Genomic DNA, 81,917 nt, shown 5'->3' on the forward strand with positions numbered 1-81,917 from the left:
GCCCGGCCCTGGCCATGGTCGACTCCGACAAGGGCATCACCAACCTGCACGTGCCGAGCGACGTCATCGTCGACGCCTCGATGCCGGCCATGATCCGCACCTCCGGCCACATGTGGGGCCCGGACGGCCAGGAGGCCGACACCCTCGCCGTGCTGCCGGACAGCAGCTACGCGGGCGTCTACCAGGCCGTCATCGACGACTGCCGCGCCAACGGCGCCCTGGACCCGGCCACCATCGGCTCGGTCCCGAACGTCGGCCTGATGGCCCAGGCCGCCGAGGAGTACGGCAGCCACGACAAGACCTTCGAGATCGCGGCCGCCGGCACCGTCCGCCTGGTCGACGCCGCCACCGGCGAGGTCGTCCTGGAGCAGTCCGTCCAGCCGGGCGACATCTTCCGCTCCTGCCAGACCAAGGACCTGCCGATCCGCGACTGGGTGAAGCTGGCCGTCACCCGCGCCCGGGTCACCGGCAACCCGGCCGTCTTCTGGCTGGACGAGACCCGCGCCCACGACGCGGTGCTGATCGAGAAGGTCAAGACCTACCTGGCGGACCACGACACCGCCGGCCTGCAGATCGAGATCCTGGCCCCGGTCGAGGCCACCGCGTTCTCGCTGGAGCGCATCCGCCGCGGCGAGGACACCATCTCGGTCACCGGCAACGTGCTGCGCGACTACCTGACCGACCTGTTCCCGATCCTGGAGCTGGGCACCAGCGCCAAGATGCTGTCGGTCGTCCCGCTGATCAACGGCGGCGGCCTGTTCGAGACCGGCGCCGGCGGCTCCGCCCCGAAGCACGTCCAGCAGCTGGTCAAGGAGAACTACCTGCGCTGGGACAGCCTGGGCGAGTTCTTCGCGCTGGCCGCCAGCTTCGAGCACCTGGCCCGGACCACCGGCAACGCCCGCGCCCAGGTGCTGGCCGACACGCTGGACCGCGCCACCGGCACCTTCCTCAACGAGGACAAGTCGCCGAGCCGCCGCCTCGGTGGCATCGACAACCGCGGCAGCCACTTCTACCTGGCCATGTACTGGGCCCAGGAGCTGGCCGGCCAGACCGAGGACGCCGCGCTCGCCCAGGCCTTCGAGGGCCTGGCCAAGGCGCTCGGCGAGCAGGAGCAGACCATCGTCGAGGAGCTCGTCGCGGTGCAGGGCTCGCCGGTCGACCTGGGCGGCTACTACCAGCCGGACCCGGCCAAGGCCGCGGCCGTGATGCGCCCGTCGAAGACCCTCAACGAGGCGCTCTCCAACCTCGCCTGACGGCCCTCGCCTGACGGCGCACGAGGTGAACCCGGGAGGCCCCGGAGGTCCGGTACCGGACCTCCGGGGCCTCCCGGCCGTACGAGGGGCACCGAGGGCGTGGCCGACACGCCCTCAGTGCCCCTCGCCCTCCGGCCGGGCCTGCCGGGGGAGCAGGAAGGCGGTCAGGAAGGCCGCCGCGAGCAGCAGGGCGACCAGGCCGTACGTCCAGCCGGCCGCGTGCCGGAAGCCGTCGGTGCGGGCCCAGCCGAAGAACGCGGTGCCGAGCAGCGCGACGCCGATCGAGCCGCCGAGCTGCTGCTGGGCGTTGAGGACGCCGGACGCCGAGCCGGTCTCGGACTCCTCGACCCCGGCCAGCGCGATGTCGAAGAACGGCGCCATGATCAGGCCGAGGCCCAGGCCGGTGAGCGCGAGCGCCGGGATCAGCTGCCGGCTGCCGAGGTCCGCGGCGCCGTGCTCGACGGTGGCCCACAGGCCCAGCGCGCCCGCGGCGGCGACGGCCATGCCGGCGTGCAGCACCCGGCGGCCGTGGCGCGGGGCCAGCAGCCCGCCGGAGAGGACGGCGCCGGCGACCACGCCGATCGACAGCGGGATCATCGAGAGCCCGGCGTGCAGCGGCGTCCAGCCGAGACCGAGCTGCAGGTACAGGGTGAAGACCAGCAGCAGCCCGGAGAGCGCGGCGAAGAACACCAGCCCGGTCGCGAGCGCCGAGACGAAGGGCCGCTTGGCGAACAGCGAGGGCTCGATCAGCGGGGTGCCGCCGCGCCGCAGCACGCCGCGCTGGTGGCGGGTGAAGAGCCACAGGACCGGCACCGAGGCGGCCATCGAGAGGAAGCACCACAGCGGCCAGTCCAGCTCCCGGCCCTGGACCAGCGGGTAGACCAGCAGCAGGACGGCGAGGCCGAGCAGCAGCACGCCGACGGGGTCGAGCCGCCCGTCGCGTCCGTCGCGTCCGTCGCGTCCGTCGCGGTCGGCGGGCAGGATCCGGGCGGCGGCGAGCACCGCGAGCAGGCCGACCGGCAGGTTGATCAGGAAGACGGTCCGCCAGCCGAGCCCGAACAGGTCGGCGTCGGTGAGGTAGCCGCCGAGGGTGGGCCCGAGCACCGAGGAGAGCCCCAGCACGGGGCCGAACAGGCCGAAGGCGGTGCCCAGTTCCTTGGGCGGGAACATCGCCTTGATGAGGCCGAGCCCCTGCGGGATGAGCAGCGCCGCGCACAGGCCCTGCACGGTCCGCGCGGCGACCAGGGTTCCGGCGCCGGGCGCGGCCGCGCAGAGCACCGAGGCGAGGGTGAAGCCGGCCGCGCCGAGCACGAACAGGCGCTTGCGGCCGAAGAGGTCGCCGAGCCGGCCGCCGGTGATCAGCAGCACGGCGAAGGCGAGCGTGTAGGACGCGGTGATCCACTGGATCTGGGCGTCGCCGCCGCCGAGGTCCTGGCGGACGGCGGGCGCCGCGACGCCGACGATCGTGGTGTCGAGGAGGTCCATCACCTCGGCGGCGAGGATGACGGCGAGACCCGCCCAGCGCAGCCGGTAGCCGGTGGACGGGGGTGTGGCGGCCGCGGGAGCGGCGATCTGACTGGTCATGGAGGTGCTCTCCGGAATCAGAGCTGTCGACGAACGCCGTTCGTCACAACGAACACTGTTTGCTTCAACGAACAGTGTTCTCCCATGGAACGGTGTTCGTGTCAAGTAGTCTGGGAGGCCGTCGCCGATCACGAAGGAGCTCCCATGACCAGTGCCGCCTCGCGTTCCGGCTGGCCCGAGCACTGGCAGGGCGGGGCGAAGGCCGCCCCGAGGCGGCAGCCGCTGAGCCGGGAGCGGATCGTCGACGCGGCGCTGCGGATCGTCGACGCCGAGGGCATGGACGCGCTCAGCATGCGCCGCGTCGGCCAGGAACTGGGCACCGGCGCCGCCAGCCTCTACGCCCACGTCGGCTCCAAGGAGGAGTTGCTCGAACTGGTCCTGGACCAGGTCTACGCCGACATCGAACTGGAGCCGGCCGACCCGGCGCGGTGGCAGGAGCAGGTCAAGCGGCTGCTGCGGACCTCTCGCGACGCGCTGCTCTCGCACCGTGACCTGGCCAGGGCCGCGGTGGTCGCCAACGTCCCGGTCACCCCGCACGCGATGGACATCGCCGAGGCCATGCTCGCCATGCTGCGGGCCGGCGGCCTGGACGAGCAGACCGCCGCGTACGGCGTCGACCTGCTCGGCCTCTACACCACCGCGACCGCCTTCGAGGCCTCCACCCGGGGCGGCGACGACACCGAGGCCTTCGGCGAGCGGATCCGCGACTACTTCGCGACCATCCCCGCCGAGCGCTACCCGATGATGACCTCGATGGCCGCCGCGCTCACCCGCAACGTCGGCGACGAGCGCTTCGAGTTCGGCCTGGACATCCTGGTCGCCGGCCTGGCCCGGCAGGCCCCGGGCGGCGGCGCCTGAACGCGGTGCCCGGAAACGCCGGAGCCCCCGTCCGGGATCGGACGGGGGCTCCGGCGTCGGGCCGTGGCGGGGGTCAGCCGGCGTCGGCGGCCGGGCGCCGGCTGCGCTGGTCCAGCGAGGCCAGGTAGGCGTTGTACGCCGCCAGCTCGGCGTCACCGCTGCGGTCCTCGGCGCGGTCCCGGCGGCGCGAGAGCCGCTGCTCCGAGCCCATCCACTGGTAGACCAGCGCGATCAGCACGATCGCGGTCGGGATCTCGCCGAACGCCCAGGTGATGCCGCCCGCGAGCTTCTGGTCGGCCAGCAGGTCGGTGCCGGGCGGTGCCATCTCGGTGGTGAAGGTGTTCACCAGCTGGTGGTTGGCCATCATCACCGCGACGCCGAAGAACGCGTGGAACGGCATGCCCATGAACAGCTCGATGATCCGCATCACATGGCCGGGCCGGTGCGGGCCCGGGTCCACGCCCATGATCGGCCAGAAGAACACCAGACCGGTCGCCAGGAAGTGGACCATCATGAAGATGTGCCCGAGCCGGTACTGCATGAGGAAGTCGAACAGCGGGGTGAAGTAGACGCCGTACAGGCTCGCGATGAACAGCGGGATGGTGAACGCCGGGTGCGAGACCACCTTGATGTAGGTCGAGTGCAGCAGCGCCACCAGCAGCTCGCGCGGCCCGCGCGGTCGGCCCTTCCCGGCCGGCCGCAGGGCGCGCAGCGCCAGGGTGATCGGCCCGCCGAGCAGCAGCAGGATCGGCGACAGCATGGAGAGCACCATGTGCTGCATCATGTGCGCGCTGAACAGCACCATGCCGTAGTCGTTCAGGCCGGTGCAGGTGACCAGGATCACCGTGCCGATGCCCAGCACCCAGGCCACCGTGCGCCCGATCGGCCAGCTGTCGCCGCGCCGCCGCAGCCGCACCACGCCGGTGAGGTACAGCGCGAGCGCGGCCAGGCTGCCGATCAGGAACACCCAGTCGGGGGACCAGGTGAGCACGTTGGAGAGCGAGAAGGGGCCGAGTTCGGTCATCCCGCCGTGGTGGTGCATGCCTGACATTCCGTCGCCCATCGGCGGGTCCTGCTTTCCGTCCTCGCGGCCCCTGGATGGGTCCGGTTCGCCCGTTTTGCTTCGACGTACAGCCTAGGCGGCCCTTACCCCGGCCGGTTCCCCGGCCCCCGTCGCGCCGGATTCCGGCCGTTCCCGCGCGACGGGGGTGCGGACGGGTCTCAGCGCGCTCCCCAGGGGTCGGGGCGCGGTGCCCCGGCACGGCCCGGTGCGTGGGTGCGGTGCGGTTCCGGCGGCTTGGAGGAGTCGGAGCCGAGGGCGCGCAGGGCGAACACCGTGGTCAGATGGGCGGAGCCGAAGTAGATGGGGACGCGGCCGGTGCGGAAGTAGGCGTGCGCGGGCCAGGCCCCGTCCGGCCGCTGCCGGCCGGCGAGCTCCGCCCGGTGCCCGTGGCGGTCCCCCGGGGCGGCGCAGGTCTCCGCGCAGATGATGAACAGCGCCAGGTCCAGGGCGTTCGTCGGTGCGGGGAGGGCGGCGCAGGCGTTCCGCAGCAGTGGCCCGAGCCTGGTCGCGCAGTCGTGGCACACGCCGCACAGGCGTGCGACGGCGTGGAGGAAGGCGGCCGGCGAGGGGTAGTAGCGGGTTCCCCCGAGGTAGCGCCCGGACCGGAGGTGGTCCTCGACGTGGCGGAGGGTGGCGTCGACGGTCCGCCGGCCCTCGTGGCTGTCGTGCTGTTCCGCGAGGTGCAGGGTGCGCAGGACGTTGGCACTCACGACCGCGTCGTGCTTGCGGCCCCTCGGCCGCGCCAGCGGCTCCGCGCCGTCCTCCCAATACACCATGACGGCACCCGGCAGCAGGCCGTCCCGCGCCGAGGACTCCGGGGCGCCGGCCGCGAGCAGTTCGCGCGCGCTCGCGGCCAGCCGGGACGGCCGCAGGGCGTGGTGGCGGTGCAGCCCGGCCGCGGCGAGCGCGGTGCAGTCCGTGTCGGCGGCGAACTCCCGCACCGTCGGGAAGAAGCGGTACCGGCCGCGCCAGTGGCACGCCTCGACCCGGCGGATCAGGGCGGGGAGCAGGGCCTGGGCGCGTTCCGGTGGCGGGTGGGGCAGGTTGTCGAGCGCGAGCATCGCCGAAAAGCCTTCGTCGCGCGGTTCGAAGTCGAGATCGATTCCCAGCTCGGTACGGGCACGGCGGACCACCTCGTCGGCGGCGACCGGCGCGCTGATGTCCATCTCGAAGGCCAGGGAGGCCGGGGGGAGGGTATCGGTCCGGGCGGACAGGAATTCCCAGCCGCGTTCCACCGCGGTTCGCTCGCTCGAGGTGGGCGCGGGAACCGGGGGCGCGGTCGTTGTCTTCCGATTGACGGTCATCACTTTTCCCGGGTCGCTGGATCGGACAGGGCCGAGAGCGGAACTCCGACTTCAGTGTTCGGGCAGTTCGGTGGCCTGCCACCACCCCGCCAGTTCGTCGATGATCGGCAGCACGGAATGGCCGCGCGGTGTGAGCTGATAGCGCACCCGGGGCGCGGATCCGGCGAGGTTGTGGACCGTGCGGTCGACCAGGCGCATGTGCAGGAGACGGTCCAGGACGCGGTCCAGGGGCTTGTTCTCGGGCATGCCCGTCGAACGCGCCAGTTCGTTGTGGTAGTGCGGCCCCCGGGCGAGCTGGACCAGTACGGCGAAGACCCATTTGCCGGAGAGGATCCGGACGGCCTCGTACGCCGCGCTGGGATCCGGGGGATGACCGGAGCCGGGGAGTCCGCCGGGGGGCGCGGGGGTTCTGGTGCCCGGATTCCTGAGGCGCTGCGGCGCGGGGCGCCGGTCGGTGGGCCGTCTGTCGTCCTTCGGTGTCTGGATTTCGCGTGCCACGTTCGTCCGATGCGGACCGAACACGGAGTCTCCCCCTCACGGTGGTCCATTTCGGGCCACTCGGGAACGAGCGTGCCCGTATCAGCTCTCGTGCGAAAACGATTGCGCCGCGATCCTTTTTGACGATGTCTCGACAATCATGCCGGTGGTATTCCACGGGGTCAACGGGCGGGCGGGGCTGCGGATTCTCCCGCCCCGGCGGATGCCGGCCCGTGTTTCGCCGGTGCGGGTGGGGCCGGGGTCCGTCACCCCGCCCGGGCCCAGAAGAGGGCCACCGACCCCACGACTTTCACCTCGCCATCGGTGAAGACGGCGGCGAGGGCCGCTTCGAGGTCCTCCGGCCGGTCCCGTCGGTTGCACATGATCCCGAGCCGGTTGGCCACCGCCAGCTGGAGCCGCGCCGACCGGTTGTGCCGCACGCCCGCGCCGGGGATGGTCGCACCGAACAGCGTGCCGCCCGGCTTCAGCACCTTCCTGGCGTGTTCGAAGAGCACGGCCTTGTCCGCGAGCGTCCCCGGCAGGCAGTGCAGCAGGTGGCACATGCCGACGGAGTCCACGGCCTCGGGCGGCAGCGCCCACGGCCGCAGCGCGTCGGCCCGCAGGAGCCGCGGACGGTAGTGGCGCAGGCGGTGGGACGCGGCGGCCAGGGAGTCGGGGTTGAGGTCCATCAGCGTCAGGTCCGGCGCCGCGACGGGGAAGCGGCACGTGTCGAGCAGCGCCCCGGAGGCGACGCCGACGTCCAGGTGACGGCCCGAGACGTGCCGGTCGTAGAGCGCGACGAGACGCTCCTTCGGACAGCGCCAGGTGAGCGGGGAGTTGACGCGGTAGACGAGGGTGTCGTACATCCGCAGGAAGGACCGGGTGTACAGCGCCTGGCCCGCGTGGACCGCGAGGGGGGAGGGCCCCGGCGGGGCGGGCACCTCAGCCGCGCTCCGCTCGCGGGGACAGCCGGACCACGGGGATCTCCCGCGTCGTGCGGCGCTGGTAGTCCGCGTAGCCCTTGAAGCCGCGCGCGACGCGCCGCCACGCGGCGGCCCGCTCCTCCCCGTCCAGCACCCGCGCCCGCACCGCCCGCACCCGGCCGCCGATGCGCAGCTCCGCGTCCGGATCGGCCAGCAGGTGGCGGAACCACCGGGGGTCTTCGGACGATCCGCGGTACGACGCGACGACGAGGACATCGGCGCCGTCCCGGAAGGTGAACAGGGGGACCGAGTACGGCCGGCCGTCGCGGGGCCGCACCGTGGTCAGGACGCCGACCTGGTTGCCCAGCATCCGCCCGCCCAGCCGCCCCCCGGTCCGCTCGTACAGGGCGATGTGCACGGCGTTGTTCACGAGCTGCGCGAACCGCCCCCACGGGGTCACGGCCCGGCCGGCCCGTCGGGCGCTCGGCGCCGTCGTCATGGCGGGACCCTTCTCGTCGGCGGTGCCGCGGCCGTCGGCGCGCCGTGGTGCGGTCAGACCCCGGGGGGTGCCGTCGGCGAAGCGGACGCGCTCGCCCAGCATCGCCGGCACCACCCAGAACGCGTGGACCAGCGCGAGGCGTTCGAGGCTCGCGCCGCGGGCGCGCATCAGCGACAGGGTGCTGCCCAGGCCGGCGCCGGCGCCGGTCACCGCCGCGTTGCCGGTCGGCAGGTGGGCCAGGGTGTACAGCACGGTGGTCGCGACGGCGGCCCGGCCGGCGCCGAGCCGGCGGGTGAGGCGGCCCTGCACCAGGCCCCGCCAGAAGAGCTCCTCGGCGGGGGCGAGCACCAGCAGCACATGGGCGGACATGCTCAGCGGGCCCGCCGTGCCGGCCAGCGCGCGCAGGGCCTTCGCGTCCGCCGCGATCCTGGGCACGGCGCGTCGCGCCGCCGTGTCGAGGACCACGCTGCCCAGGACCATCCCCGTACCGATGCGCAGCGCCGTCACCACGTCGTCCCGGCCCACGGACCGGTGCCGGGCGGACGGTTCCACGACCGACGCGGCCAGCCCCAGCGCACCGTGCGTCAGCGCGAGCGTGCGCCAGTGCGCCCGCCGGGGTCCCCGGAACGCGGCGGTCAGCCCGGCCGCGCAGAGCAGCACCCCGGCCGCCGCCACGCGGGAACCCGGGTCCGCCTGCCGCGCGAAAGCCCCGGACCGTGCGAACGCGGCCCGCAGCGCCCGGCTCCCGCGCCCGGGGCGCGCCGCCGCGGTCACCGGCTGGTCCCGTCGGGTACCGGCGGATGCGCGGACGGCCGCGCGGGGCGCTTCATCGAGGGGAAGTGGCTGCGCACCCACGCCGACCACAGCCGCCCGGGCACCAGCCGGCTGACCGGCAGCAGGAGGCGGGCGTCGAGTCCCACCGGATAGCGCAGGCGCGGTCGGCGGTCGGTGAGCGCGCGCATCACCACCGAGGACGCGTACTCGACGGAGGAGCCGCGCGGCAGCCGCTTGGTCATCTCCCGCGTCAACTCGGACACCAGGTCGCCGTAGACGCCGGAGGCGTACTCCTTCTGCTCCGGGACGTTGGCCGCCCAGCTCGAGTTCACGGCACCCGGCAGCACCAGGCTCACCTCGATGCCGAACCGGTGCGCCTCCAGCCAGAGCCCCTCCATCGCGGCCTCCAGCGCGAACTTGCTCGCGTGGTACGCGGCGCCCACCGGCAGCACGATCTTGCCGGCCAGGGAGCTGACGTTCACGATGCGGCCGTGCCCACGGGCGCGCATCCCCGGCAGGACGAGCTGGGCGAGCGCCACCGGACCGAGGACATTGGTCTGGAACTGCCGGTCCCAGCGGTCCAGCGGGACCTCCTCGAAGGGGCCCAGTTCCCCGTAGCCGGCGTTGTTGACGAGCGCGTCGACCCCGCCGTACCGCTCGTCGAGCTCCGCCACCACCCGGCGGCGGGCCTCGTCGTCCGTGACGTCCAGCGCGCGCACCAGGCAGCCGGCGGCCTCGAGCTCGGCCAGCGACTCGGGCCTGCGGGCGGTCGCCACGGTGGTGAATCCGGCGCGTACGGCGCGCAGCGCGACCGCCCGGCCGATGCCGGAGGAGCAGCCGGTGATCAGGACGACCGGCGGCGCATCCGTCGCGCGCGCGGACCCGGTGGAACCTCGCGTGCCTTTCACAGGACCACCCCCAGGGAGAAGTCGGCGCTGACTCCGGGGCCGAAGCCGGCGATGACGCCGCGCGCACCCGGCCGGGCCGCTCCTTCCGCCCAGAACCGCGCCAGCGAATCGAAGATCAGGACGCTTGCGGTGTTGCCGTGCTCCGTGAGCGCCGCCCGGCTGAACCGGTGCAGGGCCGGATCGAGGTCCAGGAACCGGGTGAGGTCGTCCAGGATGCGCGGACCGCCCGCGTGGGCCAGGACGAAGTCCAGCTCACCGGTGCTCCGGCCGGCCTCCTCCACCAGCTTGCCGATCGCCGGAGTGACCGCGCGCATGGTGTGCCGGACCCGGCTGTCCAGACGGAAGTGGAAGCCGGTGTCCCGGATGTCGTAGGAGATCCAGTCCGCGGTCCCCGCGATGGTCTCGGAGGCCGACCGCTCGATCAGCAGGCCCGAGCGGGCCGTGCCGCGCATCACCGCCGCGGCGAAGCCGTCGCCGAAGAGTCCGGCCGACAGGAGCGCGCCCACGTCGGTGTCCGTCGGCTGGTAGCACAGTGAGCACAGTTCGAAGGCGACGATCAGGACATTGCGGTCCGGATGGGCCCGGCAGTAGCGGGCGGCGGCGCTGATCGCTCCGCTGCCCGCGGCGCAGCCGAGCTGGGCGATCGGAATCTGGTCGACGTCGCTGGAGAACCCCAGCTCGTTGATCATCCAGACGATCGGCGACGGCATGGTGAAGCCCGTGCACGAGACGAAGACCACCGCGTGGATCTGGTCGCGGGACATGTCCGCCTGCTCCAGCGCCTCCGTGACCAGCCCCGGCAGGTGGGTGCGCACCGCCTCCCGGTACAGCTCGGTGCGCGCGGCCACACCGGGGTGGGCGAGGGTGAGCTCCAGGGGCTGGAGGACGCGGCGGGTGCGCACCCCGGTGTTCTCGATCAGGCGCAGGACGGTGTTCAGGCGCGGATGCCGCGGGTGCAGCCGGCGTGCCGTCTCGAGAGTGTCCTCGAGGGTGACCTCGTGCTCGGGGACGTGCACCACGGGAGGGCACAGGACAGACATTCGGTGACCACCTCGACCACGGTCGGCGTTGTGTGACGGTTCGTCATATCCATACGGCCAGCGAGAGCAGGGCGAAGACCGATGCCAGGAGCCGTGGCAGGTGCATCCACGACGGCATCGTGCCTCCCAGGCGGGACCGCGTCACCTTGGCCACCAGCCAGACCGCGTAGGGGAGGGTGAGCAGGGGCGCGGTGAAGCGCGGGGAGTCGAGCGTGTACGCGGCCAGGGCGACGCACGGGTACGGTGCGAGCACGAACACCGCGTAGCAGATCTTGGAGCCGCGCGGCGACAGTGCGTGGGCGAGGGTCCGTTTTCCCGCCCGAATGTCCTCGGCGTGGTCCCGCAGATCGTTGTGGAACATCGTCGCGGCGAAAAGGAATCCCGCGGCCGCCGCGGCCATCACGGCCGCGAAGGGCAGTCGGTGGACATTCACCCAGATCACGACGGCCACGACGTAGAAACCGCCGATGACGAAGTCCATGATCTCGCCGAGCCCGCGGTGCCCGAGCGGAATCGGCCCACCGGAATACACCAGCACGGCGAAGGAGAGCGGGAACACCACCAGGGACCACGGATTCGTCGTGTACAGCAGCCAGCCCAGCGCCAGGAGTCCGGCCGCGAGGCAGGCCAGGCCGACCGCCCGCACACGCCGCATGGACAGGCCCAGCGCCAGGGCACTGCCCCGCCGGGCGTTCTCCGGCACGTCCACGCCGTGCTTGAAGTCGTCGTAGTCGTTGAGCAGGCGCCGGGAGATCGACTCCGGCACGAACAGACCCAGCGTGAGCAGCGCCCGGCCGGGGGAGAGGGTGCCGAGGTGACGGGCCACGGAGAGCGCGAACGTCACCTGCAGCAGCACCACCACGGTCATCTGCAGCCCCATCGCCGACATCCACGCCCGCACCCGCGGGAGCGGGCGCACGGCCGGCGGGGGTTCGGCGGGCAGCGGATCGGCGGGTAGCGGTGCGGCGGGCAGGGGCGCGGACCTTTCCGACCGGGACTCCGGCATTCTTGATTCTTCCCCCCTGGCGGACGGTTCCCGGAAAACGGGTCCGAGCGAGACGACGGCGAGTGCGCGCGGTGCGCGGCACGGAGCGGTGACGGGGCCCGGCCGACTTTCCGGGCGACCCCGGAAGATTGAAGTCGTGCGGTGTCCCTCCGTCCAGAGACACCGATGTCCGGTGGGGACACCGGTGACCCTGCGAAACCGGGCACCGGCCTGTTAGTGTCCGCCGTCATCGTCCCGGTGATACCGGGACGCCGGACTTCCCGACAATGGGGGTGGGGCATGAGCACGGAGAGCCGCGACGGGGTTCGTGCGCAGAAGGAGGGAACCGGCGGGGAACGGCCGTATCCGTTCACGCCGGTCCAGGCGCTCGACCTGCACACGCTCTACCAGCAGGCCCGGAAGAACGAACCCCTGTGCCCGGTGCGGATGCCCTACGGCGATCCGGGCCTGCTGGTCACCCGGTACGAGGACGTCAGGACGGTGTTCACCGACCCGCGCTTCCGCCGGTCCGTGCCGGAGGGCACCGACCAGCCCAGGGTCACCCCCGAGCTGATGCCCATGGGCCTGATGGAGATGGATCCGCCCGACCACACCCGCATCCGCCGCCTCATCGCGGGCTCGTTCACCGCGCAGCGCGCCGAGCGGATGCGCCCGTCGACCGAACGGCTCGCCGACTCGCTCCTCGACGCGATGGTCGCCGCCGGGCCGCCGGCCGACCTCGTCCGGGACTTCGCCGTTCCCTTCCCCATCGGTGTCATCTGCGACCTCCTCGGCGTCCCGTACCAGGACCGCCACCGGTTCCACCAGTGGGTCACCGAGGTCAACCAGCTCGCCGGCGGCGACAGCGCGCCGGCCCGGCTCCAGAGCCTGGGCGAACTCCTGGCGTACATGGGCGGGTTGATCCAGGCCCGGCGCGCCGATCCGGCCGACGACCTGATCAGCGAGCTGGTCGTGGCACACGACCAGGACGACCGGCTGTCCGAGGACGAACTCGTCTTCCTGTGCATGCTGCTGCTCATCGCCGGTTACGAGACCACCGCCAACGAGATCGCCAACTTCGCCTACGTGCTGTTCACCCACCCCGACCAGCTGGCGCTCCTCAAGGCCCGGCCGGAACTGCTCCCCGACGCCGTCGAGGAGCTGCTCAGGTTCACCCCGCTGACGGTCTGTGCCGCCTACCCGCGCTACGCCACGACCGACGTCGAACTCGGCGGCGGCACGGTGCCCGCCGGCTCGCCGGTGCTGACCTCGACCAATGCCGCCAACCGGGACCCCGGGATCTTCGACGGACCCGACCTCCTCGACCTCACCCGCTCCACCGGCCGCCAGCACCTGGCCTTCGGCCACGGCCCGCACCACTGCGTGGGCGCGTCCCTGGCGCGGATGGAACTCCAGGTCGCGCTGGGCGCGCTGCTGGCCCGGCTGCCCGACCTCCGGCTCGCCGGCTCGCCGGACTCCGTGGACTGGAAGACCGGCCTGCTCTTCCGCGGCCCCGAGAAGCTCTCCGTCGCATGGTGAACCGGGGGGAGCGAGGCCCGGTGACGGAGCGGCGCGCCGACCCGCGCGTGGACGGGGCCGGGCCCGAGGTGGACGCGGCGCTCCGCGCCGCACGCGCGGCCCTGGCCGAGCGGCTGGACCAGGAGGCCGACGGGAGCGCCGGCCTCGCGGCGGGAGGCGTCCGGGAGGAGGCCGTCGACCTCCTCGCCCACCGGCTGCTCGACGCCGTCGACCCGGTCCGGGAGGCGGAGCGGTACGAGCGGATCACCGCACGGCAGAACGATGACGGGGGCTTCCCCTGGCATCCGGACGGGCCCTCCGACCTGTCCACCACCGTGCTCGCCCACCTCGCCCTCCAGATCGTCGGCCGCGCCGCGGACCACGCGGTCCTCGACCGCGCCGCGCGGTTCACCAGGCGGCACGGCGGCATCGAGGCGCTCGGGCCCGAACCCGCGCACCTCCTGCTGGCGGTCACCGGGGCCGTCGGCTGGAACCGGACCGGGCCGCTGCCCGCGGAACTGCTGCTGCCTTCCTGGGCCGCCGGCGCCGGCCCCGGTCCGGACGCCCCGGCGCGCGCGCTCGCCGCCGCGGTCGGTGTGCTGGGATCGGTCCGCCCGGTCCGTCGACTTCCCGTCGACACCGCGCCGTTGCGGACCGGGAAGCACGGGCGCACCGGCCTGCGCCGCACCGCGGCCACCGCCGGGCTCGGCACGGTCCGCGCCCTCGGCCGGACCGCTCCGCGCTCCCTGCGCCGCGACGCGCTGCGCGAGGCGCACCGCCTCCTTGTCGACGGGCAGGAGAGCGGCGGGAGCTGGGGCGGCGACCGGTCGCACACGGCCCTCTGCGCGCTGGCCCTGTGGGCCCTGGGCGGCGGCACCTCGCACCCCGCCGTCCGTGCCGCACTCGACGCCCTGGCCCGGCCGGACGTCCTCGCCCTCCCCGCCGCCGCGGTGGACACCGCCGTCGTCCTGCGGTCCCTGGCCGCGGGGGGCGCACTGGCCGGTTCGGACCCGGCGGTGGACCGTGCGCTCGACCGGCTGCTTCCCGACCGGGACGGCACGGCGGCCGGCCTGCCCGCCCTCGCGCCCATGGCGGTGTCCGACGTGGACGGCACCGCACTCGTCCTCTCCGCCCTGCACGCCGTCGAAGCGTCCCGTGCGCGGAAGGCGGACACCGCCGTCGCCGAAGGTGTCCGCCGGCTCCTCGAACGGCAGTCCGCGAACGGCGGCTGGTCGCACCACGGTGTCCACCGCCCCGGCCGGCTCGGCGAGTCCACCGCGCCGGGCGTCACCGCCCACGTCGTCGAGGCGCTGTGCGCCGCGGGACACGGCCGGAATCCGGCCGTCTCCCGCGCGATCCGCCTCCTGCTGGCCCGGCAGGCCGTCGAGGGGTACTGGGACGACCGCCGCGACGGCCGGCTGCGCGCGACCACCGAGGTGCTGCCCGCGCTCGGAGCGGCGGGGATGCGGATCGGGCACCTCGCCGTGGACGGCGCGATGGAGTGGGTCTACCGGCAGCAGAACCCGGACGGTGGATGGAGCGAGGACACCGCGCGCGCCCCGGGCACCGCCGGACGGCCGAGCGGCCCGAGCGCGGTGGCGCAGACGGCCCGGTGCGTCATCGCCGCACACACCACCGGGGTCCTCGACGCGCCGCGCCTCGACGCGGCCGTCGCCTTCCTGCTGAGCCACCGTCGCGTGGACGGCGACCGGCCCGCTGCCGACCTGCGCGCCGACGCGCTCGCGCTGCGGGCGACCGCCCTGCACGCACGCCATGCCGGGGCCGCCCCCGGGGGCCCCGTGAGCACGGTGGGCACGGTGGGCACCCAGAGCGTCGTGAGTACCGGCGATCCCGGCGCGCCGGAGCCCGCCGAGTACGACTCCTGGTCGACGCTGTGGTGGCAGCGCCGGGGCCCGCTCGCGATCCTCCACTGGTGCGCCCGCACCCGGGCCGAGCACATCCCGCCGGCCCGCCGGCCCGGCGCCGTGCTGATCGACGTGGCCTGCGGCGGAGGCCTGCTGCACCCGCACATCGCGGACAAGGGCTACCGCCACATCGGCATCGACGTGTCCGCCAAGAGCGCGGAGGTGGCCCGGCGGCACGGTGTCGACGAGGTCCTGATCCACGACGTCCACGCCATCCCGCTGCCCGACGGCTGCGCCGACGTCGTGGTGGCCGGGTACTGCCTCGAACACGTGGAGCGCCCCTTCGACGTGGTCGCCGAGTGCTGCCGCCTGCTCAAGCCCGGCGGCACCCTCGTCATGGACACCATCGCCGACACCTTCCTGGCCCGGCTCTCGGTCATCACCGTGGGCGAGGGCATGCCGGTGTCCTGGGCCGCCCCCAAGGGCTCGCACGACCACCGGATGTTCATCGACCCCCGCCGGCTCGCCGAGGCGTGCGCGGCCAACGGCGTGCCGGTCGAGGTCTTCGGCGTCGTGCCGGTCGTCCGGGACCTCGTCCCGTGGTCCCTGGGGCGCCGCGACGGTGTCCGGATGCGCAGCGGCCGGTCGACGAGGATCCTCTACGGGGTGGCGGGGGTGAAGCCGCCGCAGGACGGGGCCCGGTGAGCGGCCCGGGTCAGCCCTTGGGGACGAGGGTGTTCTCGTTGGTGCGGCCGGCGGCGTAGTCGTCGATGTTGCGGGCGGTGGCGTCGATGATCTGGCCGACGGCGGTGTGGGTGAAGTAGGCCTGGTGGCTGGTGACGAGGACCTGGGGGAAGGTGACGAGGCGGGCGAGGGTGTCGTCGGTGATGCCCTGGATGGAGCGGTCGGTGAAGAAGACGCCGGTCTCCTCTTCGTAGACGTCGAGGCCGACGCCGGAGAGGCGGCCGGCGCGCAGGGTTTCGACGAGGGCGAGGCTGTCGACGAGGCCGCCGCGGCTGGAGTTGACGAGGATGGCGTCGTCCTTCATGCGGGCGAGGGCGGCGCCGTCGATCAGGTGGTGGGTGGACGGCAGCAGGGGCACGTGCAGGCTCACCAGGTCGGCGCGGGTGAGGAGTTCGGGGAGTTCGGTGTAGGTCATGCCGAGGTCGACGCAGGCGGGGTTGGGGGCGATGTCCCAGCCGAGGAGCTCGGTGCCGAAGCCGGCGGCGATGCGGGTGAAGCACTCGCCGATCTTGCCGGTGCCGATGACGCCGACGGTCATGCCGTGGATGTCGCGGCCGAGCAGGCCGTCGAGGCGGAAGTCGAACTCGCGGGAGCGGTTGGCGGCCCGGGTGAGGCGGCGGTTGACGGCGAGGGCCAGGGCCCAGGCGTGTTCAGCCACTGAGTAGGGGCTGTAGTGGGAGACCCGGGCGACGGTCAGGCCGAGTTCGGCGGCGGCGTCGAGGTCGATGTTGTTGAAGCCGGTTGAGCGTTGGGCGATGAGCTCGGTGCCGCCCTCGGCGAGCGCGGTCAGCGTCCCGGCGTCCAGCTCGGCGTTGACGCTGCTGCTGACGGCCGGGTAGCCGGCGGCCAGCGGGGCGGTGTCGCGGTTGAGGAAGACGGACAGGCAGCGCAGCTCGTGCCGGCCCTCGAAGGCCTTCTCCAGCAGCGGCCGTTCGTCCGCCTGCACGCCGTACGCGAGGATCTCCATCTGGCCCGGGTCCTTCCGGTGGTGGTGTGGTCCACTCTGGTGCACCGGTCAAGGTAGAGCAAAAGATGACCGAATGTGGACGCAACCCTCCGCACCCCCGCCGATCGGCTGTTCCCTAGGTCAACAAGCCTTGCCAGCATCGAAAGGGCGGTTTCGATCAAGGAATCGCCTTTGATTAACGATGCACCAATCGTTTGTGAACAGTGCCTCGACAACAGCCGAAGGCACACGAGGGGGTATTCAGCATGTCCGAGGACACCCACGGCACCGAACTGACCCGCCGGCGGATGCTCCAGGGGGCCGCGGCCGCCCTGGCCGTCGCCTCCGGGACGGTCGTGATCGGCGTGGCCGGTCCGGGAGGGGCGGCCACCGCCGCCGATCCCGGCGCTTCCGACAGCTTCGACGAGGTCTTCCAGGGCCGGCGGATCCAGGGCCGCCCGGTCGACGGGGGGAGCCACCAGCACGGTGGTACCGGTGCGGGCGCCGGAACTGGCACCGGCACCGGGTACGAGGTGCGGATCGACGGCGACGAGCTGCACATGATGCGCAACGCCGACGGCACCTGGATCAGCGTCGTGAACCACTACCAGACCTTCGCGACGCCGCGCGCGCTCGCCCGGGCCGCCGTCAACGACCTGCAGGGCGCCACGCTCGTCCCGGTCGCGACCGCCTGATCCGGCCGGTACCCGGCACCGAAACCACCACAGAGGGGGGACTCATGGGAGTCCGCAAGAACCAGGCGACCCTGACGGCCCAGGAGAAGCGCGCCTTCGTCACCGCGGTCCTGGCGCTCAAGGCCAACGGCGGCTACGACCCGTTCGTCACCACGCACAACCAGTTCATCCTCAGCGACGTCGACAACGGCGAGCGCACCGGCCACCGTTCGCCGTCCTTCCTGCCCTGGCACCGCCAGTACCTGCTGCAGTTCGAGCGGGCGCTCCAGGCGATCGACCCGGCCGTCACCCTCCCGTACTGGGACTGGACCGCCGACCGCTCCGCGGGCTCGACCCTGTGGGCCGCCGACTTCATGGGCGGCAACGGGCGGTCCAGCGACGGCCAGGTCACCACCGGCCCGTTCGCCTACTCCACCGGCAACTGGCGGCTCAACGTCAACACCGACAGCCGCACCTACCTGCGCCGCCAGCTCGGCAGCGCGGTGGCCGAGCTGCCCAGCCGCCCCGACACCGAGTCGGTGCTCGCCATCACCACCTACGACGCCGCGCCGTGGAACAGCTCCTCGTCCGGCTTCCGCAACAACCTGGAGGGGTGGCGCGGGGTCAACCTGCACAACCGGGTGCACGTCTGGGTGGGCGGCCAGATGGCCACCGGGATGTCGCCCAACGACCCGGTGTTCTGGCTGCACCACTGCTTCGTGGACAAGCTCTGGTCCGAGTGGCAGAAGCGCAACCCCGGTCAGAGCTACCTGCCGGCGGCCGGCACGCCGAACGTGGTGGACCTCAACGAGCCGATGAAGCCGTGGAACACCGTCTCCCCGGCCGACCTGCTCGACCACAGCGGCACCTACACCTACGACACCGGCTACTGATCCGACGGCGGCCGGCTCCCGGCGGTCCCGATCCCGGCGGTCCCGACCCCGGCAGGGCGGCTGCCGAGAACGGCCCCGGCCCCCCGAGACTCGCGCGCTCGGGGGGCCGGGGCACCGGTCCGCGGGAGGAAGGCGGTCAGATGACCGTCTCGGCCTCCTGGTAGCGGTCGGCCGGCACGGTCTTCAGCTCGGCGACCGCCTCGGCCAGCGGCACCAGGTTGATGCTGGTGCCCTGCAGCGCGGTGATCTGCCCGAAGGCGCCCTTGTGGACGGCCTCCACGGCGTGCCAGCCGAACCGGGTGGCGAGCACCCGGTCGTAGGCGGTCGGGGTGCCGCCGCGCTGGGTGTGGCCGAGGATCACCGGGCGGGCCTCCTTGCCGAGCCGGTGCTCCAGCTCGCGGGAGAGCTGGGTGGCGATGCCGGTGAACCGCTCGTGGCCGTAGATGTCCTTGGTGCCCTCCTCCCAGTGCATGGTGCCGGGCTCGGGCTTGGCGCCCTCGGCGCAGACCACGATCGCGAACTTCTTCTGCCGGTCGAAGCGCTCCCGGACGACGTCGGTGAGCTTCTCGATGTGGAACGGGCGCTCCGGGACGACGATCGCGTGAGCGCCGGCCGCCATGCCCGCGTTCAGCGCGATCCAGCCGGTGTGCCGGCCCATGACCTCGACGACCATGACGCGCTGGTGCGACTCGGCGGTGGTCTTCAGCCGGTCGAGCGCCTCGGTGGCGACCGACACGGCGGTGTCGAAGCCGAAGGTGACGTCGGTGCAGGCGATGTCGTTGTCGATGGTCTTCGGCACGCCGACGATCGGCAGGCCCGCGTCGCTCATCAGCTTGGCGGCCTTCAGGGTGCCCTCGCCGCCGATCGGGATCACCGCGTCCAGGCCGAGGTCCGCGCAGTACTGCTTGGCGCGCTCGACGCCGTCGCGCAGGTGGCTGGGCTGGACCCGGGAGGAACCGAGGATCGTGCCGCCCTGGGCGAGGATGCCGCTCACCGAGTCGAGGGTCAGGGGCCGGTGATGCCCCTCCAGGAAACCGCGCCAGCCGTCCTCGAACCCGATGATCTCGTCGCCGTGGTCGACCACCCCCCGGTGGACCACGGAGCGGATCACCGCGTTCAGGCCGGGGCAGTCACCGCCGCTGGTCAGCACTCCAATACGCATTGCTTTGCAACTCCCGAGCAGAACCGAGGAACGGCCGGACTACAGGCTGGGACGACGGACCGCCACCGTAGCGGGCCTCTCCCGCGCCGGGTTGGCGCGGAGGTGTCCGCCGGGTGAAGGACCGGCCGATCCGGACAGAACATCCGAAACCGGCCGTGGATGTCGAGCATACGGCCCCTGCGTCCGGCCGGGCAGGAGCCGACGCGGGAGCGGCGCCGTCGGCGCCCCCGCGCGGAATTGCAGCCTGCTGCCGAGGAGGGTGTGCAGCCGGCAGCCCCGGGTGGGGCAGCCCCATTGTCGTACGTTCCGGCCCGTCCGTGGACCGGGTGACCGCATCGCGGGCACCCGGCGGACGGGCGTCGGGACGTGCTACGCGGGGCGCGTCGTGGCCGCGATGCGCTCGGCGCGCAGCGCGTCGTACCAGGTGGTGTCGGCCGGCGGCAGGGCGTTCACGTCCAGCGCCAGCTTGATCAGCATGTCGGCGACGGCGGGATTGCGCGCCATCACCGGTCCGTGCAGGTAGGTGCCGAAGACGGTGTCCCGCCAGGCGCCCTCGGTGCCGTCGCCGGTGCCGTTGCCCCGGCCGGCGGTGACCCGGGCCAGCGGGCTGACGCCCTGGCCGAGGTGGGTCACGCCCTGGTGGTTCTCGAACCCGGTCAGCTGCGGCAGGCCGAGCTGCGGGTCCACGTCGGCCAGCACGTCGCCGACGCACCGGGCGCCCTCGCCGCGGGTGGTCCACACGTCGAGCAGGCCGAGGCCCGGCTCGCGCTGGCCGAGGTCGTTGATGAACTCGTGGCCGAGGATCTGGTAGCCGGCGCAGACCGCGAAGATGATCGCGCCGTTCTCGGAGGCCCGCACCAGCCCCGGGTCGTTGCGCAGCCGCTCGGCGGCGAGCCGCTGCGGACGGTCCTCGCCGCCGCCGATCAGGTAGATGTCGCCGCTGGTGGGCACCGCCTGGTCGGAGCGGACGTCGATCCGGGTCACGTTGAGATGGCGCTGGCGGGCCCGGCGCTCCACGACCAGGGCGTTGCCCCGGTCGCCGTAGGTGCTGAGCAGGTCGGGGTAGACCCAGACCACGCGCAGGCTGCTCTCACTCATCCTCGAAGGCCTTCCATGACGTACGTGCGGTGGGCTGCTGGGGCTGCCGGGGCGGCCGCGGTCGCTCGGCGGCGGTCCGGCATCAGCCGGCCACGACCTTCCGCAGCTGCTGGAAGGCGGTGTAGTTGGCGATCGCCTCGATCCGGCCGGGCGGGGCCATCCGGACGGCCTGCTCCAGCGAGTCCACGACGTGGAACTGCAGCCCGGCGACCTCCAGGCGCACCGCCAGGTCCAGCTTGCGCTGGCCCAGCACGAACACCGGGTGCCCGGCGAGCCGCTCGTAGTCCACGTCCCACAGCCAGGAGGTGTCGGTGCCGTCGGCGTCGAGCGCGTTCACGGAGAGCACCACCGGGGTGGGCGGGCCGTCGATCAGCGAGAAGGTCTCCAGCCAGCCGGCCGGGTTCTTGGCCAGCAGCAGCCGGATGTCGCGGCCCTGGTACTGGACGACGTCGTAGCGGCCGGCCACCGCGGTGACCGAGCGCATCCGCTCCAGCGCGACCTGCGGGGAGACGCCGAACACCGCGGCGACGGCGGCCGAGCTGGTGGCGTTGGCCAGGTTGGCCCGGCCGGGCAGCTGGAGCTGGATCGGCCAGGCGCCGCGCTGCGGGTCGATCACGTGGGTGCCCTGCAGGGCCCAGTGCGGGTTGGGGCGCCGGAAGCCGCACTCCTGGCAGAACCAGTCGTCGCCGGGGCGCTGCATCACGCCGCCGCAGGCCGGGCAGGACCAGGCGTCCTCCTTCCACGCCTGTCCGGCGGCCACCCAGACCACCTTCTTGCAGGAGGAGGCGGCCCAGGTCACCAGCGGGTCGTCGGCGTTGGCGATCACCACGGCCTCGGTGTCCTGCAGGCCCTCGCGCCACTTCTCCGCCATCATGCGGGTCTCGGCGGCGCGGTCGAGCTGGTCGCGGGAGAGGTTGAGCAGGGCGATCGCCTTGGGGCGGGTGTCCCGGGCGACCATCGCCAGGTACTTCTCGTCGACCTCGATGACGCCGTAGCGGGCGTCCGAGCCGCCGGCCAGGGCGGAGGTGATGCCGGCCGGCATGTTGGCGCCCAGCGCGTTGGAGACCACCGGGCCGGCGGCGCGCAGCGCCTCGGCGATCAGGCGGGTGGTCGTGGTCTTGCCGTTGGTGGCGCTGACCAGCACGACGTCGAGGTTCTCGGCGAGGGTGGCGAGCAGATCGGGGTCGAGCCTCAGCGCGACCTTGCCGCCGATCACCGAGCCGCTGCCGCGCCCGGCCTTGCGGGACACGGCGGCGGCCACCTTGCCGGCGGTCACCGCGATCTTCGCGCGCGCCGGCAGCGAGGCGTCGCGTGCGCCTGTGGGCTCCGATTCGGTGCCTGCCATGCTCAGTGGTTCCTCCTTGCTGCGGCACCGCCCGGGGGCCGGACTACGGGCCGTGGGGCGGCGGGGACGGGATCAGCCTACCGACTCCCCCACCCGGCTCGGCGCCCCGGACCCCGCGCCGCCTGCTGGGACGCGCCCGGAGAGCCCGTCCGGGCGGCCCTGACGCGCGGTCAGGCCCGGCGGTGTACGGAGGGGCCGTTCGCCGTCGGGGACGCGGGAGCGGGGCACGGCGGTTCCGTGCTCCGGGGCGGGTGGGGGCCTTGGTGAGGGTGTGGTGAAGAAATGACCGAATGATTACCTGCCCCATCGCCGCTGCTCACCGGCCGCCCCGGAGCCGCCCGCCGTCCGCCGGCCCGCGCTCACCCGCCTATGCTCACCGGCCCGGGCGGGTCTGCCAGGGCACCGGGAGCTCCTCGGCCGCCTCCGCCAGGTGGGCGGTGATCACCAGCGTCCCCTCCTCCACCTGGTAGTCCAGCGGCGCCGCCAGCCGGCGCATGGTGGCGATCAGCCCGGAGTTGGACGCCTGGGTGACCGCGTACACGGTGTCCATCCCGGCCTCCAGGGCCAGCGCGGACATCCGCCGCATGAGGTCCAGGCCCAGCCCGCGCCGCTGCCAGGCGTCCTCGACCAGCACCGCCACCTCGGCGCCCTCGTCGTCCCACATCAGGTGCCCGAGGGCGACGATCCGCCCGTCGGCCGTCTCCACCGCCAGGGTCTGGCCGTGCCGGGCGTCCAGCAGGTGGTCCAGATAGCGGTCGGCGTCCCGGACCGGCCCGTGGTAGCGCTTGCGCAGGGTGTCGGGGGAGCAGCGGTGGTGCATCGCCAGCGCGGCCTCCTTGTCCGCCGGGTCCGCGCGCCGCACGGTCAGGTCGGTGCCGGCCGGCAGGCTCAGCCGGGCCCGGACGTCCGGCACCCGGGGGCCGAGCAGGGTGTCCAGCTCGACCAGCGCCTGGGCCCGGGCGAACTCGGTCGGGGTGAACGGCAGCTGCGGGCGGGTGAGTTCGACGAGGCCGCCGGAGGGCACCGGCAGCCGCATCACGTGCCCGTCCACCCCGGCGGTGCCGCGCGCGGCCGCCCCCGGGTACTGCCGGATGCTGCACTGCCCGAACAGCTGGCGCAGCGCGATCGGCAGCTCGGCGGCGTCCAGCGCGGTCCGGGTGGCCAGCGCCAGCACGTGGGTCGGCACGTCCACCAGGTCGTGGGCGTCCGCCGGGCCGGTCCAGATGTCGTGCCCGCCGGCCCCGGCCACCACCGCGGCCAGGTCGGCCCGGGCGAGCGAGCGCGGCGCGCGGACGAAGAACTCGTCCACGGCGCCGGTCGGCAGCGGGTGGGACTGCATCGAGACGATGTTCACCTGCCGGGCCGCGAAGGCCGCGCAGACCCGGGCCAGGCTGCCGGGGGAGTCCTGCACCGTGGTGCGGACCCGCCACAGCGCGGTCTCCTCGAAGTCGTGCAGCGGCCCCTTCAGCGGCTCGGGCGTCTCCGTCCCGGCCGTCCTGGCCGTCCCGGCCGCCGCCCCGGCCGGTGGTGACGGGGGCGCGTCCGGCGCGGGCGGCCCGTGCAACTGGTGCCGGTGCGACCACCAGGTGTGGAACAGCGCGGTGGCCAGCAGTGTGGTGGCGGACGCCGCGAGCACGACCGGCCCGTCCGGCCCGTGCACCACGAGCTTGGCCACCAGGTCGGCGGTGGTCACCGAGAGGAAGACGGCGGCGAGTTCCACCGCGTCGCGCCGCCACCGGTGGGTTCCGGCGCCGCGACGCTGGGCACGGGAGGGGTTCGGGGACTGGACGGTCTCGGGCTTCGGCTTCTCCGGGTGCTCCATGCCATCAATCTGCCGCTCCGGTGTTTCACGATCACGAATCCCCCGTGACCTGACGGTTAATGGTGCCGTGAATCGGCCGTCCCGCGCCCGGCGGCCTTCACCTCGTCGAGCAGGATCCGCAGGTCCGTTTCGGTGGTGGCCGGGTTGAGGAGGCAAGCGCGGAGCATCTCGCGGCCGGCCAGGCGGGCGCCGGTGACGAAGGCGCGGCCGCGGCGCTGGACGGCGGCGGGCAGGTCGCGGTTGAGGGCGTCCAGGGCGGGTCCCGCGAGGCCGGCCGGGCGCAGGCGGAACGCGACGATGGACGTGCTGACCTCCGCGAGCAGTTCCAACTCCGGCTCGGCGGCTATGAGTTCGCCCAGGTGGCGGGCGAGTGCGGTGGTCCGGGCGATGTCCCGGGCGAGGCCGTCGCGGCCGCGGTGGGCGATGGTGGCCCACACCTTGAGGGCGCGGAACGGGCGGGTCTGCTCGGTGCCGTACTCGGAGAACCAGCCCAGCTCCCCGGCCGTCTCGTCGCGCAGGTAGGAGGGGACGAGGCTGAAGGCGGCGCGCAGCTCGGCGGGGTCGCGGACCAGCGCGCAGCCGCAGTCGACCGGGACGCCGAGCCACTTGTGCGGGTCCAGGGCGAGCGAGTCGGCCCGCTCCAGCCCGGCGTACCGGTGCGCGATCACCGGGTCGAGCACGCCGAAGGCGCCGTAGGCGCCGTCCACGTGCAGCCACAGGTGTTCCTCGGCGCAGAGGTCGGCGATCGGGTCGAAGGCGTCCACCGCGCCGGTGCCGACGGTGCCGGCCGAGGCGACCACCAGGAAGGGCAGCAGCCCGGCGGCCCGGTCGCGGGCGACCGCGGCGCGCAGGTCGGCGAGGTCGAGGCGGCCGTCCGGTCCGGTGGCCACGGTGCGCAGGTGCCGGCTGCCGAGGCCCAGCAGCTCGGTGGCCTTGCGGACGCAGGAGTGGGTCTCCCCGGTGACGTAGCCGACCAGCGGCGGCATCCCGGCCAGGCCGTCCTCGCGGACGTCCCAGCCGGCGGCGAGCGCGGCCCGGTTGCGGGCGGCGGCCAGGCAGACGATGGTCGCCATCGAGGTGCCGGAGGTGAGCAGCCCGCCGCCGGGAGGGTGCGGGAAACCGACCAGCTCGGCGATCCAGCGGACCACGGCCCGCTCCAGGTGGACGTCGGCGTGGTCGCCGCCGGCCGAGCTGGGGTTCATCGCGGCGGCGGCCAGGGTGGCGAGCACGCCCGCCGGGGCCGGGGCGGAGTTCACCCAGCCGAAGAACCGGGGGTGGCCGTTGCCCATCGGGTACGGCAGGACGTCGCGGCCGACCGCCTCCAGCAGCTCGGCGAGCGGGCGGCCGGCCGAGGGCAGCGGGGCGTCCAGCAGGGCGCGGCGGGCGGCGTCGTCCATCGGCTGCCAGACGGGGCGGTCGGCCAGCCCCGCCAGGTGGTCGGCGGCCAGGTCGGCGGCGGTGTGCGCGGCGGCGCGGAAGTCGTCGGAGGTCATGTGCGGCTCCGGGAGGGTGCGGGCCTGGTGGCGCGGCGTCCTCGGCGCACCCGATCCCCGCGATCCTACGAAAACGGGCCCGCGCCGTGCGGCGCGGGCCCGACAGGTGGGACGGCGGGCGTCAGTCCAGTGAGCCGGACAGACCGCTCGCGGAGCGGCAGTAGCCCTGCATCTCCTTGTCGGTGAACTTGGCGCAGAGCCGGCCGGCCGCACCCGCCTCCGTGTAGTTGACCGTGTAGTAGCTGACCAGGCCCTCCGCGCAGGCCTTGCGCTGCCAGCCGTCCGCGGCGGTCGCGCACTGCTGGGCGGCCCAGTCCTCGCGGTCCAGGTTGTACTTCATGGTGCGCGAGCCCACGCCCCGGCTGCAGTCCACCGCCCCGCCGGAGGCCTTGCCGTCGAGGCACCACTTCAGGGCCTCGGCGTACACCTCGGGGTGGTTCGGGTAGTCGTGCGAGGAGAGGTAGAAGGTGGGGGCGTAGAAGAAGCAGGCGGACTGGAACAGCGCCGGCTGCTCCTTGCACGGGTAGAGCGGGTCCTGGGCGAGCTTGTCGGCGGGCAGGTTGGCCTTGGCCTTCTCGTCCTCCTCGTCCGGGCCGAAGAGCTGCATGAACAGGCCCTCGGAGCAGCGGATCCGGTTCTGGTCGGTGGTGAACCTGTTGCACAGCTCGCGCGCCTTGGCGACGTCCTGCTTGGCGACGAACATCGTGCCGTGGCCGACGCCGTGGATGCACGGGCCGCTGTTCTTGGGCGCGCAGAGCTTGACCAGGTCCGTCTCGGGCTGGGGGGAGGCGTTGAGCATCTCCTCGACGGCGCCGTGCAGGTAGCCGGCCGCGCAGGTCTCGTGCGGGAAGGAGATGACCTTCTGGAAGTCGGCGTTGAAGCGCTTGACCGCCGCGTGCCCGAGCTCGTGGGCGATCGGGTGGCAGAACCGGACGGTGTACGGCAGCTGCTTGGTGATCCTGTCGAGGTCCGCCAGGGCGATGCCGGGGTCGGAGGCGTCCATCTCGGCCATCAGCTTGTTGCGCAGCGTCGAGCGGGTCCACACTGCCGGGTCCCCGGTCGCGGTCGCGGTGGCGCCCGCGGCGGTCGGCTGCGCGGCGCCGGCGGGCGCGGTGCCCGTGGCGTCCCCGGGGGCGGCCGGCCCGGACACCGCGGCGGTGACCGGCTCGGGCGTCCAGTCGGTGACGGCCACCGACCCCAGACCGAGCACCCCGAGCAGCAGGGCGGTGAGGATCGCGAAGGCTCGCGGTTGCATGACGGAGATCCCCCGGCGGATCGAGACGGACGGGACTCTCCCCATCCTGACGGCACGGGCTGAGGATTCCGTGTTATCGGCCGCCATTCGGGAGGTGTCGGCGACGCTACCGCACGTCCCGCCCGGTCAACGAAGCGGGTTGGCGGCTGGTCACGGCCCGGCCCGCGGCCCCGGGTGGCGCGCTGCCCGCACCGCCCGGGGCCGCGTCGCTCAGAGCTCCAGGGACACCTGGTACTCCGTCAGCCAGGCGTCGATGTCCAGGGCCAGATCGGTCGCCAGCCGGACCGACTGCGGGTCGGTGTCCGGCGCCAGCGCGTCCGACAGCGCCCGCCGGTCCAGCAGGGCGAGGGCGGGCGAGCCGGGGTCGGCGGCCAGCGCGGCGAGCTCGCCGCGCAGCAGCTGCGGATAGCGCGGGTCCTGCACGATCGGGTACGGGCTCTTCGCCCGGTCGGCGATCTCGGCCGGCAGCACGTCGCGGACGGCGGCCCGCAGCAGGCTCTTCTCCCGGCCGTCGAAGTACTTCATCGTCCACGGCGTGTTGAAGACGTACTGCACCAGCCGGTGGTCGCAGAACGGCACCCGCACCTCCAGACCGGTGGCCATGCTCATCCGGTCCTTGCGGTCCAGCAGGATGCGGGCGAAGCGGGTGAGGTTGAGGTACGACACCTCCCGCATCCGCCGCTCGAACGGGTCGGCGTCCGGCAGGTGCGGGACCTCGGCGAGCGCCTCCCGGTACCGGGCCCGCCGGTAGCCGGGCAGGTCGAGCTTGGCGAGCAGCTCCCGGTCCAGCAGCTGCTCGCGCGGCCCGCTGCCGCTGCCGCCGAGACTGCTCAGCACGGGCGCCCACGGGAAGTCGTCGGCGCGCACCAGCCGCGGGTCGTGGAACCAGCGGTAGCCGCCGAACAGCTCGTCGGCGGACTCCCCGGACAGCGCCACCGTGGAGCGCTCGCGCACCCCTCGGAAGAGCAGCAGCAGTGAGGCGTCCATGTCGCCGACGCCGCCCGGGAGGTCCCGGGCGCGCAGGGTGGCGAGCCGCTGCGCCGGGTGGCCGAGGTCGGCGGTGTCCAGCTCGATCACCCGGTGGTCGGCGCCGACGTACCGGGCGAGCAGCTCCGCGTACGGGCCGTCCGGGGTGGTGCGCACGGCGTCCGGGGCGAAGTGCTCGGACTGGCCGGTGAAGTCGACGGCGAAGGAGCGCACCGGTCCGGCGCCGGCGGCGCGCAGCGTCCGGGCGGCCAGGGCGGTGACCGCGCTGGAGTCGAGGCCGCCGGAGAGCAGCGAGCAGAGCGGCACGTCGGAGTCCAGCTGGCGGTGGACGATGTCCTCCAGCAGGGCCCGGACGGTGGTGATCGTGGTGGGGAGGTCCTGGAGGTGCTCGCGGGCCTCCAGCGCCCAGTAGCGCCGCTCGGTGAGGCCCTGGCGCCGCACCCGGACCACATGGCCGGGCCGGACCTCGGCGATGCCCCGGTACGGGGTGATGCCCGGGGTGCGGGTGAGCGTGAGCAGTTCGCGCAGCCCGTCGAGGTCGACCACCGGGCGCACCGCGGGGTGGGCGAGCAGCGCCTTCGGTTCGGAGCCGAAGATCACGCCGTCCGGGGTCGGGTGGTAGTGCAGCGGCTTGACGCCCATCCGGTCGCGGACCAGCAGCAGCTCCTCGGTGCGGGCGTCCCAGACCGCGAAGGCGAACATGCCGTTGAGCCGCTCGGCCAGGTGTTCGCCCCACTCCAGGTAGGCGCGCAGCACCACCTCGGTGTCGCTGCGGGTGCGGAAGCGGTGCCCGGCGGCCTCCAGCTCGGCGCGCAGCTCGCGGTGGTTGTACACCTCCCCGCTGTAGCTGAGGGCGGCCAGCATCCGGCCGTCGTGCTCGGCCGTCATCGGCTGGACCCCGCCGATCGGGTCGATCACGGCGAGGCGCCGGTGGCCCAGCGCGGCGTGCCGCTCCAGGTGGACGCCGCCGGCGTCCGGGCCGCGGCAGAGCTGGGTCTCCGTCATGGCGTCGAGCACCGCGTGTTCGAGGGTCAGGTCGCGGTCGTAGGCGACCCATCCGGTGATCCCGCACATCAGCCAGCCTCCGGTTCTTCCGACACTCTTCCGACGCTCCCTTTCCTCCCCCGGCCCCCCGGTGTGTGAGCAAGTCATCACGCTACGTGGTCACCCGTGCGGCTACAAGACCCCTCTTCATCTTCCGAATGCAGCAAGATCCTGCCCGATTTCGGGCAGGATCTTTGATCTTTCGGCGACGGGATGCCTAGGCTCCCCACTCGTGTCCAGCTCGCCCGGTCCCTCGCACCCTCACGACGACCTGCTCGCGCACCTCACCCGGACCAGCCCGCTCGGGCCCCGGGAGGCGGCGCGGGTGGTGGCGGAGGTGCTGGCGTACTTCTCCGAGACCACCGAGGAGTACGTCCGGCGCCGCCACGGCGAACTGCAGGCACGCGGCCTGACCAACGAGCGGATCTTCGCCCGGCTCGCCGAGGAGCTGCCGGCCCGCCGGGTCGCGGCGCCCGGGCTCTCGGCCCGCCAGCTGCGCCGGATCGTCTACGGCTGACGGTCCGCGTTCAGGTCTTGTCGGCTCGCCCCGGCCCGCGCCGGCCGGCCGGCCCTCGTCATCACGGAACCAAGGAGTCCACCATGTGCGGAATCGTGGCCTACATCGGCCCCAAGGACGCGACCCCCTTCCTGCTGGAGGGCCTCGCCCGGCTGGAGTACCGGGGCTACGACTCGGCCGGCGTCGCCGTCGCCGGACGCACCGGCGGCATCAAGGTCCGCAAGGTCAAGGGCCGGGTCGCCGACCTCGCCGCCGACGTCCCCGCCCGCTTCAAGGGCACCACCGGCATCGGCCACACCCGCTGGGCCACCCACGGCGTCCCCAGCGACGCCAACGCCCACCCGCATGTCGCCAACGCCGTGGGGGCACCCCCGGCCGAAGGCTGGGGGAGGATCGCCGTCGTCCACAACGGCATCATCGAGAACGCCGACGAGCTGCGTGTGCGGCTCGCCGCCGACGGCGCGGTCTTCCGCTCCGAGACCGACAGCGAGGTGCTCGCCCACCTCATCGCCGCCCACGCCGCCGAGGGCGGCGAGCTGGAGGACGCCGTGCGCGCCGCGCTCGGCAAGGTCGTCGGCACCTACGGCATCGCCGTCCTCGACGCCGAGCAGCCCGACCGCATCGTGGTCGCCCGCAACGGCAGCCCGATCGTGCTCGGCATCGGCGAGAAGGAGATGTTCGCCGCCTCCGACGTCTCCGCCCTGGTCCGCTACACCCGCCAGGTCGTCCACCTGGAGGACGGCGAGCTGGCCACCGTGCGCGCCGACGGCTTCCGCACCTTCACCGAGGACGCCCGCACCACCCACCGCCAGCCGTCCACCGTCGACTGGGAGGTCGACTCCTACGACACCGGCGGCTACGACCACTTCCTGCTCAAGGAGATCCACGAGCAGCCCGGCTCCGTCGAACGCACCCTCAGCGGCCGCCTCGACGAGCGCTTCGCCACCGCCCACCTGGGCGGTCTCAACCTGGACGCCCGCGAGCTGCGCGAGATCCGCCGGGTCAAGATCCTCGGCTGCGGCTCCGCCTACTACGCCGGCGAGATGGGCGCCCAGCTCATCGAGGAGCTGGCCCGCATCCCCGCGCACAGCGAGCCCGCCTCCGAGTTCCGCTACCGCAACCCGGTCGTCGAGGCCGACACCCTCTACATCGCGGTCAGCCAGTCGGGCGAGACCTACGACACCCTCGCCGCCGTCCAGGAGGTGAAGCGCAAGGGCGGCCGGGTGCTCGGCGTGGTCAACACCGTCGGCAGCGCCATCGCCCGCGAGTGCGACGGCGGCATCTACCTGCACGCCGGCCCGGAGATCTCGGTCGCCTCCACCAAGGCGTTCACCTCCACGGTCGTCGCCTTCGCGCTGCTCGCCCTGCACTTCGGCCGGATCCACGACCTCTCGCCCGCCGACGGCCGCCGGATCGTCTCCGCGCTCAAGGCGCTGCCCGGCCAGATCCGCGAGGTCCTCGCCCAGAGCGAGGAGATCGCCGTACTCGCCGGCGAGTACGCCGACTCCACCGGGATGATGTTCATCGGCCGGGTGCGCGGCTACCCGGTCGCCCGCGAGGGCGCGCAGAAGCTCAAGGAGATCTCCTACGTGCACGCCGAGGCCTACCCGGCGAGCGAGCTGAAGCACGGCCCGCTGGCCCTGATCAGCCCCGAGCTGCCGACCGTCGCCCTCGTCCCGGACGACGAGCTGCTCGACAAGAACCTCACCACCCTCGGCGAGATCAAGGCCCGGGCCGGCCGGGTCCTCGCGGTCGCCCACCGCCGCCCCGACAGCAAGCTCGCCGACCACTGCGTGCTGGTGCCCAAGAGCGAGCCCGAGCTGGACCCGCTGCTCCTCAACATCCCGCTCCAGCTGCTCGCCTACCACGCCGCCGTCGCCCTGGAGCGCGACGTGGACAAGCCCCGCAACCTCGCCAAGAGCGTCACCGTCGAGTAGCCCTCGCGGCCGGGGGCCGGACCGTTTCCGGCCCCCGGCGCGGGAGGCGTGTGGAGGCACACGGGGGGCGTGCGGCTCAGTAGTCCGCGCTGGGCGCGCGGGTGGTGGGGCCGAGGTCGGGCTCGTCACGCAGTTCGAGGGCCGCGCCGTGGCGGGTGAGTTCGAGGACGACGAGGGTGTTGCGGCCCGGCCGCCAGAGCGGGGCCGGGGCGTAGAGGGTGCGCTGCGGTCCCTCGTCGGTGTGCCGGCCGAGCAGGAAGCCGTTCAGCCAGAGCAGGCCCCGGCCCCAGCTCGGGAGGGCGACGAAGGCGTCGGCGGGGGCGTCGACGTCCGTCTCGAAGCGGTGGAAGGCGGGCTCGCCGTCGGCGGTGTCGAGGGCGTCGTGGAATTCGAGGGCGCCGAGGTCGGTGAGCGGCAGCGGGCGGATCTCCCAGCCGTGCAGGCGCTGGCGCTCGTGCGAGACGCCGCGCCGGATTCCCTTGCGGTCGTCCAGCTGGGGGCCGTAGTTGGCGCGGCCGAGCGCCTCGACCAGGATGTCGAGGGTGACGCCGTCGGGGCCGGTGGCCAGCGGGAGACTCTCGCCGGGGCGGTTGCGGTCGAGGACGCCGAGCGGGCGGCCGTCGGCGAAGAGCTGCGCGCGGTCGCCGAGGCCGTCGACGCGCAGCGGGAGTTCGGGGCGCGGGCCGGGGACGCGGGTGCGGTAGTGGATCAGGCCGAGCGACTGGCCGAGGCGCTCCATCGGCTCGGGGACGGGCCGGTGGACGGGGGCGGAGAGGGCGTCGAGGGAGTCCAGGAGGCGGGCGCGGCCCGTCGCGGCGTCGAGCCGGCGGGGCGACAACCGGGGCGGCTGGGGCGGCAGTTCGCCCTCGGGGAGCGGGACGTACGTGCCGATGACGGCCCGCAGGGCGTGGAACTTCTCGGTCAGCTCGCCCGCCTCGCCGATCGGCGCGTCGTAGTCGTAGCTGGTGGTGGTCGGCTCGAAGCCGGCGGTGTCCGGGCCGGTGCCGGAGTGGTTGGCGCCCGCCCAGAGACCGAAGTTGGTGCCGCCGTGCGCCATGTAGAGGTTGACGGAGGCGCCGGTGGCGAGGAGTTCGTCGAGCGAGGCGGCGGTCTCCTTGGCGTCCCGGACGTGGTGCGGGTCGCCGATCCGGTCGAACCAGCCGATCCAGAACTCCATGGCGGCCAGCGGACCTTCGGGCTGCTGCCGGCGCAGCACCTCGAAGCGTTCGGGGGCGCGGGAGCCGAAGGTGGCGGTCGCCAGCAGGCCCGGGATCGCGCCGCCCTGCTGCATGAAGTCCTCGGAGCCGTCGGCGGTGAACAGCAGGCAGTCCACCCCGCGGGCGACCAGGCCGTCGCGCAGGTGCGCCAGGTAGGCGGCGTCGTTGCCGTAGCTGCCGTACTCGTTCTCCACCTGCACGGCCACCACCGGGCCGCCCCGGCTGCCCAGCAGCGGAAGCAGTTGCGGTACCAGGGCGTCGAACCAGCCGTCCACCGCGGCGAGGAAGGCGGGGTCGGAGCTGCGCAGCCGGATCCCGTCCACGGCCAGCAGCCGCGCCGGCAGGCCGCCGAACTCCCACTCGGCGCAGATGTACGGGCCGGGGCGCAGGATGACGTCCAGGCCGTGCCGCTCGGCCAGCCGGACGAACCGGGCGACGTCCCGCCAGCCGGTGAAGTCCACCTCACCGCCCGGGAGTTCGTGGAAGTTCCAGGGGAGGTAGGTGTCCACCGTGTTGACGCCCAGGGCGCGCAGCCGGGCCAGCCGGTCGTCCCACAGGTCGGGGTGGACCCGGAAGTAGTGCAGCGCGCCGGAGACGATGCGGTGGGGCGCGCCGTTGCGGCGGAAGCCGCCGGCGTCGAAGCCGAGCTCGATCATTGCGGACCAGCTTTCGATGGTGGCGTGGCGACGCGGGCCGCCGGGGGTCGGGTTCCGGCGGTCGGGATCCCGGGGCGTCGCCCCTCCGAACGGCCGGTGCGGTGCGATCGTGCCCGCCGCGCGGGGCTGTTCCACCCGGCCGCAGCCGCCCTAGACTGCTCAGCTCGCACGGCATTACCGACGGGTAGGTAGGTTCCCGGGCCGGATGCCGTCACCGACCGACAGGGGATGGGGAGTCCGGATGGCCGACGAGCGGGTGCACGCCTACGGGGACGACGCGCTGGGGGAGCACGACGCGGTGGCCCTGGCCGCCCTGGTGCGGGCCGGCGAGGTGAGCCCCGCCGAGCTGGCGGCCGCCGCCGCGGCCCGGGCCGAACGGGTCGACGCGGCGCTCGCCCCGGTCGCCTTCGCCGCGTACGGGCGGGGGCGGGGCGCGGACGGCAGCGCGCACGGCACCGGGGCGAAGGCGCCGCTGTACGGCGTGCCCAGCTACCTCAAGGACAACACCGACCTGCGCGGCATGCCCACCGGCCAGGGCAGCGCGGCCTTCCGCGCCAAGCCCGCCCGCCGCTCCGCGGGCTTCGCCGAGCAGTTCCTCGGCACCGGCCTGTCCGTCCTCGGCAAGACCCGGCTGCCCGAGTTCGGCCTCAACGCCTCCACCGAGTTCGCCGCGGCCCGCCCGGTCCGCAACCCGTGGCGGACCTCGCACTCCCCGGGCGCCTCCTCCGGCGGCGCGGCCGCGCTGGTCGCCTCCGGCGTCGTGCCGATCGCGCACGCCAACGACGGCGGCGGCTCGATCCGGATCCCCGCCGCCTGCTGCGGCCTGGTCGGCCTCAAGCCCACCCGCGGCCGGCTGGTGCCCAACGCCCAGGGCCGCCGGCTGCCGGTGGACATCGTCACCGACGGCGTGCTGACCCGCTCCGTGCGCGACACCGCCGCGTTCTTCGCCGCCGCCGAACGCCACCACCGCAACCCCGCGCTGCCCCCGCTCGGCCTGGTCGAGGGACCGTGCGCGCGCCGGCTGCGGATCGGCCTGGTGGTGGACTCCCCGACGGCGCCCACCGACGGGCCGACCAGGGCGGCGGTCGAGGAGACCGCCGCCCGCCTGGCCGCCCTGGGCCACGAGGTGACGCCGGTGGAGCTCCCGTTCGGGGAGGAGTTCTCCCGCGACTTCATCCTCTACTGGGGCTACATCGCCTTCCTGATCGCCACCACCGGCCGGCTGACCGTCGACCCCGGCTTCCGGGCGGACCGGCTGGACGGCCTCACCACCGGCCTGCGGCGGATCTTCCACCGCGAGTTCACCCGGGTGCCGGGGGTGGTGCGGCGGCTGCGCCTGGCCGAGCGGACGTACGCGGGGCTGTTCCGTACGCGGGACGCGATCCTGTCGCCGGTGCTGGCGCACGTCGCGCCGCCGATCGGCCACCTGAGCCCGAACGTCGCGTTCGACGAACTGCTGGAGCGGCTCACCCGGTACGTCTCCTTCACGCCGGTCAACAACATCACCGGCGGCCCCGGCATCGCCCTGCCGGTCGGCGCGAGCCCGGACGGCCTGCCGATCGGCGTCCACCTGTCGGCCGGACACGGGCAGGAGCGGGTGCTGCTGGAGCTGGCGTTCGCCCTGGAGGCGGACCGGCCCTGGCGGCGGATCCAGGACTGAGTCCCGGTCCGGGACGGAGCCCCGGTCCCCGTCAGCCGAGGACCGGGGAGGCGATCGCGCAGGCCGCCCGGACCTCGCGGCGCAGCGGGCCGAGCACGTCGTCGGCGGTCCCGGGCCCGGTCCCGTGCTCGTCGCCGGGTTCGCCGCCGGGCCCGCCGTCGGGTGGTGGAGCGGGCAGCGGGGTGCCGGTCCGCAGGGCCTCGGCCAGCGCGGCGAGTTCGGCGGCGAGCGCGGCGACCTCCTGCGGCGCCGGCGCCGGCACCCCGTGCTCGACCCGGACCCGGGTGGCGGTGGTCGCCTCCACCACCCGCTCCACCGCGATCACCAGCGGCCACCACGCCGCCGCCCGGGTGCCGGTCGGCGGCGGCTCGGTGAGCGCGCGCTGGAACTCCGAGCGGACCGCCGAGAGGTCCCGGTAGAGCCGCCGGCGCCGGCGCGGCCGGGAGGGCTGGTCGTGCCCGGGGGCGGCGGCGAAGGCCAGCGCCACGTACGCGGAGGTGTCCGCGACCGCGTCGGCCAGCCGGTCGCCGATCCGGGTGTGCCAGGACTCCGGCCAGCACAGGTAGCCGGCCAGCAGCGCGATCCCGCAGCCGATGAGCGAGTCGTACAGCCGGGGCAGCACCAGTCCGAAGCCATGGTGGTTGAGCAGGTCGGAGAGCAGCAGGATGACCGGTGTGATGGCCGCCGTCTGGAACGCGTACCCCTTCGCCGAGAACGCCGGGATCAGCGTCGCCAGCAGCGCGACGGTCGGCACGTCCCACCAGCCGCGCGGCACCTCGGCGAGCACCGGGATGGCGATCAGCAGCCCGAGCGCCGTGCCGAAGGCGCGCAGCACGGCGCGCGAGAACACCGAGCCGAAGTCCGGCTTCAGGACGAAGGTGACGGTCAGCGCGACCCAGTACGAGCGGGGCACCGGCAGCACCGAGACCAGCACCTGGGCCAGGCCGATGCAGAGCGCCAGCCGCAGGCCGTACCGCCAGGAGGAGCCGGAGAGCAGCGCCGCCCGCGCCGTGCGCCGCATCCGCTCGCCGGGGGCGGCGGGGCGGCCGAGCCGGTCGGGGACGTCCGCGCGCCCGGGTTCGGCGCCGACGGCGGCCGCGTACCGCAGGGCCTGGTCCAGCGCCCGTTCGGACGGGCCGGTGGGCGCCGGCAGGTCCAGGAAGGCGGCGGGGTCCTCGCCCGGCCCGGGGGCGGCGCGGCCGCGTTCGACGGCGTCGGCGAGGGTCAGGACGGCGGCCGGGTAGGCCTCCGGCAGCGGGCCGAGCCGGTCCGTCGGGCGCAGCTTCGCGGCGGAGGCCGCCTCGACGACCGGTATCAGCGCGTTGAGCTGGGCGATCAGCCGGGCCAGCCCGGGGGAGCGGCCGTGCCGGCGGGTGCGGTGGGCGAGCAGCATGTCGTACACGGAGTCGAGCGACTGGGTGACGGCGAGGCGCCGTTCGTCGTGCTCCGGGGTGCCGGCGGCGCGGACGAACGCGGCGACCGTCCGGTAGGCGGCGGCCACCGATCCCCGCTCCGGCACGCCGCCGCGCAGCGGCCAGGCGAACAGGGTGAGCAGCAGCACCACCGCCCCGCCGGCGAGCAGCAGCAGGGGCGCCGTCCACCACGGGCGCGGCATCGGCAGGCCCGCCCCGACGACAGCGTTGAGCAGGAGCAGCAGACCGGAGACGGAGGCCACCGAGCCGATCGAGGAGATCATCCCGGAGACCAGCGCGACCAGGGTCAGGACGACGACGGCCGTCCAGTCGCGCCCGAACACCAGGGTGCCGAGGGCGACACCGGCGGCGCCGAACAGCTGGGGCACGGCGATGTTGAAGACCCGCATCCGGTAGGCGTCGGCGGTGTCGCCGATGACGGCGGACAGCGCGCCCATCGACGCCAGCGCCCCGTACGCCGGGCGCCCCGCCGCCAGCCCGACGGCCAGCGGCGCCGCCAGCCCCACCGAGGCCCGGGCCACCGCCGCCCACGGCACCGGGGCCGGCTTCGGCCGCAGCCCGGCGGTCAGCCACTTCGGAGGAGAGAGCCGGCCACCCGGCGCGTCCTGTGCCATGCCGTCAACCTACGGCGCCGCCCCGCCCCACCCCGGCCACGGCACGCGCGGCCTTCCCGCGCGGCCCGCCCGGGATGCCGGGATGCCGGGATGCCGGACGGCCGGGATGCCGGACGGCCGGTCAGGTGGTGGCGGGTTCGGGAGCCGGGAGCGGGGAGCCGCCGGGGCGGCGGGTGGTGGGGAGGTCGCGGGTGCGGCCGACGGGGGAGAAGAGGAGGACGAGGGCCGCCAGGGGCACTCCGGCGGTGGTGATCCACAGGGCCGGGCGCAGGCCGAGGGCGGTGCCGAGCGCGCCGGCGAGGAGCGCGCCGAGCGGGATGGTCCCGTAGCTGAGGACGGCCCCGCTCGCGGCGATCCGGCCGAGCAGCTCGGGCGGGCAGTAGCGCTGCTGGAAGCCGGACTTGATGACGTTGCCGGCCACCACCCCGACCGAGACGGCGAAGCCGCCGGCGGCGTAGCAGAGCACGCCGGGGCCGGGGCCGGTGAGCGGGATGAGCAGGGCGAGCGAGGACAGGCCCAGCTCGAAGACGATCATCGCGCGGGCCGTGCCGATCCGGCCGGCGACCCGGCGGGCCGCGAAGGCGCCGAGCACGCCGCCGCTGCCGGCCACCGCGATCAGGGCGCCGACGGTGCCCGGGGCCAGCCCGACCTCGCGGACCAGGAAGGCGACCTGGATCGACTGGTAGCCCATCAGCGCCAGGTTGGACGCGGCCGCGAAGAGCGTGAAGGAGCGCAGCCAGCGGTCCCCGGCGAGCAGCCGCAGGCCCTCGCCGACCTCGCGGCGCAGGTCGCGCTCGGCGGCGGAGCGGGGCGGTGTCTCGCGGTGCCGGATGCGTCCGAGGCAGAGCAGCGAGACCAGGAAGGTCGCGGCGTTGGCGAACATGCCGTTGGCGGCGCCGGCGAGTTGGGCGATCAGGCCGCCGGAGCCGAGGCCGGCGATCTGGGCGGCGGAGGCGCTGCCGTGCAGCTTGGCGTTGCCCTCGGGCTGGTCGGCGGGGGAGAGCAGGTCGGGCAGGTAGGCGGTGTAGGCGGTCTGGAAGAAGACGGCCGCGGTGCCGGTGAGCAGCGCGACGGCCAGCAGCAGTCCGACGCTGAGCCGCCCCGCCCACCCGGCGACGGGGACGGCGGCGAACAGCGCGAGCGAGACGCCCGCGGCGGCGAGCATGACCGGGCGGCGCCGTAAGCGGTCCACCCAGACGCCGGCCGGCAGGCCCATGACCAGCCAGGGGGCCCAGGACGCCGCGCTGAGCAGGCCGATCTCGAAGGTGGAGGCGTGCAGGTCGGAGACGGCGATCAGCGGCATGGCGACGCCGGTGACGGAGGAGCCGAACTTGCCGGCCGTCTCGCCGCACCACAGCAGGCGGAAGTCGCGGTGGCGGCGCAGCAGGCTGCGGGGGGCGGTGCGGTCGCGGTTCACTCGCCGCTCCGGTGCGGGGTGTCGCCCGCGGCGGGGCGGGGGCGGCGGGGGAAGGACTGGAGCTGGACGACGATCGGCAGCGCCGCCGGGTCGGCCTCGGCCTCCGGGTCGGTGTCCGGGGCGGGCAGGTGGCGCCGGATGACGGCGAACAGCTCCTCGTTGAGCGTCCGGAGCTGGTCCGGCGTCAGCCACAGCCGGCTCCAGTCCGAGATGGTGCCGGCGCTGCGCCACTCGTCCGGCCAGTCCTCGGTGACGTACGTGTCGATCCGGTTGAAGTACTGCTCAAGGAGTTCGTGCAGGTAGAGGGAGACCGCGCCGCGGGTGTCCGGGTCGTCCCGGAAGTCGTTGGTGTCGAGCCGGTTGGCGACGGGGACGCGCCGCCACCAGCGCTCGCGCTTGGTGCCGCGGCCGGTCTCCTCCTCGATGAAGCCGTGCTCGGCGAGGTGGCGCAGGTGCCAGCTGACGGTGCCGGTGTTCTCGCCGAGCCGCTCGGCGAGCCGGGTGGCGGTCGCCGGGCCGTCGAGGTTCAGCAGTTCGAAGATCTTCATCCGCAGCGGGTGCGCGAGCCCGCGCAGGCTGCGGGCGTCGATCCGGCGTGCCGGCGGGCGGGGCGTCGTGGGGCCGGGCGCCGCGGGTTCCTCGGCGGTTCCTTCGGTGGTTCCTTCGGTGGGCATGCCCAGCATCGTAGGAGGCAGAGAGTTCTCTGCATAGGGGTCTCTGCAGAGAACTCTCTGTAAATCGGGGGAGGTTATGGCACGACGGCTCCGGTGTGCCGGGCCAGGGCCTCGCGCAGCCGGGTCAGCCGGGCGATCTCCGCGTCCAGGGCGGCGAGCCGCTGGGCGATCACCGGGGCGAAGGTGTCCGGCCCGAAGTCCCCCTCGGACGCGCAGCTGCGCGGCGGGTCCGAGGCGAGCAGGTCCAGCCGGTGCGAGCGGCTGGCGAGGTCCTCGACGGTGAGGCCGAGCGCCAGCAGCGCCCGGATCACCCGCACCCGGGTCACGGTCTCCGGCCCGTACTCGCGCTGGCCCGCGGCGGTGCGGACTGGCGGTGGCAGCAGGCCCCGCTGTTCGTAGAAGCGCAGTGCCCGCGGTGTGGTGCCCGCGGCCGCCGCCGCGTCCCCGATCCTCATCCGCCCCGCCATCCGTCCTCCCCGCGCGCGTCCCGCCTACAGGTCGACGACCGTCACGCCGAAGACGTCACCGCCGATCAGTCGGGACAACGCCCCGGGTGCCTGCTCGATGCCCGTCAGGACCGTCCTGGGGACGGTCAGTTCACCGGTACGCAGCCAGGCGCCGAGCCGCTCGCGCCACTCCGGCTCCAGCTCCGTGTACCGCTGCCCGCTGATGCCGTGCACGGTGACGCTGCGGGTGAGCAGCCGGAAGGTGTCCACCACGGTGGGCGCGTCGGCGCCGCTGCCGCCCGGGGCCATCTGCCCGGCGAGCGCCCCGATCAGCGCGAACCGCGCGTTCGGGCGGGCGGCGTCGACGGCCGCCGTGAGCTGCTCGCCGCCGACCATGTCCAGCACCACGTCGACGCCCTCCGGGGCGGCCTCGGCCAGCTGCCCGGCGATCGGACCCTGCCCGCGCACCAGCACGGCGTCGTAGCCCAGCTCCCCGGTCAGCCGCTTCGCCTTGGCCGCCGAGCCGGTGGTGCCGATCACCCGGGCCGCCCCCAGCAGCCGGGCCAGCTGCCCGGCCACCGTGCCGACCGCCCCCGCCGCGCCGGTGACCAGGACGACGTCCCCCTCCCGCACCTCCGTGGCCCGGGTCAGCGCGCCGTAGGCCACGACGCCGGGGGAGAGCAGGGCGAGCGGGTCGGGGAAGCCGTCCGCCACCCGGGTGAACGCGGCGGCCTCGCCCACCGCGTGGTCGCGCCAGCCGAGCAGGTGGGTGACGAGGTCACCGGGGCGCAGCGGGCCGTCGGCGGGCGCGGCCAGCACCTCGCCGAGCGCGGGCCCGGCCAGGGCGTCGCCCGGCCCGAACGAGAACGGCGCGTCGGCGAACGCGCCGCCGACGAGGGTGCGCAGGCCGGGGAAGACCAGGAAGGCCCGGTTGCGGACGAGCACCTCGTCGAGGCCCGGGGTGGACAGCGGGCGCTCGGCCAGGGCGAAGTCCCCGGGGACGGGCAGGCCGCCGGGCGCGGCGGCCAGCCGGACCTCGCGGACGGTGCTGGGGAAGCGGACGGTGCTGGAGGAGGAAGGCATGAGGGGACTCCGGAATCCGGTACGGGTGACGAGGCGACGGCGGGGCCGCCGCGCGGTGCGGGGACGCTAACCCCTGCCCCGCGCGTCAGGGGCAAGCCCGGTCACTCCGGACGCCCCGCCGCGATCGCCCGGCGGCCGGCCCGGTGATCTTCTAGAGTCGCGACCGGTAGGACCGTACGACCACACGCACCACCTGCACCGCACGCCGCACGGTGCGCCCCACCCGCGCGCACCGGTTCCACGGAGAGGCAGCACCACCATGACCGAGCAGGCACCCGCGCCCTTCCAGCGCGTCGACGAGGACTGGCAGACCGCCCTGGTCGTCGTCGCCCACCCCGACGACATGGAGTACGGCGGGGCCGCCGCCGTGGCCCGGTGGACCGACCAGGGGAAGAAGGTCGTCTACGTGATGGTCACCAGCGGCGAGGCCGGCATCGACGGCATGGCCCCCGAGCAGTGCGGCCCGCTGCGCGAGGCCGAGCAGATCGCCTCCGCCGCCCTCGTCGGCGTCGACACCGTCGAGTTCCTCGGCCACCCGGACGGCGTCGTCGAGTACGGCCTGCCGCTGCGCCGCGACATCGCCCGCGCCGTCCGTCGGCACCGCCCGGACATCGTCATCACCAGCAACTTCCGCGACACCTGGGGCGGGGTCTTCCTCAACCAGGCCGACCACATCGCCGTCGGCCGGGCCACCCTGGACGCGGTGCGGGACGCGGCCAACCGCTGGGTCTTCCGCGAGCTGATCGACGAGGGCCACCAGCCGTGGGACGGGGTGCGGCAGATCTGGGCGGCCTCCTCGCCCGACTCCGGGCACGCGGTGGACACCACCGAGCACTTCGACCGGGGCGTCGCCTCGCTGGAGGCCCACAAGGCGTACCTGGCCGGCCTCGGCGGCGCGATGGCGGACGCCCGCGGCTTCCTGGAGGGCGCCGGCCGGGGTGCGGGCACCCGGCTCGGGACGCGCTTCGCGGTGTCCTTCGAGGTGTTCCCGCTGCGCTAGCCGCCCGGGCTCTCCCGGCCCCCGGGCGGGCGGGAGGCCGGGTTGCGGCGCAGGGCGAGGACCGTGAGGTCGTCCCGCCGGCGGCCGCGGCTGTAACGGTGGACGTCCTCGTCGACGGCCGAGGGGAGCTCGTCCGGAGTGCGGTCGCCCAGGGCGCCGAGCCGCTGCTCGACCGGGTAGAAGACGCCCTCGCCGTTCGCGGCCTCGGTGACCCCGTCGGTGAGCAGCAGCAGCGTCCCGTCGTCGGGGAGGTCGAACCACTGGACGGTCCGGACCTCCCCGGCGAGGTCGGCGAGCCCGAGCGGCACGCCGGCCGCCAGCGGGACGGCCTCCGCGCGCCCGCCGGCGAGCAGGTACGGGGCGAGGTGGCCGCAGTTGACGGCCTGGACGTCGCCGCGGCCGTCCAGGCAGAGCACCGTCGCGGTGACGAAGCGCTCGGCCTCGCCGCTCTGCACGGCGTAGGCGTTGTGCCGGGTGACCGCGTCCTCCAGGGCGAGGACGACGTCGGTGAGCGCGGGCTCGCGGAAGGCCGCCTCGCGGAACGCGCCGAGCACGGCGAAGCCGGTGCCGATCGCGGGCAGGCCCTTGCCCTGGACGTCGCCGATGACGACCCGGGTGCCGTACGGCGTCTCGGCGATGTCGTAGAGGTCGCCGCCCACCATGGCGTCCTCCTCGATCGGCCGGTAGCAGCCGTGCAGCAGCACGTCGGAGGTCAGGGCGGGCAGCGGGCGCAGCAGTTGGCGCTGCAGGGCGACGGCGGTCTGCCGCATCCGGTGGAGATCGCGCTCCCGCCGGATCCGGCGCGCGCAGAGCACCACGGCGACGACCGCGGCGCCGACGACGGTGGCCAGTGTCAGCACCCGGCCGGTCGTCGACTGCGGCGGGAAGAGCACCGAGCTGACGAGGATGACGCCGGTGACCCAGCTCGCGGAGGCGACGGTCTGGCGGAGCGTGCCCAGGCCGGCCAGCAGCGCGGGGACGAACACCAGCAGCAGGACGAGCCGGGCGTTGGTGCCGCTCGCCGCCTGCGCGCCCAGGGCCAGCAGAGTGGCCAGGAGGACGGCGAGGAGGACGGTCCGGTCGGTGGGCGCCCGCAGCGCCTCCTCGGACCCGCGGCCCTTGGGCGTCCCGCCGTCGGTCATGCTCGCCTCCCAGGTGATCGTTTCCAGGCTCACCGGCCGGGGCCGCGGTCGCAACCGCGCCCGCGCCGTTGCGCGTGCCGTCCTGCCTGCCGTCCTGCCTGCTGTCCTGCCGGCCGTCCTTCCTGGCGTCCGGCCTGTTGCCCCGCCTGTTGTCCCGCCTGTTGTCCGCCGCCGGCGCAGCAGATGGCGGGCGGCGAGCAGGACGGCGAGCACGCCGAGCGCGACCAGCAGCCACAGCTGGTAGCGCACCGCCGTCCGCCAGACGGTGCCGACGTGGGAGCCGGCCAGGTACCCGACGGCCGCCCACACGCCCACCCAGAGCGCGGCGCCGAGCACGTTGAACACCTGGAACCGCGGCCAGGGCATGCCGGTCGTCCCCGCGATGATGCCGCTGGTCTGCCGCAGCCCGTCGACGAAGCGGGCCACCGTGACCACCTTGCCGCCGTGCCGGGCGAAGAACACCTCCGCGCGCGCCGTCCGCTCCCGCGTGAGGAACACGTACCGGCCCCAGCGCTGCACGAAGGCGCGGCCGCCGGTGGCGCCGATCAGGTGGCCCAGGGTGTTGCCGAGCACGGCCGCCGCGAAGGCGGTCGCCACCACGGCGGCGAGGTCCAGGTGGCCGGTGCCGGCGAAGACGGCGGCCAGTACCAGAACGGTCTGCCCGGGCGCGGGGATCCCGCAGTTGTCGAGCAGCACGCACAGGGCCACCGCCGCGTAGCCGTAGTGCTCCAGCAGCGGCGCGAGCGCGGCCAGCGGCCCCGGCAGCGCCGGCGTGGGCGTGGGCGCGTCGCCGGTGAGGGGCAGGGCGGCGAGCGGGAAGGCGACGAGGGACAGGCCGGCGGGGAGCGGCACGGCTCACCGCCCCGGGCCGGACGGGCGCGGGGCGGTGGCCGGTGGGGTCAGCGGATCGCCTCGCGCGGCTCGGTGGTGCAGTCCGGGCCCGGGTAGACCAGGCCGGTGTGGCCGTCCTCGAAGCGGACCACGTACGGCGGTTGGCCGTCCTGGCCGCGCACCTCCACGATCTCGCCCTTCTGGTCGACCATGCCCACCGCCCTGCTGTGGATGTGGAGCTGGTCGCCTACCGCTGCGTGCATGGTCTTGCTCCTCGGGTGTCGGGGGGACAGCGGGGACCGGTGGGCCGGCTGGTGCCGCCCTCCTGTCTCCACTGTGCTGCCCGCCCGCCCGGGCCGCAACGGCTCACCGGGACCCGCCGCGGACCAGCGGCGGGCCGTCACTCAGCGTGGGCCGAGCTGTTCGAGGAGGTAGCAGCGGACCAGCCGCTTGCACTCGCCGATCATCACCGGATCGCCCTGCGGATCCGCGCGGAAGGCCAGCTTCAGCACCGCGTCCGCCGCCTCCAGGGCCACCCGCAGACCGAGCGTGAGGGCCGCAGGGTCGGCCGTCGCGAAGAGTTCGCCGCCCAGCGCCTGGAGCCGCAGCGCGACCGCCGTGTTGTTGTCCACGGCGGTGTCCAGCAGGTGCCGGTCGTCCTGGACGCCGGGCGGTACGGCCGGTCCGGTGAGCCCGAAGTCCACCTGCCCGAAGCCCGGGACCGTCCGCTTCATCGCGACGAACTCCTCCACCGCGAGGTCGGTGAACCCGGCCGGTCCGGTGGGGGCCCCGGTGCGCAGCCGCTCGTCGAGCCGGTGCAGGTAGTGGTCGAGGTTGCGGCCGGCGAGCGCGGCGAGCAGGTCCTCCTTGCCCGCGAAGAACTGGTACAGCGTGCCGATCGGCACCTGCGCGCGGTGGGCCACCTCCTTGGTGGTGAGGGCCGTCGCCCCGGCCTCGTCGAGCAGCGCGGCGCAGGCGTCCAGGATCCGCTCGTAGCGCTCCTGGCTGCGCTGCTGCACCGGCCGTCGCCGTCCGGGGCCCGTCCGCCCCGGGCCCGGGTGACTCCTCGTGTCCGCGCTCATGGGGCCACTGTGCCGCAAACGCCGTTCACCGGGCCAATTCCCGCGATCCGCCGCGGACCGCGTGCCGTGCGCGCAGGGCATAGGCTCTGCGCTGATCACAGGGGCAGGGAGAGGAAGACATGGGCCAGAAGATCATCCGATTCTCGGATCTGACCGGCAAGCACGCGGAGAACGAGGACGACCTGGTGCGGATCGTCGTCCGCGACCACCCCGACCTGGCGGACGGCCCGGTCGAGATCGAGGCGCTGCCCGGGGAGCTGGCCGGCATCGCGGGCCTGGCGCTCGATCTGGTGACCGTCGAGCTGCACCACCCGGACGGCGACGAGCCGGAGACCGTCGTGATGACCGCCGAGGCGTTCGACCGCCTGGCGACGGCCGCGCCGATGGCCGAGGTGCTGCGCGGCGCCGAGCGCGCGCCCCGCGCCATCCCGGGCCAGAGCCCGGCCACCGCCGCCGCGGCCGCCCGGGAGCGGGTGAACTACGCGAGCCTGGAGCACGCCGGCCGCCCCCACAAGGGCCGCACCACCGACGCCGAGAAGCAGCTCGTCCAGCAGCACCTGGACGAGATCAACGCCCGCCTGACGGCCGAGGGCATCCGGACCATCGACCTGGCCAACCCCGAACACGTCACCCGCTACGGCCTCGAATCCCTCGCCCACACCCGGGGCGCCACCCTCACCTGACGTCCGTCCCTCTCCCCGGTGGTTCGTGGGGCGGGCCGCCGGGGAGCGGGGGCACCGCGACGTCTCCGGATCGCCGGGGCCCTGGCAATCCACCGGCCGGCCACTAATATGAGCAGTCCTCATATTTTGCGCGTCGAGGGGGAGCTGCTGCCGTGCCGAACCGATCCGACCTTCCCGCGGACTTCCGCTGGGGCGTCTCCACCGCCGCCTACCAGATCGAGGGAGCCGTCGACGAGGACGGCCGGGGCCCGTCCGTCTGGGACACCTTCGCCGCCCGCCCCGGCGCGGTCCGCGACGGGCACACGGGGGCGGTGGCCTGCGACCACTACCACCGGTATCCCGAGGACATCGCCCTGATGCGGGGCCTCGGCCTGGACGGCTACCGCTTCTCCATCGCCTGGCCCCGGATCCAGCCCACCGGCGCGGGCGCCGTCAACCCCGCCGGCCTCGCCTTCTACGACCGCCTCGTCGACGCCCTCCTCGCCACCGGCATCACCCCGCTGCCCACCCTCTTCCACTGGGACCTCCCGCAGGCCCTGGAGGACCGGGGCGGCTGGCTGAACCGCGACACCGCCCACCGCTTCGCGGACTACACGGCCGCCGTCGCCGACCGCCTCGGCGACCGCGTCCCCGCCTGGATCACCCTCAACGAGCCCTTCGTCCACATGGTCTACGGCTACGCGCTGGGCATCCACGCCCCCGGCCGCGCCCTGCTGCTCGACGCCCTCCCCACCGCCCACCACCAGCTTCTCGCCCACGGCCTGGCGGCCTCCCTGCTCCACGGGCGCGGCCTCGACGTGATGATCGCCAACAACCTCACCCCCGTGCAGGCCGCCTCGTCCTCGGCCGCCGACCTCGCCGCCGCCGACGCCTACGACGCCCTCCACAACCGCCTGTTCACCGACCCCCTCCTCCTCGGCCGCTACCCCGACCTCACCGCCTTCGGCGTCGGCCCCGACCTCCACGGCGCCGTCCGCCCCGGCGACCTCGACCTCATCACCACCGCCCCCCTCACCGGCCTCGGCGTCAACTACTACAACCCCACCCGCATCGCCGCCCCCACCGACCCCGGGGGCCTCCCCTTCGACCTCGTCGACATCCCCGACGTCCCCCGAACCGCCTTCGGCTGGCCCGTCGTCCCCGAAGGCCTGCGCGAACTCCTCCTCACCCTCCGCGACCGCTACCCCGACACCCTCCCCCCGATCACCATCACCGAGAACGGCTGCTCCACCACCGAGGGCCCCGACGACCCCACCCGCATCTCCTACCTCGCCACCCACCTCGACGCCCTCGCCACCGCCATCACCGAAGGCATCGACGTCCGCGGCTACTACACCTGGTCCCTCCTCGACAACTTCGAATGGGCCGAGGGCTACCACCAACGCTTCGGCCTCGTGCACGTCGACTCCGCGACGCAGCGGCGCACGCCGAGGGCCTCGTACGCCTGGTACCGCGACCTGATCACCGCTCACCGAAATGGCCGCGTACGGTAGTTGGCCTTCGGGTTCAGTGGTGGCATGTGACGCTCCAGCCCCGGAAGGCGGGGCATGGTGGACAGGGGCGTCCGTGGCCGCGCGTCACGGCAACGGGTGGTGACAGGGTGATCGACAGGCCCAGGAGGCGTCACCGGTAGTCCCAGTCGGCGACCCGACCAGCTCCGGGCGGCCGACACGGCCTACCGGGATCCGCTCGGCAGTGAGCGTCGGCAGGTCCTCGAAGGAGCACAGCGATCCGCGCGGCGGTGGCGGCGGCCGTGTCGGTGGCGATGAAGCCCGAGGCGACGGCGTTGACGGTGGTGCCGAACCGGCCGGGCTCGCTGGCCCGGGTCTCGGCGGGTGCGCAAGCGGCTTGTGCGGCAGATGGCTCAGCGGCTTGCAGAGGACCGCAGGACCGTGAAGATCACCTGGTCCACCCGTCCGGGTTGGTGTGCCGTCCGAGGCCCACGCGGCGGGCGTCGGCACAATGAGGCATGGGATCAAGCCCTGGGCCGGCCGGTTCACCGTCGGCGACACTCGATCAGGCCGCCGCGCGGGGCGAGCGCTGGTGGCCGGTGGCACTGGCGATCGCCACGGCCGCGATGCTCCACCTGGCGCTGCCCGCCTCGTACCGGCTGGACCCCGCATGGATGGTTCCCGTGGTCATGCTCACCCTGCTGGGGGCACTGATCCTTGGTGACCCGGGGCGGATCGATCGGCAGAAGCGGTGGCTCAGAGTGGTCACCGATGTCATGATCGGCTTCATCACCGCGGCCAACCTCTATGCGGGTGTCCACCTGGTGGTGGACATCCTGACCGACAACAAGCTGTTCGCCGACAACGCCACCGGTCTGCTGGCCACCGGGGGAGTGACCTGGGCCACGAACGTGATCGCCTTCGCGCTGTGGTACTGGGACCTCGACCGAGGCGGTGCAGCGGCCCGCGCCCGCCCGCTCCAGCCGAGCCCGAGTTTCGTGTTCCCCGAGATGCAGCACTCGGCCTACGCGACGGCCGACTGGGTGCCGACGTTCGCCGACTACCTCTCGCTGGCCTTCTGGACCGCCACGGCGTTCAGCCCGGCCGATGTCTCCGCCGTCAGGAGATGGGCGAAGCTGCTGATGATGGTGGAGGCCGCGGCCTCCCTCATCGTTGCCGCCCTGGTGATCGCCCGCGCGATCAACATCCTGCAATAGACGAGGCGGGCACACCGGCCTGTGGTGAGCAGCCGCCCCGTCGACGAGGTCCGTCGGATGGACACGACCGGTGTAGGCAGGTGCACCTGACTGTCGGCGCTCCGGCCTCGTCCACGTCGACTTCGAGACGCAGCGCCGCACCCCCAGGGCCTCCTGCGCCTGGTACCGCGACCTGACCGCGGCCCACCGGGCTTGGCGCGCACAGTGGTTGAGGTGTCTCGAACCGGGCCCGAGCCGGCGTCCCGGGTGTGACTTCGCTCATACCGCCGCCGTCGGGTGGCGGACAACTGGCGCTCGCAGCCGCAGAAGCCGCAGGTCACGGGCAGAACCGGTGGTCCGTGGGCGAACCGCGGCGGTCGAACGATCTGGCCCTCCGGGGCGGATTGAGCCTAGCCTGCCCGCCATGTCCCAGAACACGAACACTCCCGGCTTCCCCGGGCAGCCGGTCGCTCCGGTCGGCGACTCCGCCAAGGTGCGGCGCCAGGTACAGCAGCAGGCGGGTGTCGGCCCGGTCTCCGGTGGCGGCGGCACCCTGTTCTCCGAGCCGGTCCTCGTGGTGAACCAGAAGGCCAAGCTGATCGAGCTGACCAACGAGTACGCCGTCTTCGACCAGCAGGGCGCCACGCTGGGCTCGGTGGTCCAGGTCGGCCAGAGCGGTCTGCGCAAGGCGGTACGACTGCTCACCTCCCTCGACCAGTATCTGACCCACAAGCTGGAGATCCGTGACGCGCACGGCATTCCGGTGCTGCTGCTGACCCGCCCGGCGAAGTTCATCAAGTCGCGGGTGGTCGTGCAGCTTCCGAACGGCCAGGAAGTCGGCCAGATCGTTCAGCAGAACGCCATTGGGAAGATCAACTTTGCGCTGGAGGTCGGCGGGCGGAAGGTCGGCGCCGTCAAGGCCGAGAACTGGCGGGCCTGGAACTTCTCCATCGTCGACGAGACGGACACCGAGATCGCCCGGATCACCAAGACCTGGGAAGGCCTGGCGAAGACGATGTTCACCACGGCCGACAACTACGTGCTCCAGATCCACCGCCCGCTCGCCGACCCGCTGCTCAGCCTCGTCGTGGCGACCGCGCTGACCGTGGACACCGCGCTGAAGCAGGACGCCCGCGGCCTCGGATAGCCGCGACCGCACCCCGTTCGTTCCTGCGTCGTTGTCACCTGCTCACCTGCTCACCTGCTTATCTGCTCACCGGCGCCGGAGCGACGTGCGGGGCCAAGGGGTGATCAGGCCGCGTTGCCTTCCGGTCGGCGTGACGGTGCCGGTCGCAGCCGTCGAGGACTGGCAGCGACCGGCACTCTCGGAACGCGCTCGCTAGCCGGCCGGGGTGAGGCGGCTTCCGGTGGCGAGCCGGTGAAGCAGTCCGATGGTCTCCTCCTCGTGGGACGCGAAGACTCCGTGGTCGCTGTGCCAGGTGAGCGCGTGGGTCGCCCGGGCGGCGAAACGGCGTTGCAGGTCCGGGTGCATGGCGCGGTCCTCGGCGCAGACCACGTAGGTGCTGGGCCGTCGGTGCCAGGCGGCGCTCGTCGTCGGCTGATGGCCGGGGGCCATCAGCTGGGGGACCAGGGCGGCGGTGTGGCGGGCACGTTCCTCTTCGCCGAGTTGGGCATGGAACAGCCCTCCCGCCGCCTCCGGGTCGATCGTCGTGGTTCCGGCAGGGTCACCGACCATGCTGGTCCCCAAGCCGGTGGGCGGTGCACCGGCGAGAAGCCCGAGGGCGGTCTCGCCGCGGTCCGGCATCATCGCGGCGAGGTACACGAGGTGGTCGATCTTGTGTGGCGGAAGACCGGTGATGACGGCACCGCCGTAGGAATGTCCGCACACGACGGCCGGGCCGCCCCCGGCCAACCGGTCCAGCGCGGTCTCGGCCGCGGCCGTGTCGGCCGCCAGCGAACCACGGTGCAGCTCGGCGACGGCCACGGCGACACCACGTGCCCGCAGCCCGGCTGCGACGCCGTCCCACGCATGGCCGGTGTGCCACGCGCCGTGCACCAGCAGCACCCCCGGGGACGTGCCGGAGCGGGAGGAAGGGGTCATGAGGGGCCTCTCGGTGTTCGGTGGATCGGGAACCGTGGGAGTACGCCCATAGGAGTCACCGGCCGGGGAAAAGGATTCGGCCCTCGCCGGGGGCCGCCGGCTTCCGTGAAACCGGTGACGGCTGGGGAGAGTTGCAGACCGTACCGAAGCTGGCCGCGCTCGCCGAGATCGAGGGGGACTACGCCGACGCCGAGTCCCGCCACACCGCCGGGCCGCGTCTCGCCGAGCGGGGCCACGTTTTCGGCGAGGTGTTCGCCGTCAGGGGCCTCGCCCTCGGCGCGCGCCGTGCCGGTGACCTCGACGAGGCGGAACGCCACCTCGGAGCGCTGCGGGACGACTACCCCTCGTGGACCGCGGGAAGGCACCTGATCGAGGTGGAGCTCGGTTTCGTCGCCGAACTGCGCAACCTGCCCGAGCGGGCAGCCGCCCACCAGGAAAGCGGCCTGGACCACGCCCGGCGGCTGGCCGGGCCGCGCGCCCTCGCCCTCTCCCTGGAAGGCGTCGCCGGCGCGGCCGCGGCCACCGGTGTCACCACGGGGTTCGCTCGTGCCGCGCTGCTCCTCGGCGCCGCCGACGCCGCCCGCCGGTTGCCCGCTTCGCCTCGGCGTTCGAGGAGGGTGCTTCCCTCCCGCTCCCGGACGCCGTCCGCACCGCCACCGCAGTCTGAACAGTGCGGCGGCCGAACTCCCGTACGAGCGAGGCGGCTTCCCGGCACTGGCGGGCGCCGGGGGCGGTGCTCAGGCTGGGGTGAGCCAGGCTTCGTCGAGGCCGCCGAGGGCGAAGCCGTTGTCGAAGCGGACCGTGTAGCGGATCTGGCCGGTGCCGGCTCCGGGGGCGGAGGTCGTCGCGTCGATCACCCGCTGGCGGAGGTCGGCGACCAGGCCGGCGGTGAAGGGGTCGAGGCGGCTGCCGCGGAGTTGCTGGTCGAAGCTCGCGAGGTAGTCCTGGGAGGCGCCGCCGGCTTCCCTTGCGGAGGCGGTGACGGTGCCGGTCAGGCCCGCGGCGAGGGAGAGGGGGCCGGGGAGGCCGGTTCCGGCCGTGGTGCCGCCCGGGGTGATCTGGACGTCCCTGGTCAGTTTCACCTTCGCGCCGATCTCGTACGGCATGGGTGGTCCCCCCTTGTTCGATCGTGGCCCTGACTGGGGCAAGCGTAGTGGGGGTGCCGTGGCGGGAACGTAAGTTCGGCAGACCGGGTGGCCGTCTCCGGCGGTTGTCGTGCACCCGCCGCTGGAGCGGTGACAGTTATGGATTCAACTTATCTTCATCACACGGCCGTTGGTGGATTGTGGTGACGATCGGGTCTCCGGCCGGTTCTTGGCGTGTCCATGAGGAATTCGGGGGAATGAATTGGCATGGTCACTCAACAATCGAAGTGCCCGAAACGGGAAAGTTCGCCCATGGTGTCGGCGTGCCGCTCGTCCGTATCGGCGCACGCCACCTCCCGCAGGGGTGCGTGATCCCAAGTGTGTCGAATTCGTGACGCGAAAGTGGTCGATTCCGGGAACCGGTCGGCGGTCGGCGGTCGTCCGACTTCCCGCGCCTGGTCAGGGAAGTTCTTCGCCGGGCCGGCCTGGCGGCCCAGGTGGCTCCGGAGGGCTGGAAGGCGCCCTGATGGGGGCCGGTGTGGCGGAGCGCACATTGACTCGCCCGGCGTGTCCTGCGCGCCCTGAAGACCTTTGCTGGCACGCTAGTTGACGACCTGTCATACAAGCCCGCGGCGTTGATCATGGCAATTGGAATTTCTTGACAGCCCGCATCGGCTGCTCATAGCCTGGCCGCGTCCGGGTTCCGGTGCAACGGGGTGTTGAAGCGTACCGCGATCCGCGGGCGGCACTGGTTCTGGATTTCCTTTCTGTTACTCAATGTTTCTTCCGGGAAAACTCCCTGGGCGATTGTACGCAAGGGCGCTTTCGGGATCTTGGATTCTTCCTGCCCTGAGTCATCGGCATCGTGTCCTGGTGTGTCGCGATGCCGTCAAGAAAATGCATGCTGCGGGCCCGGATTTCTTGGGGGGACCAGGGCCGGATTCCTGTGGCGAACCGTCCGGAATCACCGACATTCATTTACGCATGGGGGGAGAGTCGATGCCGACGCGCGCCAAAACAGAGGCCGGGACACTTGTCGAACTCTTGCGGTACCGGGCCGAGCACCAGCCCGACCAGGTCGGCTACCGGTTCCTGAGTTTCTCGGGCACCGGTCAGCCGGAGGAGTCGCTCCTGACCTGGAGCAGGCTGGACGCCTGGGCGAGGGCCGTGGCCGTCACCCTGCGGGCGGAGGGCACCCCGGGGGACCGGGTGCTGATGCTCTGCCCGCCGGGACTGGACTACGTGGCCTACTTCTTCGGCTGCCTCTACGGCGGATTCATCCCGGTGCCGGCCTATCCGCCGGGAACGGCCAAACACGTCGGCCGGGTACAGGCGATCGCCCTCAACTCCGGTGCGGCGATCGTCCTGACGGACGAGTCCTCCGACCTGGCGGACGCCGCCTCGGCGATCGCCGACGGCGCGGCCGGCGCGGCCGGTGACGGCGCCATGTCCCCGTTGTCGCAGGCCCGTTGGCTGCTGGCCGACGGCCGGGTGCTGGACGGGCGGGAGGACGGCTGGACCCCGCCGCCGATCGCCGGCGAGAGCACCGCGTTCCTGCAGTACACCTCCGGTTCGACCTCCACGCCGAAGGGTGTGATCGTCACCCACCGGAACCTGATCGCCAACGCCCGGGCCGCGCAGGGCGCCTTCGGCCTCACCACCGAGAGTCAGAGCGTGAGCTGGCTCCCGCCGTACCACGACATGGGGCTGATCGGCGGCATCATCTGCCCGTTGCACACCGGCTACACCGTCACCCTGATGGCGCCGGTGTCCTTCGTCCGCGACCCGGCAGTGTGGCTGGAGGCCATCAGCCGCTACCGGGGCACCGTCAGTCCGGCGCCGAACTTCGCGTACCAGATGTGTGTCGAGCGGGTGACGGAAGAGGTCAAGGACGGTCTGGACCTGTCGAGTTGGGTCTCGGCGCTGAACGGGGCCGAGCCGGTCCAGCCGGCGGTGCTGGACCGCTTCGCGGCCGCGTTCGAGCGCTGCGGATTCCGCCGGAGCAACTTCTACCCCTGCTACGGGCTGGCGGAGAGCACCCTGCTGGTGTCGGGCGCGCGTCCGCAGGGCGAACCGATGGTGCGCCACGTCTCCAAGCCGGAGCTGGAGCAGGGCCGGATCAGGCCACCCCATGACCTGAACTCCGTGCAGTCACTGGCGAGTTCGGGCGAGGTCGCGTCGGACACCGAGGTGGCGATCGTGGCCCGGGACCGGGGCGAGGCGCTGCCGCCGGGCGAGGTCGGGGAGATCTGGGTCCGCGGGGAGAGCGTCGCGGCCGGCTACTTCGAGGCGCCGGAGGCGACGGCGGAGACCTTCGGCCTCCGGCTGGCGAACGGCGAGGGCCCGTACCTGCGCACCGGAGATCTCGGGGTGCTGATGGACGGCGAACTGTTCGTCACCGGACGGGCCACCGACCTGATGATCTTCCGGGGCCGCAACGTCTACCCGCAGGACGTCGAGGCGACCTGCACCGACAGCGACCCCTCGCTCGGGGCGGTCCGGGCCGCGGCCTTCACGGTCGAGGCGGACGGCGAGGACGTGCTGGTCGTCGTCCAGGAGTTGCCGCGCGGGCGGGTGACCGCCGAGCAGGCGAAGGAACTCGTCGTGACGATCCGCCGGAGGATCTCCGAGGAGCACCAACTGCAGGTGCACGAGGTGGTGTTGGTGCCGGCCCGCAAGATCCCCACCACCTCCAGCGGCAAGGTCCAGCGCCGGGCCTGCAAGGCCCAGTACCTGGAGGGTTCGCTGCCCGTGGCACGTCCGGCGGCGGCCCGTCCGGCCCCGGCGGGCGCGGTGGCCGGGGAGCAGGCCCCCGCGGGCACCGCCGCCCCGGATCGGGCCCCGGAGCAGGCGCCCGCCGAAAAGCCGGCCGACGGCCGCGCGGCGGCGGCGCGCGCGTCCAAGCCCGCGTCCAAGCCCGCGTCCAAGCCCGAGTCCAAGCCCGAGTCCGCGCCCGAGTCCGCGCCCGAGTCCGCGCCGGAGTCCGCGCCCGAGCCCGCGCGGACCAGGACCGCCGCCGAGATCGAGGACCGCCTCAGGGAGCTGATCGCCGCCGGAGCCCGGATCGAACTGCACGAGGTGGCTGTCGACGAGCCGTTCACCTCGTACGGGATCGACTCGATCCAGGCGGTCTCGCTGGCCGGCACGCTCTCCGACTGGCTCGGGCACCACGTGCCCGACACGCTCGTCTGGGAACACCCCACGCCGGCCGCCGCGGCCCGCGCACTGGCCGGGGAACTGCGTGCGGCGAACGCCGCGCAGTCGCCGGCCCAGGCACCCGCGCGGGCGGCGCGGGGCGGGGCCGAGGACGCGATCGCGGTGATCGGGATGGGGTGCCGGTTCCCGGGTGGTGTGACGGGTGCGGAGGGGTTCTGGGAGTTCCTGGCCCGTGGTGGTTCGGGGATCACGGAGATTCCGTCGGACCGGTGGGACGTGGAGGAGTTCTTCGACGAGGAGGCGGGGGCGCCGGGGCGGATGTATGTCCGTCATGGTGGGTTCGTCGACGGGGTGCGGGGTTTCGACGCGGGGCTGTTCGGTATTCCGCCGCGTGAGGCGGTGGGTATCGACCCGCAGCACCGGTTGGTGCTGGAGGTGGCCTGGGAGGCCCTGGAGCATGCGGGGGTGGCGCCCGATTCGCTGCGCGGCAGCCGGACGGGCGTGTTCGTCGGCATGGGTGGCAGCGACTTCCAGCGCCTCGGCGCGGGGGACGTCTCGCTGATCGACGCGTACTCGGCGACGGGCAGTTCGGGCAACTTCGGTGCCAACCGTCTGTCCTACGTGCTGGGTCTGGAGGGGCCGAGCATGGTGGTGGACACGGCGTGCTCCTCCTCGCTGGTGGCGTTGCACCTGGCGGTGCAGAGCCTGCGTGCGGGTGAGTGCGAGACGGCGCTGGCGGGTGGCGTCAATGTGATGCTGTCGCCGGATTCCTCGGTGGCGCTGTCCAGTGGGCGGATGCTCTCCGCGCAGGGCCTGTGCCGGACTTTCGACGCGTCCGCCGACGGCTACGTCCGCGGCGAGGGCGCCGGCGTGGTGGTGCTCAAGCGGCTGTCCGACGCGCTGGCGGCCGGGGACGACGTCCTCGCCGTGGTCCGCGGCTCCGCGGTGAACCAGGACGGCCGCAGCAACGGCCTCACCGCGCCCAGTGGCCGCGCCCAGGAGGACGTGGTGCGGCGGGCGCTGTCGGTGGCGGGGATCGCCGCGGCGGAGGTCGGTTTCGTCGAGGCGCACGGGACGGGGACGCCGCTGGGCGACCCGATCGAGGTGCGGGCGCTGGGCCGGGTGCTGGGGGAGGGCCGGGAGCCCGACAGCCCGGTGGCGCTGGGTTCGGTGAAGACGAACATCGGTCATCTGGAGGCGGCGGCGGGCATCGCCGGCTTCATCAAGGCGGTGCTGACGGTCCAGCGCGGCTGGATCCCGCCGCATCTGAACCTGGTCGAGCCCAACCCGCACGTCGAGTGGGCGGACCTGCCCGTGTCGGTGCCGACCGTACTGACCCGCTGGGAGCAGGAGCGGCGCTTCGCGGGGGTGTCGGCCTTCGGGTTCGGCGGCACCAACGCCCACGTCGTGCTGGAGGGAACGCGATGGTAGACAGGAGTGTTGACGTGACGTCAGGAATTTCCGGCGGACAGTCCGACCCCGGTGGTTCCCCCGTCCTGGTGAAGGTCTCGGGGGCGGAGAGCGGGTCCCTCAGGGCGGCGGCGGGGCGGCTGGCCGACTTCGTCGCCGCGACCGACGGAATCACCCCGGAGCAGGTGGCCTGGGCGGCCGGCGTGGGCCGGGCGGACCTCGGCGAGCGGGCGGCCGTGGTCGCGCAGACCAGGACGGAACTGACGGCGGGCCTTCGGGCGGTCGCCCTGGGCGGCAGCACCGCCGGCGTGGTCACCGGCCGCCGGGGCGTCGGCACCGCACCGCGGGTGGCGTTCGTCGTCCCCGGTCACGGCGCCAAGGTCGCGGGTGTGCTGGAGGGCCTGTACGGCACGGTCCCGGTGGTGACCGAGACGGTGGACGCGGTGGCGGCGGTGGTCGGCCCGGTCACCGAGCTGCCGCTGTCCGCACTGCTGTCGGGCGGCGAGGAGGCGCGGCAGGCGCTGGCCGCCACCGAGGTGGCCCAACCCGCCCTCTACACCGCCGCCGTGGCGCTGGGAGCCTGGTGGCGTTCGGTCGGCGTGGAGCCGGCCGCCGTGGTCGGGCACAGCGTCGGGGCGTACGCGGCGGCCGCGCTCGCCGGGGTGTTCACGGTCGCGGACGGCGCCCGGCTGACCGCTGCCCGGGGACGCCTGATGGCGGAACTCCCCGCGGGCGGCGCGATGGTGGCCCTGTCGTGCGCGCCGCAGGAGCTGGCCGGGATCGACCGGCTGGTCTCCGGTGAGGTCGGGATCGCGGCGCTCAACGGGCCCCGCGACACCGTGATCAGCGGCCCGCTGGAGGCCGTGACGGCGGTGGCGGACGAGCTGGCCGGCCGCGGTGTGCGCGGTGTCCGGCTCGCTGTGCCGCACGCCTTCCACTCCGCCGCCGTGGAGCCCGTCCTGGCCTCGCTGGCCGAGGAGTTCGCCGGGCTGACGATGAGCCTTCCCGGTCTTCCGCTGGTGTCCGACGCCACCGGTCTGCTCGCGGGCGAGGAGATCACCACGGCCGAGTACTGGGTCCGGCACACCCGCGAGCCGGTGCGGTTCGAGCAGGCGATGCGGACCGTGTGGGAGCGGGGCGTGCGGATCCTGGTCGAGCTCGGCACCGGCGGACTGCTCGGGCCGGCGGCCGGCACCGCGCCCGGCCGCGCGCCGGTCTGCGTCCCGTCGGCGTTCGCCGCCGGTCCCGCGCACCGCCAACTGCTCGGCTCGCTGGCCCGGTTGTGGACCGAGGGGTGCCAGGTCGACTGGCGGGCCGTCGGTCCGCGCCCGGCCCGCACGGTGAAGCTGCCGACCTACCCGTTCCAGCGGCAGGACTACGGTCCCGCCCCGGTCACCGGCCGGAGCGCCGACCGGCACGCGGCCCTGCCGCCGCTCCCGGCCCCGGCCGCCCCGGCCGCCCCGGCCGCCCTGGTGCCCGCGTCCCGTCCGGAGCCGGCGCCGCGGGCCCTGCCCGCCGGGGCACCCGCCACCGGGCGGTCCGTCTCCGCGCAGCCCGCCCCCGAGGAACTGGTCCGCCGGCTCAAGGAGGAGCTGGCCACCCTGCTGGACCTCGCCGACCCGGACGAACTCGACGCCGAGACCGGCCTGTTCGACCTCGGCCTGACCTCGGAGATGGTGGTCGGCCTGCGGGTCCGGATGGAGGACCTGATCGACCGGGACATCCCGGCCACCGCCGTCTTCGACCACCCCACCATCGGCAAGCTGGCCGGCTACCTGGCCGGCCGCCGCCTCCGGCAGGCCCCCGCGCCGCAGCGGCCCGCCGCCGACGCCACCCCGCGGCCCGCCGCCGCCGATGCGGCCGAGCAGACCGAGCCCGCCCCCCGGCCCGCCGCCCCGGCACCGGCGGCACCGCACTCCGAGCCCATCGCCATCGTCGGCATGGGCTGCCGGCTGCCCGGCGGCGCGAACGACCTGGACACGTTCTGGCAGCTCCTGCTGGACGGCCGCGACGCGACCGGCGAGGTGCCGGACGACCGCTGGGACCGCGAGGCGTTCTACGACGCCGACCCGGCCGCCCCCGGCAAGACCTCCACCCGGCGCGGCGGCTTCCTCACCACCCGGGTCGACGAGTTCGACGCGGACGCCTTCGGCATCTCGGCCCGCGAGGCCCGCGGGATGGACCCGCAGCAGCGCCTGCTGCTCGAAGTGGCCTCGGAGGCGCTCGCCGACGCGGGCGTGACCGCCGCCGAGGTCGACGGCTCCCGCACCTCGGTCTACGTCGGCATCAACACCTCCGACTACCTGCAGCTGCTGGTCGCGGAGGGCACCGCCGACGACGGCGCCCACCTGGCGACCGGCAACACCTTCAGCGTCGCGGCCGGCCGGCTGTCCTACCTGCTCGGCGCCCAGGGGCCGAGCCTGGCCGTCGACACGGCCTGTTCCTCGTCCCTGGTGGCGGCCCACCTCGCGGTCCGGAGCCTGCGTTCCGGCGAGTCGGACCTCTCCGTGGTGGCCGGTGTGAACCTGATGCTGGCCCCGGCCACCACGGCCGGGCTCTCCCGGCTGCGGGCGCTCTCGCCCGACGGCCGGTGCAAGACCTTCGACGCCTCGGCGGACGGCTACGGCCGCGGCGAGGGCGCCGGCGTGGTGGTGCTCAAGCGGCTCTCCGACGCGCAGGCGGCGGGGGACCACATCTGGGCGGTGCTGCGCGGCACGGCGGTGAACCAGGACGGCCGCAGCGCCGGCCTGACCGTCCCCAACGGCCTCGCGCAGCAGGCCGTGATCCAGGACGCGCTGCGCGACGCCGGGGCCTCGCCCGACGAGGTGGGTTACGTGGAGGCGCACGGCACCGGCACGGCGCTCGGCGACCCGATGGAGATCCAGGCGCTGGCCGAGGCGCTGCGGCCCGAGGGCGGCGACGCGCCGCCGCTGGTGGTCGGCTCCGCCAAGACCAACGTCGGGCACCTGGAGGCCGCCGCGGGCATCTGCGGGCTGGTCAAGGTGGCGCTGTCGCTGTACCACGGGCAGATCCCGCCGCACCTGCACCTGGAGAACCCGAACCCGCTGCTGGACTGGGCGGCGCTGCCGGTGACCGTGCCGACGGAGCTCACGCCGTGGACCACCGGCGGGCGGGCCCGGGTCGCCGGGCTCAGCTCCTTCGGCTTCAGCGGCACCAACGCGCACGTGGTGCTGGAGCAGGCTCCCGAGCCGCGGCCGGCCGACCGCCGGGTGGACGAACCCGCCGACGAGCGGCCCGAGTTGCTGGTGCTCTCGGCCCGCACCCCCGAGGGGCTGCGGGAGACCGCCGAGGCCTACCGGACGTTCCTGGCGGACGGCAGCGCCGTCCGCGGCCGGTCGGCCTGGGCCGAGACGGTCCGCACGGCGGCTGTCCGGCGCGACCACTTCGCGGCCCGGATGGCCCTGGTGGCCTCCTCGCCGGCGCGGGCCGCCGAGCAGCTCGACAAGCTGCTGGCCGGGGGCCGCCACCAGGTGCGCCAGGGCGTGGTGCCCCGGCCCGCCCGGAGCAGGCTGGTCTTCGTCTACGGCGGTCAGGGGTCTCAGTGGCCCGGCATGGGCCGGAGCCTGCTGGCCGACCCGGTGGCCGCGCGGGTGCTGCTGCGCTGCGAGGAGGTCGTCCGGGAGCTGGCCGGCTGGTCGCTGCTGGAGCAGCTGGAGGCGCCGCGCGAGGCCTCCCGGCTGGACGACACCAGCGTGACCCAGCCGGCGATCTTCGCCGTCGAGGCGGCGCTCACCGAGCTGTGGCGCTCCTGGGGCGTCGAGCCGGACGCGGTGGTCGGACACAGCGTCGGCGAGATCGCGGCGGCCGTCGCGGCCGGTGCCTTCGGCCTGGAGGAGGGCCTTCGGATCGCGGTGCTCCGCGGCCGGGTGATGGCCCGCAGCCACGGGCAGGGCCGGATGGCGGTGGTGGGCCTGCCCGTCGCCGAGGTCCGGACGCTGATCGAGCCGTACGGCGGGCGGCTGTTCGTCGCCGCCGTCAACAGCCCGGTCAACACCGTGGTCGGCGGGTTGCCGCAGGAGGTCGCGGCGCTGGAGGCGCAGGTCCGCGAGCGCAAGGCCTTCTGGATGGCGATGCCGGGCGAGTACGCCTTCCACACCCCCGTCCTGGACCCGCTGCGCGGTGAACTCGTCGACGCGCTGGGCGCGCTGGCGCCGGCCGGCCGCACGGTCCCGCTCTACTCCACGGTCACCGGTGGCCTGGCCGGCCCCGACGCGCTGGACGCGCGCTACTGGGCGGACAACATGACGCTGCCCGTCCGCTTCGCCGACGCGCTGCAGGCCGCCGCCGGCGAGGGGCACACCCTGGTGGTCGAGGCAGGCCCGCACGCCGTCCTGTCCACGGCCGTCCGGCAGAGCCTGGAGGGCCGGGTCGCCGGTCTCACCACGGCGGCCTCGATGCGGGCCGGCGCCGAGGCCAGGGCGACCATGCTGGACGCCGCCGGAGCCCTGCACGTGGCCGGCCGCCCGGTGGACCACCGGGCCCTGCACGGCGAGGGCCCGAGCACCGCCGCGCTGCCCGCCTACCGCTGGCAGCGGCAGCGGTACTGGCTGCCGGGCAAGCCGGTGCCGCACGGGCAGGCGCCCGACGCGCTCGCCCAGGACGTGTACGAGGTGGACTGGGAGCGGGTCGAGCCGCCCGTCCTGGAGCCGGGAACCGCCGGGCGTCCCCAGGGCACCTGGCTGCTGATCGAGGACCAGCACGGCCTGGCCGGCCGGGTCGCCGAGCGGCTGGCCGCCCACGGGGCACGGGCCAGGATCCTGACCGTGGCGGAGCCGGGAACCGCCGCGGCCTTCTGCCGGAACGGGCCGGACCGGCTGCGCGAACTGGTGGCCCGGGCCCTCGCCGAGGAGCCGGCCGTCCGCGGCCTGGTCCACCTGGGCGCGCTGCACGACGCGGCGGACCCGCGCCTGCCCGGCCCGGAGCTGGACGGCGCGCTCGCGCTGGCCTGTGGGCCGCTGCTGTTCGCCCCGAAGGTGCTGCGCGCCCGCCCTGGCGCCCCGGCACCCCAGCTGTGGGTGGTCACCCGTGGCGGTGTCGGCACCGACGGCGCGGCCATGGCCGCCTCGCACGCCCCCGCCTGGGGCCTCGGCCGGGCCGTCGCCCTGGAGCACCCGGAGATCTGGGGAGGCCTGGTCGACCTCGACCCGGCCGGCGCCGACCCCGGGCAGGAGGCCGAGGCGATCGCCGCCGAGCTGCTCGCCCCCGACGGCGAGGACCAGGTCGCGTACCGCGCGGGCCTGCGCAAGGCGGCCCGGCTGCGGCGGGTGGAGAACCTGCCCGCCACACCGTCGCCGACGGCGGTCGGCCCCGACGGCTCGTACCTGATCACCGGCGGCCGGGGCATCCTCGGCCTGCGGGTGGCCCGCTGGCTGGCCGGGCGCGGCGCCCGGCACCTGGTGCTGCTGGGCCGCCGGCCCGTCCCCGAGGACGGCCCCGGCCTTCCCGAGTCGGACCGTCAGCTGCTGGCGGCGCTCGCCGAGCTGAGGGCGGCCGGCGTCAGCGTCCACACCCCGCACGCCGACGTGGCGGACGCCGCCGCGATGGCCGGGGTCTTCGACACCGCCGCCAACCCCTGGCCGGCCGTCAAGGGCGTGGTGCACGCGGCCGGTCTCTTCGAGCCCCGGGCCGTCGTGGACCTGGACTGGCAGCACTTCCGGGACATCCTGCGGCCCAAGGTCGAGGGCAGCCTGGTGCTGGACGCGCTCACCGCGGCCGGCGGGGTCGACTTCTTCGTGATGTTCTCCTCCGCCTCCTCGGTCTGGGGCTCCGCGCTCGCGGGCCACTACGTGGCGGCCAACTACTTCCAGGACGTGCTCGCCCACGACCGGGTCAGCCGGGGCCTGCCGGGCCTCGCGATGAACTGGGGCTGGTGGGAGGAGAGCGAGATGGCCGGCCACCACGAGCAGTACTTCGAGTCGATGGGCCTGTACGTCCTCCCGAACGAGACCGGCCTCGCCGCCCTCGGCCGCACCCTGGGCTCCGGGCGCCACCAGCTGACCGTCGCACCGGTGGACTGGGCGAGGTTCCGCCCCGTCATGGAGGCCAAGCGGCGCCGCCCGCTGCTCACCCACCTGGGCACCCGGGCCGCGGCCGGCCGGGCCGGCGGCGACGCGATGCTGCTGGGCCGGCTGCGCCAGGCGGAGAGCCGGGCCACCCGGACCAGGCTGCTGGAGCGGGCGCTGCAGGCGGAGGTCGCGGCGGTGCTCGGCCGGGAGCCGGGCAGCGGGATCGACGCCGACCTCGGCTTCTTCGAGGCCGGGATGGACTCCGTGATGAGTGTCGAACTCAAGTTCCGGCTGGAGCAGTTGGTCGGCGAGGAACTGCCCGGCACGGTCGCCTTCGAACACCCCACCGTCGCCGCGCTCGGCGAGTACCTCCTCGGCGAGGTCCTCGGCCTGGCCGACCCGCTCCCGGAGCGGGCCGCCGAGGTGGACGAACTGTCGGCGGAACTCGCCCAGCTGTCCGAGTCGGAGCTGCTGGACCTCCTCGAGTCCGAGCTGAACCAGGAGAGCCACCATGACAACAACTGAGGAGCCGACCATGAACACCCAGGGGGCGGTCGCGCCCGAACGCCAGGAGGTGCTGCTCCGCGCCCTCGTCGAACTCAAGGCCGCGCGCGCCGAGGCGGCGGCGGCCAGGCAGGCCCGCGTCGAGCCGGTGGCCGTCGTCGGCGTGGGGTGCCGGTTCCCGGGTGGTGTGACGGGCGTCGAGGGGTTCTGGGAGTTCCTGGCCCGTGGTGGTTCGGGGATCACGGAGATTCCGTCGGACCGGTGGGACGTGGAGGAGTTCTTCGACGAGGAGGCGGGGGCGCCGGGGCGGATGTATGTCCGTCACGGTGGGTTCGTCGACGGGGTGCGGGGTTTCGACGCGGGGCTGTTCGGTATTCCGCCGCGTGAGGCGGTGGGCATCGACCCGCAGCACCGGTTGGTGCTGGAGGTGGCCTGGGAGGCCCTGGAGCACGCGGGGGTGGCGCCCGATTCGCTGCGCGGCAGCCGGACGGGCGTGTTCGTCGGCATGGGCAGCAACGACTTCCAGCGCCTCGGCGCGGGGGACGTCTCGCTGATCGACGCGTACTCGGCGACGGGCAGTTCGGGCAACTTCGGTGCCAACCGTCTGTCCTACGTGCTGGGTCTGGAGGGGCCGAGCATGGTGGTGGACACCGCGTGCTCCTCCTCGCTGGTGGCGTTGCACCTGGCGGTGCAGAGCCTGCGCGCGGGTGAGTGCGAGACGGCGCTGGCGGGTGGCGTCAATGTGATGCTGTCGCCGGATTCCTCGGTGGCGCTGTCCAGTGGGCGGATGCTCTCCGCGCAGGGCCTGTGCCGGACTTTCGACGCGTCCGCCGACGGCTACGTCCGCGGCGAGGGCGCCGGCGTGGTCGTGCTCAAGCGCCTGTCCGACGCCGTCGCCGCCGGCGACGACGTCCTCGCCGTGGTCCGCGGCTCCGCCGTCAACCAGGACGGCAAGAGCTCCGGCCTGACCGTCCCGCGCGCCTCCTCCCAGCAGGAGGTCGTACGGCGGGCGCTGTCGGTGGCGGGGATCGCCGCGGCGGAGGTCGGCTTCGTCGAGGCGCACGGGACGGGGACGCCGCTGGGCGACCCGATCGAGGTGCGGGCGCTGGGCCGGGTGCTGGGAGACGGCCGCGCGGCGGACAATCCGGTGGCCCTGGGGTCGGTGAAGACGAACATCGGTCATCTGGAGGCGGCGGCGGGCATCGCCGGCTTCATCAAGGCGGTGCTGACGGTCCAGCGCGGCTGGATCCCGCCGCATCTGAACCTGGTCGAGCCCAACCCGCACGTCGAGTGGGCGGACCTGCCCGTGTCGGTGCCGACCGAGCTGACCCGCTGGGAGCAGGAACGGCGCGTGGCCGGCGTGTCGGCCTTCGGGTTCGGCGGCACCAACGCCCACGTCGTCCTGGAGTCCCCGCCGGCCCGCGAGCGCGCCGCGGTACCGGCCCCGGACGGGCCCGTGGTGGTCAAGGTCTCCGGCTCCGGCGCCGCGGCGCTGCGCGAATCGGCCGCCCGGCTGGCCGAGTTCGCCGCCGCCGCCGACGCGCTCACGCCCACCGACCTCGCCTGGTCGGCCGGCGTCGGCCGCGCCGACCTCAGCGACCGCGCCGCCGTGGTGGCCGAGACCTCCGCCGCACTGGCCGAGGGGCTGCGGGCCGTGGCGAACGGCACCGGCGCCACCGGTGTGGTCACCGGCCGTCGCGGCGCCGGGCCGGTGCCGCAGGCGGCCTTCGTGGTCGCCGACAGCGGCGCCCGGGCCGACGGCCTGTACGGGAAGCTGCCGGTGGTGACCGAGACGCTCGACGCGGTGGCCGCCGCCCTCGGCGTCCCCGGCGAGGAACTGGCCGCCGACGACGGCCCGATGGCGCACTACGCGGCGGCGGTGGCACTCGGCGCCTGGTGGCGCTCGGTCGGTGTCGACGCGGACGTGATCGTCGGACAGGGCGCCGGCGCCTACGCCGCGGCGGCCCTGGCGGGAGTCCTCACCGTCGCGGACGGCGCCCGCCTGGCCCGGGACGGCCGCTCGGCCGACCTGACGGACGTACCGCTGCGGCTCCCGGCCGTCGACCTGATCCTCGCCCACGAGGCCGGTCCGGCGGGCCCGGAGGTGGCCACCGCCGCGTACTGGAGCCGCCTCGCGGCCACCGCCCAGGACCGGCCCGGCGCGCTCGACACGGCGCTGGCGGCGGCCGTGGACGGCGGGATCGGGATCCTCCTCGAACTGGGCGCCGGCGCGCTCACCGCCACCGGCGCGGACCAGGACGTCCCGCGCCTGGCCTCGGCGGCCGACGGGCCCTCGGCCCACCGGGTGCTGCTGGAGTCGCTCGCCCAGGTCTGGACCCGCGGCCGGGACGTCGACTGGTCCGCCGTCGCGGCCCGGCCGGCCGCCGCGGCCAAGCTCCCCACCTACCCCTTCCAGCGCGAGGAGTACTGGCCGCAGAGCACGCCCGCGGGCGCCACCGTCTCGCGGAGCGGCCGCGCGCTGCGCCCGCACATCCTGGAGACGGCGGACGGCGAGGTGATCGGCGAGAGCGAACTCTCCCTCGCCGCCCTGCCGTTCCTCGCCGAGCACCGCGTGCACGGACGGCTCGTGGTGCCCGGCGTGGTCTACCTGGAGCTGGTCCTGCGCTGCGCCGAGCGGGCCTTCGACGGGCCGGTCGGGATCGAGGACCTCTCGATCTCCCGCCCGCTGGTCCTCTCCGACCAGGACACCCGCACCGTCCAGGTGGTGCTGGGCCCCCTGACGGACGGCAAGACCGAGGTCCGCGTGCACAGCAAGGACCCGGAGACCGGCTGGCAGCAGCACCTGCGGGCCCTGGTCGTCCCGGCGGACCCGGCCGGGGGAGACCCGGTCGGGGTGACACCCGAGGCGCTCTTCGCGGACGCCGGTTCGCGCTGCCGGGAGACCCTGGACGGCGAGGAGTTCTACCGCCGGGCCTGGCACCCCGCGTTCCGGCTCGGCCCGAGCTTCCAGCTGGTGGAGTCCGCGCAGCGGGGGCCGGGTGTCGCGGTCGGGCGGCTGGTGCCGCCGGACGAGCGGACCAAGGGCGTCGCGGCCGGCGTCCGGGCCGACCTGCTGCTGCTGGACGCCTGCGTGCAGCTGGTCGCGATCGCGGGCCACCCGCAGCCGGCCGACTGGGCCGAGCGCCCGGTCCACCTGGGCACCGGCTACGAGCGGATGGTCGTGCACGGCGCCGTCGCGGCGGACGAGGTGCTGTGCACGGTGGTGACCCGGGAGACCGCCGACGGCTCGCTGGCCGGGGACCTGCGCCTGACCGCGCTGGACGGCTCGCTGGTCGCCGAACTGAGCGGGGTGTCGTTCCGTCCGGTCAGCGAGGCCCTGCTGGAGCGGATGGTGTCGAGCGGCCGGCCCGCGGGCGCCGCGGGCGCCGCCGGCCTTGTGGATCTGGCCGCGCTCCGCTCCGCCGCGCCCGCCGAGCGCGAGCGGGCGGTCACCGGGCACATGGTCCGCCTGCTGGCCGCCATCCTCGGCTCCGCGCCGGAGGACCTCGACCCGCAGACCGAGGTGACCATGGTCGCCGACTCGCTGATGCTCGCCGAGCTGAAGAGCCAGGTGGACCGCGACTTCGAGGTCAGCCTGCCGCTGGAGCTCGCGTTCGGCGGCGGCCGGCTGACCGACCTCGCGCTGTGGATCGCGGACGAGCTGGAGCAGCCGCCCGCGCAGGACCCGGCGGCTGCACAGCCGGCCCCCGCCGCCCCCGTGCCCGCGTCCGCCCCTGCCGAAGCGGCCCCCGCCGCCCCCGCCACCCCCGCCGCACGGCGTCCGCGCAGCCTCGGCAGCCGCCGGGTGCGGTCGATGAGCGTGCCGGAGATGGTGGAGAAGGCGGAGCTGGAGGCGTCGATCACCGCCACCGTGCCGCCCGAGCCGGCCGGGACGGCCCCGCAGGACGTCCTGCTCACCGGCGCCACCGGCTTCGTCGGGGCCTTCCTGCTCGCCGAACTGCTGGAGCGCGGCCGGGGCGCGGTGCACTGCCTGGTCCGCGCCGAGAACGAGAAGCACGCCGTCCGCCGGGTGCTCGCCAACCTGACCACCTACGGGATCGACATCGGCGATGCCGGGACGCGGATCGTGCCGGTCGTCGGGGACCTCTCCGAGCCCCGGTTCGGTCTCGGCGAGGAGGGGTTCACCGCCCTGCACGCGAAGATCGGCGGCATCTTCCACTGCGGTGCGACCGTGAAGTGGACCTACCCCTACAGCGGCCTGGAGGCCGCCAACGTGGACGGCACCCGCGAGGTGCTGCGGCTGGCGACGGCCGGCGCGGCGAGGCCCGTGCACTTCATCTCCACCGTCGGGGTGTTCTCCTCGAAGGAGTTCGAGGCCGACAGCGTGCCGGAGAGCCAGGACCTGCTGACCAGCGGCCCGCTGGTGGTCGGCTACGCGCAGTCGAAGTGGGTCGCCGAGCACATGGTCCGCACCGCGCACGCCCGCGGGGTGCCGGTCACCATCCACCGCATCAACTCGGGCCCGCACAGCACGTCCGGGGCGTTCAACCGGCTGGACCACCTGAGCATGGTGATCAAGGGCTGCGCGGAGGCCGGCATCGCGCCCGACCACGTCGAGATGCCGCTGCAGCCCGCGCCGATCGACTACGTGGCGCGCGCGGTGGTGGAGCTGGCCGGGCGCCCGGAGCTGAGCGGACGGACCTTCCACCTGGTCAACGACACCAAGCTGACCTGGATCGAGTTCTTCGACCTGGTCGAGGAGTTCGGCTACCCGATGGAGCGGATGACGTTCGCCCGCTGGAAGGAGAAGGTGACCGGCCGCGAGGCCGGCACCATGGCGCTGCTCGGACTGGTGCCCTTCCTCAACGACGCGGTCGACGACGTCCGGCTCCCGAGGTCCGCCGCCGAGGACACCCTGGCGGCGCTGGAGGGGACGGGCATCGCCTGCCCGCCGCTGGACGCCGCGCTGGTGCGCACGTACCTGGAGGCCTTCACCGCCAGCGGCTTCATGGAGAGCCCCGCCGCCGGCTGAGCCGCCGGCCCCTGCCCCCCGCCCGGCCGTGGCGGGGGGCAGCCACAGCAGTCCAGACAGACAGGCCTGACGGACAGGCCGGACGGAGAGGGCAACCATGACCACCATCACGATCGACCTCGGCGACCCCGACTACCACCTCAACCCCTGGCCGACCTACGTCCGGCTGCGGGACGAGAACCCGGTGTTCCACGCCCCCGGCGGCATGTGGGACGGCTCCGACTTCTACGTCCTCAGCCGGTACGACGACGTCTCGCTCGCGCTGAAGGACAAGAAGCTCTTCTCCTCGCAGATCCGCAAGGGCGACTACCTCAACCTCCCGATGCTGGTGAACCGGGACGCGCCCGAGCACACCCGGCTGCGCCACATGGCCAACAAGGCGTTCAACGCCCGGCTGGTCCGCACCCTCGGCGGCTGGGTGCAGGACATCGTCGACGAGCTGATCGACGAGATCCTGGCGCAGGAGAAGGTCGAGTTCGTCGAGGCCTTCACCACCGCGCTGCCGCTCAAGGTGGTCGGCGGCATGCTCGGCATCCCGCTCGACCGCAAGGCGGACCTGCGCCGCTGGTCGCAGGCCGTGATGGCGTCCTTCGCCGTCGCCGCCGGGATGGACCCGGACCTCGCGCCCGGATTCTTCGAGGACATCGTGGAGTTCGGCAACTACATGGGCGAACTCGCCCACCAGCGCAAGGGCAAGCCCAACCAGGAGGACATCCTCGGCGAGCTGGTCGCGCAGCTGGAGGCCGGGGACATGACCCGCGACGAACTGGTCACCATGGCCTGGTCGTTCGTCGCGGCCGGCCACGAGACCACGATGAACCTGCTCGGCGGCGGCGTGCACATGCTGCTGACCGACAAGGCCCTCGCCGACCGGCTGATCGCCGAGCCCGAGCTCACCCGGGACTTCATCGAGGAGTACCTGCGGCTGTACAGCCCCACCCAGTGGCTGCTGCGCCGGGCCGCCGAGGACGTCACCCTGCACGATGTCACCATTCCCGAGGGCGAGTTGGTGCACGTCCTGATCGGCTCCGGCAACCGCGACCCGCGCAAGTTCCCGAACCCCGACGTCTTCGACCTGGACCGCGACACCAAGGGCGACCACCTGGGCTTCGGCGCCGGACCGCACTTCTGCCCGGGCGCCGCGCTCTCCCGGCTGCTCGCCGAGACCGCGTTCCGCTCCTTCTACCCGCACCTCGACCGGCTCGCCCTGGACCCGGAGGACCCGCCGCGCCTGCGCACCACGCAGGGCTCGTACGGCATCGCGAGCATGGGCGTCCGCGTGACGGCCTGAGGACGCCCCGGAACCGCACAGTCACCGCCATCGCCATTCGAGAGGACGAAGTGAACGGACCCGCAATCAACAGACGGCAGATCCTGCGCTACGGAGTGGCGGCCACCGGGGCCGCCGCCCTGTCGGGGGGCCTGCTGAGCGGTGTCGCCCGGGCCGCCGAGCCCGTCGACGTGGTGATCGTCGGCAGCGGATACGCAGGCTCGGTGGCGGCGCTCCGGCTGGCCCAGGCCGGCTTCAGCAGCGTGCTCCTGGAGCGCGGACGCCGCTGGCCGATCACTCCCGCGGGCGACACGTTCTGCACCCCGCAGGCCCCGGACGGCCGCGCCGCGTGGCTGGCCACCACCTCGCCCTTCACCAACGAGAGCTTCCACCCGTTCACCGGCGTGCTGGAGGCGTTCGTGGCCGACGGCGTGATCGGCCTGGCCGGCGCGGGCGTCGGCGGCGGCTCGCTGGTGAACAACGCGGTGATGATGGCGCCCCGGGAGGACTTCTTCCGCCGCAGCTTCGGGACCTCGCTCGACTACGCCGAGATGCGGGACGTCTGGTACCCGCGGGCCCGCAACCTGATCGGCGTCGCCCCGATCCCGGACGACGTGCTCAACTCCCCGTACTACGCCAACGCGCGGGACCTGCTGGCCGAGGCGGCGCGGGCCGGACTTCCGACGATGCGCCCGGACATGGCGGTGGACTGGCAGATCGTCCGCAACGAGATAGCCGGCACCGCCGTGCGCTCGGCGATCCTCGGCCACTCGGACTTCGGCGTCAACAGCGGGGCCAAGCGCAGCGTCGACCGCTCGATCCTCGCGGCGGCCGAGGCCACCGGACGGGTCTCGGTGCTGCCGCTGCACCAGGTGACGGACATCGGCCCGCTGGACAACCGGTACCTGATCACGGCGGAGCAGATCGACGAGCAGGGGCTGGTCAGGGCGCGTCCGCAGTTCGCGGCCCGGTACGTCTTCCTGGCGGCCGGTTCGCTCGGCACCACCAAGCTGCTGGTCCGGGCCAAGGGCAGGGGCAGTCTCCCGCGGCTGGGCGACCAGGTGGGGCGCAACTGGGGCACGGGCGGGGACCACATCATCGTCCGCGCCGGGCTGCCGCTGCGCGACACCGCGCAGGGCGGGCCCTCGCACATCGTGGCCACCGACTGGGCGGACCCCGAGACCCCGGTGACCTTCCTCGGATTCCCGCTCGGCTACCCGGCGCTCGGCTCGCTCGCCGGCACGATGCTGGGCCTGTCCGTGCCGCCGGCGCTCGGCCGCTTCGACTACCGGCCGGCCACCGGCAAGGTCGAGCTGACCTGGCCGAAGTCGGACCCGCGGATCCAGCGGGTCACCGACGCGATGTCGGCGACCACCTCGAAGCTGGACCGGGCGAACCCCGGGATCAGGGTGGACGTGGTGACGCCGGCGCTCACCGCGCACTGCCTGGGCGGGGCGGTGCTGGGGCAGGCCACCGGGCAGGCGGGCGACGTCGCCGGGTACGACAACCTGTTCGTGATCGACAGTTCGCTGATCCCCGGTTCGACCGGGGCGGTACCGCCGGCGCTGACCGTCACGGCGCTGGCCGACCGCTGCGTCGACCGCGCCCTGCACCGGCTGACCTCGCCGGGCCCGGCCGGGACGGTGCTGGCGCTCTCCTGAGCACCCGCTCGGCGCCCTGGGGTCGAACCATCGAGGGCCGTTCCGGAAGCCAGTCGGCTCCGGAACGGCCCTCGGCGTGGTGCCCGGATCAGGCGTGTGCGGCGACCAGCTGCTCGGAGGCCGCCCAGAGTTCGGTGGCCCGGTCGCGGTCGTGCGACTCCTTGGAGCTCTCGCGCGGCTTGCGGCCGGAGAAGTAGGCGCCGGTGGTCCCGGCCGGCTCCGGCGCGGTGGCCAGCCAGGCGAGGTCGCCGGAGGACTGCGCGACGGACCGGGCCCCCGGCAGCGTCGCGACCAGCAGCGGGGTCAGCTGGGCGTAGACCCGCTGGATGAGTGGCGGCCAGTCGCGGTCCAGCGAGGTGCCGGGCATCAGCCCGGGATCGAAGGCGTTCACCGTGATCCGGCGCGAGGCGATCCGCCGGGCCAGCTCGTAGGTGGTGTACAGGTTCGCCAGCTTGGAGGTCGCGTAGCGGACCCGGCCGGACTTGGCCGAGCCGTTCAGCTGGGAGCGGTCGGGATCGACCATGGCCTGCGGGTCCTCCCAGCGCGGAGCCGGGAATCCCATCGACTTCCGGGGCCCCTGGTGCACCTCGCTGGAGACCAGGATCACCCGGCCCGGCTCGGCGATGTGGTCGAGCAGCAGTTGGGTCAGCAGAAAATGCCCGAGATGGTTCGTGGCAAAGGTCAGTTCATAGCCGTCCTTGGAGCGCTGGACGCCGTTCACCACCTGGATTCCGGCATTGCAGATCAGTACGTGCAGCGGCGGCCGGTCGGAGTTCGCGAGGATTTCCCGGGCGCCGGCGCGGACGGATGCGAGCGAGGAAAGATCGAGTTCGACGACCTCCAGGCTCGCGTCGGGAATCGCCGTGCGGATCTCCGCCGCGGCGGCCTCGCCCTTCGGCACGCTCCGGCAGGCCATGATCACATGCTCTCCGGCCGCGGCGAGTTCACGTGTGGTGGCCAATCCGAGCCCCGAGGAGGCGCCGGTGATGATGACGGACTTCTTCAAGGTCGACTCTTCTCTGTGGATGATTGCAATCATGCGCCGCAGCGATCTGTCTGACTGCTCATCAGAATACCAGAGCCGTATTCCCCGAATCCTATTCCCTCGATTTCCGGAATTGTCGTCACTGGCATGTACCGGGCATCACATCGCGGTGAAGAAATGACCAGGAGCGGACGGCCCCGCTCCGGAAATATGCCGGTCGCGCCGAATACGCCGGTCGCGCCGGACGGCGCACTTTCCCCGAACGGCGGATGCGTGCCGGGCCGGATCCTGACCGTCCTGTCAGTAGCCTGCGGGCCCCGACCCGACACCGAGCGGCGGCGTCCTTGCGCGCGTCGCCGAACCGGGTGGTGATCACACCGCCGTGGTCCGTGCGTGCGGGACGTCGTCCGCCGGCACCCGGGGGAAGAGCTCGGCGTGCCGGTCGTCGCGGTGGTGGGTCATGAGGGTCTCCGGATCGTGCGGGCGCGCGCACTCAGGCTCGCGCTGACTGAAAAGTCAGTCAGAACGACAGGCGTGCCAGACCCGTTCCGGTCCGTGCCGAGACGGAGTGCGACGAGCGTGGAACCCGCGCGGCTCAGGCAGCGAGCCGGATCACTTCGGCGTCGATCGCGTCGGTCATCAGCGCCCGGGCGTGCACCAGCGGGAGGCTGCCGCTGAGCCAGCGCGTGCTGAGCCCCTCCAGCAGCGCCGTCAGCCGCTCGGCCGCGCCGGCCAGCGCGACCGCCGACGCCATCGGCCGGACGGCGCCGAGCAGTTCGGCGATCTCCTGGACCCAGATCCGGGTGGCCCGCGCCAGGTCCTCGCGCAGCGTCTCGTCGAACACCGCGCTCGCCCGCAGCTCGCCCCAGGCGGTGCTGTTCTCCCGCACCTCGACGCTGTCCTGGAGTTCCAGCAGCAGCGTCCGCTCCAGCTCCTCGCGCGCGGTCGGCGGCGGAGCGTCCGGGGCGCGCTCGGCCGTGTGGCGCTCCGCCCGGTCGTTGATGAACCCGAGCGTCTGGCGGAGGACTCCCGTGCGGTCCTTGAAGTGGTAGTAGACGAGCGCCGTCGACACGCCCGCCTCGGCCGCGAGCTCCTCCACCCGCAGCCCGCGCACCCCGCGTCGCGCGATCACCCGCGCCGCTGCTTCCAGGATCGACGTTCTACGACTGGCCATGATCGGCCATCCTACCGGCGCCGCGGGCGCCGCCCGGGCCCGTCTCCTGTCCATCCGGTCAGGACGCCGGATGCTTCCGCGCGGTCCGGCGGCGGACGCCGGCGGCGGCCGGGCGGGTCCTCACCCGCCCTCGGTGAAGGTCTCGCGCAGGCGGGCCTCCTCCTCGGCGGAGAGGTCCGTCTCCAGGAGTTCGGCGTGCCGGCCCTCGAAGGCCGACCGGACGCGGTCGAGCACGGCGTCCGAGCTGAGGACGAAGAGCGCGGAGGTGCCGGGGGTGACCTTCTGCCGCAGCTGCTTGACGAAGTGGTCGTCGATGCCGAGGTGGGCGAGGTGGCCCCCCATGGCGCCGCCGGCCGCGCCCGCCGCGGCGCCGAGGGCGGGGACGAAGAAGATCATGCCGAGGAGGAAGCCCCAGAAGGCCCCGCCCAGGGCGCCCATGCCGGTCATGTCGCCCAGGTGGCGGGTCCGGGGCTTCCGGGCGCCCTCGGGCCAGCTGACCACGGCGCCGTCCTGGACCCTGATCAGCTCCTGGTGCTGCAGCTTCTTCAGCGCGGCGAGGGCTTCGTCGGCTCCCCCCGCCGTGGGGAAGCGCCATACCGTCAGGGTCGCCATCACGGCTCCGATCGCAGGGGAGGGCGGGACGGGCCCATCCTCGGCCCGCGGCGGGTGCGCCGCCACACGGGCCGCCCGGAAGGACGCCGTGGGTTTGACGCCGCCGCCCGGCGGCCACAGCGTGGCAGGTAGCCGCCGCCTCCCGTGCCCACAGGTCCCGCGTCAACACGCCGTTCGGGGCCCCGCCGTACGGCCCGGCGGCCCCACGGCGTCGTGCGCGCGAGGAGCGAAGATGGCGGAGCAGGCCGGACGGCCGGGGCCGCAGGAGGCCCCGGAGCCCTGGTACGGGCGGACGCCGCAGGAGGTCGCCGACCGGCTGGGTGTCGATCCGGCGGTCGGGCTCAGCGCGGCCCGGGCGGCGCGGCTGCTGGCCGCCCACGGCCCGAACGCGCTCCCCGAGGAGGAGCAGCGGCCGGGCTGGCTGCGCTTCGTCGACCAGTACCGCAGCTACATGCAGATCATCCTGGTGGCCTCGGCGGTGGTCTCGCTGGCGATCGAGGAGTGGACGACGGCGGTCCTGCTGCTGGTGCTCACCCTGGTCAACGCGCTGGTGGGCCTGCGGCAGGAGGGCAAGGCCGAGAGCGCGATGAACGCGCTGAAGTCGATGATGGAGGCGACGGCGCGGGTCCGGCGGGACGGCGCGGAGGCGGAGATCCCGGCCGAGCAGCTGGTGGTCGGTGACGTCGTGCTGGTCTCGGCGGGCGACGAGGTCCCGGCGGACGGACGGATCGTCGAGGCCAGTTCGCTGCAGATCGACGAGTCGGCGCTGACCGGCGAGAGCGTCCCGGCCGCGAAGGACACGGCCACCCTGGCGGGCGGCGAGCGGCTCGGCCCGGGGGACCAGACGAACATGGCCTTCATGAACACCCCGGTCACCCACGGCAGCGGCCTGGTCGTCGTCACCGCGACGGGCGCCGGAACGGAGCTGGGCAGGATCTCCGGGATGCTGTCGGCCACCCGGAGGGAGCAGTCGCCGCTCACCCGCGAGCTCAACACCCTGACGCTGTGGATCGCGGCGGCCGCCGGCCTGACCATGGTCGTGATGTTCGCCCTCGGCCGCAGCCGCGACCAGGCCTGGGACGCGCTGTTCGTCAGCGCGGTCTCGCTGGCCATCGCGGCCATCCCGGAGGCGCTGCCCACGGTCAGCCAGGTGATCCTCTCCGTCGGCAGCCTCAACCTGGCCAGGCGCAACGCGATCGTGAAGGAACTGCCCTCCGTCGAGACGCTCGGCTTCACCTCGGCCATCAACTCGGACAAGACCGGCACCCTGACGATGAACCAGATGACGGTCGTCGAGGTGCTCAGCCCCACCGACCGCTACACCGTCTCCGGCACCGGCTACCGCCTGGAGGGGCGGATCCACCACGCCGCCGGCTCCGCCCCGGGCATCGAGGACGCGGTGCTGCCGTACCTCGTCGCCAACGACGCCAAACTGGTCGACGGCGAGGTCGTGGGCGACCCGACCGAGGGCGCCCTGCTCGTCCTCGGTCACAAGGCGGGCCTGGACATCGAGGCCACCCGGGAGCGCTTCCCGCGCCTCGCGACCCTCCCGTTCGACCCCGGCTACAAGCTGATGGCCAGCTTCAACGAGGCCAAGGACGCGGACGGCCGACCGGTGGTGCGGTGCTTCGTCAAGGGCGCGGCCCCCGCGGTGACGGCCCGCGCCACCTCCGCCCTCGCGGACGGCGCGGGCATCCCCTGGGACGAGGACCTCGGCGGCCACGCCCTGGCGCAGACCGAGCGGATGGGCGGCGAGGGCCTGCGCGTGATGGCCGCCGCCTACCGGGACCTCGACCCGGCGGACTTCGACCCGGACGGCGACCTGCTGGCCCTGGTCACCGGCCTGCGGATGACCAGCCTGGTGGGCATGGTCGACCCGCCGCGCGAGGAGTCGAAGGCGGCCGTCGCCAGCGCGCAGGCCGCCCGGATCCGGGTGCGCATGGTGACCGGGGACGACGTCACCACCGGCGCCGCCATCGCCCGCCGGCTCGGCATCGACGGCGAGGCGATGCTCGGGGCCGACTTCGCCGCGCTGCCGGAGCACGAGCGGCTGGCCAGGATCGACGGCATCGGCGTCGTCGGCCGCGTCGCGCCCGAGCACAAGGTGCTGCTCGCGGACACCCTCAAGAAGAAGGGCGACGTGGTCGCGATGACCGGCGACGGCGTCAACGACGCCCCGGCCATCAAGGCCGCCGACATCGGCATCGCGATGGGCAGCGGCACCGACGTGGCGAAGAACGCCAGCCGGATGGTCCTCGCCGACGACAACTTCGCCACCATCGTGCACGCCGTGCGGGAGGGCCGGAAGCTCTACGACAACCTCACCAAGTACATCCGCTTCGTCCTGGTGCTGCTGGTCACCTTCGTGCTGACCTTCCTCGGCGCCACGGTGTTCGACATCGCCGCCGGGGAGCCGTTCACCCCGCCACAGGTCCTGTGGATCCACTTCGTGGTCAACGCCCCGTTCGGCTTCGCGCTGGGGTTCGACCAGGAGAGCCCCGGGCTGATGCGGCGCACCCCGCGCCCGCGCGGGGAGTCCGTGCTGACCGGGCCCGTGGTGGTCACCGTCGGGCTCGCCGGGCTGGCGCTCACGGTGGCCCTGCTCGGCCTGATCGAGCTCGGCCGGACGCACTACGGCAGTGCGCACGTCGGCAACTCGATCGCCTTCACGGCCTTCGCGCTGTGCCTGATCGTGGCCGCCTACGAGTGCCGCAGCGAGCGCGGCTCGGTGCTGACCGTGCGTACCTTCGACAGCCGGCAGATGAACCTGGCGGCGCTCGGCGAGTTCGTCCTCGCGGTGCTCGTCACCCAGATGGACGCCTTCCACCGCCTCCTCGGCACCACCGCCATCAACGCCCGGCAGTTCGGCTGGGCCCTGCTCGCCGCGATCGCGCTCCTGCTGCTGTGGGAGCTGGGCAAGCTCCTGGCCCGCCGGGCCACCGGCGCCCGCGGCCCTGTGGCGGCCGGGTGACGGGTGCTTCGCACACGGGAACGGCAGCCTAGGGAGCCGCACCAGCACCGCCACTCCATGCCCGGGACCGGTGGAGCGGTGGAGGGATTGTCAAGCCCGCGCCGGAGCGGGCCGTTCGGCAGTAGCCTCGGCATCGGCAGCGACGGCCGTGGAGGCGTGAAGGGGAGGCGGCGGTGGCCGGAGGGGAGTCGGCGGCCCGGGGGGACGGCGGCGGGGAGGACGACTGCCCGCTGCACGAGCGGGAGGCCGAGATCCGGTCGGCCGGGGAGGCGGTGGGCAGGCTCACCCGGCCCGCGGGCGCCGGGCTCGGGGAACTGCTGGTGTACACCGGCGCCGCCGGGCTCGGCAAGACCGCGGTGCTCACCGAGGTGCGGCGCCGGGCGGGGCGCGCGGGCTGCACCGTGCTGTTCGCCCGGGGCGGGGAACGGCAGCGCCACGAGCCGTTCCACGTGGTGCGCCAGCTGGTGCAGCCGGTGCTCGCGGCCCTGTCCGACGAGGAACGGGCCCAGGTGTTCGGACCCTGGGAGGACATCGTCGGCCCGGCGGTGGGCCTGCTGCCGCCCGGCGGACAACTGGACCCGCAGGGGGTGCGGGACGGGCTGGACTTCGTGCTCACCGGACTGGTGCGGCGCCGCTCACCGGTGGCCGTGCTCGTCGACGACCTGCACTGGGCCGATCCGGAGTCGCTCGGCTGGCTGGCCGGCTTCGCGGTGCGCGCCCGGGAACTGCCGGTCCTGCTGGCGCTCGCCTGCCGCGACGAGTTCCCCGACGACGTCCTGCCGCTGCAGCGCGCCCTCGTCACCAGGGCCGACCGGCGGCACGAACTGCGGCCGCTCCAGCCGGCCTCGGTCGCGCACCTGGTCCGCGCCGCCCTCGGCGCGCGGGCGGAGGACGCCTTCTGCCGCCACGTCTGGGCGATCACGGCCGGCAACCCGTACGAGACCACCGCCCTGCTGCGCGAGGTGCTCGACCAGCGGCTCGAACCGGTCGAGGAGAGCACCGGCCAGCTGCGCGAACTCGCCGCCGACGCGCGGGGAATGACGCTCCGGCACTGGCTGGACAAGATCGGCCCGACCGCGATGCGGTTCGCCTGGGCGGCGTCCATGCTGGGCACCGACATCCGCCCGGACCTGGCCGCCGTCATCTGCACCCAGGGCCCGGAGACCGCCGCCGAATCCGTCCGGGAACTGCGTCGGCAGGGCGTCCTGACCGGCACCTCGGGCGGCCGGCTGGAGTTCGTCCACCCGCTGATCGCCACCTCGGTCTACCAGTCGATGCCGCCGGCCACCCGCACCGCGATGCACGGGGTCGCCGCCGTCGAGACCGAGAACGCCGGCCTCGGCCTGCTGACGGCCTCCCGGCACCTCCTGGAGACCCTGCCCGAGGGCAACGACGACATCGTGGGCAAGCTGCGCCGCGCGGCCCGCGAGCACCTGGCCATCGGCGCGCCCGAGGCGGCCCAGCGCTGCCTGCGCCGCGCCATCAGCGAACCGCCCGCCGACCAGGACCGGGCCGAGGTGCTCTACGAACTCGGCTGCTCGGCGCTGCTCACCGACCCGGCGACCACGGTCAACCAGCTGCGCCTGGCACTCGCGGCCCCGTACGGGCTGGGCCCGGGACTGCGGGTGGACGCGATCTTCCGGCTCGCCCAGGCGCTCGCCCACAGCAACCGGCTCGGCGAGGCCGCCCGGGTGTGCGCGGAGGAGGCCGCCCGCACCCCGCCCGGCCCGGGCCGGCTGCGCCTGGAGGTCGCCCACTTCATGTTCGCCGCGTTCCAGTCCGAGGACGCGGACGGCCCGGGCCGCTCCCGCAGGCTCGCGGAGTTCGACCGGATGCTCGAAACGGTCGGCCTGGCCTTCACCGACAGCGCCGCGAAGGACGGGCCGGCGGCCCCGGACGAGGTGCTCTTCGAACAGAACGGCCTGGCCCACGCGGTCGCCGTGCTGCGCTGCTGGGACCTCACCCTGCGCGGCGTGCACCGCGAGCGGGCGATCGCCCTGGCCGAGTCCGCGCTGCCGCACGGCCGGCTGCCCCGCAGCCTCGGCTGGACCAACACCACCTGGGGCTTCGAGCTGCCGGGCATCCTCGGCATCAGCTACCTCTACGCGGACCGGGTCGACCGGGCCGAGGAACTGTTCACCGAGGCGGTCCGCGCCTACGAGGTCGCCGGCTGGAGCGGCGGCCACCTCGGCTTCGCCTACCTGCTGACCGGCATGCTCCGCCTGCGCTGCGGCGCGCTGGCGCAGGCGGAGGACTACCTGCGCCGGGCGCTGCGCATCGCCGAACGGATCGGCCCGGGCGTCCCGCTGCACTGGGACGCGGTGGGGGCGCTGGCCGAGACCCTGGCGGCGCGCGGCCGGGTGCCGGAGGCGCTGGAGCTGGCGCGCGAGCACGCCTTCGGCCCGCCGTACCCGACCGTGATGGTGCTGCCCGACGCCCCCACGCTGTACGGCCGGCTGCTGCTGGCCCGCGGCGACCGGCCCGGCGCCGCCGCGACGCTGACCGCCGCCGGCGAGGCGCTGGACGAGCGCGGCTGGCGCAACACGGTGTGGGCGCCGTGGCTCGGGCACCTGGCCCGCGCGGTCGCCCCCGACCAGCCGGACCGGGCCCGCGAGCTCGCCGAGGAGGCCGTGCGCCGGGCCCGGGAGTCCGGGACGGACTCGGCCATCGGCAGCGCGCTGCGGCTCTGCGCGGCCGTGCACGACCGGCCGCGCGCGGCCGAGCTGCTCGCCGGGGCCGTCCGGCACCTGGAGCGCTCACCCGCCCGCTACGAGCACGCGCTCGCCCTGGTCGACCTGGGCGAGGCGCTGGCCGACGCCCCGGCCGCCCGGGCCGCGCTGGACCGCGGACGGGAGCTGGCCCTGCGGTGCGGTGCCGACGGCCTGGCCGCCCGCGCCGGGGACCTCCTGCAGCACGCGGGCGCGGCGGGCCGGGGCCTCAGCGCCGGGTGACGGTCACCTGGACGGTCTCCTGCCCGGGCAGGGCGGTGAGCCGGAGCAGCCGGGCGTCGGGCGGCGACACCACCTCGGCGCCCCGGCTCTCGACCCGGTAGCCGCCGGGGTAGGTGCTCTGCGGCAGGTACACCTCGGTGCGCGCTCCCCGGGCGAACGGCCGGCCGTCGTCGGCGCGCAGGGTGCTGTACTGAAGCGTGAAGGTCCCGGTCGTGCCGTCGTACCGCCACTGCTGCGGAGTGCCCGCGACCGCCTGCGGGTACGGCCGGACGATCGCCGGGTCCATCAGGTTGGGTCCGGTCGGCGGCTCCTGGGGGTGGTCGGGCGTCTGGTTCTGCGCCAGGGCCCAGAACATCCAGGACGCCATGTGCTCGTCGAACCGGTCGGTGAGGGCCGTCAGCCTGGTCGCGTCCGTGGTCGCGCCGAACTCGGTCACCACGCCGACGACGCCGTCGGCGTCGGCGCGCGCCAGGCCGTTGGTGATGCAGGTGTCGACCTCGCCGAAGCAGTAGTCGTGGAAGCTCAGCCCCGCCTTCGGGCCGCCGGTCGGGTTCGGCATCCAGTTCGGGGTGCCGAAGTCGTTGGTCAGCGACGGCTCGAAGAACAGCAGGTGGTCGCGGTCGACTCCGCGGACGGCGTTCATGACCTTCGCCTCGAACGGCGCGAGCACCTCGCCCTCGAACCGGGGGCAGCCGTCCGGGAAGCAGGTCGGGTACTCCCAGCCGGGCCACGGCTCGTTGATCAGGTCGTAGCCGAGGACGTACGGCTGGTCCGCGAAGCGCCGCGCGACGTGCGCCCACATGGCCGCGTAGTGCTCCTGCACCCCGACCCCGTCGGGGGCCGCGTGGTCGCGCCAGAAGTTCTGCCAGGTCTGGTTCTGCGCGGGGCTGGTGAAGTAGACCAGCGGGAAGCCCGGATTCGGTTCCACGGGCAGCCCGTCGGTGAACGTCGCCCACTCCGGGAACCCGCTCCAGCTCGCGCCCACCGACTCGTTGAAGGCGTCCTGGTGGGAGTCGACGAGGCTGTGGATGTGGAAGCGGGCCAGCAGTTGCTGGGTCTGTCGGATCTGCTCGATGTAGGCGTCGTCGTAGACGCCGGGCTGCGGCTCGACCGCGCTCCAGGCGAAGCCCAGCCGGACCGCGTTGAAGCCGTTCTCCGCGAGGAACCGGGCGTCCTCCTCGCCGAACCCACCCGCCGCGGGGAAGTACGGCGGGTTCTTGTAGACCAGGTTCACGCCGTGCACGGTGACCACCCGGCCCTGGTCGTCCGTCAGCCAGCGGCCGGTGTGGCCCAGCGCGGTGGCCGAGGGCGTCGCCCCGGTGGCCGTCGCGTCGGCGGGCGCGGTCAGTCCCAGCACCAGCAGGATCAGTCCGAGGCAGCGTGCTGTCGAGGACTTGATGGTCATCGCACAAACCTTTCGACGGGGGGCGGAGGCGCCGGCGGTCACTCCACGAGCAGCCCGGGATAGGTGAACTCGTCGGCCGGGCTCGCGGGGGACAGGTAGCCGTTGGAGAGCACCCTGACGTCGACGGTCCTGCTGAGCGGCGTCCCCGAGGCCGGCGCGGTCGCGGTGATCCGGGTCGGCGAGCTCAGGGTGACCGAGGCCGAGGGGTTCCTCCCGAAGTAGACGGTGGGCTTGCCGGCGAAGCCCACACCCGTGATGTCGACCGTGGTCCCGGCCGTGCCGGAGTCCCTGCTGAGCGCGGTGACCAGGACGGGAGCGGGCCCGCCGTAGGCGAACTGCGCGAACGGGACGGCCGGGGAGGTACCCAGGGTGCCGGTGACCCGGACCTCGACGATGCCGGCCCCGGCGGGTGCCGGCACCGTGATCCGGTTCGCGCCGTCGACGACGGCGTTCGCGCCCGGCACGGTGCCGAAGTCGACCACGCTGTCCGGACCGAAGCCGCTGCCGGTGATGACGACCGGCGTGCCCACGTCGCCGACGGTGGGGCTGATCGCCGTCACCACCGGCCCGGCGGGCACGAGGGGTGCCTGCAGCAGGTCCAGATAGGTGGAGTTGGCGTGCTGGTAGCCGGCCTGGCCGAAGAAGTCCGCGGTCGAGTGCCTGACCACGGTGCCGTCGAAGGTGTCGTAGTCGGGGTTCAGGCCGAAGGTGTTGTCCGGCTGGGCGTAGGTGTTGGGCCCGGTGAGGGCTTCGAGCTCCGGGATGAGGAGGTCCTTCACCTCGTCGGTCGCGACCGGTCCGTGGACGGCGGGGTACCAGGACTTGGCCGTGTCGAGGGAGGACCAGGCCAGCGGGACGAGGTCGTAGTCGTTGGCGTAGCCCAGGTTCACCGTCCACTTCACGGAGCCGAAGTAGTCGGCGAAGTCCTGCAGGCCGGCGGTGGGAGCGGCGAAGGTGATCACGCCGAACGTCGGGGAGACGCCGTCCCAGGTCCGGGCCTGGAGGTACAGCGCGAGCATCGTCGCGACGCAGCCGCCCAGGCTGTGGCCGATCACGTAGACCGCCGGGGGCGTGGGTGACGCCGCGAAGAGGCCGGTGAGCGCCTGCACGAGGGTGGAGCCCGTCGGCGAGGAGCCGTCGGTCATGCCGACGACCTCGGTGAACGCCGTCATGGCCCCCTTCGAGACGGAGACCGGCTGCGGCGATCCGCCGGCGGTGAACGGGACCACCGTGCCGACGTCGAGGTCCTCCAGGAGGTCCGTCACATTGGCGGTCGTCCCGCGGACCACCACGGCGAACACCGGACCGTGGACGTTCTTCGCGATGTACGCCATGTTGGCGTTGTAGGGGCTCAGCGCGAGCCACTCCAGCTCCCAGGTACCCCCGGTCGCCAGGTCCGGGTCGGCCAGCTGCCGGGTGACGCCGGCGGCGACGCGGGCCCGCTGCGCCGCCAGGGTCTCGCCCGAGGGGCGCGAGGCCGCGCCGGTCGCGGCGATCGCCGCCAGGGTCATGGTCACTCCGGCCGCGGACACGGCCGCCAGGTTCTCCGTCACGGGCACTCCTCGGGCGACCGCTCGGACGCCGAGCGGGCCGGATGGGTCGTGCCCAAGCTATCCACGGACGGGGACACCCAGGGGCAGGCCGTTCTCCAGGGACGCGGTTTCAGGCCTTTGGTCTAGGTGCCTGCGCCCGGCCGGGCGCAGGCGCAATTTGTTCTGCGGCGCGGAAGGGGAGTACTGTCACCCAGTCGCTCGGCAGGGAGCACCGGACACGCATCGGCGCGGACGGTCCCGGGACGGCCAATCCTCTGGACATACGAACGCCTCCCCGGCATGGGGTCTATTTGGCGTGTGCATTTCCCGGGGATTGCGGTCGGATTCGCTTTTCGGAGCGGAGGTCGGCTAGAGTTTGAAACGTCGGACGGGGCGTCAAGCCGCAGAAGGCGCCAGTGAGTTGGATGAAGGAAGCGCCGGGAACGGCACGGAAACATCTGATAAGCTGGAGACACGAAAGAACGAAGCGCCCGGAGGGCCGGTGTGAAAGCCGCCTGATGGAAGCGTCCGTTCCTTGAGAACTCAACAGCGTGCCAAAAGTCAACG

Annotated in this window: 54 protein-coding genes (1 of these 54 running past the window's edge); 21 read left to right on the forward strand and 33 right to left on the reverse strand. The window is 73.9% G+C overall.

The annotated features are described in order from the left end of the window. Positions 1–1,253, forward strand: partial view of an NADP-dependent isocitrate dehydrogenase gene (locus tag ABT238_RS17240; RefSeq protein WP_350762403.1) — the 3' portion only. Its footprint begins 973 nt before the window's first position; 1,253 of the gene's 2,226 nt are visible here — the last part of the coding sequence; its start codon lies beyond the left edge, outside the window; its stop codon occupies positions 1,251–1,253. Positions 1,254–1,367: 114 nt separating this feature from the next. On the opposite strand, the gene ABT238_RS17245 is transcribed toward ABT238_RS17240, so the two are convergent. Continuing rightward, positions 1,368–2,837, reverse strand: a complete 1,470-nt coding sequence (locus ABT238_RS17245) for an MFS transporter (RefSeq protein ID WP_350762413.1) — start codon at positions 2,835–2,837, stop codon at positions 1,368–1,370. A gap of 144 nt (positions 2,838–2,981) precedes the next feature. Here ABT238_RS17245 and ABT238_RS17250 point away from each other — a divergent pair, with 144 nt between their 5' ends. Next, positions 2,982–3,695, forward strand: coding sequence for a TetR/AcrR family transcriptional regulator (locus tag ABT238_RS17250; RefSeq protein WP_350762426.1), 714 nt, complete (start codon positions 2,982–2,984; stop codon positions 3,693–3,695). Between the two features lie 73 nt (positions 3,696–3,768). On the opposite strand, the gene ABT238_RS17255 is transcribed toward ABT238_RS17250, so the two are convergent. The 8 genes from ABT238_RS17255 to ABT238_RS17290 form a co-directional block, all read right to left on the reverse strand. Continuing rightward, on the reverse strand, positions 3,769–4,737 hold the full coding sequence (locus ABT238_RS17255) for a cytochrome c oxidase assembly protein (RefSeq protein ID WP_350561572.1): 969 nt from the start codon (positions 4,735–4,737) through the stop codon (positions 3,769–3,771). A 179-nt stretch (positions 4,738–4,916) separates the two neighbouring features. Then, positions 4,917–5,924, reverse strand: a complete 1,008-nt coding sequence (locus ABT238_RS17260) for a hypothetical protein (protein ID WP_350762441.1) — start codon at positions 5,922–5,924, stop codon at positions 4,917–4,919. Between the two features lie 189 nt (positions 5,925–6,113). Beyond that, on the reverse strand, positions 6,114–6,560 hold the full coding sequence (locus tag ABT238_RS17265) for a winged helix-turn-helix transcriptional regulator (RefSeq protein ID WP_350561468.1): 447 nt from the start codon (positions 6,558–6,560) through the stop codon (positions 6,114–6,116). A gap of 245 nt (positions 6,561–6,805) precedes the next feature. After that, positions 6,806–7,480 carry a class I SAM-dependent methyltransferase gene (locus tag ABT238_RS17270; protein WP_350561470.1) on the reverse strand — a complete coding sequence of 225 codons (675 nt, stop codon included), beginning with the start codon at positions 7,478–7,480 and terminating at the stop codon, positions 6,806–6,808. Position 7,481: 1 nt separating this feature from the next. After that, positions 7,482–8,636 (reverse strand): nitroreductase/quinone reductase family protein, encoded by a 1,155-nt coding sequence (locus ABT238_RS17275; RefSeq protein WP_350561472.1) that lies wholly within the window; start codon positions 8,634–8,636, stop codon positions 7,482–7,484. Positions 8,637–8,731: 95 nt separating this feature from the next. After that, the gene (locus ABT238_RS17280) at positions 8,732–9,643 is read right to left on the reverse strand and encodes an SDR family oxidoreductase (RefSeq protein ID WP_350561474.1); all 912 of its coding nucleotides are present in this window, start codon (positions 9,641–9,643) and stop codon (positions 8,732–8,734) included. After that, positions 9,640–10,683, reverse strand: coding sequence for a type III polyketide synthase (locus ABT238_RS17285; protein WP_350561476.1), 1,044 nt, complete (start codon positions 10,681–10,683; stop codon positions 9,640–9,642). The genes ABT238_RS17280 and ABT238_RS17285 overlap by 4 nt, the downstream gene beginning before the upstream one ends. A 43-nt stretch (positions 10,684–10,726) precedes the next feature. Next, the gene (locus tag ABT238_RS17290; protein ID WP_350561478.1) at positions 10,727–11,563 is read right to left on the reverse strand and encodes a prenyltransferase; all 837 of its coding nucleotides are present in this window, start codon (positions 11,561–11,563) and stop codon (positions 10,727–10,729) included. Positions 11,564–11,968: 405 nt separating this feature from the next. Here ABT238_RS17290 and ABT238_RS17295 point away from each other — a divergent pair, with 405 nt between their 5' ends. Both ABT238_RS17295 and ABT238_RS17300 read left to right on the forward strand, forming a co-directional pair. Next, the gene (locus tag ABT238_RS17295; RefSeq protein WP_350762509.1) at positions 11,969–13,207 is read left to right on the forward strand and encodes a cytochrome P450; all 1,239 of its coding nucleotides are present in this window, start codon (positions 11,969–11,971) and stop codon (positions 13,205–13,207) included. Between the two features lie 20 nt (positions 13,208–13,227). Beyond that, the gene (locus tag ABT238_RS17300) at positions 13,228–15,756 is read left to right on the forward strand and encodes a methyltransferase domain-containing protein (protein ID WP_350762517.1); all 2,529 of its coding nucleotides are present in this window, start codon (positions 13,228–13,230) and stop codon (positions 15,754–15,756) included. A gap of 10 nt (positions 15,757–15,766) precedes the next feature. Here ABT238_RS17300 and ABT238_RS17305 read toward each other — a convergent pair whose 3' ends face one another. Continuing rightward, entirely contained in the window at positions 15,767–16,762 is a 996-nt protein-coding gene (locus ABT238_RS17305) for a 2-hydroxyacid dehydrogenase (RefSeq protein WP_350561484.1), read from the reverse strand. A gap of 245 nt (positions 16,763–17,007) precedes the next feature. Here ABT238_RS17305 and melC1 point away from each other — a divergent pair, with 245 nt between their 5' ends. Further along, positions 17,008–17,436, forward strand: a complete 429-nt coding sequence (melC1, locus tag ABT238_RS17310) for an apotyrosinase chaperone MelC1 (RefSeq protein WP_350561486.1) — start codon at positions 17,008–17,010, stop codon at positions 17,434–17,436. A gap of 44 nt (positions 17,437–17,480) precedes the next feature. After that, positions 17,481–18,308: a tyrosinase MelC2 gene (gene melC2 / locus ABT238_RS17315; protein WP_350561488.1), complete on the forward strand. Its 828-nt coding sequence runs from the start codon at positions 17,481–17,483 to the stop codon at positions 18,306–18,308. Positions 18,309–18,444: 136 nt separating this feature from the next. On the opposite strand, the gene ABT238_RS17320 is transcribed toward melC2, so the two are convergent. The 7 genes from ABT238_RS17320 to asnB all read right to left on the reverse strand — a co-directional run bounded on the left by ABT238_RS17320 (position 18,445) and on the right by asnB (position 28,544). Next, the gene (locus ABT238_RS17320) at positions 18,445–19,470 is read right to left on the reverse strand and encodes a 6-phosphofructokinase (protein WP_350762533.1); all 1,026 of its coding nucleotides are present in this window, start codon (positions 19,468–19,470) and stop codon (positions 18,445–18,447) included. A gap of 369 nt (positions 19,471–19,839) precedes the next feature. Further along, a complete protein-coding gene (locus ABT238_RS17325) occupies positions 19,840–20,568 on the reverse strand; it encodes a type 1 glutamine amidotransferase (protein WP_350561492.1) in 729 nt (242 codons plus the stop codon). An 82-nt stretch (positions 20,569–20,650) separates the two neighbouring features. After that, complete coding sequence (locus ABT238_RS17330; protein ID WP_350561494.1) at positions 20,651–21,913, reverse strand: MurT ligase domain-containing protein; 1,263 nt, start codon at positions 21,911–21,913, stop codon at positions 20,651–20,653. A gap of 373 nt (positions 21,914–22,286) precedes the next feature. Then, positions 22,287–23,735: a GNAT family N-acetyltransferase gene (locus ABT238_RS17335; protein WP_350561496.1), complete on the reverse strand. Its 1,449-nt coding sequence runs from the start codon at positions 23,733–23,735 to the stop codon at positions 22,287–22,289. Between the two features lie 56 nt (positions 23,736–23,791). Beyond that, a complete protein-coding gene (locus ABT238_RS17340; protein WP_350762565.1) occupies positions 23,792–25,228 on the reverse strand; it encodes a pyridoxal phosphate-dependent decarboxylase family protein in 1,437 nt (478 codons plus the stop codon). A 121-nt stretch (positions 25,229–25,349) separates the two neighbouring features. Beyond that, positions 25,350–26,483, reverse strand: a complete 1,134-nt coding sequence (locus tag ABT238_RS17345) for a hypothetical protein (protein ID WP_350561500.1) — start codon at positions 26,481–26,483, stop codon at positions 25,350–25,352. A 210-nt stretch (positions 26,484–26,693) separates the two neighbouring features. After that, a complete protein-coding gene (gene asnB / locus ABT238_RS17350) occupies positions 26,694–28,544 on the reverse strand; it encodes an asparagine synthase (glutamine-hydrolyzing) (protein WP_350561502.1) in 1,851 nt (616 codons plus the stop codon). Between the two features lie 202 nt (positions 28,545–28,746). On the opposite strand from asnB, the gene ABT238_RS17355 reads away from it, so the two are divergent. Beyond that, entirely contained in the window at positions 28,747–29,031 is a 285-nt protein-coding gene (locus ABT238_RS17355) for a hypothetical protein (RefSeq protein ID WP_350561504.1), read from the forward strand. Between the two features lie 83 nt (positions 29,032–29,114). Then, positions 29,115–30,968 carry a glutamine--fructose-6-phosphate transaminase (isomerizing) gene (gene glmS, locus ABT238_RS17360; protein ID WP_350762586.1) on the forward strand — a complete coding sequence of 618 codons (1,854 nt, stop codon included), beginning with the start codon at positions 29,115–29,117 and terminating at the stop codon, positions 30,966–30,968. 76 nt (positions 30,969–31,044) lie between these two features. On the opposite strand, the gene ABT238_RS17365 is transcribed toward glmS, so the two are convergent. Next, positions 31,045–32,841 carry a glycoside hydrolase family 35 protein gene (locus ABT238_RS17365; protein ID WP_350762593.1) on the reverse strand — a complete coding sequence of 599 codons (1,797 nt, stop codon included), beginning with the start codon at positions 32,839–32,841 and terminating at the stop codon, positions 31,045–31,047. 241 nt (positions 32,842–33,082) lie between these two features. Here ABT238_RS17365 and ABT238_RS17370 point away from each other — a divergent pair, with 241 nt between their 5' ends. Further along, the gene (locus ABT238_RS17370) at positions 33,083–34,501 is read left to right on the forward strand and encodes an amidase (RefSeq protein WP_350762604.1); all 1,419 of its coding nucleotides are present in this window, start codon (positions 33,083–33,085) and stop codon (positions 34,499–34,501) included. 31 nt (positions 34,502–34,532) lie between these two features. Here the strand turns inward: ABT238_RS17370 and ABT238_RS17375 are convergent, their stop codons facing one another. The 5 genes from ABT238_RS17375 to ABT238_RS17395 all read right to left on the reverse strand — a co-directional run bounded on the left by ABT238_RS17375 (position 34,533) and on the right by ABT238_RS17395 (position 40,168). Further along, positions 34,533–36,548 (reverse strand): FUSC family protein, encoded by a 2,016-nt coding sequence (locus ABT238_RS17375; RefSeq protein WP_350762612.1) that lies wholly within the window; start codon positions 36,546–36,548, stop codon positions 34,533–34,535. Positions 36,549–36,669: 121 nt separating this feature from the next. After that, the gene (locus ABT238_RS17380; protein WP_350561512.1) at positions 36,670–37,965 is read right to left on the reverse strand and encodes an MFS transporter; all 1,296 of its coding nucleotides are present in this window, start codon (positions 37,963–37,965) and stop codon (positions 36,670–36,672) included. After that, positions 37,962–38,639, reverse strand: a complete 678-nt coding sequence (locus ABT238_RS17385; RefSeq protein WP_350561514.1) for an ArsR/SmtB family transcription factor — start codon at positions 38,637–38,639, stop codon at positions 37,962–37,964. Before ABT238_RS17385 ends, ABT238_RS17380 begins: the two co-directional genes overlap by 4 nt. Positions 38,640–38,713: 74 nt before the next feature. Beyond that, entirely contained in the window at positions 38,714–39,094 is a 381-nt protein-coding gene (locus ABT238_RS17390; protein WP_350561516.1) for a MerR family transcriptional regulator, read from the reverse strand. A gap of 36 nt (positions 39,095–39,130) precedes the next feature. Then, positions 39,131–40,168, reverse strand: a complete 1,038-nt coding sequence (locus ABT238_RS17395) for an MDR family NADP-dependent oxidoreductase (protein ID WP_350762657.1) — start codon at positions 40,166–40,168, stop codon at positions 39,131–39,133. Between the two features lie 259 nt (positions 40,169–40,427). Between ABT238_RS17395 and ABT238_RS17400 the strand changes: the two genes are divergently transcribed. Then, the gene (locus ABT238_RS17400; protein WP_350561520.1) at positions 40,428–41,168 is read left to right on the forward strand and encodes a PIG-L deacetylase family protein; all 741 of its coding nucleotides are present in this window, start codon (positions 40,428–40,430) and stop codon (positions 41,166–41,168) included. Here the strand turns inward: ABT238_RS17400 and ABT238_RS17405 are convergent. The 3 genes from ABT238_RS17405 to ABT238_RS17415 all read right to left on the reverse strand — a co-directional run bounded on the left by ABT238_RS17405 (position 41,165) and on the right by ABT238_RS17415 (position 44,223). Then, entirely contained in the window at positions 41,165–43,162 is a 1,998-nt protein-coding gene (locus tag ABT238_RS17405; protein WP_350762677.1) for a SpoIIE family protein phosphatase, read from the reverse strand. The two genes, ABT238_RS17400 and ABT238_RS17405, sit on opposite strands and share 4 nt — an antisense overlap. Positions 43,163–43,209: 47 nt before the next feature. Then, positions 43,210–43,404, reverse strand: a complete 195-nt coding sequence (locus ABT238_RS17410) for a DUF1918 domain-containing protein (protein WP_350561524.1) — start codon at positions 43,402–43,404, stop codon at positions 43,210–43,212. Between the two features lie 141 nt (positions 43,405–43,545). Then, on the reverse strand, positions 43,546–44,223 hold the full coding sequence (locus ABT238_RS17415) for a TetR family transcriptional regulator (RefSeq protein WP_350762697.1): 678 nt from the start codon (positions 44,221–44,223) through the stop codon (positions 43,546–43,548). Positions 44,224–44,342: 119 nt separating this feature from the next. Between ABT238_RS17415 and ABT238_RS17420 the strand changes: the two genes are divergently transcribed. From ABT238_RS17420 to ABT238_RS17435, 4 genes are all read left to right on the forward strand, one after another. Then, a complete protein-coding gene (locus ABT238_RS17420) occupies positions 44,343–44,906 on the forward strand; it encodes a hypothetical protein (protein WP_350762702.1) in 564 nt (187 codons plus the stop codon). Between the two features lie 152 nt (positions 44,907–45,058). Continuing rightward, complete coding sequence (locus ABT238_RS17425; protein ID WP_350762719.1) at positions 45,059–46,399, forward strand: GH1 family beta-glucosidase; 1,341 nt, start codon at positions 45,059–45,061, stop codon at positions 46,397–46,399. A 557-nt stretch (positions 46,400–46,956) separates the two neighbouring features. Then, positions 46,957–47,574: a hypothetical protein gene (locus tag ABT238_RS17430; protein WP_350561534.1), complete on the forward strand. Its 618-nt coding sequence runs from the start codon at positions 46,957–46,959 to the stop codon at positions 47,572–47,574. A gap of 331 nt (positions 47,575–47,905) precedes the next feature. Further along, complete coding sequence (locus ABT238_RS17435; protein WP_502891439.1) at positions 47,906–48,700, forward strand: LURP-one-related family protein; 795 nt, start codon at positions 47,906–47,908, stop codon at positions 48,698–48,700. Positions 48,701–48,892: 192 nt separating this feature from the next. On the opposite strand, the gene ABT238_RS17440 is transcribed toward ABT238_RS17435, so the two are convergent. Further along, on the reverse strand, positions 48,893–49,615 hold the full coding sequence (locus tag ABT238_RS17440) for an alpha/beta hydrolase (protein ID WP_350561538.1): 723 nt from the start codon (positions 49,613–49,615) through the stop codon (positions 48,893–48,895). 737 nt (positions 49,616–50,352) lie between these two features. Next, on the reverse strand, positions 50,353–50,721 hold the full coding sequence (locus ABT238_RS17445) for a hypothetical protein (protein WP_350561542.1): 369 nt from the start codon (positions 50,719–50,721) through the stop codon (positions 50,353–50,355). Between the two features lie 978 nt (positions 50,722–51,699). Here ABT238_RS17445 and ABT238_RS17450 point away from each other — a divergent pair. The 5 genes from ABT238_RS17450 to ABT238_RS17470 all read left to right on the forward strand — a co-directional run bounded on the left by ABT238_RS17450 (position 51,700) and on the right by ABT238_RS17470 (position 69,720). Continuing rightward, the gene (locus tag ABT238_RS17450) at positions 51,700–55,287 is read left to right on the forward strand and encodes a beta-ketoacyl synthase N-terminal-like domain-containing protein (protein WP_350762760.1); all 3,588 of its coding nucleotides are present in this window, start codon (positions 51,700–51,702) and stop codon (positions 55,285–55,287) included. A gap of 14 nt (positions 55,288–55,301) precedes the next feature. Beyond that, positions 55,302–61,817, forward strand: coding sequence for an acyltransferase domain-containing protein (locus ABT238_RS17455; RefSeq protein WP_350762768.1), 6,516 nt, complete (start codon positions 55,302–55,304; stop codon positions 61,815–61,817). Further along, positions 61,804–66,789, forward strand: coding sequence for a thioester reductase domain-containing protein (locus ABT238_RS17460; protein WP_350762784.1), 4,986 nt, complete (start codon positions 61,804–61,806; stop codon positions 66,787–66,789). Before ABT238_RS17455 ends, ABT238_RS17460 begins: the two co-directional genes overlap by 14 nt. A 97-nt stretch (positions 66,790–66,886) precedes the next feature. Further along, on the forward strand, positions 66,887–68,080 hold the full coding sequence (locus tag ABT238_RS17465) for a cytochrome P450 (protein WP_350762804.1): 1,194 nt from the start codon (positions 66,887–66,889) through the stop codon (positions 68,078–68,080). A 50-nt stretch (positions 68,081–68,130) separates the two neighbouring features. Further along, the gene (locus ABT238_RS17470; protein ID WP_350561552.1) at positions 68,131–69,720 is read left to right on the forward strand and encodes an FAD-binding protein; all 1,590 of its coding nucleotides are present in this window, start codon (positions 68,131–68,133) and stop codon (positions 69,718–69,720) included. Positions 69,721–69,808: 88 nt separating this feature from the next. Here the strand turns inward: ABT238_RS17470 and ABT238_RS17475 are convergent, their stop codons facing one another. The 3 genes from ABT238_RS17475 to ABT238_RS17485 all read right to left on the reverse strand — a co-directional run bounded on the left by ABT238_RS17475 (position 69,809) and on the right by ABT238_RS17485 (position 72,491). Further along, positions 69,809–70,726, reverse strand: a complete 918-nt coding sequence (locus ABT238_RS17475) for an SDR family oxidoreductase (protein ID WP_350561554.1) — start codon at positions 70,724–70,726, stop codon at positions 69,809–69,811. Between the two features lie 574 nt (positions 70,727–71,300). Then, positions 71,301–71,879 (reverse strand): TetR/AcrR family transcriptional regulator, encoded by a 579-nt coding sequence (locus ABT238_RS17480; RefSeq protein WP_350561556.1) that lies wholly within the window; start codon positions 71,877–71,879, stop codon positions 71,301–71,303. 120 nt (positions 71,880–71,999) lie between these two features. Continuing rightward, complete coding sequence (locus tag ABT238_RS17485; RefSeq protein ID WP_350561558.1) at positions 72,000–72,491, reverse strand: DUF1269 domain-containing protein; 492 nt, start codon at positions 72,489–72,491, stop codon at positions 72,000–72,002. 232 nt (positions 72,492–72,723) lie between these two features. Here ABT238_RS17485 and ABT238_RS17490 point away from each other — a divergent pair, with 232 nt between their 5' ends. Then, positions 72,724–75,462 carry a cation-translocating P-type ATPase gene (locus ABT238_RS17490; protein ID WP_350762840.1) on the forward strand — a complete coding sequence of 913 codons (2,739 nt, stop codon included), beginning with the start codon at positions 72,724–72,726 and terminating at the stop codon, positions 75,460–75,462. A gap of 173 nt (positions 75,463–75,635) precedes the next feature. Further along, entirely contained in the window at positions 75,636–78,413 is a 2,778-nt protein-coding gene (locus ABT238_RS17495) for an ATP-binding protein (protein ID WP_350762850.1), read from the forward strand. Here ABT238_RS17495 and ABT238_RS17500 read toward each other — a convergent pair. Both ABT238_RS17500 and ABT238_RS17505 read right to left on the reverse strand, forming a co-directional pair. Next, a complete protein-coding gene (locus ABT238_RS17500; protein WP_350762859.1) occupies positions 78,400–79,818 on the reverse strand; it encodes a cellulase family glycosylhydrolase in 1,419 nt (472 codons plus the stop codon). The genes ABT238_RS17495 and ABT238_RS17500 overlap by 14 nt on opposite strands. 38 nt (positions 79,819–79,856) lie before the next feature. Continuing rightward, a complete protein-coding gene (locus ABT238_RS17505; RefSeq protein WP_350561566.1) occupies positions 79,857–81,371 on the reverse strand; it encodes an IPT/TIG domain-containing protein in 1,515 nt (504 codons plus the stop codon). Positions 81,372–81,917 lie beyond the last annotated feature (546 nt).

The organism is Kitasatospora sp. NPDC001527, assembly GCF_040298605.1.
Taxonomy (GTDB): domain Bacteria; phylum Actinomycetota; class Actinomycetes; order Streptomycetales; family Streptomycetaceae; genus Kitasatospora.

Excerpts from the sequence above, each read along its gene's own strand:
- ABT238_RS17320 (WP_350762533.1), bottom strand. The coding sequence starts at position 19,470 with ATGCGTATTGGAGTGCTGACCAGCGGCGGTGACTGCCCCGGCCTGAAC.
- ABT238_RS17365 (WP_350762593.1), bottom strand. The coding sequence starts at position 32,841 with ATGATCGAGCTCGGCTTCGACGCCGGCGGCTTCCGCCGCAACGGCGCG.
- ABT238_RS17335 (WP_350561496.1), bottom strand. The coding sequence starts at position 23,735 with ATGGAGCACCCGGAGAAGCCGAAGCCCGAGACCGTCCAGTCCCCGAAC.
- ABT238_RS17305 (WP_350561484.1), bottom strand. The coding sequence starts at position 16,762 with ATGGAGATCCTCGCGTACGGCGTGCAGGCGGACGAACGGCCGCTGCTG.
- ABT238_RS17260 (WP_350762441.1), bottom strand. The coding sequence starts at position 5,924 with ATGGACATCAGCGCGCCGGTCGCCGCCGACGAGGTGGTCCGCCGTGCC.
- ABT238_RS17415 (WP_350762697.1), bottom strand. The coding sequence starts at position 44,223 with ATGAGCGCGGACACGAGGAGTCACCCGGGCCCGGGGCGGACGGGCCCC.
- ABT238_RS17410 (WP_350561524.1), bottom strand. The coding sequence starts at position 43,404 with ATGCACGCAGCGGTAGGCGACCAGCTCCACATCCACAGCAGGGCGGTG.
- asnB (WP_350561502.1), bottom strand. The coding sequence starts at position 28,544 with ATGTGCGGGATCACCGGATGGGTCGCCTACGACCGCGACCTGACCCTC.
- ABT238_RS17330 (WP_350561494.1), bottom strand. The coding sequence starts at position 21,913 with ATGGCAGGCACCGAATCGGAGCCCACAGGCGCACGCGACGCCTCGCTG.
- ABT238_RS17400 (WP_350561520.1), top strand. The coding sequence starts at position 40,428 with ATGACCGAGCAGGCACCCGCGCCCTTCCAGCGCGTCGACGAGGACTGG.
- ABT238_RS17480 (WP_350561556.1), bottom strand. The coding sequence starts at position 71,879 with ATGGCCAGTCGTAGAACGTCGATCCTGGAAGCAGCGGCGCGGGTGATC.
- ABT238_RS17460 (WP_350762784.1), top strand. The coding sequence starts at position 61,804 with ATGACAACAACTGAGGAGCCGACCATGAACACCCAGGGGGCGGTCGCG.
- ABT238_RS17325 (WP_350561492.1), bottom strand. The coding sequence starts at position 20,568 with ATGAGTGAGAGCAGCCTGCGCGTGGTCTGGGTCTACCCCGACCTGCTC.
- melC2 (WP_350561488.1), top strand. The coding sequence starts at position 17,481 with ATGGGAGTCCGCAAGAACCAGGCGACCCTGACGGCCCAGGAGAAGCGC.
- ABT238_RS17440 (WP_350561538.1), bottom strand. The coding sequence starts at position 49,615 with ATGACCCCTTCCTCCCGCTCCGGCACGTCCCCGGGGGTGCTGCTGGTG.
- ABT238_RS17345 (WP_350561500.1), bottom strand. The coding sequence starts at position 26,483 with ATGCAACCGCGAGCCTTCGCGATCCTCACCGCCCTGCTGCTCGGGGTG.
- ABT238_RS17445 (WP_350561542.1), bottom strand. The coding sequence starts at position 50,721 with ATGCCGTACGAGATCGGCGCGAAGGTGAAACTGACCAGGGACGTCCAG.
- ABT238_RS17375 (WP_350762612.1), bottom strand. The coding sequence starts at position 36,548 with ATGGCACAGGACGCGCCGGGTGGCCGGCTCTCTCCTCCGAAGTGGCTG.
- ABT238_RS17340 (WP_350762565.1), bottom strand. The coding sequence starts at position 25,228 with ATGACCTCCGACGACTTCCGCGCCGCCGCGCACACCGCCGCCGACCTG.
- ABT238_RS17395 (WP_350762657.1), bottom strand. The coding sequence starts at position 40,168 with ATGCCTTCCTCCTCCAGCACCGTCCGCTTCCCCAGCACCGTCCGCGAG.
- ABT238_RS17245 (WP_350762413.1), bottom strand. The coding sequence starts at position 2,837 with ATGACCAGTCAGATCGCCGCTCCCGCGGCCGCCACACCCCCGTCCACC.
- ABT238_RS17500 (WP_350762859.1), bottom strand. The coding sequence starts at position 79,818 with ATGACCATCAAGTCCTCGACAGCACGCTGCCTCGGACTGATCCTGCTG.
- ABT238_RS17420 (WP_350762702.1), top strand. The coding sequence starts at position 44,343 with ATGGGCCAGAAGATCATCCGATTCTCGGATCTGACCGGCAAGCACGCG.
- ABT238_RS17290 (WP_350561478.1), bottom strand. The coding sequence starts at position 11,563 with ATGGGGCTGCAGATGACCGTGGTGGTGCTGCTGCAGGTGACGTTCGCG.
- ABT238_RS17490 (WP_350762840.1), top strand. The coding sequence starts at position 72,724 with ATGGCGGAGCAGGCCGGACGGCCGGGGCCGCAGGAGGCCCCGGAGCCC.
- ABT238_RS17390 (WP_350561516.1), bottom strand. The coding sequence starts at position 39,094 with ATGAGGATCGGGGACGCGGCGGCGGCCGCGGGCACCACACCGCGGGCA.
- melC1 (WP_350561486.1), top strand. The coding sequence starts at position 17,008 with ATGTCCGAGGACACCCACGGCACCGAACTGACCCGCCGGCGGATGCTC.
- ABT238_RS17285 (WP_350561476.1), bottom strand. The coding sequence starts at position 10,683 with ATGTCTGTCCTGTGCCCTCCCGTGGTGCACGTCCCCGAGCACGAGGTC.
- ABT238_RS17485 (WP_350561558.1), bottom strand. The coding sequence starts at position 72,491 with ATGGCGACCCTGACGGTATGGCGCTTCCCCACGGCGGGGGGAGCCGAC.
- ABT238_RS17450 (WP_350762760.1), top strand. The coding sequence starts at position 51,700 with ATGCCGACGCGCGCCAAAACAGAGGCCGGGACACTTGTCGAACTCTTG.
- ABT238_RS17385 (WP_350561514.1), bottom strand. The coding sequence starts at position 38,639 with ATGCCCACCGAAGGAACCACCGAAGGAACCGCCGAGGAACCCGCGGCG.
- ABT238_RS17370 (WP_350762604.1), top strand. The coding sequence starts at position 33,083 with ATGGCCGACGAGCGGGTGCACGCCTACGGGGACGACGCGCTGGGGGAG.
- ABT238_RS17295 (WP_350762509.1), top strand. The coding sequence starts at position 11,969 with ATGAGCACGGAGAGCCGCGACGGGGTTCGTGCGCAGAAGGAGGGAACC.
- glmS (WP_350762586.1), top strand. The coding sequence starts at position 29,115 with ATGTGCGGAATCGTGGCCTACATCGGCCCCAAGGACGCGACCCCCTTC.
- ABT238_RS17255 (WP_350561572.1), bottom strand. The coding sequence starts at position 4,737 with ATGCACCACCACGGCGGGATGACCGAACTCGGCCCCTTCTCGCTCTCC.
- ABT238_RS17250 (WP_350762426.1), top strand. The coding sequence starts at position 2,982 with ATGACCAGTGCCGCCTCGCGTTCCGGCTGGCCCGAGCACTGGCAGGGC.
- ABT238_RS17465 (WP_350762804.1), top strand. The coding sequence starts at position 66,887 with ATGACCACCATCACGATCGACCTCGGCGACCCCGACTACCACCTCAAC.